The organism is Streptomyces sp. NPDC096013, assembly GCF_044763565.1.
In the GTDB taxonomy this organism is placed as follows: domain Bacteria; phylum Actinomycetota; class Actinomycetes; order Streptomycetales; family Streptomycetaceae; genus Streptomyces.
The window spans coordinates 1-114,164 of record NZ_JBIWGK010000021.1; the positions used below are offsets into that span (position 1 = coordinate 1).

98 protein-coding genes and 8 pseudogenes are annotated in these 114,164 nt (G+C 71.9%); 37 read left to right on the plus strand and 69 right to left on the minus strand.

Features of this window, described 5'->3' with window-relative positions; all coding sequences use genetic code 11:
* Positions 1-82 precede the first annotated feature (82 nt).
* From ACIRB1_RS41420 to ACIRB1_RS41440, 5 genes are all read right to left on the minus strand, one after another.
* The gene (locus ACIRB1_RS41420; RefSeq protein ID WP_403469184.1) at positions 83-289 is read right to left on the minus strand and encodes a GNAT family N-acetyltransferase; all 207 of its coding nucleotides are present in this window, start codon (positions 287-289) and stop codon (positions 83-85) included.
* A gap of 207 nt (positions 290-496) precedes the next feature.
* On the minus strand, positions 497-694 hold the full coding sequence (locus ACIRB1_RS41425; RefSeq protein WP_403469185.1) for a type II toxin-antitoxin system RelE/ParE family toxin: 198 nt from the start codon (positions 692-694) through the stop codon (positions 497-499).
* On the minus strand, positions 691-966 hold the full coding sequence (locus tag ACIRB1_RS41430) for a type II toxin-antitoxin system prevent-host-death family antitoxin (protein ID WP_403469186.1): 276 nt from the start codon (positions 964-966) through the stop codon (positions 691-693). Before ACIRB1_RS41430 ends, ACIRB1_RS41425 begins: the two co-directional genes overlap by 4 nt.
* Positions 879-1,265, minus strand: a complete 387-nt coding sequence (locus tag ACIRB1_RS41435; protein ID WP_403469187.1) for a hypothetical protein — start codon at positions 1,263-1,265, stop codon at positions 879-881. Before ACIRB1_RS41435 ends, ACIRB1_RS41430 begins: the two co-directional genes overlap by 88 nt.
* A 241-nt stretch (positions 1,266-1,506) precedes the next feature.
* Entirely contained in the window at positions 1,507-2,424 is a 918-nt protein-coding gene (locus ACIRB1_RS41440) for an AraC family transcriptional regulator (RefSeq protein WP_403469188.1), read from the minus strand.
* A gap of 81 nt (positions 2,425-2,505) precedes the next feature.
* Here ACIRB1_RS41440 and ACIRB1_RS41445 point away from each other — a divergent pair, with 81 nt between their 5' ends.
* Complete coding sequence (locus ACIRB1_RS41445; RefSeq protein WP_403469189.1) at positions 2,506-3,351, plus strand: NAD(P)H-binding protein; 846 nt, start codon at positions 2,506-2,508, stop codon at positions 3,349-3,351.
* Between the two features lie 312 nt (positions 3,352-3,663).
* On the opposite strand, the gene ACIRB1_RS41450 is transcribed toward ACIRB1_RS41445, so the two are convergent.
* On the minus strand, positions 3,664-4,443 hold the full coding sequence (locus ACIRB1_RS41450; protein ID WP_403469190.1) for an NAD(P)H-dependent oxidoreductase: 780 nt from the start codon (positions 4,441-4,443) through the stop codon (positions 3,664-3,666).
* 139 nt (positions 4,444-4,582) lie between these two features.
* Between ACIRB1_RS41450 and ACIRB1_RS41455 the strand changes: the two genes are divergently transcribed.
* Positions 4,583-5,473, plus strand: coding sequence for a helix-turn-helix transcriptional regulator (locus ACIRB1_RS41455; RefSeq protein WP_403469191.1), 891 nt, complete (start codon positions 4,583-4,585; stop codon positions 5,471-5,473).
* Between the two features lie 91 nt (positions 5,474-5,564).
* Here the strand turns inward: ACIRB1_RS41455 and ACIRB1_RS41460 are convergent, their stop codons facing one another.
* The 4 genes from ACIRB1_RS41460 to ACIRB1_RS41475 all read right to left on the minus strand — a co-directional run bounded on the left by ACIRB1_RS41460 (position 5,565) and on the right by ACIRB1_RS41475 (position 10,924).
* On the minus strand, positions 5,565-6,788 hold the full coding sequence (locus ACIRB1_RS41460) for an AAA family ATPase (RefSeq protein ID WP_403469192.1): 1,224 nt from the start codon (positions 6,786-6,788) through the stop codon (positions 5,565-5,567).
* A gap of 719 nt (positions 6,789-7,507) precedes the next feature.
* The gene (locus ACIRB1_RS41465) at positions 7,508-8,314 is read right to left on the minus strand and encodes a hypothetical protein (protein ID WP_403469193.1); all 807 of its coding nucleotides are present in this window, start codon (positions 8,312-8,314) and stop codon (positions 7,508-7,510) included.
* A gap of 1,051 nt (positions 8,315-9,365) precedes the next feature.
* Entirely contained in the window at positions 9,366-10,346 is a 981-nt protein-coding gene (locus ACIRB1_RS41470; RefSeq protein WP_403469194.1) for an NADPH:quinone reductase, read from the minus strand.
* A 2-nt stretch (positions 10,347-10,348) separates the two neighbouring features.
* Positions 10,349-10,924, minus strand: coding sequence for a PadR family transcriptional regulator (locus tag ACIRB1_RS41475; RefSeq protein ID WP_403469195.1), 576 nt, complete (start codon positions 10,922-10,924; stop codon positions 10,349-10,351).
* A 147-nt stretch (positions 10,925-11,071) separates the two neighbouring features.
* Here ACIRB1_RS41475 and ACIRB1_RS41480 point away from each other — a divergent pair, with 147 nt between their 5' ends.
* A complete protein-coding gene (locus ACIRB1_RS41480) occupies positions 11,072-11,878 on the plus strand; it encodes an alpha/beta fold hydrolase (RefSeq protein WP_403469196.1) in 807 nt (268 codons plus the stop codon).
* A gap of 365 nt (positions 11,879-12,243) precedes the next feature.
* Here ACIRB1_RS41480 and ACIRB1_RS41485 read toward each other — a convergent pair whose 3' ends face one another.
* Together ACIRB1_RS41485 and ACIRB1_RS41490 are read right to left on the minus strand one after the other, a co-directional pair.
* Positions 12,244-12,807 carry a Uma2 family endonuclease gene (locus ACIRB1_RS41485; protein WP_403469197.1) on the minus strand — a complete coding sequence of 188 codons (564 nt, stop codon included), beginning with the start codon at positions 12,805-12,807 and terminating at the stop codon, positions 12,244-12,246.
* Positions 12,808-13,009: 202 nt separating this feature from the next.
* Positions 13,010-13,367: pseudogene (locus ACIRB1_RS41490) on the minus strand (transcriptional regulator); the annotation flags it as partial.
* Between the two features lie 59 nt (positions 13,368-13,426).
* Here ACIRB1_RS41490 and ACIRB1_RS41495 point away from each other — a divergent pair.
* From ACIRB1_RS41495 to ACIRB1_RS41505, 3 genes are all read left to right on the plus strand, one after another.
* Positions 13,427-13,765 carry a helix-turn-helix domain-containing protein gene (locus tag ACIRB1_RS41495; protein WP_403469198.1) on the plus strand — a complete coding sequence of 113 codons (339 nt, stop codon included), beginning with the start codon at positions 13,427-13,429 and terminating at the stop codon, positions 13,763-13,765.
* A gap of 541 nt (positions 13,766-14,306) precedes the next feature.
* Complete coding sequence (locus ACIRB1_RS41500) at positions 14,307-14,885, plus strand: Uma2 family endonuclease (protein WP_403469199.1); 579 nt, start codon at positions 14,307-14,309, stop codon at positions 14,883-14,885.
* Positions 14,882-15,106: a helix-turn-helix domain-containing protein gene (locus ACIRB1_RS41505; protein ID WP_403469200.1), complete on the plus strand. Its 225-nt coding sequence runs from the start codon at positions 14,882-14,884 to the stop codon at positions 15,104-15,106. The genes ACIRB1_RS41500 and ACIRB1_RS41505 overlap by 4 nt, the downstream gene beginning before the upstream one ends.
* Before the next feature lie 517 nt (positions 15,107-15,623).
* On the opposite strand, the gene ACIRB1_RS41510 is transcribed toward ACIRB1_RS41505, so the two are convergent.
* On the minus strand, positions 15,624-16,757 hold the full coding sequence (locus ACIRB1_RS41510; protein WP_403469201.1) for a Fic family protein: 1,134 nt from the start codon (positions 16,755-16,757) through the stop codon (positions 15,624-15,626).
* Positions 16,758-17,163: 406 nt separating this feature from the next.
* Between ACIRB1_RS41510 and ACIRB1_RS41515 the strand changes: the two genes are divergently transcribed.
* The 3 genes from ACIRB1_RS41515 to ACIRB1_RS41525 all read left to right on the plus strand — a co-directional run bounded on the left by ACIRB1_RS41515 (position 17,164) and on the right by ACIRB1_RS41525 (position 19,847).
* Positions 17,164-17,562: a DUF485 domain-containing protein gene (locus ACIRB1_RS41515; RefSeq protein ID WP_403469202.1), complete on the plus strand. Its 399-nt coding sequence runs from the start codon at positions 17,164-17,166 to the stop codon at positions 17,560-17,562.
* Positions 17,559-19,166: a cation acetate symporter gene (locus tag ACIRB1_RS41520; protein ID WP_403469203.1), complete on the plus strand. Its 1,608-nt coding sequence runs from the start codon at positions 17,559-17,561 to the stop codon at positions 19,164-19,166. The genes ACIRB1_RS41515 and ACIRB1_RS41520 overlap by 4 nt, the downstream gene beginning before the upstream one ends.
* 207 nt (positions 19,167-19,373) lie before the next feature.
* Complete coding sequence (locus ACIRB1_RS41525; RefSeq protein ID WP_403469204.1) at positions 19,374-19,847, plus strand: carboxymuconolactone decarboxylase family protein; 474 nt, start codon at positions 19,374-19,376, stop codon at positions 19,845-19,847.
* 70 nt (positions 19,848-19,917) lie between these two features.
* Here the strand turns inward: ACIRB1_RS41525 and ACIRB1_RS41530 are convergent, their stop codons facing one another.
* The 16 genes and pseudogenes from ACIRB1_RS41530 to ACIRB1_RS41605 all read right to left on the minus strand — a co-directional run bounded on the left by ACIRB1_RS41530 (position 19,918) and on the right by ACIRB1_RS41605 (position 39,446).
* Entirely contained in the window at positions 19,918-21,309 is a 1,392-nt protein-coding gene (locus tag ACIRB1_RS41530; protein ID WP_403469205.1) for an MFS transporter, read from the minus strand.
* A 215-nt stretch (positions 21,310-21,524) separates the two neighbouring features.
* Positions 21,525-22,799, minus strand: coding sequence for an NAD(P)/FAD-dependent oxidoreductase (locus ACIRB1_RS41535; protein WP_403469206.1), 1,275 nt, complete (start codon positions 22,797-22,799; stop codon positions 21,525-21,527).
* 227 nt (positions 22,800-23,026) lie between these two features.
* Entirely contained in the window at positions 23,027-23,962 is a 936-nt protein-coding gene (locus tag ACIRB1_RS41540) for an RNA polymerase sigma-70 factor (RefSeq protein WP_403469207.1), read from the minus strand.
* Positions 23,963-24,252: 290 nt separating this feature from the next.
* Positions 24,253-25,302 carry a sigma factor-like helix-turn-helix DNA-binding protein gene (locus ACIRB1_RS41545; RefSeq protein ID WP_403469209.1) on the minus strand — a complete coding sequence of 350 codons (1,050 nt, stop codon included), beginning with the start codon at positions 25,300-25,302 and terminating at the stop codon, positions 24,253-24,255.
* Between the two features lie 122 nt (positions 25,303-25,424).
* Positions 25,425-25,748: a hypothetical protein gene (locus ACIRB1_RS41550; RefSeq protein ID WP_403469210.1), complete on the minus strand. Its 324-nt coding sequence runs from the start codon at positions 25,746-25,748 to the stop codon at positions 25,425-25,427.
* A gap of 348 nt (positions 25,749-26,096) precedes the next feature.
* Entirely contained in the window at positions 26,097-27,545 is a 1,449-nt protein-coding gene (locus tag ACIRB1_RS41555; protein WP_403469211.1) for a DUF6851 domain-containing protein, read from the minus strand.
* Between the two features lie 141 nt (positions 27,546-27,686).
* Complete coding sequence (locus tag ACIRB1_RS41560; protein WP_403469212.1) at positions 27,687-29,207, minus strand: MFS transporter; 1,521 nt, start codon at positions 29,205-29,207, stop codon at positions 27,687-27,689.
* Between the two features lie 144 nt (positions 29,208-29,351).
* Positions 29,352-30,272 carry an aromatic prenyltransferase gene (locus ACIRB1_RS41565; protein WP_403469213.1) on the minus strand — a complete coding sequence of 307 codons (921 nt, stop codon included), beginning with the start codon at positions 30,270-30,272 and terminating at the stop codon, positions 29,352-29,354.
* A 173-nt stretch (positions 30,273-30,445) separates the two neighbouring features.
* Positions 30,446-31,786 carry a cation:proton antiporter gene (locus tag ACIRB1_RS41570; RefSeq protein WP_403469214.1) on the minus strand — a complete coding sequence of 447 codons (1,341 nt, stop codon included), beginning with the start codon at positions 31,784-31,786 and terminating at the stop codon, positions 30,446-30,448.
* A gap of 203 nt (positions 31,787-31,989) precedes the next feature.
* Complete coding sequence (locus ACIRB1_RS41575; RefSeq protein ID WP_403469215.1) at positions 31,990-32,643, minus strand: undecaprenyl diphosphate synthase family protein; 654 nt, start codon at positions 32,641-32,643, stop codon at positions 31,990-31,992.
* A gap of 16 nt (positions 32,644-32,659) precedes the next feature.
* Complete coding sequence (locus ACIRB1_RS41580) at positions 32,660-33,730, minus strand: methyltransferase (protein WP_403469216.1); 1,071 nt, start codon at positions 33,728-33,730, stop codon at positions 32,660-32,662.
* A gap of 4 nt (positions 33,731-33,734) precedes the next feature.
* Positions 33,735-35,378 (minus strand): class I adenylate-forming enzyme family protein, encoded by a 1,644-nt coding sequence (locus ACIRB1_RS41585; protein ID WP_403469217.1) that lies wholly within the window; start codon positions 35,376-35,378, stop codon positions 33,735-33,737.
* 160 nt (positions 35,379-35,538) lie between these two features.
* On the minus strand, positions 35,539-36,687 hold the full coding sequence (locus tag ACIRB1_RS41590; protein ID WP_403469218.1) for a DegT/DnrJ/EryC1/StrS family aminotransferase: 1,149 nt from the start codon (positions 36,685-36,687) through the stop codon (positions 35,539-35,541).
* 207 nt (positions 36,688-36,894) lie between these two features.
* Positions 36,895-37,434 (minus strand): annotated as a pseudogene (locus ACIRB1_RS41595) (cupin domain-containing protein); the annotation flags it as partial.
* A gap of 49 nt (positions 37,435-37,483) precedes the next feature.
* The gene (locus ACIRB1_RS41600; protein ID WP_403469219.1) at positions 37,484-38,551 is read right to left on the minus strand and encodes a type III polyketide synthase; all 1,068 of its coding nucleotides are present in this window, start codon (positions 38,549-38,551) and stop codon (positions 37,484-37,486) included.
* 103 nt (positions 38,552-38,654) lie between these two features.
* Positions 38,655-39,446, minus strand: coding sequence for a helix-turn-helix transcriptional regulator (locus tag ACIRB1_RS41605; RefSeq protein ID WP_403469220.1), 792 nt, complete (start codon positions 39,444-39,446; stop codon positions 38,655-38,657).
* Between the two features lie 500 nt (positions 39,447-39,946).
* On the opposite strand from ACIRB1_RS41605, the gene ACIRB1_RS41610 reads away from it, so the two are divergent.
* Positions 39,947-41,248, plus strand: a complete 1,302-nt coding sequence (locus ACIRB1_RS41610; RefSeq protein WP_403469221.1) for a multidrug effflux MFS transporter — start codon at positions 39,947-39,949, stop codon at positions 41,246-41,248.
* Between the two features lie 142 nt (positions 41,249-41,390).
* On the opposite strand, the gene ACIRB1_RS41615 is transcribed toward ACIRB1_RS41610, so the two are convergent.
* From ACIRB1_RS41615 to ACIRB1_RS41625, 3 genes are all read right to left on the minus strand, one after another.
* Positions 41,391-41,900, minus strand: coding sequence for a ComF family protein (locus tag ACIRB1_RS41615; RefSeq protein WP_352264243.1), 510 nt, complete (start codon positions 41,898-41,900; stop codon positions 41,391-41,393).
* 230 nt (positions 41,901-42,130) lie between these two features.
* Complete coding sequence (locus tag ACIRB1_RS41620; RefSeq protein WP_403469222.1) at positions 42,131-43,096, minus strand: DNA-processing protein DprA; 966 nt, start codon at positions 43,094-43,096, stop codon at positions 42,131-42,133.
* Between the two features lie 120 nt (positions 43,097-43,216).
* Positions 43,217-43,645 (minus strand): hypothetical protein, encoded by a 429-nt coding sequence (locus ACIRB1_RS41625; protein ID WP_403469223.1) that lies wholly within the window; start codon positions 43,643-43,645, stop codon positions 43,217-43,219.
* Positions 43,646-43,886: 241 nt separating this feature from the next.
* Here ACIRB1_RS41625 and ACIRB1_RS41630 point away from each other — a divergent pair, with 241 nt between their 5' ends.
* Complete coding sequence (locus ACIRB1_RS41630; RefSeq protein ID WP_403469224.1) at positions 43,887-44,339, plus strand: ester cyclase; 453 nt, start codon at positions 43,887-43,889, stop codon at positions 44,337-44,339.
* A gap of 294 nt (positions 44,340-44,633) precedes the next feature.
* Here the strand turns inward: ACIRB1_RS41630 and ACIRB1_RS41635 are convergent, their stop codons facing one another.
* Positions 44,634-45,005: a toxin Doc gene (locus ACIRB1_RS41635; RefSeq protein WP_403469225.1), complete on the minus strand. Its 372-nt coding sequence runs from the start codon at positions 45,003-45,005 to the stop codon at positions 44,634-44,636.
* A gap of 1 nt (position 45,006) precedes the next feature.
* Entirely contained in the window at positions 45,007-45,264 is a 258-nt protein-coding gene (locus ACIRB1_RS41640; RefSeq protein WP_403469226.1) for a YlcI/YnfO family protein, read from the minus strand.
* A gap of 480 nt (positions 45,265-45,744) precedes the next feature.
* Here ACIRB1_RS41640 and ACIRB1_RS41645 point away from each other — a divergent pair, with 480 nt between their 5' ends.
* The 3 genes and pseudogenes from ACIRB1_RS41645 (at position 45,745) to ACIRB1_RS41655 (ending at position 48,078) form a co-directional block, all read left to right on the plus strand.
* Positions 45,745-46,494, plus strand: a complete 750-nt coding sequence (locus ACIRB1_RS41645; protein WP_403469227.1) for an SDR family oxidoreductase — start codon at positions 45,745-45,747, stop codon at positions 46,492-46,494.
* Between the two features lie 102 nt (positions 46,495-46,596).
* Positions 46,597-47,459: pseudogene (locus ACIRB1_RS41650) on the plus strand (TIGR03620 family F420-dependent LLM class oxidoreductase).
* Positions 47,460-47,616: 157 nt separating this feature from the next.
* Entirely contained in the window at positions 47,617-48,078 is a 462-nt protein-coding gene (locus ACIRB1_RS41655; RefSeq protein ID WP_403469297.1) for a MarR family winged helix-turn-helix transcriptional regulator, read from the plus strand.
* Positions 48,079-48,229: 151 nt separating this feature from the next.
* Here the strand turns inward: ACIRB1_RS41655 and ACIRB1_RS41660 are convergent, their stop codons facing one another.
* Complete coding sequence (locus ACIRB1_RS41660) at positions 48,230-48,847, minus strand: TetR/AcrR family transcriptional regulator (protein WP_403469228.1); 618 nt, start codon at positions 48,845-48,847, stop codon at positions 48,230-48,232.
* 84 nt (positions 48,848-48,931) lie between these two features.
* Here ACIRB1_RS41660 and ACIRB1_RS41665 point away from each other — a divergent pair, with 84 nt between their 5' ends.
* The gene (locus tag ACIRB1_RS41665; protein WP_403469229.1) at positions 48,932-49,669 is read left to right on the plus strand and encodes an SDR family oxidoreductase; all 738 of its coding nucleotides are present in this window, start codon (positions 48,932-48,934) and stop codon (positions 49,667-49,669) included.
* A 224-nt stretch (positions 49,670-49,893) separates the two neighbouring features.
* Here ACIRB1_RS41665 and tnpB read toward each other — a convergent pair whose 3' ends face one another.
* Positions 49,894-51,363: an IS607 family element RNA-guided endonuclease TnpB gene (gene tnpB / locus ACIRB1_RS41670; RefSeq protein WP_403469230.1), complete on the minus strand. Its 1,470-nt coding sequence runs from the start codon at positions 51,361-51,363 to the stop codon at positions 49,894-49,896.
* Positions 51,360-51,935 (minus strand): IS607 family transposase, encoded by a 576-nt coding sequence (locus ACIRB1_RS41675; protein WP_403469231.1) that lies wholly within the window; start codon positions 51,933-51,935, stop codon positions 51,360-51,362. Before ACIRB1_RS41675 ends, tnpB begins: the two co-directional genes overlap by 4 nt.
* A gap of 170 nt (positions 51,936-52,105) precedes the next feature.
* On the opposite strand from ACIRB1_RS41675, the gene ACIRB1_RS41680 reads away from it, so the two are divergent.
* Positions 52,106-53,557: an ATP-binding protein gene (locus ACIRB1_RS41680; protein ID WP_403469298.1), complete on the plus strand. Its 1,452-nt coding sequence runs from the start codon at positions 52,106-52,108 to the stop codon at positions 53,555-53,557.
* Between the two features lie 168 nt (positions 53,558-53,725).
* Positions 53,726-53,962 (plus strand): annotated as a pseudogene (locus ACIRB1_RS41685) (IS982 family transposase); the annotation flags it as partial.
* Between the two features lie 16 nt (positions 53,963-53,978).
* Here ACIRB1_RS41685 and ACIRB1_RS41690 read toward each other — a convergent pair.
* From ACIRB1_RS41690 to ACIRB1_RS41710, 5 genes are all read right to left on the minus strand, one after another.
* Positions 53,979-54,377, minus strand: coding sequence for a VOC family protein (locus ACIRB1_RS41690; protein ID WP_403469232.1), 399 nt, complete (start codon positions 54,375-54,377; stop codon positions 53,979-53,981).
* Positions 54,378-54,688: 311 nt separating this feature from the next.
* Positions 54,689-55,381, minus strand: coding sequence for a SecDF P1 head subdomain-containing protein (locus ACIRB1_RS41695; protein ID WP_403469233.1), 693 nt, complete (start codon positions 55,379-55,381; stop codon positions 54,689-54,691).
* Positions 55,378-55,929, minus strand: coding sequence for a SigE family RNA polymerase sigma factor (locus ACIRB1_RS41700; RefSeq protein ID WP_403469234.1), 552 nt, complete (start codon positions 55,927-55,929; stop codon positions 55,378-55,380). Before ACIRB1_RS41700 ends, ACIRB1_RS41695 begins: the two co-directional genes overlap by 4 nt.
* Positions 55,930-56,007: 78 nt before the next feature.
* On the minus strand, positions 56,008-56,133 hold the full coding sequence (locus tag ACIRB1_RS41705; protein ID WP_403469235.1) for a hypothetical protein: 126 nt from the start codon (positions 56,131-56,133) through the stop codon (positions 56,008-56,010).
* A 357-nt stretch (positions 56,134-56,490) separates the two neighbouring features.
* The gene (locus ACIRB1_RS41710; protein WP_403469236.1) at positions 56,491-56,712 is read right to left on the minus strand and encodes a hypothetical protein; all 222 of its coding nucleotides are present in this window, start codon (positions 56,710-56,712) and stop codon (positions 56,491-56,493) included.
* A 1,372-nt stretch (positions 56,713-58,084) separates the two neighbouring features.
* On the opposite strand from ACIRB1_RS41710, the gene ACIRB1_RS41715 reads away from it, so the two are divergent.
* From ACIRB1_RS41715 to ACIRB1_RS41740, 6 genes and pseudogenes are all read left to right on the plus strand, one after another.
* A complete protein-coding gene (locus ACIRB1_RS41715; RefSeq protein ID WP_403469237.1) occupies positions 58,085-58,417 on the plus strand; it encodes a MerR family transcriptional regulator in 333 nt (110 codons plus the stop codon).
* Positions 58,418-58,453: 36 nt separating this feature from the next.
* A complete protein-coding gene (locus tag ACIRB1_RS41720; RefSeq protein WP_403469238.1) occupies positions 58,454-59,233 on the plus strand; it encodes a hemolysin III family protein in 780 nt (259 codons plus the stop codon).
* 221 nt (positions 59,234-59,454) lie between these two features.
* Positions 59,455-59,559 (plus strand): annotated as a pseudogene (locus ACIRB1_RS41725) (ISAs1 family transposase); the annotation flags it as partial.
* A gap of 427 nt (positions 59,560-59,986) precedes the next feature.
* Positions 59,987-60,364 (plus strand): transposase, encoded by a 378-nt coding sequence (locus tag ACIRB1_RS41730; protein ID WP_403469239.1) that lies wholly within the window; start codon positions 59,987-59,989, stop codon positions 60,362-60,364.
* Positions 60,365-60,576: 212 nt separating this feature from the next.
* Positions 60,577-61,062 (plus strand): helix-turn-helix domain-containing protein, encoded by a 486-nt coding sequence (locus ACIRB1_RS41735; protein WP_403469240.1) that lies wholly within the window; start codon positions 60,577-60,579, stop codon positions 61,060-61,062.
* Between the two features lie 58 nt (positions 61,063-61,120).
* Entirely contained in the window at positions 61,121-61,399 is a 279-nt protein-coding gene (locus tag ACIRB1_RS41740) for a hypothetical protein (protein ID WP_403469241.1), read from the plus strand.
* Positions 61,400-61,469: 70 nt separating this feature from the next.
* Here ACIRB1_RS41740 and ACIRB1_RS41745 read toward each other — a convergent pair whose 3' ends face one another.
* From ACIRB1_RS41745 to ACIRB1_RS41780, 8 genes and pseudogenes are all read right to left on the minus strand, one after another.
* Positions 61,470-61,820, minus strand: a complete 351-nt coding sequence (locus tag ACIRB1_RS41745; RefSeq protein WP_403469242.1) for a DUF6247 family protein — start codon at positions 61,818-61,820, stop codon at positions 61,470-61,472.
* A 487-nt stretch (positions 61,821-62,307) separates the two neighbouring features.
* Positions 62,308-63,600 (minus strand): annotated as a pseudogene (locus ACIRB1_RS41750) (ATP-binding protein); the annotation flags it as partial.
* The gene (locus tag ACIRB1_RS41755; RefSeq protein ID WP_403469243.1) at positions 63,518-63,793 is read right to left on the minus strand and encodes a helix-turn-helix domain-containing protein; all 276 of its coding nucleotides are present in this window, start codon (positions 63,791-63,793) and stop codon (positions 63,518-63,520) included. The pseudogene ACIRB1_RS41750 and the gene ACIRB1_RS41755, both read right to left, overlap by 83 nt.
* A gap of 14 nt (positions 63,794-63,807) precedes the next feature.
* On the minus strand, positions 63,808-64,146 hold the full coding sequence (locus ACIRB1_RS41760; RefSeq protein ID WP_403469244.1) for a helix-turn-helix domain-containing protein: 339 nt from the start codon (positions 64,144-64,146) through the stop codon (positions 63,808-63,810).
* Positions 64,143-64,505, minus strand: a pseudogene (locus tag ACIRB1_RS41765) (type II toxin-antitoxin system RelE/ParE family toxin). The gene ACIRB1_RS41760 and the pseudogene ACIRB1_RS41765 overlap by 4 nt, the downstream one beginning before the upstream one ends.
* A 215-nt stretch (positions 64,506-64,720) precedes the next feature.
* Entirely contained in the window at positions 64,721-65,068 is a 348-nt protein-coding gene (locus tag ACIRB1_RS41770; protein ID WP_403469245.1) for a DUF3099 domain-containing protein, read from the minus strand.
* Between the two features lie 347 nt (positions 65,069-65,415).
* Positions 65,416-66,633 carry a radical SAM protein gene (locus tag ACIRB1_RS41775; protein ID WP_403469246.1) on the minus strand — a complete coding sequence of 406 codons (1,218 nt, stop codon included), beginning with the start codon at positions 66,631-66,633 and terminating at the stop codon, positions 65,416-65,418.
* A gap of 71 nt (positions 66,634-66,704) precedes the next feature.
* Positions 66,705-67,730, minus strand: a complete 1,026-nt coding sequence (locus ACIRB1_RS41780) for a glycosyltransferase family 2 protein (protein WP_403469247.1) — start codon at positions 67,728-67,730, stop codon at positions 66,705-66,707.
* Between the two features lie 171 nt (positions 67,731-67,901).
* Here ACIRB1_RS41780 and ACIRB1_RS41785 point away from each other — a divergent pair, with 171 nt between their 5' ends.
* From ACIRB1_RS41785 to ACIRB1_RS41805, 5 genes are all read left to right on the plus strand, one after another.
* Positions 67,902-68,105, plus strand: coding sequence for a hypothetical protein (locus ACIRB1_RS41785; RefSeq protein ID WP_403469248.1), 204 nt, complete (start codon positions 67,902-67,904; stop codon positions 68,103-68,105).
* A 47-nt stretch (positions 68,106-68,152) separates the two neighbouring features.
* Positions 68,153-69,142, plus strand: a complete 990-nt coding sequence (locus tag ACIRB1_RS41790; RefSeq protein ID WP_403469249.1) for a glycosyltransferase family 2 protein — start codon at positions 68,153-68,155, stop codon at positions 69,140-69,142.
* 45 nt (positions 69,143-69,187) lie between these two features.
* Positions 69,188-70,414, plus strand: coding sequence for an MFS transporter (locus ACIRB1_RS41795; protein ID WP_403469250.1), 1,227 nt, complete (start codon positions 69,188-69,190; stop codon positions 70,412-70,414).
* A gap of 32 nt (positions 70,415-70,446) precedes the next feature.
* Positions 70,447-71,217, plus strand: coding sequence for an FkbM family methyltransferase (locus ACIRB1_RS41800; RefSeq protein WP_403469251.1), 771 nt, complete (start codon positions 70,447-70,449; stop codon positions 71,215-71,217).
* Between the two features lie 299 nt (positions 71,218-71,516).
* The gene (locus ACIRB1_RS41805; RefSeq protein WP_403469252.1) at positions 71,517-71,822 is read left to right on the plus strand and encodes a hypothetical protein; all 306 of its coding nucleotides are present in this window, start codon (positions 71,517-71,519) and stop codon (positions 71,820-71,822) included.
* A 184-nt stretch (positions 71,823-72,006) separates the two neighbouring features.
* On the opposite strand, the gene ACIRB1_RS41810 is transcribed toward ACIRB1_RS41805, so the two are convergent.
* The 5 genes and pseudogenes from ACIRB1_RS41810 to ACIRB1_RS41830 all read right to left on the minus strand — a co-directional run bounded on the left by ACIRB1_RS41810 (position 72,007) and on the right by ACIRB1_RS41830 (position 80,250).
* Entirely contained in the window at positions 72,007-72,354 is a 348-nt protein-coding gene (locus tag ACIRB1_RS41810) for a DUF3099 domain-containing protein (RefSeq protein WP_403469253.1), read from the minus strand.
* Between the two features lie 234 nt (positions 72,355-72,588).
* On the minus strand, positions 72,589-74,370 hold the full coding sequence (locus ACIRB1_RS41815; protein WP_403469254.1) for a cytochrome bc complex cytochrome b subunit: 1,782 nt from the start codon (positions 74,368-74,370) through the stop codon (positions 72,589-72,591).
* A 250-nt stretch (positions 74,371-74,620) separates the two neighbouring features.
* The gene (locus tag ACIRB1_RS41820; RefSeq protein ID WP_403469255.1) at positions 74,621-76,135 is read right to left on the minus strand and encodes an FAD-dependent oxidoreductase; all 1,515 of its coding nucleotides are present in this window, start codon (positions 76,133-76,135) and stop codon (positions 74,621-74,623) included.
* A 651-nt stretch (positions 76,136-76,786) separates the two neighbouring features.
* Positions 76,787-78,199, minus strand: a pseudogene (gene pcaB, locus ACIRB1_RS41825) (3-carboxy-cis,cis-muconate cycloisomerase); the annotation flags it as partial.
* Positions 78,196-80,250: an FAD/NAD(P)-binding protein gene (locus tag ACIRB1_RS41830; protein WP_403469299.1), complete on the minus strand. Its 2,055-nt coding sequence runs from the start codon at positions 80,248-80,250 to the stop codon at positions 78,196-78,198. The pseudogene pcaB and the gene ACIRB1_RS41830, both read right to left, overlap by 4 nt.
* Positions 80,251-80,813: 563 nt before the next feature.
* On the opposite strand from ACIRB1_RS41830, the gene ACIRB1_RS41835 reads away from it, so the two are divergent.
* The 9 genes from ACIRB1_RS41835 to ACIRB1_RS41875 all read left to right on the plus strand — a co-directional run bounded on the left by ACIRB1_RS41835 (position 80,814) and on the right by ACIRB1_RS41875 (position 90,247).
* Positions 80,814-81,482 carry a hypothetical protein gene (locus ACIRB1_RS41835; protein WP_403469256.1) on the plus strand — a complete coding sequence of 223 codons (669 nt, stop codon included), beginning with the start codon at positions 80,814-80,816 and terminating at the stop codon, positions 81,480-81,482.
* Positions 81,479-81,664 (plus strand): hypothetical protein, encoded by a 186-nt coding sequence (locus ACIRB1_RS41840; protein WP_352113903.1) that lies wholly within the window; start codon positions 81,479-81,481, stop codon positions 81,662-81,664. The genes ACIRB1_RS41835 and ACIRB1_RS41840 overlap by 4 nt, the downstream gene beginning before the upstream one ends.
* 691 nt (positions 81,665-82,355) lie before the next feature.
* Positions 82,356-83,363 carry a mevalonate kinase gene (gene mvk / locus ACIRB1_RS41845; RefSeq protein ID WP_403469257.1) on the plus strand — a complete coding sequence of 336 codons (1,008 nt, stop codon included), beginning with the start codon at positions 82,356-82,358 and terminating at the stop codon, positions 83,361-83,363.
* Entirely contained in the window at positions 83,353-84,468 is a 1,116-nt protein-coding gene (gene mvaD, locus ACIRB1_RS41850) for a diphosphomevalonate decarboxylase (protein WP_403469258.1), read from the plus strand. The genes mvk and mvaD overlap by 11 nt, the downstream gene beginning before the upstream one ends.
* Positions 84,465-85,772: a phosphomevalonate kinase gene (locus ACIRB1_RS41855; RefSeq protein ID WP_403469259.1), complete on the plus strand. Its 1,308-nt coding sequence runs from the start codon at positions 84,465-84,467 to the stop codon at positions 85,770-85,772. Before mvaD ends, ACIRB1_RS41855 begins: the two co-directional genes overlap by 4 nt.
* Positions 85,769-86,860 carry a type 2 isopentenyl-diphosphate Delta-isomerase gene (gene fni, locus ACIRB1_RS41860; RefSeq protein ID WP_403469260.1) on the plus strand — a complete coding sequence of 364 codons (1,092 nt, stop codon included), beginning with the start codon at positions 85,769-85,771 and terminating at the stop codon, positions 86,858-86,860. The genes ACIRB1_RS41855 and fni overlap by 4 nt, the downstream gene beginning before the upstream one ends.
* Positions 86,857-87,918, plus strand: coding sequence for a hydroxymethylglutaryl-CoA reductase (locus ACIRB1_RS41865; protein ID WP_403469261.1), 1,062 nt, complete (start codon positions 86,857-86,859; stop codon positions 87,916-87,918). Before fni ends, ACIRB1_RS41865 begins: the two co-directional genes overlap by 4 nt.
* 2 nt (positions 87,919-87,920) lie before the next feature.
* Positions 87,921-89,090 (plus strand): hydroxymethylglutaryl-CoA synthase, encoded by a 1,170-nt coding sequence (locus ACIRB1_RS41870; protein WP_403469262.1) that lies wholly within the window; start codon positions 87,921-87,923, stop codon positions 89,088-89,090.
* 143 nt (positions 89,091-89,233) lie between these two features.
* Positions 89,234-90,247, plus strand: coding sequence for a 3-oxoacyl-ACP synthase III family protein (locus tag ACIRB1_RS41875; RefSeq protein ID WP_403469263.1), 1,014 nt, complete (start codon positions 89,234-89,236; stop codon positions 90,245-90,247).
* A gap of 135 nt (positions 90,248-90,382) precedes the next feature.
* On the opposite strand, the gene ACIRB1_RS41880 is transcribed toward ACIRB1_RS41875, so the two are convergent.
* The 14 genes from ACIRB1_RS41880 to ACIRB1_RS41945 form a co-directional block, all read right to left on the minus strand.
* Positions 90,383-90,661 (minus strand): DUF6059 family protein, encoded by a 279-nt coding sequence (locus tag ACIRB1_RS41880; protein WP_403469264.1) that lies wholly within the window; start codon positions 90,659-90,661, stop codon positions 90,383-90,385.
* Between the two features lie 102 nt (positions 90,662-90,763).
* On the minus strand, positions 90,764-90,922 hold the full coding sequence (locus ACIRB1_RS41885) for a surface protein (RefSeq protein ID WP_352185146.1): 159 nt from the start codon (positions 90,920-90,922) through the stop codon (positions 90,764-90,766).
* 59 nt (positions 90,923-90,981) lie between these two features.
* Positions 90,982-92,205, minus strand: coding sequence for a methionine adenosyltransferase (metK, locus tag ACIRB1_RS41890; protein WP_403469265.1), 1,224 nt, complete (start codon positions 92,203-92,205; stop codon positions 90,982-90,984).
* Positions 92,206-92,341: 136 nt separating this feature from the next.
* Positions 92,342-97,012 (minus strand): condensation domain-containing protein, encoded by a 4,671-nt coding sequence (locus ACIRB1_RS41895; RefSeq protein WP_403469266.1) that lies wholly within the window; start codon positions 97,010-97,012, stop codon positions 92,342-92,344.
* 577 nt (positions 97,013-97,589) lie between these two features.
* Positions 97,590-98,567, minus strand: coding sequence for an aromatase/cyclase (locus ACIRB1_RS41900; RefSeq protein ID WP_403469267.1), 978 nt, complete (start codon positions 98,565-98,567; stop codon positions 97,590-97,592).
* 164 nt (positions 98,568-98,731) lie between these two features.
* Positions 98,732-99,484: a thioesterase II family protein gene (locus tag ACIRB1_RS41905; RefSeq protein ID WP_403469268.1), complete on the minus strand. Its 753-nt coding sequence runs from the start codon at positions 99,482-99,484 to the stop codon at positions 98,732-98,734.
* 1,213 nt (positions 99,485-100,697) lie between these two features.
* Complete coding sequence (locus tag ACIRB1_RS41910) at positions 100,698-101,519, minus strand: AfsR/SARP family transcriptional regulator (protein WP_352185141.1); 822 nt, start codon at positions 101,517-101,519, stop codon at positions 100,698-100,700.
* Between the two features lie 499 nt (positions 101,520-102,018).
* Positions 102,019-102,699 carry a ScbR family autoregulator-binding transcription factor gene (locus tag ACIRB1_RS41915; RefSeq protein ID WP_403469270.1) on the minus strand — a complete coding sequence of 227 codons (681 nt, stop codon included), beginning with the start codon at positions 102,697-102,699 and terminating at the stop codon, positions 102,019-102,021.
* A gap of 255 nt (positions 102,700-102,954) precedes the next feature.
* Positions 102,955-105,249 (minus strand): (Fe-S)-binding protein, encoded by a 2,295-nt coding sequence (locus ACIRB1_RS41920; RefSeq protein WP_403469271.1) that lies wholly within the window; start codon positions 105,247-105,249, stop codon positions 102,955-102,957.
* Between the two features lie 144 nt (positions 105,250-105,393).
* Complete coding sequence (locus tag ACIRB1_RS41925; protein WP_403469272.1) at positions 105,394-106,275, minus strand: BTAD domain-containing putative transcriptional regulator; 882 nt, start codon at positions 106,273-106,275, stop codon at positions 105,394-105,396.
* Between the two features lie 339 nt (positions 106,276-106,614).
* Positions 106,615-108,207: an acyl-CoA carboxylase subunit beta gene (locus ACIRB1_RS41930; protein ID WP_403469273.1), complete on the minus strand. Its 1,593-nt coding sequence runs from the start codon at positions 108,205-108,207 to the stop codon at positions 106,615-106,617.
* A gap of 873 nt (positions 108,208-109,080) precedes the next feature.
* A complete protein-coding gene (locus ACIRB1_RS41935) occupies positions 109,081-109,806 on the minus strand; it encodes a class I SAM-dependent methyltransferase (RefSeq protein WP_403469274.1) in 726 nt (241 codons plus the stop codon).
* 522 nt (positions 109,807-110,328) lie between these two features.
* Positions 110,329-111,288: an NAD(P)H-binding protein gene (locus ACIRB1_RS41940; protein WP_403469300.1), complete on the minus strand. Its 960-nt coding sequence runs from the start codon at positions 111,286-111,288 to the stop codon at positions 110,329-110,331.
* Between the two features lie 617 nt (positions 111,289-111,905).
* Complete coding sequence (locus ACIRB1_RS41945) at positions 111,906-113,645, minus strand: FAD-dependent monooxygenase (RefSeq protein ID WP_403469275.1); 1,740 nt, start codon at positions 113,643-113,645, stop codon at positions 111,906-111,908.
* Positions 113,646-114,164: the final 519 nt, after the last annotated feature.

The following is a 114,164-nucleotide window of genomic DNA, read 5'->3' on the forward strand; positions in this document are numbered from 1 at the left end:
CGCATCCGCAGCGAGAAAGGCATCCGCTGGGGCGGACGCCCCCTCACCACCGCTGCCTGACCAACCCGGCGAACCAACACGGTCACAGCACTAGCTCGTGATCCCAGCGCTCGTAGCCGGCCAGGATGCTGGGGATAGCGAGGTCGCGGACCTCCTCCGGCGGGGTGGGAGCGCCGCCGGTCAGATAGCGCATCACCGCCGGGTCGCTGTCCAGCTCGATCAGCAGGTCCGCGTCGGCGGCGGCGAAGGGGCGCAGGGACAGGCGCTCGGACTCGAGGTAGGTGGTCACGTGAGGATCATGGCCGAGACGGGTCTGACGGTCCACGGCGTTTTCGGACCGCGTCTGTCATCGGGCGGGGTGCTGGAGGAGCAGGACGGCACGGCCGTCTTCACGTCATGGCCGAGGACCCGCCTCTATCGCCCCCCAAGTCGTAAACCATGCACGTAGCCGCAGGTCACAGATATAAGGCACTGACCGGTCAGCACTGGCCAGTGGTCAATACCGGATGCGCCAGTCGGCCACCGGCATCCGCCAGTAGGCGGAGCCGCCCAGCTGCCGGGCCCCGGGCGGGCGGGGGTCGTCGGCCAGGGCGCGCACGGCGGCGGCGCACTCCTTGGCACCTTGGGGATCGAGCTGGCGCAGGCGGCGGAACTCGGTGGTGGCCTGGTGCTGCCACACCACGGTGTAGGTCACGACGCGGTGTCCTGCTGGTCCTCGGCCTCCAGTTCGGCCATGAACGCCTCGTGCGTCAGGACCGGCCCACCCACGGCCTTGCGGGCCTTGGCGTCGGTGATGTCGGCCTCGTCCCGCAGGCGGCGCAGCTCGGCAAGCTCGTCGACGGGGATCATCGCCACGGCGGGGGTGCCGTAGTCGCTGATCACGATGGTCTCGTGACCGTGCCGGACGCGGTTGACGAGCTGGCCGAGGTCTCTGCGGGCCTGCACCAGCGGAACTGTCTCATCCATACCCCCAAAATGTACACATTGATGAGTGTGTACGGGATGGGTTGGTGAGGCCCGAGGCGGTCGAGGGCTACCGAGACGAGGTTGGCCAGACTGCGCTTGAGGTGTGCCCGCAGCCCTTCCACCGAGTCCAACTGCGGTGAGTAGACCAGCAGCAGGAACGCCGTGAGCCAGCCCCGGTCATCGATCATCTTGCGCAGGGCACGGGAGACGTGGGTGTCCAGCCGGTCCCACACCAGCACGGGCGCCTTGACCAGCTGCTGTACGCCGTCGATCAGCTGAATGCAGTCGCGCTCGCCCATACTGCGGCGCTCGTCCTTACCACCGCGGTGCACCCGAAATCGGTGGCACAGCCGTGTCCTGGCCCCTGGCCTTACCGTGATCAGTCCGGCAACCGACAGCCGCCCGGAGCCGCGGCCGCTGACCGTCACGACCGGGGTAATGCCACGCCGACCCCAGATTCCTCCTCGGGGCGGCCTACGGGTGAACCCGGAATCGCAGCGGAAGCGGACTTCCTTCCACAGGGCCTTCACCGGGTACGGATCAGTGCGGTGCGTAATCCGGCTGCGTGGTCCGGGTAGCCGCACGCCACTTGCCCGGCGGCATGCCGTACCGGCGGCGGAACGCGGTGGAGAACGCGTACTCGTTGCGATAGCCGACCGTGGTGGCGATCTGGGCGAGCGTCACGTCGGAGCGTGCGAGGGCGTCTTCGGCGCGCTGCATGCGTACGCCGGTCACGTAGCTGCCGGGCGAGTCTCCGGTGACCTCACGAAAGCGCAGGGAGAAGGCGGCGCGGGACATCCCGGCCAGGTCGGCCATGGCTGGGACGGTCCACTCGCCGGCCGGTTCGGCGTGCACGTGCTCCAGGACCCGTCGCAGGCCCGGCTGGGACAGTGCCCGGTACCAGCCGGGTGCCGCCTCCCCCGCCTGTGCCCACCAGGAGCGGAGGGCGAAGACCAGGTTGACGTCGAGGAGGCGGTCCAGCAGGACCTGCTGTCCGGGGGCGTCCTGTCTGATCAGGTCGGCCAGCAAGGCCACGGCCGCCGCATGGGCGCTTTCCTGGCCGGTCGCCGGTACGACGACGGCGCGCGGCAGGGCGCGGAGCAGGGATGCGGCGAAGCTGCCGTCGAGGGTGTAGGCGCCGCACAGGATGAGTGCCGCGTCGCCCTGCCTGGTGTCGGTTCCGCGCAGCCGGGCGTCGGCGATCGGCTCGGCGGTGACGTCCGGGTCGCTGACCAGGGTGTACGGCGCGCCCGACGACATCAGCACAATGTCGCGCTCCCCTAGCCGGAGCGGTTGTCGGCCGGGCTCCTCGAGCCAGCCGGTGCCCTCGATCAGCACGTGGGCGGTGAGCGGCCGGCGCCCGCTGAACCGCACGCCCCACGGCCGGATGCGGCGCAGCACAGAGAAGACCGCGCCGCGGGCGCGCGCCTGCGCGAGCTGGCCGGTCAGCACATCCATACCCGAACCCTAGACGAACACGAATGAATACCGTCCCATCGAGCATTTTCCGTCCACAGTCACGTTCGTACCGTGGAGGACATGGCACCGTTCCTGATCCTCGGCGGCACCGGCAAGGTCGGCCGCCGCCTCACCCACTCGCTCACCCACGCCGGGCACGATCCACGTGCGGCCAGCCGGAACTCGGCAACCCGTTTCGACTGGCAGGACGACTCCACCTGGCCGGCGGCATTGGCCGGCACGGAGGGGGTGTTCGTCATCGGCCCCGGATCGGCGACCGACTGGAGTCCGCGTCTGACCGGCCTGCTGGAGGCGGCCCACACTGCCGGAGTGCGGCGCGCGGTCCTGCTGTCGGCACGCGGCGTGCAGTTCCTGCCCGACGGAGCCGTCGCCAGGGCGGAGCAGGCCCTGCGCAAAGGACCGCTGCCATGGACGATCCTGCGCCCGTCGCACTTCGCCCAGAACTTCACCGAGGCCATGTTCGCCCCGCGCGGCGGCCTGATCAGCGCACCGGTCGGCATGGGCGCCGAACCGTTCATCGACGCCGCCGACATCGCGGACGTGGCGGCCGCTGTCCTCCCGGGCGGCTTCGAGGGCGAAACCCTGGCGCTGTCCGGCCCCGAGGCAGCCGACTTCGTCCAGGCGGCGCAGATCCTCACCGAAGCATCGGGCACCCTGATCCGGTTCGCAGACCAGTCCGACGCCGACCACGTGGCCCAGCTGCGCGCTGCGGGCACACCCGAGGGCTACATCGAGTGGCGCATGGCCATGCTCGGCGGTATCCGCCAGGGCGAGGACGCCTACCTGAGCGACGGCGTGAAGCACGTGCTGGGCCGCAGCCCGACCGGGCTGCGGGAGTGGGCGGCGCGTGAGGTGCCAGGCTCGGAGTGGGCCGTGGCTGTGCGGGGTGGCGACCAAGCCGGCTAAGACTCCCAAGGAAGGTGGGTTCGGAGTCCTCGCCAGCAGATGATGGCGCAGCCCAGGGTGAGGAAGGCCTGGTGGATGCCGTCGCGGATCTCCCAGCGGGTGCGTAGGCGGCACAACCAGTGCAGCAGCGCGAACGCAGCTTCGACGAACCAGAGGTGGACGCCCAGGCCGGAGCCCTGCTCGGTTCCGCGTTGTGCGATGACCGGGGTGATGCCACGGGAAGGGAGCTGTCGCGCGCACTCCAGGAGCAGCCCGCGGGCCGCGGGCTGCTCCTGGAGTGCGCGCCCCGGCTTGTCCTGTTCATCGCCGTGGTCAGCCGCGCACGTGCAGCCCGAAACCCGTGCGGCCCGCGGGCTCCAGCCCATTCTTCAGGTGCAGCGAGGGGATCTCGTAGTCGCCGAAGTTCTGCCGGCGGAATGCGATCGGCTCGGTCGACTCCAGGGTGAGCAGACGCTGTTGCCAGGCCTTGGCGACGCCGGGGTAGTCCTCACCGGTCATCCGGTCGGTGCCGTACAGCACGAAGGGCGGCAGAACCTCGATGCCCGGGTAGTAGAGGATGCCGTGGTGGATCGGGAACAGCAGATCGTCGATGGGGCCGTTGATCCCGCGCGCGGCGTAATGCGCCTGCGGGCCGCCGGCGGTCACCGACAGCAGAGCCCTCCTGCCCGCGAGGGTGCCTTCGCCGAAGCGCTCGCCGTACCTGGTGTCGCTGTGCTCGCCGACCCCGTACGCGAAGTGGTAGGTGAACACCCGGTCCACCCAGCCTTTGAGGATCGCGGGCATCGTGTACCACCACAGGGGGAACTGGAAGATGATCGTGTCGGCCCACAGCAGCTTCTCCTGCTCACCGCGGACGTCCGCGGTGAGCGTCCCGGCGTCGAAGGCCCGCCCCGAGTCCAGGGCGATCTTCAGCGGGCTTGAGGCATGGGGGCCGTAGTCCGCGGCGTCCACGACCGCCTTCCAGTCCATGGCGTACAGATCGCTCACCCGCACCTCGTGCCCGGCCCTCTCCAAGGTGGACACCGCGAGGTCCTTCAGCGAGCTGTTGAGCGACTTCGGCTCCGGGTGGGCGTAGACGATCAGCGTCTTCACGGGAACTCCTTCGGATCGGATGCCTTCGATCCTGGGCGCCGCAGCGTCTGGCGTTCAGGGGCTCCTCTTCCGTAGGACGGGACTTCCTGGTACTGGCAGGACCACTTCCGCAGGCACCACCGCGGCCATACTGGAGGGCATGGACGATCTTGCGGGCTTCCTGCGGACCCGGCGTTCCCGGGTCGACCCGGCGGCCGTCGGCATCCCCACCGACAGCCGCCGGCGGGTCGAAGGGCTGCGCCGCGAAGAGGTCGCGCACCTGTCCGGAGTCAGCGTCGACTACTACGTACGCCTGGAGCAGGGCCGCGCGACCCAGCCCTCCGAGCAGGTCCTCGACGCGCTCGCCCGCGTCCTTGGCCTCGACGAGACCGAACGCGGGCACCTTGACCGGCTCGCCCGGCAGCGCCGGCGGCGCGTGAAGGCGCCGGGCGGGCGGGTCCGGCCGGAGGTGCTGCGCGTCCTCGACCTGGTCGCCGACGCACCCGCGCTGATCATGGACCACCGCCTGGACGTGCTCGCCGGGAACCGTCTTGCAGGGCTCCTCTACGGACGGCCGATGCCGGGCCTGAACACCGCCCGGCACCTCTTCCTCGAGGAGGCCGAGCGCGGCCTTTACGCGGACTGGGAGACATGCACCCTCGACGCGGTCGGACACCTGCGCCTGGCCGCCGGCACATACCCCGAGGACCCTCGCCTGGCCTCGCTCATCGGCGAGCTGGCGATGGGCAGCGAGCGCTTCCGCCGCCTCTGGGCCCGCGCGGACGTGCGTGCCCGCACACATGGACGCAAGGCGTACCGGCACCCACTGGTCGGGCTGCTGGAACTGCACCAGGAGAACTTCGCGCTGCCGGACGAATCAGGCATGGAGCTGCTGGTGCTGTCCGCGGCCCCCGGCAGCCCTGCCGAGGACGGCCTGCGCCTGCTCGCCGGCCTGGGGGCGGACAACGATGACGCGTGTCCCCCAGCGAACGCTCAGCTCCGCGAGCAGACCAACGACGCCCACCCACCGCCGGGCATGCCTCGGCGCTGACGGCCTTCCGCAGGGATGGGGCCGGCCGCTGCCGTATCTGTTGGACCGTTCGATTTCCGCGTGTGCGGCGGGGGCGCCTCCGAAAGGGCTTTCACCGCTGTTCGCCCTCTTCCGACGGTCTCGGTCCCGGAGCCGTTGCAGGACGCATCTCTCCGCTGCGCAGGAGTTCCGGCAGGGTCAGCACTCCGTCGGCGAGGAGGCGGCGCCCTGAAGGGTCGATCGGCCCGATCACGGTTCCTGTTCCGCTGTCCCGGACGATCAGCAGATGGCCGGGATCGGCGGCCGCGTTGTCCAGGAGGTCCGCGCTCTGTGTCGTGACGATCACCTGGGTATTGCGGGATGCGGCCACCAGGGCGTCGTAGAGGGCGCCGAGCATCGGGGGGTGCAAAGAGATCTCTGGTTCTTCGATCCCGACGAGCGGGATGTTGCCCTCCAGCGCCAGCGGCTGGAACAGCGCGGCCAGGACCGCAGTCAGGCGCAGGGTCCCCTCCGACAGCGACCGGCGGTCGACCCGGGTTTCGTGTCCGCCCGCCTTGAGGAAGCGGCCGACGACATAGGCGAGGCTGGCTTCGGATACCTCGACACCGTCCACCGCGACGGCATTGTCGATCATGGTGGAGAGGTAGCCGTCCACGGCCTCCTTGGCCCAGGGATACTGCTTGCTCATCGTGGTGAGCACTCGGGCCAGATGGTTGCCGCGCTCGCCGAGCAGTTGTCCGCTCGTACTGCTCGAGGTGTCGTCGACGTCCCGCAGGACCGGCGTCAGGAACTCGTAGAAGCGCATACGGCCCAGGGCGCGGACGAGTGCACGCGTCTCACGGTTTGCGCGACTGAGGCGGGTCGGCAAAAGGAAGTCATCCCGGAAGACGGGCTCGTCCCCGGACGAGTCCGGGGGGAACGGCTCGCTGACCAGAGTTCCGTTGATGACGAGTTCGTCCTTGCGCACCACCGGCAGAGAGGGGTCGCGCTGCGGATCGGTGCCGATCTCCACGGTGTAGGCGGCATCGAAAGGCGTGCGGTCGTCGAGTGCACGGACTTCCATGTGAATGTGGAAGGACTCTGCCTGCCGGCCGGCTCCGTCGCGGTGCAGGACCTCATCGAGGCCGCCGCGTGGTTCGAGTGCCCGTGCAGGTGACGTCCGCACAGCATCGCGGACAAACCGCAGAGCGTCGAGGACGTTCGACTTGCCCGCGGCGTTCGGGCCGGCCAGGACGGTCAGAGGGCCCAGGTGTACGTCGCAGCTTCCGATGGAGCGGTAGTTCCCGATCTGCAGCCGCGTGGGGAACCCGGAGGGGGGCTGGTGGTCGACGGTCATGACAGTGCCCTGGTCGGGACGGGGTGCGGACTCCGGTACGAAACCGCGGCACGCAGTGACGTTCTCACGGTGCCTGCGGCAGAGAACCGCTTCTGACGGCTTGCGGCAGTACGGCTCGTCAAAGCAGGCTCCGGTCGCCTGACGTCACCGGCGCGGACTTTGGTCGTTGCCGGGTTCACTGCCTGGGTGAAGCGTGTGAGGTACGGGCTACTCACCGTACGTTGCCTGCTGTGATCCACAATTCGTCACCCTATCCGGATGGCTGCGGACGTTCCGAGCAACAGCCCGGTCGACGGGTCCGCGCATCAGGGCGGAGGCAAGACGCGACGCATGTGCCGTGCACCGGACAACAGGCGGCATCCGCTGACGAGACCCGCCCTCCACGGGCCGGTGAAGACTGCAGAAGCAGAGGAGGACCGCATGGTCCCATCGCCGAAGGTCTTCTTGGAGCTGATGGGGAACAGACGGCCTGCCGGTGCGGTCTCGGGCAGCTCTTGAACAGGGCACGCTGGGTCAGTTGGGTCACGAACTCGTGCGGATCAACGAAAAAACGTAGCCGGTCCGCCGGGGCGTTGAGCGGCACACGGCCGGAGCGGCACGTCGGTCAGCGTCGGCGGTGTGCCTCGTACCAGGCGCGGAGCGGGCCTTTGAGAGTGTGGTTGCAGCCTGGCCGTGCCTGCTGGATACACCAGACCGCGGCGCCTGCGTGGGAGTTCCGCTCACATACGCGGCTGCGTACCGGGTCTTAGTTCGATGCGGATGCTGTCGTCGTCCTCGATGACGTAAGTCGGATCGATGTCCTTCTTCCAGCCGAGCGGGAGCAGGTAGTAGACGTGGTCGCGTTCGACCAGCAGGCGCAGACCGGTGTACCGATATCGGTAGTGCGCGTTCTTGCCCAGATCCTCAACTTTCGGACCGGGTGGGGCGATGCTGAGCCGATCGGTACTGAGCACGACGACAGAGACACGCCGCACGAGCTGGCCGGCATCGTTGCGTGCGTCCTGAGTGCCGAGTTGTCCTGCGACCAGTGCGACGACCCAGATCAGGAAGAGTCCTGCTACCAGGAATGATGCGGCGCGATGCCATGCCGGTTCCCTCGGCTGCCCGGACGGGTTGGCGGCCTCGGCGCGGCCCAGGAGCAGTCCAGCCGCCACGAGGAGCGGGGCCGTCCAGCCGAACGGCTGGATCCATCGCCACAGGAGCATGAGAACGACCCCGACGATGACGAGGGCGAGATAAGCCCGTGCCACCGAGCGTCCGGCGCTCTGCAGGCGACGGACGTGGTGTTCGGGGACGCGGAGTGACATCAGCAACTGCGGGAGGCGGGGCGCCAACAGGACAAGGGCGAGTACTTCGAGAGCCGGCAGGGTGGCGAGTCGCAGGCTGCGGATGATCAGCTCGAAGGTGTCGAAGCCCACGGCGAAGCTGTCCAGTTGGAAGTAACCGAAGTACGCGTGGGTGTAGATATAGCCCGCGTACAGCATCAACGCGCCGACGAACGACGCGACTCCGGTGACTGAGTTCACGAGTTCCAGCGGACTGTCGGCGGTGGTCCCCGGGGTCGCAGACGTCGGTGGACGCCCTTGTGCAGCGTCCGCGCGGGCTGATGCCGGTCCCTGTTGGACCACCCGTCTGCGGGGACGAGGCCGAGGCGGCTGAAGAGTGTTGGGCGGAGCGGGATCCGCGCTGCCTTGCGGTCGGCCGCCGGACACCCCGTCAGGTTCCTTCGGGTGACACGCTGCTGTCGGATACCTCCGGAGACGGCGGGCAGTCCCCGCCCTCGGGCGGGGCAGGCGTGCAGGAGGGGGAAGCCGGTGGGGTGGGAGAGCCGCTGAGCCCCGGGCCAGGCGTAGTCGGCCCTGTGTACGTGGGCGGCGGTGCCACAGGAGGGATACCGGGGTCCCCGCCGCCGGAGCCGTCGCTCGTGCTCCCGCCGTCCTGGCCGGCTGCTGACGCCGGCGAGCCGCCGCCCTGGCCGGGGGTGTCCTGCCCTGACACGTTTACTCCCGGCGTCGTCCCGCCCCCGGCCGGATCACCTCCGTGCGACCCGGCCGCAGAACCGCACCCCGCGGTTCCGAAGAGCAGTACCGATGCCGCGATGGCCGCCGACACGGTACCGCCCCCGAATATGACGTTTCGGCCTGCGCGCATGCGCCCCCCTCACACCGGACCCATCTCACGGCATGTAGCCACATGGTTGCACTGCATGAAGAGAATTGCCTCGTCTTCAGGTGAAGCTGCGTACCGCAGTGCGCGAACGCGGTACCTGGTGCTGCTCAACACGGCTCAACTACCTTGGCTGCGTTCCCTGGCGCGTGGGAATCACAGCCAGAGGTCGGTGCAGCCGCGCTGGGCCCCGAGATTGATCACGGTGGCGGATCGCCAACCGGCTGCGCAGCGCCGCGGGGCCCCTTTGCTCCGCCCACCTCATTCCGGACGCCACCGATACCGACGCCTTCCATGACGTGTACCGGACGGCCATGGCGCAGCAGGCTGAGACTGGTGGGCCCTGTTCTCCCGAAGCTACGGTCTGTAGCGGATGCGGCTGGGCTCAACGAAACTCCCGCCAGAGTTTGTCTACTGGGGGATGTCGATCAGGACGCGGCCGCGACCGCCGGCGTCGATGCGGTCGTGGGCCTTGGCGATGCCGGCGAGCGGGAAGCGGTCGCCGACTTCGACGGTGAGGGCGCCGACGGCGGCCGCGGCGGTGAGGTCGCGGGCGGCCTGGCGTTTGGCCTCGGCGGGGAAGTCGTCGCTGCCGAGCAGGCGCAGGGTGACGTTGTTGAACAGCAGGGCCCAGAACGGGATCTCGGTGCGGTCGGAGCGGGTGGCGTACGCGGCGATGATGGCGCCGTTGGCGGCGACGGCGTCGTCCAGGTCGGCGTTGTCGGACAGGGCGACCTCGATGATCCGGTCCACGCCGTCGGGTGCGTGGGAGCGGATCGCGGCAGCCGGGTCGTCCGAGTCGAGGGCGACGGCGTGGGAGACGACCGCGGGGTCGATCCGGTCCAGCTCGGTGCCGCGTCGGACGGTGCCGATGACCGTGGCCCCGCCCCAGTGGGCGAGCTGGGCGGCCAGCGAGCCGACCCCGCCGAGGACGCCGTTGACCAGCACGAGTTTGCCGTCGACGGGGCCGTCGGCGAAGACGGTGCGGTGCGCGGTGATGCCGGGGATGCCCAGGCTCGCGCCGAGGTCGTCGGGCAGGTGGTCGGGCAGCGGGACGGCGAGGTCGCCGGGGACGACGGTGTACTGGGCGGCGGTGCCGAAGGGGCGGTAGGACTGGGCGCCGTACACCCACACGCGCGTCCCGACGCGGCGCGCGTCGATGCCGTCCCCGACGGCGTCGATGATGCCGACGGCGTCGCTGTGCGGGATCACCCGCGGATAGGGCATGGCCGAGCCGGTCCAGCCGCGCCGCTTCTTGGTGTCGCCGGGGTTGGCGCCGGAGACGGTGACGCGGACCCGGACCTCACCGGGGCCGGGGGTGGGGTCGAGCAGCTCACCGAGCTGGAGCACTTCGGCGGCCGGGCCCTGCTGGTCGTACCAGGACGCAAGCATGTTCAGTCCTTCCGATCACGGGTGTGGTTCTGAGGGTCGGGTTGCTCGTCCGACGCTTGGATGCCGCCGCCGTCCAGGACCTCGTGGAGCCAGGCGCGCTCGGCGCGGCTGATGGCGCGGGCGGTGAGCAGCATGCCGCGCCGGTAGGCATCACTGACCTGCTCGCCCCGCAGCGGCGTGTCGCCGTCGTAGAAGAAGCTGGCGGGGACCTCCAGGAAGTCCAGGCGGCGTCGCAGCACGGCGTGCTGCTCGGCGCTGTCGGGCAGCAGCGAGAGGAACGCCAGGATCGTGAACCAGCGGGAGAAGTCGGTGATCTCGTGCTCGGCCGGGTCCCGCAGCCGCCGCAGCATGTCCTCGCGTCCTTGCGCGGTCAGGTTCAGCACGTACCGGCCGCCGCCCGCCTCGGGCGCGGGGCGCCGTTCGATCAGCCCGGCCTTCGTCAGCCGGTTGATCGCCGGGTAGAGGGTGCCGTCGCTGACCGGACGGCTGTAGCCGGTCAGGTGCGTGATGCGACGGCGCAGCTCGTGACCGGGCAGGGGGCCTTCGGCGAGGAAGCCAAGGATCGCGAGTTCAAGCATGACCCCAGGATCTCACATCGAAACGATGCTTACATCGTTTCGATGTACCGTGGATGGGGCGCGTCCGTACTGCCTGCAGGGCCACCCCGGGCGGATCGGTCGCCCGCACCGCCCCCTCCCCGAGAGCGCGACACAAGGAAGAAGACCATGACTGCCCATGCTCCCCGCCAGGCCCACGTCACCTCCACCGACGGCACAAAGATCGCCGTCACGATCACCGGCCAGGGCCGCCCCCTGGTTGTTTCCCCGGGCGCCCTCAACGCCGCCCAGGACTGGCAGGTCCTCGCCGATCTGCTGGCCCCGCGCTTCGCCACCTACGCGATCGACCGCCGCGGCCGGGGTGCCAGTGGCGACCACAGCGAGCACACCATCCAGCGGGAGGCCGACGACATCGCCGCCGCCCTCGGCCTCGCCGGGCCCGACGCGATCCTGCTCGGCCACTCCTACGGCGGACTGGTCACCCTCGCCCACGCCCTGCACCAGCCCCCGGCGGCGTTCATCCTCTACGAGCCCCCGATCCCGCTGGGCGGCCCCGTCGGCGGCGACGCCATCGCTCCCTTCGAAGAGGCCGTCCAGGCCGGCGACCTCGACCGAGCCCTCACCCTCGGGCTGCGGAACTTCCTGAAATTCCCCGAGGAAGCCATCGAGGAGTTCCGACAAACCCCGTTCTGGGCCATCCGCGCGTCCATGACCCCGACATGGGCCCGCGAGATGCGCGCGATGGACAGCTTCGACGACGACCTCGCCCGCTTCGCGGCCCTCGACATCCCGACGCTCCTCGTGATCGGCGAACTCAGCCCCCGCTGGCTGACCGACATCTCCCGCCGCCTGCACCAGGCCCTGCCCGACGCCCGCCTCGTCGAGATCCCCGGCGAAGCCCACGACGCCTTCCTCACCGGCCCCCACGCCCTCGCCGACGCCATCACCGCCTTCGCCGCCGACTTGACCAACTGACTGACCGGCCGAAGGTGTCCCCTGCATCCCCGGACCCCGCCTCCCGCTCCCTGGCCGGGCGTCACCTCTGATTACAGGGGCTACTTTGCCGGGCGCCGATCAGGTCCTGCAGGTCTGTGACACCGTCGGGGAGGCCGAAGCAGCGTTCGGCTACCGCGGGGATGCGGCTGGAAGCCTCGCTTGAGGCGCCTCCCTGGCTGGCCGCGGCGGCGGTTGTCAGGTTGGTGGTCGCCGCAGCGGCACGACGTTGTCGGCGGCAGGTCGGCAGAGGAAACGAGGGCTGCGGACCGGCCACCGGCGTGCCGGCCGGTCCGACGCCACATGGTCATCGGCTGGCGCGGTGAAGGAGACTGACGCCGTGTCCGCTACTGGCGGGCGAGGCCGGCCGGATCGATGTCGACCGGGAACGGGGCGCGGATGGGGGTGGTGGCCCCGGCGAGAGCGGTAAGGGTTTCCACGTACCGGCCGCCCTGCAGTTCGCTGACGATCAGGCGCGGGGCAGGGTCGAATTCCAAGCGCCAGAAATACGGGATCGCCGCTTCTGCGTAGAGCAAGGGCTTGACCTTGCGGTCCATCGTCTTGTTCCCGGGTGAGACGAGTTCGACTACGAGCTGCACGGCGTCCGCGTCCACGCTGACGGTGTCCTCAGCAGTGGCGCCCGCGTCGGTGACTACCAGATCGGGCACGACCAGCCCGGACGGCAGGACGACGTTGATGGCTTCCAGGACCTCCACCGGGGCGCCAGCCATGCGAGCGGCGGCGTCGAGGATGACGTGAAGCCGGAAGGATGCCCGCTGGTGGCGGACTCCGGGAGCGGGCGACATCACGAGGGACTCGCCGAGTAGCTCATAGCGGGTGGTGCGGTCCTCAGGCAGCGCCAGGACGTCAGGGATGGTCCAGGGCCCGGTGTGATCGGCAGCAACACTCATCGTTTCCGCCTCCTCCAGGTCGTGCGGCTTCCTTCAGTGTGCCGTCGGTGCTGTGCTGCCGGGCTGCTGTCTGCGTCTACCGGGCCGCAGGGAAGGTGATCGAGCGCAGCAGCTTGCAGGCCAGGGCCCCCACGCCCACGTCGTTCGAGGCTCCTGTTCTGCCTGGACAAAGTTGCCGGAAACCGGGGCGGATCTGACGGAGTCATGCGGCGAAGCCGATGTTGGTGACGTACTCGTACTGGCCCCACTGGGAGCCGAGGTCAACCAGCTGGTCAACCCACGCGTCATCGAGACCCTGGTCGTCACCGCCGGCCCACACGGTGATGATCCAGTCCCCTTGGCGGACGTCCAGCGTTCGGTACTCCACTGCCCGTTGGTAGGGGCGCCCGACCTGTGACTGGTTGAGTGGGTGGATTCCCACGTGAGTGCCGCGGTTGAGGCGGGCGAGGAGATAGCGGGCGACGTTCTCGCGCCGGAGCGTGCGGTAGGGCCTGCTCGATCGCGACGAGGTTCATCCGAGAGGGCGTGCGGGTGCCGGCGAGCCAGGCCCGGACGGTGCGGACGCCGGACGGTGAACGACACCGCCGGCCTGGTGCGGTCCTGGCGCCGGCAGCGAGGCATGTCCCAGCGGCGTCTGGCCGAACTCGCCGGGACCGGGCAGGCCGCGATCTCACGCATCAAATCCGGCCGGGACCTGCCCACCCTGGCGCTCCTGGAACGCATCGCGGCGCTGGACTGCCAGCTGACGGTCACCTTCACGTCCAGTTCACGGCAGACCCCGCCCCATCCTGACCAGAGGACCAAAAGAGAAAACAAGCACAGACACAGGACTCGCCGCCCTCGGACGCAAGCAGTCCTGTACTCACGACGGCAGACCTCCGAAAAGCTCCACGATCGCCCGCCGCAACCGATCCCCAAGATCTGTGACAGAGCCTCATTCTCGTGGGCGAAGCCATAGGCGGGGACGCGTGACGGCTGGATGTCGCGGAGCCTGGTCTCTCGTAGCTGGCGTCGTTTGTCACTGCCGAAGTCACGCTCCCGGGCATCACGCCTGAATCCGAAGCCGGCTCGGACCCGGATCTGCCACATCGCCTCCACCCGTCACCCCGGGCGAAAAGCTGCACGTTCCGGCGTAGAGCGATGCGGGCATCCCCAATAGCTCCCGGACGGTTCCGCATCCTCGGCCCGGGTCTCGGCCACCTGATACCCAACAGCAGACTCGCAAGCCGCGCCTCGGTGACTCCCTGCCCGTCACGAGTCGGCAGTGAAGCTCTTGGGATGAGGGTTTCCCACTCCCCCGGCCACTCAGTCGCGGTAGGGGTGGGTCAGGGTCATGGGGGTCTGCGCGATGTCGAGGGCGTCCTGCGGGAATGCGCGGCCTGCCTGGCCGCCCCCAACTGCGCCGAGCGGCTCACTCACTGTTCACATACCCGGCGCGCCTGGCAGGCCGGGGTTCACATCCCGCACGGCATGATGATTTCGTCATGTACGGTGGAGGTGTGACGGAGCAGAGTATCTACGGGCATCTTCGTGAGTTCCGTGAAGCGTTCGACAAGCCTGAGCCGCTGGCCTGGCCGGAGATCAGCCATGGCCAGCTGCTGATGATGATGAGCCCGAAGAAGCAGCATCAGCTCGTCGCTCACCGCCTGCGTACCCAGCTGGAGCCCCAACTGGGTACGGACCTGGTCCTCATGCTCGAAACCGACATGGAGGATGCGGCCCTGGGCGTCCTGCGGGTCCCCGACCTCGTCGTGATCGACGAGGAAGAAGCCACCGCCGAGAGCGATGCCATCGACCCGCGCCGCTGCCACCTGGTGATCGAGATCGTCTCCCGCTCCAACCCGGGCAACGACTATGAGGGCAAGCTGCGCGATTATCCGGCCATGGGCGTGCCGCACTACCTGATCGTCGACCCCCGGGACGGGACCGCCGTCCATCACTGGGCGCCCACACGCCGTACCGGCGAACCCACCTACGACAACCGGCAGCACTACACCTTCGGAGACACCGTCACCATCACCGGCTGGAAGATCGACACCACTGTCCTGCCCCGCTACAGCGCGGACGCCGGCCGGTGAACGACACCGCCGGCCTGGTGCGGTCCTGGCGCCGGCAGCGAGGCATGTCCCAGCGGCGTCTGGCCGAACTCGCCGGGACCGGGCAGGCCGCGATCTCACGCATCGAATCCGGCCGGGACCTGCCCACCCTGGCGCTCCTGGAACGCATCGCCTCGGCGCTGGACTGCCAGCTGACGGTCACCTTCACGTCCAGTTCAGGGCAGAGCCTTCCCTCATCCTGACCGGATGATCAAAAGAGAAAAGAAGCGCGGCTGCGGGGGTCGCCGCCCTCGGACGCACGCAGTCCTGCTTCTCACGGCAGGAGGCCTCTGAAGGGCTCCACGATCGCCCGCCGCAACCGATCCCCAAGATCTGTGCCGTGGCCTCGTTCTCGTGAACGAAGCCATTGGCGGGGATGCGTGGCGGCTGCATGTCGCGGAGCCTGGTCCGTCGTAGCAGCCGTCGTTTGTCACCGTCGAAGCATGATCGCGGGCATCACGCCTGAATTCGAAGTCGGGGGCCCAGATCTGTCAGACCGCCTTCACCCGTCACCCCGGGCGAAAAGCTGCACGTCCCGGCGTGGAGCGATGCGGGCATCCCCCATCAGGTCCTCGGACGGTTCCGTGTCCTCAGCCCGGGGCTCGACCAACTGGTGCCCCTCTCGCCAGCACCCAGCGGCAAACTCGCTGCCGCTGCCTCGATGGTTCCCGGCCCCTCACCAGCCGGCAGTGAAGCTCCCCACCCCAATCCCCAGGCCCCTCAGTCGCGGTAGGGGTGGGTCAGGGTCATGGGGGTCTGCGCGATGTCGAGGGCGTCCTGCGGGAATGCGCGGCCTGCGGTGTAGTAGCGGGCGCGGGTGCGGCCGACGGGCTGAAGGATGTTTGCGGCCGTGAGGTCACGCAGGTCGCGTTGGGCCTGCTGGAGGCTGAGAGCTTCGCCGTGCTGGTAGCGGGAACGGCGTACGCGTCCGGCCATGGCCACGTCGTGGAGTGCGGTGACGGTGCGTTCGTCCAGGCCTTGGGCGGCGGTGAAGGCAGCGAGATGGCTCCAGACGCGGCCTGAGCGGGCGAGGCGCCCCTGGACGGTCTGGGCCTGTTGGTGATAGGCGGTGAGGTTGAATCTGATCCAGTCGGAAACGTCCCTGTCGGGCTGGTACTGGCTGCCCCGGTCGGCGAGTTCACGGTAGTACTCCCAGGTGTTGCCCGGTCGTCCCAGCCAACTCTCGATGGAGGAGAACTCGGGTGCGAGAACTCCTTCTCTGGCGATCATGAGGGTTTGCAGGGAGCGGGACATGCGGCCGTTGCCGTCGGCCCAGGGGTGGATGGAGACCAGGTGCAGGTGCGCCATCGCGGCCCGCACCAGGGCGTGGGTACTGTCGCTGGTGTTGAGCCAGTCGATGAGTTCCTGCATCAGGTCGGCAACGAGCGGGGCGTCGGGGGCGGTGTAGGCGGCGATGCTCGGATCGCGGGCGTCGGTGACGTAGACCGGGCCCTTGCGCCACTGGCCTGCCGGCCGGCGGATGCTGTGCCGGTGTCCCTGCAGCATCCAGTGAAGGCCGTTGAGCAGGCCCTTGCTGTAGGAGAAGTCCCGGGCGTCGTGAAGGCTCTGGATATAGGTCATCATCCGCTGGTAGGCGAGGGTCTCCTCCCGGTTCTCCTCCGAGATGTCGACCTCGCTCTCGCCCTCCAGGAGGTCCTCGACGTCCACGGTGGCCACCTTGAAACCTTCGATGGAATTCGAGGCCGCCACCGCGTCGGCGGTGAGGAACTTGCGCAGGCCGGCCGTCCGCTTCGTGGGAGTGCGCACGTCGTGCCTGAGGGCCGCGCGCATCCGGTCGATCTGGTCGAGGACCTCTCGGTCCGCATCGGTGAGGTCTGGCGTAGGGAAGAGCATCACCGGATGCTGCACTGACGCAATCATTGCGTCAAACGCTGGAGTGCCGCCCCTCTCCTCGCCTGATGAACGACACCCACCCGCGCACCCGATCACGCCCACACAGTTCCGGGACACCGGCAGCGGGCAGGGCTGCCCGGCCTGGGAACGAGGGCCGCGGACCGGCCACCGGCGTGCCGGCCGGTCCGGCGTGTCCGGGGCTCACAGGGCACTGCCGTACTCCCCCGTCCCCCTCTCCTCATCTGCAACATGCGAGGTCAGAAGCGGTTGAAGGTTTCATCAGGGAGTTCGCCGGAAGTGCTGCGGCCGGTGGCGGGGCCGCATAGCGTGCGATGACCGGGCCGTTTCCCCCTGCTTCTCGCGGTCCCTGCCTTGTGGGGCCCACGACCCTCTAGGAGATCTTGGGATGTCTTCCGACAGCTCCGAGTTACGGCCGCTGGCGCACCGGGCCGGGCGGCATGCTTCGGCGGTGGCGCCGGGGTGGGCGACGGGCCGGGTCCGGCCGTGGACGGGGCCGCACCGGGATCTGCGGCTGCTGCGGCGGGCGTGCCGGTGGCAGCGGCGGGTGGCGACGCTGGCGGCACTGGGGTATTTCGCGGTGTTCCTGGGGCTGACCGTGCGGGTGCCGTCCCTGATGACGCGGCCGGCGCCGGGCGGGCTGCCGTTCGGGCTGCTGCTGGCGCTGGTGCAGCTGCCGGTGACGTGGCTGGCGGTGGTGTTCTACGAGCTGACGGCGCGGCGGTTCGTGGATCCGCTGGCGCGGCGGGTGCGGCGGGCGGGCCGTGAGGGGCGGTCGCTGCCGTGACGGACTTCGGGGGTCCGGCGCAGTCCTGGTCGCTGGTGGCGTTCTGCAGTGTGGTGACGCTGACGCTGCTGCTGTGTGTGATCACCGGTCCGGACCGGGAGGACCTGGACGAGTTCTACACCGGATACCGGTTCCTGTCGCCGCTGCGCAACGGGCTGGCCATCGCGGGTGACTACATCTCGGCGGCGACCGTGCTGACGGTGGGCGGGATCATCGCCCTGTGCGGCTACGACGGGGTGGTGCTGGCGCTGAGCACGCTGCTGTCGCTGCTGCTGCTGATGTTCCTGCTGGCGGAGCCGCTGCATCACACGGGCCGGTTCACGATGGGGGATGTGCTGGGGCGCCGTATGCCGGGGCGGGCGGTGCGGATCACGGCGTGCGCGGTCACGCTGGCGGCGCTGATGCCGATGATGGTGGTGCAACTGGCCGGTGTGGGGCAGCTGCTGGCGTTCGTGCTGGGGTTCTCCGACGGCGCGATGCGCACGGGCTGCGTCGTGGGCGCGGGCGCGCTGATGATCACGTATGCGGCGATCGGGGGGATGCGCGGGACGGCGCTGATCCAGATCCTGAAGACGGTGATCCTGCTCGGTTCGGGGCTGGTGGTGGCCGCGCTGATCCTGCACACGTTCGGCTGGAGTCCGCGCACGCTGTTCGAGTCGGCGGCACGTGGCAGCGGTGCCGGGCAGGGGTATCTGCGCTACGGGCTGCAGTTCGCGGGCGGGCGGCATCCGGCGCTGGACATGGTGAGCACACAGTGCGCGATCGTGCTGGGGGGTGCGTGCCTGCCCCATGTGACGATGCGGATGTACACGGCCGGCAGCACACGCCAGGTGCGCCGGGCGATGTCGTGGGCGGTGTCGGCGGTGGCGCTGTTCATGGCGGTGATGACCGTGGTGGCGGTGGGGGCGACCGCGCTGATCGGCGGGAAGGCGGTGGCGGCGGCGGACCCGCGGGGCAACACGGCGTATCTGCTGGGCGCGCGGGCCGCGTTCGGGGCGGATCTGTCGCGGTCGGAGGGCCTGCTGTTCACGACGGTGACCACGGCGATCTTCCTGACACTGCTGGCGTCGGTGGCGAGCATGACGCTGGCCTGCGCGAATTCGCTGGCGCACGACGTACTCGCGCGCTCGGGCACGGCGCCGCTGCGGGAGATGGCGCTGGCGCGGCTGTCGGCGCTGGGGGTGGGGGTGCCGGTGATCGCCCTGGCGGTGGCCGCCCAGCACCGCAGCCTGCAGCCGCTGGCGATCGTGTCGTTCTGCCTGGGGGCGTCGGCGATCGCGCCGGCACTGGTGCTGGGGCTGTTCTGGCGGCGCTACACGCGGGCCGGGCTGCTGTGCACGCTGATCGGCGGCACCGTCAGTGTGCTGGTCCTGATGACCGGCACGAACCTTGTCTCCGGCTCGCCCCAGTCGGCGTTCCCGGGGGCGGACTTCAACTGGTTCCCGTTCACCACGACGGCTCTGGTGTCGGTGCCGGCGGGGTTTTTGTGCGGGGTGGCGGGGACGCTGGTGTCGGGCCGGCGGGCCGCGGCGCGGGAGCGCAACCGCTACGAGGCCGTCGAGCCGGTGCTGCTGGCCGGGCCGCCCTACCCCCGCGGCAGGTGACCGGGCCGCCGTGGTCTATGCGGGACGGGTGACCGGACCGCCGTGGTCTGTGCGGGGGTGTGCGGTGGGTAGGGGTGGTGTCGGCGGGGGTGTCGCGTGGGTGGGGGCGGTGAGCGGATATAACACTCGTAGGGGTCTGACGGCTGGTCAGATGCCCTCCCCCGCGGTGTGGGGGTGCACGTATCGACGAGGACACAGGAGTGCAGCATGGAAGCCCGGTTGAACATCATGGCCAGTCCGGTCGCGGCCAAGGCCATGAAGCACATCGTCGCCGCGGCCGGGGCGCTCGCGGAGTCGACGCTGCCGGCTGCGACGCGGGAGCTGGTGATGCTGCGGGCCAGTCAGATCAACGGCTGTGGCGGGTGTGTGGACATGCACACCAAGGATGCCGCGGCGGCGGGTGAGACGGCGTTGCGGCTGAATCTGGTGGCGGTGTGGCGGGAGGCGACCGTGTTCACCGAGGCCGAGCGGGCGGCGCTGGAGCTGGCGGAGGAGGGGACGCGGATCGCGGACGCGGCCGGCGGGGTGTCGGACGAGGTGTGGGCGAGGGCGGCGAAGCACTACGACGATGACCAGCTGGCGGCCCTGGTCACGCAGATCGCGATCATCAATGCGTTCAACCGGGGGAATGTGATCACCCGTCAGCCGGCGGGCGGGTATGAGGTGGGCCAGTTCCACTGAGCTGCCGTGCTGCTGCGCCCCGGACACCGTCGCACGGTGTCCGGGGCGTTGCCGTGCCGCCGGGGTGGCTCTACCGCTGTTCGGGGACGGGGAGCGGGCGAGCGGGGGCCTGGCGGGGATGTGCGCGGGGGGTGGGGCGGTGGCGGTGCTGGAGGGTGAGGGCGGCCAGGACGCACAGGGCGGCGGGAGCGGTGAGGGTGAACAGGACGGTGGACAGGCTCCAGCCGGCTTTGACCATCAGGCCGCCCAGGACCCCGCACAGGACGGGGCCGAGTTTGCCCATGCTGGCGGCCCAGCTCATGCCGGTGGCGCGGGTGGCGGGCGGGTAGGCGAGGGCGGCGATGGCCTGGAGGGCGGCGTTGGCCGCGGGCAGGCACAGGCCCAGGGCGAAGGCGGCGGCGAGCAGGGCGGTGAACTGCTGGGCCCACAGCGCTGCCGCGGTCAGGGCGAGGGTGCCCAGGGCCCACAGGGCGGTCAGGACGCGGAAGCGGTCGAGGCGTTTGAGGGCGAAGGAGACCGAGAGCTGTCCGGCCAGGCCGCCCCATCCGAACAGGGCGACGATGACTCCGGCCTGCGCGGTGCTCAGGCCGGTGCGTTCGCTCAGCAGCGGGAGGTAGCTGAGGAGGACGAAGACGACGCCGAGGCCGATGAAGCAGCACAGCCACAGCAGCAGGGTGGTGGCGGCGTGGCCTTTGGCGAGGAGGGTGCGGACCGAGGGGCGTGGCGTGTGCGGGGCGGCGGGCGGGTGCGGGGCCGCGTGGGTGAGAGGGGTGAGGTCCTGGTCGGGGGCTACGGCGGTGAGGGCGCGGTGCAGGGCCTCGGTGCGGTGGTGGGCGGCCAGGACGCTGACGGATTCGGGGACCAGGCGCAGGAGGGCGGGGATGAGGAGGAGGGGGGCCAGGCCGGTGACGGCCAGGAGGGTGCGCCAGCCGAAGGCGGGGACGAGGAGGGCGGAGAGGATGCCGCCCAGGGTGGTGCCGGCGGTGACGCCGGTGAAGGAGAGGGTGACCATCTGGCTGCGGCGGCGGGCGGGGGTCCAGTCGGCGACGAGGGCCATCACGCCGGGCAGGACGGCGCCCAGGCCGAGGCAGGCCAGGGTGCGCAGGGCGGCGAGGGTGACGATGTCGTGGGTGAGTGCCATGGCCGCGGTGCCGAGGCCGAAGAGGGCGACGCCGGCGAGGGTGATGCCTTTGCGGCCGTGGCGGTCGGCGAGGGGGCCGGTGGCGATGCCGCCGGCGACCATGGCGAGGATGCCCAGGGTGACGGTGGCGGTGACCGCCTCGATGCCGGTCCCCCAGTCCTTTTCCAGCAGGGGGTAGACGAAGGCGGCGATGGTGGCGTCGAGGCCTTCGGCGATCATGGTGAGCAGGCCCAGGATCACGATGAGCCACTGGCGGCGGCTCATCGGGCCGCGGTCGATGAACTCCTGCGGGCTCAGCCGTGGGGTGGCGTCCGTGGTCATGGGCGGGCCCTTTCGTGCGTGTGGCGGGGCGAGGGATCAATCCCGGGGGCGGAGGGGGCCCGGGACGCGGCCTGGGGCGCTGGGGCGGGATGGCGGCAGCCCCCGGCCTGGGGGCCGGGGGCTGCCGTTTCGTCGCCCGGCGGTGGGCCGGCCGGTGAAGGGGGGGTACCGGTGGCGGGGCGCCGGGCGGTGACGGGATGTCAGGTGGCAGGGTGTCAGGTGGTGGGGGTGGTCTGTTCGGCGTCGGCGATCAGGTCGTCGAACTCGAGGTTGAACAGGGCGTGCTTGCCGCTGAGTCCGGAGATCAGCTTGACGAAGTCGACCTCGTTGGCGTTCTCCCGGCCGGGGTCGGTGATCTCCTGGGCCAGGCTCCAGTAGAAGCCCTTGGTCTTGGAGCGGTCGTAGAACTGCTCGACGAAGTAGCGGATGTCGCCGAAGAAGTCGCGGTAGGCGGTGGCGTAGCGGTCCAGTGCCTTCTCCTCGATCTCGGGGTGCTCGAGGATGGTGTCGACGATCTTCGACAGGGTGCTGCCGGCCATGGTCGCGAGGGCGACGCCGGTGGAGAAGAGGGGGTCGACGAAGGCGGCGGCGTCGCCGACCAGGACCCAGCCGTTGCCGTAGAAACGCTCGTTGGTGTACGACCAGTCGCGGGCGGTGCGGTAGCCGGAGGTCTGGTGGGCGTCCTTGAGGAGTTCCTTGAGCTTGGTGGTCTGGGCGAGTTCGGAGGTGAAGAGGTCCTCCATGGAGGCGTCGGAGGCGCTGGCGGTGGCGGAGCGGGTGACGTAGCCGACGCTGAAGACGCCCTTGTCGATGGGGATGCCCCAGAACCAGCCGTCCTTGATGCCCTCGATGAGGATGTTGCTCCACTCGTCGCCGGGCAGGCGGTGGCAGCCGTCGAAGTAGGTCCACACCGCGACGTTCTGGAGTTGGTCGTGCCAGTTGACCTCGGAGTACCTGCGGCCGATGACGCGGGCCTGTCCGGAGGCGTCGATGACCAGGGAGGCGCGGGCCTCGTTGGTGCCGGGCAGTCCGCGCAGGGCGTAGGTGACGCCGACGACGCGGCCGTCCTGTTCGACGGTGTCCTTGACGGTGGCCTCTTCGACGACGGTGACGCCCAGTTCGCGGGCGCGGTCGAGGATCATGGTGTCGAGGTCGGCGCGGCGGGTGTGGTACGAGTACGGGATACGGCCGCCGGTGGAGAACGAGAAGTTCCAGGGGATTTCGTTGTTTCCCCAGACGAGGGTGCCGCCGTATTTACGCTCGAATCCCCTGGCCTCCATGCGCTCGGTCAGGCCGAGTTCTTCCATGGGGAGCATGAATCCCGGAATGAGGGACTCCCCTACGTGGTAGCGGGGAAAGCGTTCGCGGTCGAGTACGAGAACACGGCGTCCGCGCTGGGCGAGGAGCGCCGCGGTGGTCGCACCGGCGGGTCCGCCGCCGATGACGATGACGTCGAAATCGTCAGAAATCCCGAGCAGAGTGGACGACATACGAGACCTTCCCCAGTTGATGTGGCGGCGCTCGCGGGTCGTGTGAAGAGTTCTTCGGAGAGTTCTTCGGCCTGCCGAGCGCGTTCATGAACCAGGGTGCGGGTGGGTTCAGTGTCGTGTCACCGCCGATATTGCTCAGCCGGTGTTCTGCTTTTCCTGTCCTTGTTCTCCGGTGCCTCTCCGGGATGTCTGTGGCTTTTCCCTGTTTCCCTTCGAGGGGCTGTGTCTCAGTCCGAGGCGGAGTCGGAGGGCCTGCGGGCCCGGTTCGCCTCGCGGCTGACGGCCCAGGCGTCCGCGACCGGGCCGAGGTGGCCGAGCTTGTCGGGGTTGCTGACCGAGCGGATCGTCTGGATCTGTCCGTCGAGGATGTCGAGGGTCCAGGCGTTGAGGACCCTGCCGTCGCGGTCGCGGAAGATCGCGCCGGGCTGGCCGTTGACCTGGTGGGGCTGCAGGGTCACGTCCACGCTCAGCAGCAGCGGGAAGTAGGAGGCGAGCAGGCGGGCCACGTTGCCGGCGCCGGAGACGGCCTTCGCCAGCTGCGGGGACTTGCCGCCGCCGTCCCCGACGATCTGCGCGTCGGCGGCGAGCAGTTCGCGCAGGCACTCGACGTCGCCGTCGCGGACGGCTTCCAGGAACCGTCCGGCGAGGTGCTCGCGTTCCTCGCGGTCGGCCTCGAAGCGGGGCCGGCCGGCCTCCATGTGGCGGCGGGCGCGGACCATGAGCTGGCGGCAGGCGGCCTCGGAGCGGCCCAGGGCCGAGGCGATCTCGGGGAAGCCGAAGGAGAACACCTCCCGCAGGACGAACACCGCCCGCTCCAGGGGGCTGAGGCGTTCCAGCAGCAGGAGGGCGGCCATGGAGAGGGAGTCGGCCAGTTCCGCGGAGCGCGCCGGGTCCTCGTAGGGGTCGCTCAGCAGGGGTTCGGGCAGCCACTGGCCGACGTAGACCTCGCGGCGGGCGCGGGCCGAGCGCAGGACGTCGATGGAGACACGGGTCACCGTGGCCGACAGGAAGGCCTTGGGCGAGCGGGCCTCGGTCGGGGAGGTGGCGTAGCGCAGCCAGGATTCCTGGACGGCGTCCTCGGCCTCGCTGACGCTGCCCAGGATGCGGTAGGCGATCGAGAACAGCAGGGGCCGCAGTTCCTCGAACTCCTCGGTCCTGCTCATGCCGGCTCCTTCGGGAAGCCCCAGCGCCGTGCGGTGCGCGGCGCGCGGCCGGGCGGTGTCCTGCGGCACGCTGTGTGATGAGCGTAGCGGGTCTGCGGTGGCGTGGGAGCGGTGCTCGGAGTGCGGCATATCGGCCTTCTTGGCGGTGGGCGTCGTCGTGCGGCGAGGACGGGAGTGCGGGCTGCGGGTCATGGCGGGGCGTGGTGGTGGGAGGGGTGTCCGGAAACGGGACGAGGCAGCGCGGCCCGCTGTGACATGGCCGGCCCCAGGTGCCGGCGGCGGGGCGCGGGTCACGGGGTGCGGTCCGGGTGCGGGCAGGCGGGTTCCGGGTGCGAACGGGCGGAGGCGGCGGGCGCGGCGCCCCAGCGGACCGTCTGGATCCTGCCGTCGAGGACGTCGAGGGTCAGGACGCCCAGGACCGTGCCGGTGCGGTCGCGGAAGACCGCACCCGGGCGGGGTCCGGGAGGCCGCGGCTCCATGGTGACGCCGATGTCGAGGAGGGCCGGGACCACGGCGCCCAGGACCCGGGCCACCGGTGTGGCGCCGGCGATCAGCCCGGGCCAGGGCGGCACCCCGCCGGGGCCGGTGCCCGCTCCGGAGGCGGCGGCGAGGCGGCGGCAGGCGGCCGGTGAGCAGCCCACGACGGACGCGGTCTGGGCGAGGGTGCGGCCGAAGATCTCCCGCAGGACGAAGACGGCGCGTTCCAGCGGAGGCAGACGTTCCAGGAACAGGACGGCTGCCGCCGATGCCGGCAGCGGGGCGGGCGGGACCGGCGGTCCTGGCGGCCCCGCTTCCAGGGGGCCCGCCAGGCCGGCCGAAGGCGCCGGAGCGGCCGGCCCGGGCCGGGGGGCGGGACCGGCCGGGGATACCTGCTCTGCCGGGCCGGCCGGGGACCCCGGTGCGGCCGAGGGTGCCGGGCCGTGCCGGCGGGAAGCCTCGGGCGGCGATGGCGGGCCCACCGGATCTGCCGGGTCTGCCGGGTGGGCGCAGGACGCGGCTGCGGCTGCCGGGCCGCTCTCCCCCACCGGGCCAGCCGGGTCAGACGGGTCGGCCGGGGCTGCCGGGGACGTCGGGTCGGCCGGGGCTGCCGGCTGTTGCGGGGCTGGGGCGGGGGCCGCCGGTCCGGGGGTGGTGGGGGGTGCGTGCAGTGCGTCCGTGGCGGTGCGGGTGACCAGGGCCGTCAGGAAGGCCTGCGGGTCGGCGGGTACGGCGGGGGCGGCTTCGTAGCGCAGCCAGGCGGTGTGCACGGCGTGCCGGGCCGCGCCGGGGCTGCCCAGGATGCGGTGGGCGATCGCGAACAGCAGGGGCCGCGCCCGTTCGAACTCCCCGGTCCTGCTCATGCGGTCCCCTCCTCGCCTCCCTGCCGGGCCCGTTCGCCCTCCTCCACAGGACGAGACAGCCCCGGCGGCGGTGACACGGCGCCGTTCCCGCCCGCGGAGGGGAAGCGGGCGGGCGGCGGGGTTCACGGTTCGCGCCGCCGGGCGGAGGCCGTACGGCTCTCGTCCTGGGCGGCGTACACCGCGAGGAAGGCGGCCAGGGCGCCGGTTCCGCCGCCGCCCGGTCCCAGCGCGGTGAGCGGGACACTCCGGCCCAGGGCCGCCGACAGCGCGCTGTGCTCCCGCAGCGCGGCGGCGGCCAGTTCACCGCACGGGCGCGCTGCGCGGCCGGGACGGGTCATGGCCAGGGCCTCGGTCCAGGCCCGGGACGCCAGGTCGGCCCGGCGGGTGTGCGGCTCCGGCGGCGCAGCGGGGCGCGTCGGCGGGGCGGAGGGTGTCGGCTGGCTCATAGGCGTCTCCTTCCGTGGATGCGGTGCGCTCCGGCCGGGCCGGATGGGATGCCATGTGCGGCGGGCGGGGCCATGTCCGGGGCTGCGGGCTGGGACAGCGGGCTGTACCCGCGGCCGGGCCCGGGGCGGTGACGCCGCGCCCGGGGCCGGGCAGGCGGTGGTGCGGGACGCGGGCGGTTCCCTGTCTGCGCCCGGGGCCGTGGGCCGCGCCCGTGACCGGTGCGCCGGTGTGCGGTGGTGGTGCGGGACTGTGCCGTCGCCGGCGCCCGCGGTGGGCGTGCGTGTCCCGCGTGTACGGGGTGTCCGGCCCGGGGGTGCGCGTCCGGGCCGGTGGCAGGGCGGGGCGGGTCAGTGGTCGGGGGTGCCGTTGACGTGGCGTTGGACGAAGTCGTGGGCGCGGTCGCCGAACTGGGTGCCGAAGTGGAGGGAGCGTTCGGTGGTGGCGGGGAAGTGGGAGCCGGCGTGGACGCGGCTGCGGGCGCAGGCCCGGGTGAAGTCGCTCCAGGTGGCGTAGTGGAGTTCGACGTCTTTTTCGGGGGTGGTGGCGGGTTCGGTGAGGGTGGAGCCGGCGGGGACGGTGTGGGTCCAGTCGAGGGTGTCGTCGCCGAGGAAGCGGCGGGCGGCCTGGCTTTCGGCGGCGATCAGGGTGGTGGTGCCGCAGGGGTATTCGGGGCTGTCGCCGGGGGGCAGGTAGCCGGTCCATTCGGTGGCGGGGAGGTCGTCCACGGTGCCCAGGCCGGGGCCGCCCCAGGCGGTGACCGGCTGCTCGCCGTAGGTGTGGCGGATCGCGCTGAAGGGGCGGACGGCGTCGTAGGCGTGCTTGTGGTGCCAGGCGGCGATCAAAGCGTCGAGCTGGGCGACGGAGCTGGTGAACAGCAGCTGGACCCAGGCGTCGAGGTCGAGGCCGCTGTCGTGGGCGAGGGCGGCGGCCTTCGTGGACTGCAGGACGCTGAGGTAGGTGTTGTCGAAGAACTCCGCGGCGGCCTTGTCCTCGTCGCTGAGCGCGGCGGAGGCGGCCAGGACCTCGTCGGCGGCCTGCCGGTAGGCGGGGGTGGCGGGGTGGCGGGTGTGCTCGGGCGGGGCCAGTTCGAAGCGGGCGGGGTCCTGGTAGGTGTAGGGCGTGGTCAGGCGCAGTTGCGGGGTGAGGAACTGCTGGACGGTGAAGACGCCCTTGTCTCCGGGGCCGTCGCCGGCGCGGCGGCGGTGGGGGCGCTGGGCGGGCTGCCAGCGGGTGGGGTCGGTCAGGTCGTGGGGGGTGTTGGCGGGGCGGTAGGCGGTGTAGTCGGCGAAGGGCGGGCCGGGGTAGGTGCGGCCGAGGTCGCCGAGGAAGTTCATGCCGTCGTGGGCGTGGGCGCGGACGGCTGCCTGGCCGGCGAGGGTGCCGATGCCGGCGGGGGTGGTGGGGTCGGGTGCGGTGTCGTCGGGGTCCAGGCCCAGCACGGTCATCATCTGGCGCATGACGTGTTCGCGTTCGGGATAGACCGCGTTGGCGACGTAGGAGGAGGCGTAGAGGGCGGCGATGTTCTTGTTGCGGTTGGTGGCCCCTTCGGCGGCGGGGCGGCGGTCGATGCGGGCGTGGACGCCGACGGCGGTGGGGTGGTAGGGGGCCAGGGCGTCGAAGCGGGCGGCCCACATGACGGCCTGGACCCAGACGATGAGGGACACGTCCTGGGGGGCGATGGCCTGGTGCTGTCCGGAGGAGTCGCCTGCGGCGGCGATGAGGTCCCGGTAGAAGTTGCCGTGGTCGAAGTCGAAGGCGAAGCCGGCGGGAGCCGCGGCGGGCGGGGACGTCGTCATGGTGGGTTCCTCGGTCCTTGGTGTGACGGGGCCGCCCCCCGGGCGGGCGGGACAGGCGCAGGGGCGGGCACGGGGGCGGGCCGGCGGTGCCCGGTGGTGTGGCCGGGTGCCGCCGGCCCGCGGGCCTGCCGTGGAGAGGTGTCAGGCCTGGGCGGCCTCGGGCTCGGTGGCGGGTTGGGCGGCCGGGGGTGCCTGGGGTGCGGGCAGGGGGCCGCTGCGGAGCATCAGGCCGGCGATGAGGGCGCCGGCGACGAAGACGGCGGTGCACCACCAGAAGACGGTGGTGTAGCCGTGGATGGAGGCGAGGTGGATCTCGCGGGCGGTGGGGGTGCCCTGGACGTGGTCGTCGAACCAGGTGCCGGTGGCGGTGGCCGCGATGGTGTTGAGCAGGGCGGTGCCGATGGCGCCGCCGAGCTGCTGGCCGGTGCTGACGCACGCGGAGGCGATGCCGGTGTCCTGGAGGGCCACGCCGGCGGTGCCGGTGCGCAGGGCCGCGCCGTAGATGAGGCCCAGGCCCAGGCCGACGGCGGTGACCGGGCCCATGAGGTGGGCGGCGTAGCCGGAGTCGATGCCGATGCCGGTCAGCCAGGCCATGCCGGCCGCGCTCAGCAGCAGGCCGGCGGTGACCAGGGGGCGCGGGCCGTACTTCGGCATGAGTTTGACGGCGCTGACGTTGGCGCCCACGGCGGTGAACACGAGCATCGGCAGGAGGGCGACGCCGGATTCGATGGCGGAGTAGCCGAGGTCGGTCTGCATGTAGTAGACGAGGAAGAGCATCACGCCGAAGGTGCCGGTGCCCACGAACAGGGTGGTGAGGTAGGCGCCGGCGCGGTTGCGGTCCAGGACGACGCGGGGCGGCAGCAGCGGGTTGGCGGCGCGGGTCTGCCAGAGGGAGAACAGCAGCAGGAGTGCGGCGCCGGCCGCCAGGACGCCCCAGGTGGAGGGGGTGTGCCAGCTGTGTTCGGCGGCGTTGGAGAAGCCGTAGACGACGCAGAACATGCCGCCGGAGGCGAGCAGGACGCCGGGGATGTCCATGCGGGCGCCGGTGCGGGGCTGGCGCTCCAGGAGGACCAGGCCGCCGGCGAGGGCGACGCCGGCGAACAGGAGGTTGATGTAGAGGCACCAGCGCCAGTTGAGGCCGGAGGTCAGGGCGCCGCCGAGGATGAGGCCCAGGCCGGTGCCGGCGGCGGCGACGGCGCTGAAGATGCCGAAGGCCTTGGCCTTCTCCTTGAGGTCGGTGAACGTGGTCGCCAGCAGGGCCAGGGCGGCCGGCGCGAGCATCGCGGCGAAGGCGCCCTGGAAGGCGCGGGCGGTGACCAGCATGCCGAAGCTGGTGGAGGCGCCGCCGACGGCGGAGGCGGCGGCGAAGCCGCTGAGGCCGATGAGGAAGGTCTGCTTGCGGCCGATCAGGTCGGACAGCCGGCCGCAGAAGAGCAGGAGGCTGCCGAAGGGCAGAGCGTAGGCGGTCACGATCCACTGCCGGTCGGCGTCGGTGAAGTGCAGTGCCTGCTGGGCGGAGGGCAGCGCGAGGTTCACGACGGTCAGGTCGACACCGACCATGAGGTAGGCGGTGCAGATGACGGCGAGGATGAGCCATCGCCGCGGGTTGGCGGCCGGCCCCGAGCTCGGCCCGGCCGCGGGTGCCGCGCTCTGTGTCTCCATGGTCTTCTCCCTTGGTGGTGGTGCGTAGGACGGTGTGAAGGCGTCACCCTCTTCGACGAGATACGGCGGTCCCGCTGTGACACGCCTCGGAAAACTGGGGTGGCCGGCACGGCGTCCGCCCCTGTTTTCCGGTTGCCGCCGGGGTCAGGGGTGGGGGGTGCGGGTGTGCATCAGACGGACGGGTTCGTAGGCCGCGGGCAGGCGGTAGTAGGAGCAGATCTCCAGGAACTCGCCGGTGGGCAGCCATTTGACGGCGAAGAGGTTCATGCGTTCGCCGGTGTAGGCGCGGGGGGCGGCCCGCGCGAAGTGCTGGAGGGGGGCTTCCGCGGGGGCGGGGATCTTCGCGAGGTCGAGGCCGGCGCCCAGGGGCGGGGCGAACGCGACGCGGGCGATGTCCGGGGAGTCCCAGCCGAGGGTGACGTTGGCGCGGAAGGAGCCGGCGGCGAAGTCCAGCATCCCTTCGCTGGCCGGGGGCAGTCCGATCTCGCGCAGCAGGGACGCCAGGGTGGGGGGCGGGGGGCTGTTGTGCTCGGTGAACTGGAAGTAGAGGCTGACCGTCCGGCTGCGGTAGTCGATGCCGGTCATCGCGACCTCGTCCAGGCCGTGGCGGGCGAAGAGGCCGAGGTTGGCGCTGACGGCGGGCGGCATGGAGGGGAGGGCGGCCAGGGTGGTCACCTTCTGCAGGTCGCGGGGGAAATGCGCGTAGATCTTCTTGAATCCGCTGACGGCCGAGCAGTCGGTGAAGTGTTCGGTGATGTCCCAGTCCTGGGCGTGCAGGTCCGCGAGGAGGGAGGCGACGGGATGGTCGGTCTTCTCGGTCAGCCCGCTCGCCAGTGCTGTGGCGTAGGGGTCGGTGATGTCGGGGGATATCGTGAAGCAGTAGTCGAGTTGTCCGGCGTGGTGGTCTCCGGTCAGGACACTGAAGACGACCATGGCGTTGTCGAATGTCCCGCCGAATGCGTCCAGGACCGGCCGGACTTTTTCGCGGGAGCAGAGGGCGCCCACCAGGCGGGCCGATTCCTCGATGGCCGAGTACAGCTTTTCCGCGTCGATGTCTGCGGACATCAGAACTCCAAGTAGTCGGCGTCGGCCGTCGATTCCCCGAATACGGCGGGAGGCCCGCGCTGTATCGCTTCTCGAACATAGCGCGGGGGTCCTCAAGAACCGCTGGAAAATCTCTCGGGGGAATGAGGGGGAATGAGGTGACGGGCAGGGGCACGGTGGCCGCTGCCGGAATGTCAGACCGTGCTGCGCACCGTGTCCGCGGTGTCCGCGGTGTCCGCGGTGTCTGCGGGGTTCGCGGTGTCTGCGGTGTCTGCGGGGTTCGCGGTGTCTGTCGTGTGTCCGGGTGCGGTGCTCTCCCCCGGGCGGCCGGCGGCGGGGCGGCCGATGATCCAGCTGAGCAGGGGGCCGGCCATCGCGGTGGTGACGACGGCCATGACGACCATGAGGGAGTACAGGTCCCGGCCCAAATAGCCCAGTTGCAGACCGACGTTGAGGACGATGAGTTCGGTCAGGCCGCGGGTGTTCATCAGGGTGGCGAGCGCGGCGGACTGCCGCGGCGGCATCCGGTTGAGGCGGGCGGCGGTGTACGCGCCGGTGAACTTGCCGCCGACGGCCACCAGCAGGATCAGTCCCAGGGTGCCCAGGCCGCTCGCGTCCAGTCCGGACAGGTCGACCTGGAGGCCGGCGACCAGGAAGAACACCGGCAGCAGCAGGGTGCCGCTGAGCTGGCCCAGGCGTTCGTGGACGTCGGCGCGCAGCCGCTCCCCGCCGGTGCGCGGGAGGATCACGCCGAAGAGGAACGCGCCGAAGATGTAGTGCAGGCCCACCCACTCGGTGGCGGCGGCCGACAGCAGCAGGCCCACCAGGACGGCCGCGAACACCGTCGGGGTGAGGGTCAGGGCGGGGCGGCGGTCCACGAAGCGGCGCAGCAGGGGCCGCAGGACGAAGAGCATGCCCAGGAGGTAGGGGACGGCGAGCAGGATGCGCCACTGGTCGGGGCCGGCCGAGCCGCTGACGGCGACGACGCCGGCCAGCAGGGACCAGGCCAGGACATCGTCGATGGAGGCGCAGGCCAGCGCGACCACGCCGAGCGGGGAGCGGGTCATGCCCCGGTCGGTGAGGATGCGGGCCAGGACCGGGAAGGCGGTGATCGACATGGCGATGCCCATGAACAGCATGAACGCCGTCCTGTCGCCGGTGCCGTAGTCGTCCATCAGGTAGAGGGCCAGCAGGGTGCCCAGGCCGAACGGCAGCAGGATGGAGCTGAAGGAGACGGTGGCGGCGAGGCTTCCGCTGCCGCGGATCATCGCGGCGTCCCATTCCAGGCCGACCAGGAACATGAAGGCGGCGACGCCGACCGCGGCCAGGGCACTGAGCAGGGGGCGGATACCGGCCGGGAAGAGGGCGTCGGAGACCGCCCCGTGGAAGAGGGTGGGGCCCAGGGCGACGCCGGCGAGGACCTCGCCGATGACCGCGGGCTGGTGCAGGCGCCGGGCCAGTGCGCCCAGCAGGCGGGCCAGCAGCACGATGGCGGCCAGGCCCAGGAGGAGGGACGAGGTCTGGTGGGTGGTCATGGCGACGCTCTCCGTGGTGGGGATCCGGCCGGGAACGAAAGCGGACAGGCCCCCGCCCCGGGTTTCCCGTCCGTCCCATGGCGGAGGGGAAACCCGGGGGCGGGAGGGCATGCGAAACCCGGCGGCCGCCGGGGGCGGCCGCCGGGTCGGCGCGGACGGACAACGGGCACCGCGGGCACCCCGGCGGGGGCGCCCCGGCGGGGTCAGGCGGGGTAGGCGCCGTAGCGGCGGTCGCGGCCGCGCAGGTCGGCGAGGGCGGTGTCGAACTCGGCGCGGGTGATGTCGGGCATCAGCGCGTCGGAGAAGTACAGCTCGGCGAAGGGCGACATCAGCGGGTAGAAGTTCGACAGCCGCACATGGCCGCCGGTGCGCAGGACGTAGTCGACCGGCTCGGGCACGTAGGCGTGGGCGGCGAGGATCTCCTCGGTCAGCTCGGGGATCTTCCCGTTGAGCCGGTTGAAGATGCCGATGATCTCGCGGGAGAGGGACATGCCCAGCACGAAGTGCAGGGTGAAGCCCGCGTCCTTGGCCGACTTCCCGCTCAGCTCCTCCAGTTCGCTGCGGTAGGTGTCGGGCACCAGGTCCAGCAGTCCGGAGAACTCGAAGTTGACCTCGCCGTGCAGACGGCGCGCCACGTCGTTGAACGCGCCCAGGAACGTGGTCACCGCGGCCTCGGGGCGGGTGTAGTTCTGGGCGGAGTTGGTGGCGATGTAGAAGTTGGTGAAGCCTTCCTCGCGGACCCAGCCGGTGAACTCGACGATCTTGTCGGCCATCGCCTGGTAGCTCTCCTGGAGGGAGACGCCCTGGTTCTGGGACCAGCGGCGCATCCCGTCCGGCAGCAGCATGAAGTTGGACACCGTCGTCTCCTCCTGCTCAGGCGGTCTTGCGGGCGGTCAGGATGGCCTGGACGGGGATGACGTCCGGGGGGATCTCGGCGGGGTCCTTGGTGAGCGTCTTGGTCACCTCGAAGCCGCATTCGCGCAGCCAGCGCTCGTAGACCGACAGCTTCTGCGGGCCGCCCTGGCCCATGGTGGCGCCGATGAAGAAGGCCGGGAAGAAGTCGACGTTGTAGTTGTCGGTGTCCTTGATGTCCTCGGGGTAGACCGGGACGAGGATGTTGACCGTGCCGCCCACCGTGAGCGACTTGTGCACGCCCTGCAGGATCCTGACCACGTCGGCCTTGTCGAACATGTCCAGGAAGTGCTTGACCAGGACGACGTCGTAGCCCTGGGGGATCTCGTCGAAGACGTTGCCGCCGATGAACGACAGATGCTCCTCAAGACCCTCGGCGCGGAAGTTGGCCAGCGCCCGTTCCTCCTTGTCGGGCAGGTCGAAGGTGGTGACCGTCAGGCCCTCGGAGGCCTTGTGGCGGTAGGTGTGGATCGCGCCCAGGCCGGTGTTGCCCGCCACGTCCAGGACGCGGGAGCCGGCCGGGATGTCGATGTTGTCGAAGAACCAGGGGTCGATGTTGGCCGTGACGTTGTTCATCAGCTTCAGCCAGGAGTCGTTCAGGTCCTGGTGGTCGGCGACCGCGTCGTAGAGGGTGCCCTCGGCGCCGTAGAGCTCCTTGAGGCCGACGACGGTGCCGGTGCGGGCGGACTCGGTGAGGTAGAACAGCTGCCGCAGCGCGGTGACCTTGATCAGGTTCATGTAGGCCAGGGCGCGGTCGAGGTCGGCGACGGGTACGTCGGCGAGGGCGTCGAGGGTGTAGGTGCCCGCCTCCTCGTCGTGGGCGACGAAGCCCTCCTTGACGAGGAGGAACAGGAGCTGTTCGACCGCGTCGGGTTTGGTGCCGGCCTTCTCGGCGAGCTGGGCGGCGCTGGAGGCGGGCTGTGCGCGCAGGGTGTCGATGAGACCGAGTTCGAAGCTGGAGAGCAGGCTCATGAACCGCGAGGGTCCGACCATGTATTCGCGCAGTCGGGCGAGCGTGTCGTGAGGTGTCACGGCGTCAGCCTTTCGGGTCGGTGGAGTGGTCCGGCACACCGGCCGGCCGGTGACGGGCATCGGATGGTGTCGGTACGGGCTGCTGGGTGAAGCGGCGGGCCAGTTCCAGGCGCTGCACCTTGAGCGTGGCGGTGCGGGGCAGTTCGGCCTGCGGGATCTGGACGGGGTCGGCGAGCTGCGGGAAGGCGGCGGTGGCCGCCCGCCAGCGGGCCGCGTCCAGGGGGGTGTCGTCGGTGGTGCAGACCACCGGGACCGCTTCGCCGCGGGGGCCCTGGACGACGACGAGTTCGCTCAGTTCCGCCAGTTTGCCCAGGACGACGTCCTCGATCTCCAGGGAGCTGTGCACTCCGGGGATCATGTCGACCTCCCGGTCGAGCATGTGCAGGCAGCCCAGGCGGGTGCGGTAGCCGACGTCACCGGTCCCCCACCACTGGCCGGTGCGGTTGCTGTCGTAGCGGTCCTGCTCGCCGTGGTAGGTCTTGGCCAGGCCCGGCCAGGCGACCTCGATGCGGCCGGGGTGGCGCCGGGTGGGGCGGTGGCCGTCCCTGCCGACGACACGGATGCGGGCGGCGCCCCGGGGCATGGCCCAGCCCACGCAGCGGCCGTTGGCCTTGTGGGCGAAGGGGCGGAAGTAGGCGCGGCCGACGGCGGGGCCGACCTCGCTCTGGCCGTAGATCTGGAAGAACAGGGCGCCGCGCCGGGTGGAGGACTTCAGCAGCCGGCTCATGGTGGCGGGGTGGATGGCGTCGAAGGTGCTGGAGAAGACCTTCACGGAGGCGAACGGCATCCGGGGGTCGTCGGTGAGCTGTTCCCATTCCATCAGGGAGTTGGGCAGGGCCTCGACGAAGGCGGGGCGGTGGGCCAGGAAGTGCTCGGCGACGACCGCGGGGTCCGTCTCGCGCAGCAGCAGCACCGGGTACTGCTTGAGCAGGGCCAGGGACATCGCGGCGACCATCCGGGAGTGCACGAAGGGCACGTGGATGGCGACGGTCTCCTTCCTGCGCTTGAGGGCCAGCAGCCGCCACTGCGGCACCAGGCGTATCGCCTGGGTACGGGGGGTATGGACGACGAGCTTGGGAATGCCGGTGGTCCCGGAGGTGTGGGTGATGACGGCCGCCTCGTCCAGCGGCCGCAGCACCGGCCGTACCCGGGGCGCGCCGGCGAGTTCGGCGAGCGAGACGGCGCCCGGGCGGTCGGCGGCGGAGGTGATGACCCGCCGGGTGAGGCCGGCCAGCGGCACGCCGTCCAGGAGGTCGAGTTTGTGGCCGTCGGTGAGCAGGGTGGGGTTGCCGACCCGCTCCAGCAGGACGCCGACGGTCGTGGCGTCCAGGGCCGGGGAGAGGTTGACCACGACCGCGCCGATCCGGGAGACCGCGGCGGCGAGCATCCAGTGGTCGGCGTTGGCCGTCTTGTAGATCACGACGTGTTCGCCGGGCCGTACGCCGGCCGCGTGGAGGCGGCCGGCGAGGTCGTCGACGTGCCCGGCGTACTGGCGGACCGTCAGCTGCCGTCCCGCCTCGGGCAGGACGTCCAGGTCGTGGTCCAGGGTGATCGGCGTCGAGGGGTCGACGGCCGCGGCCATCTCGGGCAGCAGGCCGATGTGCAGGCCGCGGCGCTGGATCGATCGGTAGGCGGTGGAGCCCTTCATGACGATGTGTCTCCTTCGGGGGCACGCAGCGGGACGGCGGGAGACGTGCGGGTGCAGGGTGCCGGGACGGGTGCGGGGTGCCGGGACGGGTGCGGGCAGGAGTGAGTGCGGGCAGAGATGCAGGGCCCCTGCCGTGCCGGCGGGCTGAGGCGGCCGCCGGCTATGCGGCCCGGCGGGCGGTGCCCGCGTCGGCGCGTACCACCTCGCGCAGGGTGTGGGCGACGCGGGTGACCTGGTCCTGGGTCAGTTCGGCGTGCATCGGGATGGCGAGCTGGCGGGTGGCCAGGTCCAGGGAGACGGGGCAGGTCTGCTTCGCGTCGAAGACGGGCTGGGTGTGGCCGGCGAACGTGCCGTGTCCGCAGCCGATGCCCTGGGCGCGCAGCGCGGTGGCCACCGTGCCCCGGTCCACCCTCTCGTCGAGGGTGACCATGTAGGTCTGCCAGGCGTGGGTGCGGTCGGCCGGCACATACGGCAGTGTCAGCAGCTCCTCCCCGGCCAGGAGTTCGCCGTACTGCGCGGCGACGGCACTGCGGCGCGCCAGGAGTTCACCGATGCGGCCCAGCTGCACCTGAAGGATCGCGGCGGCGATGTCGGACAGCTTGAAGTTGTAGCCGATCTCGGTGAACACCGGGATCGGCAGGCCGACGACGTTGCCCATGTCGAAGATGCTGCCGATGCCGAAGGACGAGCGCAGCCGCGCGTCCTTGCCTATCTCCGGGTCCGCGGCCAGCAGGGCGCCGCCCTCGCCGCTGCTGGCGCCCTTGCGGCCGTGGAAGGACAGGCAGCCCACCTCCGCCAGCGCCCCCGCCTTACCGCCCTGGTAGGTGGCGCCGACGGCGCAGGCCGCGTCCTCGACGAGGAACAGGCCGTGCCGGTCGGCGATCTCCTGCAGTTCGGTGTAGTCGGCGGGCAGGCCGACCGTGTCGACCGCGATGATGCCCGCGGTGCGGGGGGTGACCAGGTCGGCCACCGCCCGCGGGTCGACGGTGTAGGTGTCGGGGCGTACGTCGGCGAAGACGGGGGTGGCGCCGACGTAGCGGGCGGCCTGGGCGGGCGCCGGGAAACCGTAGTCGGCGACGATGACCTCGTCGCCGGGCCCCACCCCCAGGGCGAGCATCGCCAGGTGCAGGGCGGCACCGCAGTTGCTCACCGCGACCGCGTCACCGACCGCGTACTCCGCCGTGAGCCGGGCCTCCAGCGCCTTGCCCTGCGGGCCCTGGCCGGCCGGCCAGCCGGAGGCGAACACCTCGGCGACGGCGGCCAGTTCCCGCTCGCCCAGACTCGCGTGCACCAGGGGAATCGCGTCCATCGTGGTCAACTCCGTTCACGCTCCGCGCCCGGCGGCCCGGGGGGAAGAAACAGGGGAAGAGGCAGGGGGAACAACAGGGGCAACGGCAGGCGCAGTTGCCGGGGACGGGGACGGGGACGGGGACGGGGCGGATCCGGACACAGGCGCAGCCGCGGGCGCGGGCGCGACTGCGGGGTCGGGCCCGGACACGGATGCCGGCGCGGATTCAGGTTCGGGCGCGGGTTCGCGGGTGGGGGGTTCGTAGCGCAGCGGGGTCAGCTGGTGGACGTCGTAGCGCCGCCGCATGCGTTCCACGGCTTCCTGGTCGATCGTGCCGCCCGCCTGCCAGATCTCGGCGATCTCCTCGAAGTAGAACTCGTGGTACGGCGAGGGATAGCACTGGAAGAGCATGCGGGCCGGCCGGTCGGAGGCGTTGCGGAAGGCGTGCGGGGTGCCCGGGGGCACGAACATGAAGGCGCCCTCGGTCGCGGCGGTGATCCGGTCGCCGTCCGGGGAGGTCCACCGGTGCCAGGAGTCCTCGGTGCGCCGTTCCGGTTCGAACGCCAGGAGTTCCAGCTCGCCCTCGAGGACGTAGAAGAACTCCTGCGCGTCGTGGTGGACGTGCGCGCCGACGTCGAAGCCGGGCGGGACGACCACTTCGAAGACCGACAGGGAGGAGCCGTGGTCCTTGGTGGCCTTGAAGGTGACTTCCTGCGCCTTGGTGATCAGTTTCCGGCCCTGGCCGGGCGGGACGATGAGGCCAGTCATCTGGTTCGGTTCCTTCGGCAGAGACGGCGGCGGAAGAGAAGAGAAGGGGTCAGTCGACGTCGGCGCGGGCGCCGTCGTTCCAGCGGCCCAAGGCCATCTCGGCGGTGATGCCGGGGCCGAAGCCCGCGATCAGGCCGGTCGCGTCGGGGGCCGGGGTGTCCTCCTCGAACAGGCGGCGGGCCGCCTCCAGGACCACCGCGCTGGCGATGTTGCCGTACTCGCTGAGCGTGGCCCAGCTGTGGCGGAAGACGCTTCGGTCGACCTCAAGGAACTTGGCGAGGTCGTCCAGGATGCGCGGGCCGCCGGCGTGGACGATGTAGAAGTCGAGGCTGCCCGCGTCCCAGCTGTGGTCCTTGGCGAACTCCCGCAGCACCGGCGCCAGCGGCTCCATCGTGCCCGGCACCCGCCGGTCCAGCTGGAAGTGGAAGCCGGTCTCGCGCACCGCGTAGGAGATCCAGTCCTCGGTGTGCGGGATGAGGTAGGAGGCGTTGCGCTCCAGCTCGATGCCGGTGCCGCCGGTGCCGCGCACCACGGCGGCGGCGACCGCGTCCCCGAACAGGCCGTCAGAGAGCAGCGAGCCGATGTCGTCCATGTCGGGCTGGTAGCACAGCGAGCAGAACTCGGCCGACACGATCAGGACGTTGCTGCCGGGGTGGGCGACGCAGAAGTCGTGGGCGCGGTTGACGGCGGCGCCGCCGGCCGCGCAGCCGAGCTGGGCGATGGGGATCTGGCGGGTGTCGGGGCGCAGTCCCATCGTGTTGATGAGCCACGCCGTCAGCGACGGCATCAAGAAGCCGGTGCAGGACACGTAGATGATCGCGTCGATGTCCCGGGCGGCGACGTCGGCGTTCTTCAGCGCCTCCTCGACGACCTGGGGGGTGCGCTTCTTGGACTCCACCTCGTAGATGCGGTTGCGTTCGGTCAGACCCGGGTGGCGCAGGGTCTGCTCGATGGGCTGGACGAGGTGGCGCTTCTGCACGCCTGTGTTGCGTATCAGGCGCAGCGCGAGCGGGAGTTGCTCCTTCCCCTCGTGCACACGCCGGGCGAAGTCCAGCGTCTCCTCCATCGTGATGATGTGCTCGGGCGCCTGCACCGCGGGCTTGCACAGCCTGGCCATGTCGGGTCCGCCTTCTCTAGGTCTGCCGGGGAAAAGTGCACGTACGTGCATGCGTGCATGCGTGTGCGCCGGGTACGGCGCGTGGGGCTGAAGGGCTGGGGGGTCACGCCGCCGCGGGGTGCGGGGCGAGGTCCATCAGGGCGGAGAGGACCGGCGGCCTGCTCCAGTCGGGCGCGCTCAGGGTGATCTCCAGGCGGCGCGCGGTGTTGTCCTTGACGCGTACCGGGCCGGTCGCCGCCGTCAGCCGCGCCGGTGACGGCCCGTCAACTCCGCTGCCTGCCGGGGCAGTCGGGCGGGGGCGGGTGACGGCGTGGACGTACCAGACGCCTTCGGGGATGTGCTCCAGCGTGAAGGGGCCGGGCGCGGACGCGTGGACGAGCCGGACGGGGGCGCCCTGCAGCAGGGGGCTGGCGAAGACGCCCACCCGCACCGCCCGCGCACTGTCGCCGGTGGTGTGCAGCAGGCCCGTCACCGTGCCGGTGCCGGTGGGCCCCACCCGCGCCGGCGTCGTCACCGGCGCGAGTGGGGCCGGTGCCAACTCGGGTGCGGGCGGGACCTGTCGGGGTCCGGCGGAGGTGAGGGAGAGTGCGCGGTAGCTGGTGGGCGACAGGCCCACCAGCTCGGTGAAGCGGCGGGTGAAACTGCCGGTGCTGCTGTAGCCGACGCGCGCCCCGATGTCCGCGACGGTCAACTGGGTGGCCAGCAGCAGGGCTTTGGCCTCCTGCAGCCGTACCGCGCACAGGAACCGTCCCGGGGTGACCCCGGTGACCCGGGTGAACACCCGCAGGAAGTGGTACTTGCTGAGCATCGCGTCACGCGCCAGCTCCTCCAGGCTCAGCGGTTCCCAGAAGCGTTCGCGGATCGTGGTGACGGCATGCCGCACGAGGTGCTCCATGAGGGCTCCTGACGAAGAACCGCCGGCCGGCGGGGAGTTGACCGGCACCGGCCCCGCCCGGACGGACCGCAGAGGTCGCAGTCACCGGGACACAAAGTCACCGGGCGCCGGGTCACCGGGGTGCAAGGCGGGGTCACCGCCGCGCAGCCGGCACATGATGCGGCCGACGGGCGGCGCAACAGCGGACGGCGCTACAGGCGGACGGCGCAGCTGACGGGTGGCTCAACGGGCGCATGAAAAAAGGGAGTCGGGACGCTCGGTCCCGGACTCCCTGCCAACTCTCCGCCGCCTGAAGCGTTTTCGGGCAGGGGAGGTGTGCCGAAATAGTGACACGGGCGCCGCCCGCACGCCAAGACTCCTCGGAAGTGACGTAGGTCACGTCAACTGGGTTCGGGGGCGGCCGAGTTGGCGTGCGGATCACGCCACCGCCGCCCGACCGGTTCTGTAGCGGCCTGCTGCCACCATCGGCCCAGACCCACACGACCGGACACGGAGGGCGAATGTCTCGCGCCGAGGAAGCCACCGTCAGGACCAAACGGTCGACCGCACCACCGGCGCGGGCCGGCGACGGCCGGCTGAAGGGGCTGCGCCGGACCGGAGCGCTGATCACTTTCATGCTCGGCGCGCTGTCCGCGGTGCCGCCGCTGTCGATGGACATGTATCTGCCGGCCCTGCCCGACGTCACCCGCACGCTGCACGCCTCCGCCACCAGCGGCCAGCTCACGCTGACCGCCTGCCTGACCGGCATGGCGCTGGGCCAGCTTGTCGTCGGCCCGATGAGCGACCGCTGGGGCCGGCGCACACCGCTGCTGGTGGGCCTGCTCGTCTACGTCCTGGCCTCCGTGAGCTGCGCCATCGCGCCCGACGCGGGGTTGCTGATCGGCTGTCGGCTGCTGCAGGGCCTGGCCGGGGCGGCGGGCATCGTCATCGCCCGCGCCGTCGTCCGCGACCTCTACGACGGTCTGGAGATGGCCCGCTTCTTCTCCACCCTGCTGCTGGTCTCCAGCCTGGCCCCGGTCGTCGCGCCGATCCTGGGCGGGCAGGTGCTGCGCTTCACCGCCTGGCGGGGCGTCTTCCTCGTGCTGGCCGTGATCGGCGTCGCGCTGACCGCGCTGGTGTGGCGCCGGCTGCCCGAGACCCTGCCTCCCGAGCGGCGGCGCGGCGGCGGCGTGCTGGGCGCCCTGTTCATCATGCGCGGCCTGCTCGCCGACCGGATCTTCGCCGGCTATGTGATGGTCAACGGCTTCGCCTACGGCGCCCTGTTCTCCTACATCGCCGCCTCGCCGTTCGTCATCCAGGGCATCTACGGCGCCTCCCCGCAGACCTTCTCCCTGCTGTACGGCCTCAACTCGCTCGGGATGATGATCGTCGGCCGGATCAACGGCAAACTGCTGGTCGGCCGGGTGCGCCTGGACCGGGCGCTCGGTGTCGGGCTGAGTGTCATCGCGGTGGCCGGGACCGTGCTGCTGCTGGTCGCGCAGGGTGCCTTCGGGGACGCGGGCACCGTGCCGGTGGCCTGCTGCCTGTTCGTCATGATCTCCGCGCTGGGGCTGGTGCTGCCCAACACCAACGCGCTCGCCCTGATGCGCACCCCGCACGCCGCGGGCTCCGCCTCCGCCCTGGTGGGCACCTCCTGCTTCGCCATGGGCGCCGTCGCCACCCTCCTGGTCGGCATCGCAGGCAAGGGAACGGCCGTGCCCATGGCCGCCGTCCAGACCGGCAGCGCCCTGGCCGCCGTCACCTCCCTCCTGCTGATGTGCCGCCCCTGGCGGAGCCTGCCCGCCGAGGAGAGCCGGCACTAAAACCTGTGGTGACACCACGGCGTCACCGGCCCTGGCCCGTGACGCCGGACTGCTCCTCCCAGATCTCCCAGAAGCGCCTCTACCGCCGCTTGATCACCGCCCTGGGCAGGCCGCGTGAGGTCGACACGGCGCGTCGGGGGGCTCATCCGCTCCAGGGGACTCGGGCGAGAACCAGCCCCCGGACGTCGGCGGCGCCGGTCGCCCGGAGCCGGAGCGCGACGTGCTGGAGCTGCGAGCCGCTGGTGAAGACGTCGTCGACGAGCAGGATGGTGGCTCCCTTAATGTCGCCGGTGTCTCCGGTCCAGGTCAGGGCGGCGGCATGCGCGGTGGCGGCCGCGCGTTTCTCGTCCAGGGTGCGGTTCGCGGACCGTGGCGTCTCGGCGTGTTTCACCAGCCGGTGCGCGCCCGGCGGGCTGAGCGGGAAGGCCCGGGTCACGTCCTCCGTGTAGGCGGCATCCATGATCGCCTCGATGTGCCGGATGGGCTGGCGGCCGGTGTGTGTGGGGTTTCCGACCACGTGGTCGACGCCCCGCATCTCCTCGGGGTGGCTCTCCATCCAGCCGACGAGGAGCCGGCCGAAGATCATCGCCCAGCCGGCTCTCCCCTCGTATTTCAGCGTGTGGATCTTGTCGCGCAGGGCTCCGGAGTACATGGCCACTGCGTCGACGCGGGAGAACCCCCGCTCGGCTTCCGATAGCGCACACACCCGGTTGCTGCACTGCCTGCCGGGTGCGACGGACTGGGAGCAGACCGGGCAGTGGGGCTCGGCGACCGGCTGGAGGGTGCGGCCGGCGCAGTCGGAGCACAGGCGGGCGGTGCCGGTGATGCGGTAGGCGCATACCGGGCAGCCCGGGAAGCCTGCCGGATCCGGGAGGCCTGCCGTCACAGGCCGGCCAGGGCGAGTTGCTGGCGCTGCTGGCCGGCGGCTTGGATGTCCGCGGCCTGGCCGAGGCGGCCGGTGATGTCGCTGGAGGTGGTGACCAGGATTGCCCGGTCCTCGGCCAGCATCTTCTTCGCCCAGGGCTGGGTGTCGGCGAGGGAGCGGATCAGGAAGACGAGCTTGCCGTGCTCGGCGGCCAGGCGGGCCTGCATCTTGGCGCCCGACGTGCTGGAAGCCTCGATGACGACGCTGCCCAGGGTGGTACCGGAGGTGACGACATTGCGGCGCGGGAAGGTGTACTTCGCCGGGGGGCTCGTTGGCCAGAACTGGCTCAGCAGCGCTCCGCCGGCGGCGAGGATCGCCTTGGCGAGCGGCCGGTTCTCGGCCGGGTAGATCGCGGCGGCGATGCCGGTGCCCATGACAGCGAAGGTCCGGCCGTTTGCGCTGAGCGTGGCCTGGTGGGCTGCCGCGTCGATGCCCTTGGCCAGACCGCTGGCGATCACGACGTCGTGCTCGACGAGCTCGCGGGCCATCCGGGCGGCCCGGCGTAGCCCGTCCTCGGAGGCCTGGCGGGTGCCGACGATGGCGATGGAGCGGGCGTCGCGCTGATCGAGCTCGCCGCGGTAGAAGAGGAACGGCGGCAGGTTGCCGATCATCCTCAGGTTCGCCGGGTAGTCCTTGTCCAGGACCGTGACCAGGCGCGCGCCGGCCTTGCTGGCGGCGGCGAGTTCCTCGTCGACTCGCGCCCGGGCGTCGTCCAGGCCGGCGGCCAGGGCTTGCTGCAGCAGGGGGCGGTTCTTCGTCGCGGCACGCGAGTCCTCGTGCAGCTGTCCGTCCATGAGCGCGGCGAGGCCCTCGGGGCTCTGGGCGCCGCGGGCGAGCAGGCTCCAGTCGAGGGTGGCATCGCCGGTGCGCAGCGCGCACAGGGTCAGCAGATCGTGCTGGTCAGCGGTGATATCGAGGTCCATCAGGGTGTCCTTCTACTCGTGGCCCCGGGATGTTCGAAGGATGAATCGGTGTCTCGGGCCACTTCCATCTTGGCGTACGCGGCCCCCGTACGGGCGGGAAGGGGCCCTCGGGCTGATTTCTCAAGCGTGCCGCCGCTGCTCCATCCGGGCGAGGGCTTCGGCGAGCTGGGTGGCCCCGCCGGGCGCCGCGACCGGTTCCCAGCTGATTCCTGCCGCCAGACAGATGCCGCTGACCAGGCGCTCCGCCTCGCGAGTGTCGTACCACTGCTCGACCTGTCCGGGCAGGGCGATCCACCACAGAGCGGTGGTCGTCGTCTTCCCGGCCGGGAGGAGGTACTCGCCTCGCCAGACGAGGGGGTACGCGTTCTGCTGAAGGTGGGTGAGCATCTGCCCGAGGTGCTGCTGCCGGGCGTTCTTGTCGGCGGTCATGGGTGAGCGGGTGCCCGCAGGAGCCGGGCGCGGTGCCGGATGGGGCATGCGGGCCGTCGTCGGCTCGGCGGCGGCTTCCTCGGCGGCAGCGAAGTGCTCCATGGCCGCCGTCAGGGACATCGATGGCCCCTCCTCCGCTCCTCCGGGGCCCGAGGTTGTCTGGAAGTCCGCCAGGGTGATGTTGTTGGTGGCGAAGGGGTCGATGGTGACGCCGGGGCGCAGCCGGTAGACGGTGTGGCGTGAGGGCGGCCGCGTTGCCGGTGGGTGCGGCCGCTGCGTCGCACCACTGGAGTCGGTTCTCGGGCCGGCCCCGGGCCAATAAAGTTGACGTGTCACCTAGTTGGTTTTTAGGGTGCCCGAGGTGAGGACAGCGCCCGCCGCACCGGTACTGCTACGACGGGCGCTCGCGCCGCCCGAGGAGGCGAGGTCTCATGTCGGACAACGAGCAGTTCACCCGTGCCGCCTACCAGGTGGTGGAGGTCCAGGACATCCCGGGCGGGCCGCCCGTTTCACCGGGAACGGCACGTTCACGGACCAGTCTGTCGGCGTCACCCACCGCGGACAGGACGTCGCCCAGCCCGTCGAGAACTACGCCGAGGCCTTCCCGGACATGCACCGGGAGCCGTACGACGTCCACGTCCAGGGCGACGTCGTCACCGTGGAACCGCCCCTGAAGGGAACGCACACCGGCCCCCTGCACACGCCGTTCGGCGTGATCGCACCCACCGGCAAGGCCATCCAGGCGTCCTGCTGCGACGTGTTCCAGATCCGCGACGGCAAGATCGCGTCGTTCAACTGCTTTGCATTCTTCTAGCGCAAAAGATTGGTTTCGACGAGTCACCCGGCTCAAGGCCGCCTGCTGATCCGGCTATCCACCGGCACCCGGGGGCGGCGGCCCTCGCAGGTCGCCCGACTGGTAGCCCGTGCGCCGGTGCCGTTGACCTGCGCTGCCCCGCCAAGTCGGAGTGTTAACACTCTCTGGTGGCACCCGCCTCCTGCCACCCACCAGCAGCTGAACAACACGGGGCAACGGGCTCACTGCAACTGCGCTGCACTGAGCGGTGCCTCGGACTAAAGAAGCCAGGGGCACCGTGTACAACCGGTGAGATCAGATCCGCCAGGATCGAATGCGGTCAGCCACGTCGTAGCCATCGGCGCGACCGGCGTCGATGTCGCGGGCAAGGTCGATCAACGCACCATACGGCGGGTCTACGGCTTCACCCGCAGCATCCATGTACCCCGTGACGATCGCGGCGCCGTACAGCGCGTTGCGGGCCGGGAGGGGGCGCAGCCGGATGACGGCGTGCATCAAGGCCGCCGCGCGCCACGCGCTGTCGACGGTCACGCCGACTTGCGGAGTGTTGACGCGGTGTCGGGCGACGGCCGCCACGAGGTCGGAGAAGTCGTGGACCGAGGGCTGCTTGGGCAGCACGTCCGCCTGGCGCTCCAGCAGCCAGCGGATGTCGATGTGGAGCTCCACCTCAGGCTGCCCGCCCGGGGGCCTCGGCAGCATCCAGGCGGGAGGGGGCATCGTCGGGGAACGCCGCGTCGAACGCGTCCGCGTTGTCGGCGACGAACTGGCGGAAGACGTGCGCGGCGCCGTCGAGGCGGGGGTCGCGGACCGCGTTGCGCGCGGCCTCGGTGATGAGCGCGGTGACCGTGGTGCCCTCGGTCTCGGCACGCTCCTGAAGTTGGCTGTGGAGGTCTTCGGGGACCCGGATCGTCACTGATTTCGACATGCTCCGACCGTACAGCAGTGCGTACAGCAACTGGAGGTGCATGACGCAACCACACCCGGACGAGGACGTGTTCTGCGGTGCCTCCGAAGGCTTGACGAGCGGTACCCCCGAAGGCTGATGACACAGATGATCAGCGACACAGATAGTCGCGATGACCTGGCAGAACAGGGAGTTGATGACACACGTCCCGGTGCGGGCCGCCCGTGCCCGGGATGGAGTCAGGCGTCGACGGTCACGTAATTAGGTGACGCCCCAGTCAGGCGCCGTTCGGATCTATCTGGTGGGCGTTGAAGAACTGTCGCCAGCGTGCGCGGCCGGCTCCGTCGTCGTACTGCCCGGCGCACTGGCCCCCGCAGGCAGGCCCGGAAGGGAAGAAAACCAGGAACCATTTAGTTGACACGTCATCCACCCGGATCTACGGTAGTTGAAGATTAAACGGATGGGTGGTCGTGCGGACCACTCGCAGACGAGGAGCACACCATGGGACAGCTGGACGGCAAGACGGTCGTGATCACCGGTGGCACCAGCGGTATCGGGCTGGCCACGGCAGAGCGCTTCAGCCGGGAGGGCGCCCACGTCTACATCACCGGCCGCCGCAAGGACGCCCTCGACCAGGCGGTCGCGCGGATCGGCGGGAACGTGACGGCCGTCCAGGCCGACAGCGGCGACCTCGCGGACCTCGACCGCCTCTACGCCACCGTCGCCGACGCCGGGCACCACATCGACGTCCTGTTCGCCAACGCCGGCGGCGGCACGTTCGCCAGGCTGGAAGAGATCACCGAGGAGCACGTCCAGGCCACCTTCGACACCAACGTCAAGGGGACGCTCTTCACCGTGCAGAAGGCCCTTCCGCTCCTGGTCGACGGCGCGTCGGTGATCCTCACCGGGTCCACCGCCGCCTCCGTCGGCACCGAGGCGTTCGGTGTCTACGGCGCCTCCAAGGCCGCGATCCGCTCCTTCGCCCGGACCTGGGCGAACGAGCTGCGCGGCCGCGGCATCCGCGTCAACACGATCACGCCCGGACCGATCACGACCCCCGGCCTGAACGGCCTCGCCCCCGACGAGGAGCAGGCCGCCCAGCTCCGGGACTCGCTCGCCGCGGGCGTGCCGCTCGGCCGCATGGGACAGCCCGAGGAGGTCGCGAGCCTCGCACTCTTCCTCGCCACCGGCGAGTCGAGCTTCATCACCGGCACCGAGATCCACGTCGACGGCGGCACGAACCAGATCTGACGCCCGCGCCCGCCTGCCGATCCGCCCGCGGGCCGGCAGGCACCGCCTCCCCGCCCCGCCCCGCCGCAGATTCGGGCCGGACCACTACCGAGGAAGACGATCATGAACATCGGGACAAGAGGCATCTGGAGCCCGGAACTTCGCCTGCACCCCGACCCCGTGGAGATCCACGAGGCCGCGGCCGAGCTCGGCCGCGGCCTGGCTGGGGAGCCCTCTGGATCCCCGGCCTCGGCGGCGGCGACATCCTCGGGGACTCCGAACGCCTGCTGCGGGCCACCGACCAGATTGCGGTGGCCACCGGCGTCCTCAGCATCTGGCGCCACGGTGCGGCCGACATGGCCGCCGGACACGCCCGGCTGAGCAAGGAGTACGGCCACCGGCTCCTGCTCGGCCTCGGGGTGAGCGACGCCGCCGCCGCACGGCAGGCCGACGGGACCTACCGTCCGCTGACCGCGCTCAACGCCTACCTCGACCAGCTCGACGAGGCACCCGTCCCTGTTCCCGCCGGCGAGCGCGTCGTCGCCGCCATGGGCCCCAGGCTCACCGAGCTGGCCGGCCGGCGCAGCGCCGGCACGCACCCCTTCCTCGTCACGCCGGAGTTCACCGCCGGCGCGCGCGAACTGCTCGGCCCCGCCCCGTTGCTCGCCCCCTACCAGGCCGTCGTCGTGGACGACGATCCCGACCGCGCACGTGCCACCGCCCGCGGGTTTTTGGCGCCGTTCATCGGCATGGGCCACTACGCCGGCAGCCTGCAGCGGCAGGGCTTCACCGCGGACGACCTCGCCCACGGCGGGAGCGACCGCCTGATCGACGCCGTCGTCGCATGGGGCAGCCTCGACGCCATCGACGCGCGCATCCGTGCCCACCTCGACGCGGGAGCCACCCACGTCGCGATCCACGCCATCGGCAACGGCCCCGGGCTCCCGCTCGCCGCATGGCGAGCACTGGCGCCGCTGGCCCGCTGACTCACCCGTCCCCAACTCCCCGTCCCCGACTCCCCCGTCCTCGGCCCCCGTCCTCCCGGGCGGACAGTCGCGGGAGGACGGGGGGAACCGCAAGGCGGGCATGGGGGCGAGGGGAACGGTGGAGACGTCACCCTTCTCGTAGCATGCACGCATGGACATGGAGCCCCGCTGGCTCACCCCCGTCGAGGAACGGGCGTGGCGCGGCATGCTGCGGATGCACGACCTGGTGGCGGGCGAGGCCGGCCGGGTCATGCAGAGCGAGTTCGGGCTGTCCGGGGCCGACTACCCGGTGCTGGCGGAGCTGACGCGGGTCCCCGGCGCCCGGCTGCGCATCCTCGAACTCACCAGGGTCCTGGGGTGGGAGAAGAGCAGGGTGTCCCACCAGCTCGCACGCATGGTCAAACGCGGCCTCCTCGCACGCGACGAGTGCGCGGAGGACGGGCGCGGGGCGTACGTGATGGTCACCCCTGCCGGCCGTGCGGCGATCGAAGCCGCCGCACCCCGCCACGCCGAGGACGTCCGGCGCCTGCTGCTCGACCACCTCACCCCCGGCCAGGTCACCATGCTGGCCGAGATCTCCGAGACGGTCATCGGGAAGATCGGCGACACGCCCCGCTGACACGGGGGCCTCCGGCCCGCCGAGCCGGAAAAGCCCGCTGACGGCCCCGCCCTCGCGCGTCACCCCTGCGAACACATTGGTGACGTGTCGACTATGACGTCAGGCGTTGGTGGGGACCGGCATGGCGGTCACCCGGGCTTGAGCCTGGTGTTCACGTTGCGTTGCCGCGCAGCAGCGCCGTCGCCGCGCGAGTGGCGCGCGTGGCGACATCCTCGGGGGACAGACGGGAGCGGGTCAGGAAGCCCTCCGTGTCCAGGGTGACGTAGCCGTGGGCCAGGACGAAGAGCTGTTCCAGCAGGAGCAGTGCCCGGGAGGGGTCGGCGTGGCCCGCCTGCCGGGCGAGGTCGAGGAGCAGCGCCATCAGGTCCCGGCCGGCCCGGGCCACGCCGGCGTCATGCAGCGGCCTCAGCTCCCGGGCGAAGATCACGTCGAGGCCGGCGCCGCGGTCGGACACGTGGCGCACGTATGCCCCCGCGGTGGCCGCGAGCCGGTCGACCGGGTCGGGGCCGGCCGCCTGCGCGGCGGCCTCCATGGACCGGGTGAGCTCATCGGCGGACTGGGCCGCGACGACGGCGAGCAGCGCGTCGCGGCTGGGGAAGTGGCGGTAGGGGGCGGCCGTGCTCACGCCGAGCCTGCGGGCGAGTTCGGCGACGGAGAAGCCGGCCAGGCCCGTCTCGGAGAGCAGCACGAAGCTCTCGGCGATCAGCGCCGCGCGGAGCTGCCCGCGGGCAGGGCGCTCGCTTCCCGCCCCCACTGCTGCGTCAGTCACTCAGTCCGCCTTCCTTGACCATAAGTGAGAGGCCACTTACTTTAGAAGTGATAGCCCTCTTACTTCTAGCACTGGAGGCCGCGCATGACAGGGATCGACGGCAAGGTGGTGGCCATCACGGGCGCGGGCAGCGGGATCGGCGAGGCGAGCGCGCTGCTTCTCGCATCCCGCGGCGCGAAGCTCGTCCTCGCAGGCCGCCGCAGCGAGCGGCTAAAAACGCTCGTCGCCCGCATCGAGGCCGCCAGCGGCACGGCCGCCTGGACGACGACGGACGTGCGCCGCCGCGACGACCTCGCGGACCTGGTGGCGTACGCCTGCGAGCGCTACGGCGCGCTCGACGTCCTCGTCAGCAACGCCGGGATCGGCCCCATCTCGCCGTTCGACGAGCTGCGCGTCGAGGACTGGGACCGGATGATCGACGTCAACTTCCGCGGCGTGCTGCACGGGATCGCGGCAGCGCTGCCCGTGTTCCGCCGGCAGGGCAGGGGGCAGTTCGTCCACGTCGTCTCGACCGCCGGGCTGCGCATCGTGCCCAACCAGGCCGTCTACGCGGCGACGAAGAACGCGGTCCGCACCGTCTCCGAGGGGCTGCGCCAGGAAGCCGGGCCCGGCCTGCGGGTCACCATGGTCTCGCCCGGTTACGTCGCGACGGAGTTCGGCGACTCGGTCACCAGCCCCACCGTCAAGGCACAGGCTCCGGCGGTCGACTCCTCGCTCTCCCTCTCCCCCGACGACATCGCCCGCGCCGTCGCCTTCGCGATCGAGCAGCCCCCGAACGTCGACGTCGGCGACATCGTCGTCCGCCCCACGGCACAGAGCTGACGGGGGTGGCGCCAGGACCGGCGCGACGCCCCCCTGATGGATGCAGCGACGGTGCTCCCGGTCGAACCGGCACACGGTCACCTCGTGACCGCCGGCAACCTGCGGGAAGCGCTCTCCTCGCTCGCGCCGCAGGAGAACCGAACCGGACCCGCAGCGGAATCCGTTGCCGAGGCCGTAGTCAGGTCTCAGCATTCCGGGCATTGCGGCCCGGAAGGTCCGTCTCGTCACCGGAGCGTGAGGGCTTCGGTTTGAGGACGGTCTCTCGTTTCTGTCTGCCGCTGCTGTGGCAGGGTTGCGCCACCTGCCCGCCCCGCTTCCGCCGTGCGGCGGGGGCGGGTGGCGCGGGTCTTGTGGTCGGCTCCACGAGGCTTCGACACCACCTCGGTGGTGTCCTGGTCTCCGGCCACTCCGGTACCAGTTGCTGCGGCTGCGGCTGCGGCTGCTGCGAGGGCGGCGAGGTTGAGTGCGGCGTTGTCGTCCCGGTCGATGACCAGGTGGCAGGCGTCGCAGTGGTAGGTCCGGACGTGCAGTGGCAGTTTGGCTTTCACTGTGCCGCACCCGGAACAGGTCTTCGTGGACGGGTACCAGCGGTCGGCGACCACAAGGCGGGTGGCGTGGCGCCGGCGGGTCTTGTAGTCGAGCTGGCGGCGGATCTCCCCGAATCCGGCGTCGGCGATCCTGCGGGCCAGGCGCCGGTTGCGGAGCATGCCGGCGACGTTGAGGTCTTCGACCACGACGGTGCCGTATTCGGCGGCCACGGCGGTGGTGAGCTTGTGCAGGGCGTCTTCGCGGAGGTTCGCCACCCGGTGGTGGACCTTGTTCCGCTGGGCGTTGGCCTTCTCCCACCGCTTCGATGGCTTCTGCCCGGTGCGCCGGTCGGGGCCCTGGCGGCGGGACACGGTTCGGGAGGCGCGGCGCAGCCGCTTGCGCGCGGCGTCGTAGTGGCCCGGGTTGGGGATCTGCCTGATCTCGCCGGTGCTGTCGGCCATGACCGCGAGGGTCTTCACCCCGAGGTCGATCCCGACCGCCACGTCCGGCCGCGCCACGTGTTCGAGGTCGCGCTTGACCTCGGCCTGGAAGGAGACGAACCAGCGTCCGCGTTCGTGCCGCACCGTCGCGGACAGGATCCGCGCGGTCCCGGCCTGGATGCGGTGGAGGAACTTCACGGTCGGCTCGTGGCTGCGCAGTGTGCCGAGCCGGGGCAGCGTGACATGCCGGCCGTCGGTGTCGACGCGGATCGTGCCGGTGGTGAACCGGCAGGACAGACGCGCCTTCCGCTTCGACTTGAAACGCGGCGCGCCCGTCTTCCGGCCACGCCGCTTGCCCTGCTTGGACTTCGTGTAGTTGTCGAACGCGGCGGCGGCGTTCGCCAGGCCAGTGGAGTACGCCTCCTTGGAGTTGTCCTCCCACCAGGCGGCGAACCTGGGGTCGGTGTGCTTGGCCTCGTTGAACGCCTTCCGCAGCGCGGGCAGCGACCACGGCCGCCACCGCGTCAGCTGCTCCTCGGCGATGCCGTACGACGCTTCGGCCTTGCGCTGCCACCACGACGCGGTCACCCAGGCGACCGCCCAGTTGTAGGCGGCACGGGCGGCGCCGCAGTGCGAACGCAGCGCGGCCTCCTGGGCGGCGTTCGGGTCCAGCGCGAACCGGAACGCCTGCACCACAAAACCGGGCTGCGGCTGGAACTTCTTCACCCGGCAGCCTCGCCGGTCGCCACGGCCACCGCGCGCTCTGCCCGGTTCTTCGCCGCCTGCCGCCCGTACAGGCGGGCGCACATCGAGGTCAATACCTCGGTGATGTCGCGCACCAGGTCATCGGCGGCCTCGGTGGGATCGAGGACAACCAGGCGCCGCCCGGACGCAGAGAGGACTGCCTCCAGATGCTCCACGCCGAACCGGGCCAGCCGGTCACGATGCTCGACCACGATCACCGTCGCCTGCGGGTCGGACAGCACGCGGTGCAGTTTGCGGCGCCTGCCGTCCAGCCCCGAACCAACCTCGGTCACGACCTCCGCAACCGGCAGGCCCCCACCCGTGGCCGCCTGCACCACGCGAGCCACCTGACGCTCAAGATCCGGCTTCCGGTCCGCCGACGAGACCCGGCAGTACACCACCACCCGGCCGGACGCCTCCGAAGCGGGCTCGTCGACCAGCCATGTACCGGACGGCGTCTGGCGCACGGGGACCGGCATACGGCCCTCCTTCGCCCACGTCCACGCGGTCTGGTAGTGCACGCCATTGCGCGACGCCCACTCGGAAAGCTTCACACGATCAAAATAACAGAACAGAAAAGCTGAGATTCACTGATGAATTACGCAACAGTTGAAAGCCCCACCACAGTTCACGGTGCGGCCCACGAGTCGCAGATTTGAATAACCCCAGATATAATAACTGGACCTATAAGTCACTGGGGTGTGTTGTGGACAAGCCCGCCGAGATGTTCGACCGCGACTTCGAATGGGCCGAGCTGACCCGGTTCGCCGGCCTGCCCGGCCCGCAGGCCACGCTGGGTGTGGTCTCCGGCCGCCGCCGCCAGGGCAAGACCTTCCTGCTCGACGCGATCACCCGCGCCAGCGGCGGTTTCATGTTCACTGCCACCGAGACCACAGAGACCGACGCCCTGCGCCAGTTCGGGGAGGCGCTGGCCCGCTACCGCGGCCAGGCCACCCCGTTCCGCTTCGCGCACTGGGACGAGGCCGTCATAGAACTCATGCGCATCGCCACCGCAGGCGAGCCCACCGTGGCAGTCATCGATGAGTTCCCGTTCCTCGCCAAGGCATCCCCCGCGCTGCCCTCCATCGTCCAGCGCGCCCTGGACCCCGGCGCCCAGCACACCAACACTCCCGTTCGTCTGCTGCTGTGCGGCTCGGCGCTGTCCTTCATGGGCAGACTGCTCTCCGGCGACGCCCCGCTGCGCGGCCGCGCCGGGCTCGAACTCGTGGTGCCCACCCTGGACTTCCGTCTCGCGGCCGAATTCTGGCAGATCAGCGATCCACGCACCGCGCTGCTGACCCATGCCGTCGTCGGGGGCACACCCGCTTACCGCCGTGAATTCACCCAGGGTGACACCCCTGCAGGACCGGACGATTTCGACGCCTGGATCATCCGGGCCGTCCTCAACCCGGCGCGCCCGCTCTTCCGGGAAGCCCGCTACCTCCTCGCCGAAGAACCAGAACTCCATGACATCGCCCTGTACCACGCGGTACTGGCAGCCATCGCCTCCGGCAACACCGCGCGCGGCGGCATCGCCGACTACCTGGGCCGCAAGTCCACCGACCTCGCCCACCCGCTGACCGTTCTCCAGGACGCCGGCATGATCACCCACGAAGCGGACGCCTTCCGGCGCAACCGCTCCGCCTACCGCATCGCCGAGCCGCTCGTCGCCTTCTACCACGCGGTCATGCGCCCGTCCTGGGGGGACCTGGAACGCCCCGGACGGGCGGCCTCCGTATGGAGCCGCACGCAGTCCACCTTCCGCAGCAAGGTCGTCGGCCCCCACTTCGAGCAGATCTGCCGGGAATGGGCGCGCTGGCATGCGGCGCCCGACACGCTTGGCGGGAACAGCACGCGCGTCGCCAGCGGCACTGTCAACGACCCCGCCGCCAAAACCACGCACGAAGTCGACGTCGCCGTCCACGGCGAATCCCACGAGGGGCGCCAGACACTGCTCGCCATCGGGGAGGCGAAGTGGAGCGACACGATGGGAGCCGGCCATCTGGAACGTCTCCGGTACATCCGTTCCCTCCTGGCCGAGAGCGGCACCGCCACCGAGGCAACACGGCTGTACTGCTTCAGCGGCACCGGCTTCACCGATGAACTCAGCCGTCTCGCGCAGAACGACCCCACGATCCAGCTGATCGGCTTGCCCCGCCTCTACTACGGGGAGTGACTCCCGCGCCGGCCAGCCCGGGGCACATGCCGGCGCTCTGCCGTCACAGCCGCTCACTCCATCGGACAACGGCTGGCGAAGTCCGGGCCGGTGCGCGGTGCGCCGCGCTCAGGTAGCTCCCAGCCCGGCTTCGCCGTACCGGTCATGGCGGTTCTTCCAAGTGAACAGGCGCGCAAAGGCGAACCGGAGCGGCCCGGAGCCGATCTGTTCACACCACTGCGGCAGGTCATCGAGTCGGTCAACGAGACCTTCAAGCGCCGGCTCAACCTCGAATAGCACCACGGCCGCACACCCGTCGGCGTCGTCGCCCGCGTCACGCAGCGCATCCTCACACTGACCACCGCCATCTGGCACAACGACCGAAGCGGACAGCCCTTCCTGCGGTCACTGATCGCCTACGGCCACCCACCCTTGGGGCCGATCATGAGCTGGACGGTGCCAGGGTGCGCACGACATCGAACTCGTTGCCCTCGGGATCGGCCATGACCACCCAGCTCCGGCCGGTGCCCTGGCCCACGTCCACCTTGGCTGCGCCGAGGCCGAGCAGCCTGGCCACCTCGTCGTCGGTACTGCCATCGATCGGGCTGACGTCGAGGTGGAGCCGGTTCTTCACAGTCTTGCCCTCGGGCACCCGGATGAACACCAGCGTGGGCGGCATCTGGCAGGCCCGGACCTCCTCGACGGTCGGCTCCCAGGAGCCGATCTCGACCTTGCCCTCGCTCCGGTCGATCACCTTGAAACCCAGGACAGCGCACCAGAAGGCCGCGAGCCGCTCCGGATCATGGCAGTCGACAACCAACTCAGTGAACCTACTGGTCACTACTCCCCCAGACAGTGCGGACGGGGGCTCAGCCTATGGGGCCGCGTCACCCTCCGGTCCGGAATCGCTACGAGCGCATGCGGCAGGTCGAGTGCGGCAGGATGGACGACCAACGAGGCTCCCGAGCAGTGTGGTTGAGACGTCGGACATCTCGATCAACAGCCCGGGGGCCTCGCTCGTTTGCGCTTTACAGGCCATCGCCTGAACGATGACCAACTCGAAGAAGCTCACTGATCAAGGCGCCCCGCCTGCGGATTTCCCGCGGGCGGGGGCCTTTTCGCGGTGCCAACGCCGTAGCGGGAGCCGACCACTTACCTGGGATTCAGCCGGTGGGCGAGATCGTGGGCGGTGGCGCTGCTGAGATCCCCGCTGTAGGCCCCGACGATTTCGAAACGGCCGCCGGTGAGCGAGGAGGCCACGTAGGGGTTGCCCCAGAGCTTGCCGTCGATGACGATGGCGAATTCGTTGCGCGGGGCCGGGGCCGCCGCGAGGGAGCCGGTGAGGGCGGCAAAACGGGTCCGGTCGGCGGGGCTGAGGGTCACTTCGACCTGCCAGGTGCCGTCGATGGTGCTTTTCCCGGCCTTCGCGGAGGTGACGCGGACGTCGGTCATGCCCTTGGCCCGGTCGGTGTGGACGCAGAACGCGGGATGGGCCGCGGTCGCGTGCACGGTGTAGCCGTCGCTGCCCTGGGTGCAGGCGCGCTCCACGGACGAGGTGACCGGCAGGAGGGAGACCGGGACCGCCTTCCCGGTGCCGCCCCCTGTGGCCGGCTGGACCACGTGCGCGCGGGGGGTCGCGCCGTCCGCGACGGCCACCCAGGCGGTGGCGACCACGGCGGCTGCGCCGACGCCGACGCCGGCGCGGGCCAGCCACTGCCGCCGCCGGGCGACCCGCAACGCGCCGTCGGCCAGGCCGACCAGATGGGCACCGGCGGCGTCACTGCCGCTCTCCCGGACATGGGCGTGCAAGGCATCGTGCAGCGGGTGTTCGGTCGAGTCGTTCATGCGATGGTGCCCCTTCCGGCGGCGGTGGAGGAGGCGGCCGACGGCCCTGCCTCGGCCAGGGTGGTGCGGAGGGAAGCGAGGGCCTTGTGAGTCTGGCTGCGGACCGTGCCCTGAGCGACGCCCAAAATCGCAGCGATCTCATTGTCCGGCCGGTCCTCGAAGTAGCGCAGGACGATCACCGCACGCTGGCGCTTGGGCAGCCGCCGCAGCGCGGCCATGATGTCCTGCCGCTGGACCACGGTGCCGGCCCAGTCGGCGACCTGCCCGGACGGCTGGTCCGGCACGGTGTCCGTAACCGTTTCCCGCCCCCACCTCAGGAGCCGGAAGCGATCCACCTGAGCGTGGTAGAGAGCCCGGCGGACATAGATCTCCGGCTGTTCCCGGTCGCGCAGCAGCTTCGGCCAACGCCGAGCGGTGGAGGCAAGCGCGGTCTGGAGCAGGTCCCGGCCCTGCTCCCAGTCCCCGGTTAACAGGTAGGCCGTGTGCAGCAGCGATCTCGACCGCGCCGCCACGAACTCGCGGAACTGGCGTTTTTCGTCGGCGTTCAATGCGCCCTCCCTTGTTCCCCTGTAAAGACGGGTACAGAAGGGAGTTCCACTGCCCTGCCGGTCAGACTTTCTCGACCGTCACGTCTCCGGGTTGCCGGTGCGGGTCATGCGCCACTTGCTGCCCACGCCGCCGTCCAGCGAGGTCCAGGTTCGGGTCGAGGCGGTGCCGGTCAGGTTGGCGGTGGTGATGCCCCACAGCCGCACGCGATTGGTAGTCTGGTAGTACCAGGGGGAGTTGACGGTCTTGCTGAGGATCTGGCCGCCGGGTCCGCTGGAGGCCTCGGTCCGGTACTCGAAGCCCTCTGCAGAAACAGTTACCCGTGCTGGGCAGCCTGGGAAGGCACGGTGCGAGGTCTTCAGTCCCCTTCTGGTCAGGTGCGGTTGGCTCTACGCTCGATGCCGCAGGGAGAGGGGCGAAGCCCCACACATGTGCTGCTGGGGGACATAGTGACGGTGCCGACGCTGATCTTGCTGGGGGCGGCAGGCGGCGTGTTGCGCGGGCTCCTGGACGTCTACACCCGGTTTCTTGACTGGCAGTCAGACCGCCGTGCCCATCGGCGATTACCGCCCGGCCAGGTGGGTGAGCCGCCGCAGTTCCAGCAGTACTTCGACCCGGTCGGCGATCCCGTTGCCGCGGTGGTCCACAGCGGCATGGGTGCCGGCGCGGCCGTGCTGTTCCACGGGGCAGATCAGCGGGGCGTATGCGGCCATCGTGGTCGGGATCTCCGCACCGGTCATCCTGACCCAGCTCAGCCGCGTCCAGTCGGTCAGCGACGCGCTCACCGCAAGTCCCGCGCCGGGCGTCACCTCCGACGACGCGATGCCGCAACCCACAGCACGCCCAGAACCGGTCCCTCCTGAACCCACCGCACCGTCCACCGTGCACGGGCTCACTGCAACGACGTCACCCCAGCTCCGTACATCGCCGCGAGCGTCCGCGTACCCAGGCGAGTTCCCCTCGCCGATCCGGGCCGAAAGACGAGCAGATGGCCTGCATGTACAGCCGAACGGCCGGCCGACGGACCCTATGAGCATCAACCGGGGAGCCGAACACCAGCCCCGATGTACCGCCACTGTTCTCGATGCCCCAGTGGCCTCTGATCGGGCAGTCCTCGCGCAGCACGGCTCGCATTGCCCTGTCCGACGGTCCCGGTGGACAGGTCACCAGTACCCGCCCCTGGTAGCAGCAGCGCACCCCGTTGCCCCGTCGTCTTGCCATGAGGGCTGCCCCGGACGGCACACGGGCCCCAAAATGCGGCAGCCATGACATCCCCTGGGGCCCGGCCGGGGGTGCGTGGTTCAACGAGACCGCGACGCCTCACGCGTGCGCCGACCGGTCTCCGGCTGGCCCCTTCCGTTTCTTCGGCCTGGGCCGACTCCACCGGGTGCCCTGTCCGCTGCACGAGACCGATTACCTCCCCGGCGCACACGCAGAAAACCTGTGTTTACCAGAGTAGACATTGGACGGTGGTGTGGTTATGGTTGCTCCCGTAGCCCAGAGAGACAGCAGGGCCTGGCAGACACGAACTGTCAGGCAGTAGTAGTGCAGTTGCAGTGCGCAGGACGGTGCGGTGGTGGAGTTCCGGAGCCAGGGTTGCAAAACGGTGACGGGACTGACGACCGGACCGGGTGGCCCGCAGTGATCAGGGGCCGCCGTGAGCAGTACCGCAGTGGCAGTACCCGCAAGTGAAGTGCGCAGTACCCAGCAGTGAAGTCAGTGAGCGGTACCTCGGTGAAGGCGTTGGCTGCGGACGCGCGCACCGGGAGGTTCGGCAGTGGGGTTCTAAGCCAGAGCAGATGCAGGACGGGCGACGGGGCTGGCTGCCGAAGAGTGGCGCTGGAACAGGCCACCGAGCAGGTCGCATCACCAGCAGTACGCAGTAGAGCAGTACCAGCATTGAGGGAATGAACGGAGGAATTGGGCGCCATCAGGATCGCCCGGGCGGCTTGTCGAGTCCGGGTACCGCAGGACATCGATAGTGAGGTGGTCTCCGGTCGAGCAACCGCGATCCCAGCATCCCCGGCAGCAGTTCGGTCGGGTGTGCGGACACAGAAGGCTGGCGCAGTAACAGGGCCGGCAGATGGTGAAGCAGTTCCTTCGGGCCCTGGCGCCGCACGGCGCCAGGGCCCTCCACGTGTGCCACAGAGAGGTCAGATGACAGCAGACGATTCCTTCGGCCGTCTCGACGACGATGACTTCCCCGCCTACACCATGGGCCGGGCCGCCGAACTGCTCGGCACCACGCAGGGCTTCCTTCGCGCTATCGGCGACCACCGCCTCATCACCCCGCTGCGCTCCGCGGGCGGACACCGCCGCTACTCCCGCTACCAGCTGCGCATTGCCGCCCGCGCCCGGGAACTCGTCGACCAGGGGACCCCCATCGAGGCCGCCTGCCGCATCATCGTCCTTGAGGACCAGCTCGAGGAAGCCCAGCGCCTCAACGCAGAACACCGCCGCGCCGCATCCCCGCACCCGGCCGGCGTCTGACCCGCCCTCTTCCGCCGAATCCAAGAAATCGAGCACATGATCGCCGAAGATGCCCAGTCGCCGGTGCGGGGAGGGGAGTTGGAGCCCCGCCCCGGCAGCCCGCGCATCCCCTCGACTGATTCCCGTGCAGACGCGGTCGGCCGGTCGGCTGCCGGGCAGGCAGCCGCCGGGGTGGAGCGGGCGGCAGCTGCGCTGAAGCCGCGGATGCGCGGCTGGCTGCACGCCGGCGTGTTCCCCCTGGCGCTGGCCGGGGGCATCGCCCTGATCGCTGTTTCGCGCTCGGCGGCCGCAGTGGCGGCCTGCACGGTGTACGCGGTGTCGGCCTGCCTGCTGTTCGGTACCAGCGCGGTCTACCACCGCGGAACGTGGGGTCCGCGCGGGGAGGCAGTTCTGCGGCGGCTGGACCACGCGAACATTTTCCTGATCATCGCCGGCACCTACACCCCGCTGGCGGTACTGCTGCTGCCCGAAAGCCAGCAGCGGGTGCTGCTGACGGTGGTGTGGGCGGGCGCGCTGGCCGGGATCGCCTTCCGCATCCTGTGGATCGGGGCTCCCCGCTGGCTGTACACGCCGTGCTACATCGCGCTGGGCTGGGTGGCCGTCTTCAACCTGCCCGACTTCGCACACGCCGGCGGCGCCGCGGTCGTTGCCCTCGTCATCGCCGGCGGTCTGCTCTACACCGCAGGCGCCGTCGTCTACGGACTCAAACGCCCGGACCCCTCACCTGCCTGGTTCGGCTTCCACGAGGTCTTCCACACCCTGACCATCGCCGCCTTCACGGCGCACTACACCGCCATCCTCCTCGCAGCCACCTGACGCTGTTACCTCGCGGGCACAAGCCGGGCCCGATGAAGTGTGACCTGCCCGGGTACCGGGTTTGGAACAGGCCTTCCCTGTCTTTCTCGGTGAAGTCCTGAGCATCCTTGAGCAAGGGAGAAGTCTGTGACCGCAGGAGGGCCGAACGGCGGGCGGATCTCTCGTCCTGCCGCAGACGGGACACCAGCCTGAGCGTCTCCGACGCCACCTGCACCGAACTCGCCACCTGGATCAGAGGCCACTGGGGCATCGAGAACCTCCTGCACCACGTACGCGACCGCACGTTCCGCGAGGACGACTCCAAGATCCGCACCGGCAGCCTGCCCCGCGCCCTGCCTCCCTGCGCAACCTCGCCCTCGGCGTCTTCCGCCAGAACGGCCAGACCGACATCGCCGCCGCCCTCCGCCACACCAGCCCGCGACGACCACCGGCCCCTACGAGCCCTCGGTCTCACCCGACGAACCCGGACAGATCTCGACCATGCAATGACCGTGGAATTGTCCCCCTCCCTGCGACAGTTCGCCCCGCTTTTCGCTGTCCCGAAGGCAGCCGCCGACCCGATCATCGACAACCTCGACTCCCTTCGGCACCGGCCCCCATCCACGATCACCAAGCAGCCGAGCAGCCGAGCAGCCGAAGAATCCTCGCGGTGCACCAGACAAGTCCCTTCCCTGGAAGGACATCCCGCTGCAGGGACGCACCCGGGGCATCGGCCACGGCCGCTCGGCGATCCGCCGGATCAAGGCCGCCACCGTGAACAGCCTCCTCTTCCCCGGAGCCCGCCAGGCTGTCCAGATCAAGCGCCGACGCACCGACCGCAAGACCGGCAAGACCACCGCCAAGACGGTCTACGCCGTCACCAGCCTGACCGCCGAGCAGACCACCGCGGCCCAGCTCGCAGAACTTGTCCGCGACCACTGGAAAATCGAGGCCCTGCACCATGTCCGCGACACCACCTTCGCCGAGGACGCCTCCCAGCTGCGGACCGGCAACGCGCCCCGCGCGATGGCCACATGGCGCAACCTCGCCATCGGAGCCCTCCGCATGGCCGGAGTGAAGAACATCGCGGCCGGCCTCCGCCACAACGCCCGCGACCCTCGCCGCCCCCTCGCACTCCTCGGCCTCGGATGATCACGAACCGGACGCCATGCGACTACGCCGAAGCCCTGGCTCAGGAGGATCTCGCAGAAAGGAGCCGCGGCATCTTTCGCACTGTCCTTGAAGTGATGGCGCACAGCCGGCCGCTGGTCTTCCTGGGCCGCTTGTCCGTCCCCGGCCAGGGGCTCAGTGCCGCCCGTCGGGGCATGGGGTCATCATAGACTGCTGAAGTCTATGATGAGCCCATGCCCCGACGGATCGAGCCCTTCGCGTCCGGTTCGCTGTCTTTGCTGCGGCGGGAGGCCGGACTGACACAGACTCAGCTCGCTGCCGAGGTGGGTGTGTCCGCCCGGCAGATCGCCGGCTACGAGCAGGGCTGCAATTCGCCCTCTCCCCGCCATCTGCGCAGGATGGCGCACGTACTGCACACCTCGCCCCAGATTCTGGCCGGGATCCCGTCGGGTGAAGAGTCGTTGGCGGATCTGCGGCGCTTCGCCGGCCTCAACCGTGCAGAAGCCGTCCGTCTGCTGGCGCCCTCGCTGCCCAAGGGGCCTGCCCGGGCCACCGCGTGGAAGCTGCAGGCTCTCGAATCCGGCCGGCCCGTATCGGCCTGGCTGGAGACGACCGTCTGGGAAAGCGTTGTGGCAGCCATGGCCGATGTCTACGGTGTGCCGCCCCACACCGTCAGACGCAGCTGGTTCAGAGCGTTTCCCGAGCAGTCCGCGGGCTGACGTCCACGGCGGCCCGGTCAGGTTTGCCGTGGCACCAGAAAACCTGACCCCCGCCAGAGTGCCGTCATCCATCACACAGTGCGGGACCGGGAAGCTGTCCGAGCCCGCCTTCCGCCAGGCCTTCGCCCACCACACCGGTCTGGACGAAGGCGCTCTCGCGGACAAGGCGGTGACCGACCCGGCCGTAACCGTGCGCCAGGATGTCGCGGAACTCCTCGCACACCCGCTGCTGTCCGAGGACATACTCGCCTCGGTGTCCGGACATGTGCTGCGGCTCGAAACCGGACTGGTCGAGACGGTCGTCAAAGCGACCGCTCCGGTTCAGTCCCACCGGTGACATGACCGTTCCGAGCTGCAGACGGAGAAGAAAGCACCAGCGTCCAGGGTGTACTCCCAGGTCCAGTCGCTCATGTGGCGTTGGCCTCCGAGTCGGCGAGGATGCGGCCGAGTTCGGCGGAGGCGGTGCGGCGGGTGACCTTGTCGTCGCTGGTGGCGACGATGTGTTCGCATTCTCTGAAGCGGGCGGCTCGTTCGGGCCACCGCTGGACGGCAACCCATGCCCACCAGTGATCGACGAAGTGGCGGCCGGGCAGAAGACTGAACTCGTCGCGAGCTTGGTTCATGGCTTCAGCCCAGTGAGCATCGAACTTGAGCAGGGCTTCGGGGCTGAGGCGGGCTACGGCGACGCGCAGAGCGGCGGGGTTCCTGTCCGGCATGGGGATGAGCGGTCCCGCCGGGGTGTCGGTAAGTGTGGTCATGAGCGGCGTTCCTTTGTGGCGGTCGGCGTTCGTCAGCCGGCTACGGGGGTGGGCGTGGTCTGCTTGAGTTCGTCACGCTGTGCGGTGGTAACCATGCGGGCGTACGGGTGGCTCGGCTCATGACTAAAAGCTCACGTCCGGCACGTCCTGACGGCCATCGCCGTGAACATCGAGCGCCTCAGCGGACCGACACCGAACAAGGAAACACCACCCCGCCCACCTACCGCCCTCCAGAACTACCTCGACCAGCACGAACTACCCCGGCCGAAGTCCTGGCGAACCCTAGGCATCAGGCCTCGGCAACTCCAAGATCCCCGACAGAATCAAGCTCAGCGTTCCGGCGGCAGGATCAGGGTGGGTTCCAGGACGACGCGAGCGGCGGGCTCCTCCCGTACCGCACATACCACCGCGTGGCGCGGGCCGCGCCGCTGACGCAGTGGGCCTGCTCGAGGAGCGCCCCGGACAGTGCGCAGACGCGCTCTTGGTGTCAGCTGCCGTAGAGAGCGTGCAGATCGACCAGGAGAAGGTCGTCACGGCGGTCGGCAAGGTCGGCCAGGTCGGGGTAGAAGCCGTGCAGGGAGTACAGGGCGAGAGTGGTGCCGGCGGTGTCGTACCCCTGGTCCGTGAGCAGGGTACGGATACGTTCGAGGCGTTCCAGTTCACCGGCTCCCCGGCGGGAGGCGGTCGCCTTGGCCTCGCCCAGCAGCGCGATCTTCGCGCGGGGGGGCCTGCGGGCGCTCGCCTGCTGCCAGGGCGATGACATCGACCTCGTGCTTGGTGCGGGCTGCCGGGTCGGCGACCTCGGTGGTGCCGACGGGGCCGGGCAGGCCGTCGGGCAGCAGGGTGTGGGCGTAGCGGCGGGTGAAGTCGCGGGCCAGGTCCTCGAAGTGCGGTCCGAGGATTTTGGAGTTGAAGGTCGGAGCAGCCTGCTGCCACACCTGCTCGGCGAAACCCTGCTCCACGGCGGCGGCCTGCGGGAGGGTGATGAGCTGGTTGAAGCGGATGACCGGGTCGGCGAGCGTGATGACGGGGTGCGTGGAGCGGAAGATGTCCTGCTCCCGCCGGATGTATCCCGTGGATTCCAGGACTCCGAGGGGGTGGGCGACGACATTGCGGGGCGCTCCAGAGCGGCGCCGATCTTGCTGGGCGTGCTGGCGCCGTTCGCGATCGCGGTGAGGATGTCGTAGTACAGCGTGTGCTGCGTGATCCTCGGGTCCTCGCGCAGCAGGTACTCGGTCTCGGTACGCGAGTACACCGCCCTGCCCGGATCGAGCAGCGTCCGGCTGAGCCAGGCATCGAAACCGTCGTCCGGATGCGGCCGGGCGGCCACCGGCCGGTAGCCGGGGGCGCCGCCCAGGACCGCGTGCACCTTCAGCGCGGTCAGCGGGTCGGCGATCTGCCAGAAGGTCTTGCTGTCGCGGTAGTCGAAGGGGCCCAGCCGCAAATCGACCGTGGCCCGTCCGCGCAACGGCTTGGTCCCCGAGAGCAGTTCGTGCATGACGCTCATCGCGGAGCCGCACAGGATCAGCCGCGGACCGGGCCCGGCACCGGGCCGTGCGCCGCGCTGGCGTTCGTCGTAGAGCTGCTGCAGCAGACCCGGGATTTCGGGCGAGTGCTGGAGCAGATACGGCACCTCGTCGATCACCAGGAGCGGGCGCGCCGAACGGGCGGTCACCTCAAGGGCGTTGGACAGGACGTCACGCCAGTCGGTCAGCCACATGCTGCCTGGCCGCAAGTCGGCGTGGGCGGCGACCGCGTCGCTGAACCGCTGGATCGTCGGCGCCGAGAGCGTGAGCCAGGCGGCGCAGGAGGGTGAGCGTGGGCACGGTCCCGCCGCCTTCGAAGCGGGAGATCTGCGGCTGCTTCATCCCGCACCGCCCGGCCAGCTCGGCCTGGGACAGCCCGAGCTTGATGCGCCGGTCGTGGACAAGTCGCCCGAGCTCACGGGCGAGCACGGAAGGCGGGTCCTGCATGGTTTTTCCCCGCCTCAGGCTGCTGGGGCAACGACGGTGACGGTGGGCGCGTCTCCGCTAGCGAGGTGTACGTCCACCGTGAGATCCAGTGCGCGGGCCAGGCGCATGATGACTCCGATGGGTGGCAGCTCGGTGGCCGTCTCGATGCCTTCGATGTCATCGACGCCGACGTGCATGCGCTCGGCGAGGTCGGCCTCGCTCAGGCCCAGCTGCTTACGCCGGTCGTAGACGGCCTTGCCCAACGTCATGGCGAGGCCAGCCTCTTCGTAGACCCGGTCGTACTCGGGGTCAGCGTCCAGGTGTTCACCCAGCGTCCGGCGGTGGCGACGGGTCCTCCATTCGCTGTGGTTCATCGGTTCTCCTTGAGGTCGCGGCTGTAGAAGTCGTGCTCGGCGGCGGCCTCATGCTCTGCCTCGCACAATCAATGTGCGGCGTGGGCACGGTCCACTTCGGCCTGCTCGCGCATCTTGGTCTTGCGGAACACGGTGAGCAGCACGACACGTCGACCGGGCGCCAGCCAGTAGGTGATCCGCTGATGGGCATCGCCCAGGCGAAAGCGCAACTCGCGGAGCTTGCCGCCCAAGTGGCGGGAGTGCGGTTCGTCGAGCGTGGTGGGCTGCTCGGCGAGCAGGTCGGCGACGCGTTCGACCTGCGTGTAGTGCTGGGCGGGGATGTTCTCCAGCCACAGCCGCACCTCCGGCTCGATCTCGATCGACTACCGCCCGCTATTCATAGCACTCAGATGGCCGCCGTCGCCGCGACCGCAGTCGCTCCCTCCGTCGCACACCCCCGGCACTCCCCCTTCGTCCTGACCACGGCACCGCCCGTCGGTGCGCGGTGACGCGGCGCCCTGCACGCGGCCATTCGTTGTGCGGTGTCCCGCAGTCCGCCACCGGTCATCGACGGCACCGGTGCCCGCGGCGGGCATCAGTGTTCCGGGGGCAGGATCAGGGTGGGCTCCAGGACAACCCGGACGGCGGGCTCCTGGCGTGGCGGCGGGGCCAGCGCGTGGCGCGGGCCGCGCTGCTGGCGCCAGTGAGCCTGGGCCAGGACCACCGCGACATACGGGATGACGACCGCGCCGGCCAGTGCGCAGGCGGCGAGGGCGGGCCAGCAGTTCCAGGTCGCGGCCATCAGCACCACGCACACGGTACGCACCACCATCACCACGAGGTAACGGCGCTGCCGCCCGCGCACATCACGTGTCAGTCCGGCCCGCGCGCGGGTGATGGACTCGGCCGGGACCATGTCCCGGCGCCGGCGGACTCTGTGCATCGGGCCTCCGAGGACGAGGACGAGGACTGCGGCGGAACGGCGCGGCCCGAAGGGATGCAGCAAGGGAAGTACGGCCTGCACCGAATGCAGCGCTGTGCGTGTGATAGGCGGTCGCCCCCCGCCCCCCCCCCCCCGGGGGGCCCCCGGGCCCCCCCCCCCCCCCCCCCCGGGGGACCCCCCGGGGGCGCGTAGGGGGGGGGGGGGGGGTGCGCCCCTCCGGGGCGGCCCGGCCCCCCCGGGTGGTCACACCCCAGGCCGGGCCGGCCGCCCCCCCGCCGGGGGGGGGGGGGGGGGGGGGGGCGCCCCCCCCCCCCCCCCCCCGGGGGGGGCCCGGGGCCCACCGCCTATCACGCCCCCTTGCTTTCCCGAAGGCTGTCAGTAAGGGTGCTGGTCGGGATGAGCACAGGGCTGCCGCCCGCCGCACCCATTTCCTCGCTCTTCCAGGGAGCCCACGGCACCAGCTCGGGGTCCCTCCGCAAGGTGACCTTGTCGTGGGTCTCGCTGGTCACCAGGCCCGAGATGCGGTCAGGATGCACCAAGTGCTCGAAGTCGACGTACCGCTGGGCGTACGTGTAGCGGCAGGGCAAGTACTCATCGGGGATGTTCCCGCTCAGGTGGGCACGGCGCAGGTCCTGCCACTTCTCACCGTTCCAGATCTCGTCAAAGGTGTTCTCCCGCAGGGAGCCGAGGGTGTACTCGCCGTCACCGCCGATGAGGTGGTCGCAGAAGCCGACCGCACCGTCGTACCGGATGTAGGCGTAACTCCACGGATGCATGCACGCGGGCCGGCGGACCATATCGGGAACCGCCAAGGAGGGATCGGGTGCGGCGCCAACCTGCACCACCACGCCCTCCCTGCGCCCGGTCTCGGCGGCCTCCTCGTACGCTCGCTGGGTGCGAGGGAGGTCGTTGCGCAGGTGTGAGGGGTCGTCGAGGCCCGTGACGATGGGGTGGATCACCACCGTGGAGACGTCGAGGCGGGCCGCGAGCCGCACGATGTCCGGCAGTTCGTCGAGGTTGTCCATGCTGGCGATCGCATTGAGGCAGATGTTGTCCCGCGGAGCGCCGTGGCGGTCCCGCGCCTCGACCAGGGTGCGTACCGTGTGCACGAGCCGTTCCAGGGTCCCGCCGGCGCGCAGTTTAGCGAAGAGTTCGGGTGACGCGGCGTCGCAGGAGACCATCACCACGGCGTGGGCACGCATCATCATGTCCCACACCGGCTTCCGGTTCACCATGCCGTTCGTCACCAGTCGTAACTGGACCCGGTGCTGGAGGGCTCTGGCGACGAACTCGCCGAACTTCGGCAGCATCGTGCTCTCGCCCCATCCGCGGAGGTCCACGAGATGGGCGTAGGGAAACAGCTCTTCGGTCAGTCGGTCGAAGACCTCCTGCTCCATATTGAGCACCGGGTCGTACTTCTCGCCGAACCTGCACATCGGGCAGCTCAAGTTGCAGTTCTGAGTGAGTTCGAGGAACAGCGCGAGCGGCTGGCTCTCCAGCGCGGTTGCCCCCCGCTGGTACTCGGCGATGTTCAGCTCCTGGTTCCTGGCTCGGAGCTCTGTCATTTCGAACGGTTCAACGGTCGCATCGAAAAGACGGTCGTCCGCCCTCATGTCCTTCTCCTCGCTGGTGGGGTTCAGGCCATCGCGGTCAGGTCAAGATCGGACTTGCGTCGGGGCTGTCTGGGCCGGCCGGCCACGTGGTCGCCGTAGCCCCACTCCAGGATTTCGCCCAGGTCCCGTAATCCGTAGGCGTTGTCACTGCTGAAGTACATGAGGTAGGCGATGAGCAGAGTCCTGGCCCGCTCGTCTCCCCGCATGACGTGTTGTCCGAGCGCTTCGACGGTGCCGCGAAGGTAGCAGCGGTGCGTCCACTCGGCGGCCTTGGGCGGCAGCCAGGAATCGTGGAGCAGCTTTGCCTCGGGAATGTAGGCGAGGGTGCGCCCGGCGGCCATGAGGGCGTAGCCGAATTCAGTGTCCTCTCCCGAGCCGGCCCCCGTTCCGGGTCCGAGTCCGGGCAGGAAGGCAGGGCGGCCCGGAAGCATCAGGCTGCGCCGCAGGGCCATGTTGTTCGAGGACCCCACCACCGCCCAGGGGACGGTCGGCTCGCTGGTGACGACGCCGGCTTCCCAGTGGGGCGACGTGACGGCGGGACACCAAAGTTTCTCCCCGTCCGGTCCGTCAGCCTCTCCCCAGGCCGATGAGCCAAGGAGCGGCACTTTGTCCGTGCACACGCGGGCGCCCGGTGCCGGCACGGGCTCGACCAGGCCGAACGCCGCAGCCACGTCGGGCTCCGACCGCATGTACGCGGCCAGTTCGGCGGCCCATGACGGCGCGGGAAGGCAGTCATCGTCGAAGCACAGCACTACGTCCGTGACAGCCTGGTCAAGGATGAGGTTGCGTCCCTCCGATGTCCCGCCGGGTCCCCGCAGCACCCGGAGTGGCAGGGGAGCGAGGATGTCCGCCAGCCTCTCCACGTCAAGGGACGTGTCCGGGGTGTTGTCGACGACCAGTACTTCGGCGATCGGGCCGGTGTCCCCGGCGGCGAGCATCGTCAGCGCCCGGTCCAGTACGGGCCTGCCGACAGAGCAGACGGCGACCGTGACAGGTCCGCCGTCAGGCTCGGCAGAACCGCGCGAAGTCGGGGAGGCAGAACCAGCCATGCAGCTTCCTTTCGCTGAGGGAATACCTGAGCTGACATTCGCCGAGCGTGTCAGCGAATATAAGAGATGCGGGAATACCGCCAAGAGAAGATTTAAGACGCACCGTCTCGTTCACCCGTTCTGACCACTCCTGGGGCCACGGGGAAAGTATTGCGGTAGAAAACTCACGGAGTGAAGCAAGTGGAACGCTGTCATGTGCTCGATCCACTCGTCAATACCGCAACAACCCACCGGATCCACAGGTTGGCGCAAAAAAGCACAACGGTCGAGATCCCAGCTGCCCATGCACGGTTCTTCGAAAGTTTCGAACCTGCACTTGGCTTGATCGTTTCGCTGAGGAAGCCCGTCGATGCGCCTACCTTGACGAAACTGTGATGACATGCCAACGTCGCCGGAGCGGATTCACAGTCCAGGGGTGGTTAATGCAGCCAGCGCTCAGCTTAGTCATACCCTTTCACGACGTTGCACATTATTTAGCCATCTGTCTTAATTCAGTAGTCATGCAGAAGTTCGATGATTTCGAGGTGGTGCTGGTCGACGACGGGTCGACCGACGGAAGCCGGAAAATCGCCGAAGAGTACGTCAAGAAGGACCTGAGGTTTCACCTTCTCGGTCAGGAGAACCGCGGACCGGGAGCGGCACGCAATCTCGGCACTCGGCACGCGCGCGGGCGGTACCTAGCCTTCGTCGACAGCGACGACATGGTCACGAGCGACGCCTACGAACTGCTCGTGGGGTCCCTACGCGCATCGGGCTCCGACCTGGCCTGCGGTGGCGTGGTGCGTTTCGACAGCGCGAGCCGCTGGGCCTCTCCACTGCACCGGGGGATCTTCGACGAGCCCCGGCAGCGGACCCACATCACCGAGCGCGGCTGCCTGTTGGGCGACCGGACCGTCTGGAACAAGGTCTACCGGCGCTCTTTCTGGGATCGCCACGGTTTCCGTTTCCCCGATCACCCCTACGAGGACGGCTTCGTCGCCGTCTCCGCACACGTTCTCGCCGAAGCCGTGGATGTCCTAGCCGGCCCCGTCTACTTCTGGAGGCAGCGGGACACCGAGCCGCTGTCCATTACGCAGCGCACCTTCGCGCCTGAGAATCTGGACGGCCGAATGAAGCAGGTCCGGACCATTTCCACCTTCCTGGAATCCCGGGCCCCAGCCCTCAAGGCAGCCTACGACCTGGCCGCCCTCGAACACGACATCCTCATTCTCCTGCACACAACGCCCCATCTAGCTCCACCCCACCGGAGCGAGATCCTCGCCTTCGCCCGCACATTCCACGCGCAGGCATCGGCCGCCACTCTCGAGGCGCTCCGCGCCGAGAACGCCAAGTGCTATTCCCTCCTGTCGGATCAGCGGACGGACGACCTCTTCCGGTATCTGCGGAACAGGCAACCGGACGCACTGTTGTAAAGGGCCAGATTGCGTACACGAAATCATGGGCGAATACGATCGCGGATGCCCGGAAGCGGAGCGGTCGACTCTCCTAGCTGGTTCGGCACGGAGGTGCGAGCGCGCGTCTCCATCTGTCTGGTCTTCGCCGCGCTCGGTGTAACCAACGCCGCCTGGTCCTCACGGATCCCGGACATCCGCGAGAACGTCGGCGCGGACACCACCGTGTGGGGTCTGGCTGGCATGTCGTCAGCCTTCGGGGACCTGGTCGCGATCATCGTGACCATGGTCGTCATAGGCCGGGTCAGGAACCGCTCCCTCACCCGGGGCTCCGCAGCTCTGATGCTGCTCAGCGGGCCGGTGCTGGCCGGAGCGTCCGCGCTGCCCGCGCTCGTCTGCGGTCTGGCGTTGTGGGGATTCGGCGCGACCCTGTTGAACACGGCGATCAACGCGCAAGGCGTCCACGTGGAAACGGCGTACGGCCGCCGTGTCGTACCGCTGTTCCACGCCTGCTACAGCGGCAGTGTGCTGGTCGGCGGCGTGTACGGCACCGTGGCGGCGTCTGCGGACGTGACGCCAGGAATACAACTCGCCGCCAGTAGTGTGCTGTTCGGCATCCTGTTGCTGGTCACGGCGACCTGGATGCCGAACGAGCCGCCTCAGGCGGACGGTCCGCAGGCCCCGTTGCGGGACCGGGTCAAGAACCGCTGGACGCCGCAGCTGCGCCTGCTCGCTCTCCTGGCGTTCATCGGCTCCTTCATAGAAGGCACCGTCGGCGCGTGGTCCGCCCTGTACGCCACCGATGTCGCTGGAGCTGGTGCCACCCTGGCCGCTGGCATCTACACGTGCTTCACCGTCGCCATCCTGGCGGTCCGGCTGGTGGGTGATCTGCTGTTGAAGCGGATCTCCGTGAGGGCGTTCCTGGCATGGTCCCTCCTGGTCTCCGCGGCCGGGGTGACGATCGCGGTGGTGTGGCCGTCCGCGGCCCCGGTGGTCATCGGATTCGTCGTGGCGGGCGTGGGTGTCGGGTGCGTGATGCCGTCGGTCATCCGCCTGGCGGGACGGCAGCCCGGCCTCAGTGCCGGGGAGGGCGTGTCGACGGTGACGCTGGGCCAGTGGCCGGGCTTCCTGCTGGCCTCCCCCGTCATCGGTCTAGTCGCGGGCTTCACCAGTCTGCGTGTCGCGCTGTTCCTTCTGATCGTGAGCGGCGTCTGCGGCGCTTTTCTGGCACGAAAGGTACAGCAGCCCGTGGTCGAGAGGGCCGTCGGAGACATAAAGCCGGAAACAACCTGATCCTCACACTGCGACAGGAAGGCGGGTGCCCCGTGCACACCCTGAAATTCGTCGACCTCGAGAACGGTTTCGGATGCTACACACCGGCCGCGGTGAATCCGGTGTTCAGCGAAGCGGAACTCATCTACGGCGAGTTGTTCCGCAAGGACACCTATCTACATCGGCTGGCGCCGGTGCGGCCGAACGGTTTCGTGATCGACGCCGGCGCCAACATCGGTCTGTTCACCCTGTTCATCAAGCACCGTTTCCCCGAGGCACACGTGCTGGCGATCGAGCCGATCCCGGACAACGTGCGCGCGTTGGAGGCCAACATCCGTATGCACGCGGTGACGGGCGTCACGGTGTGTCCGAAGGGGCTGTCGGACACGAGTGGCGTCCAGCAGTTCTATTTCTTCCCCTCGATGCCCGGGAACTCAACGACCCAGCTGGCGGAGAAACTCAGGGACAGAGAGGTCATGACGACGTACGCAGAGCGCCGGCTGGCGGAGGAGGTGTTCCGTCACGAAACCCTGCGGGCACCGGTCGTCCGTCTGTCGGAGATCCTGTCGGAGATGCCGGTACCCGACGAGATCGACCTGCTGAAGATGGACATCGAAGGCGACGAGGTACGTGCGCTACGCGGCTTGGATGATCACGATTGGTCGCGTATCCAACAGGTCGTCATGGAGGTACACATGGCCAGGAACCAGCTGACGGACGTGCTGGCGATCCTGGAGTCGAAGGGGTTCGCCGCAGAGGTCGAGACGCCCGCGGACATACCCGACGGGCTCGACAACAAGATCGTCTCTGCCCGGCGTGTCTGACGCCCCGCAGGGCAGACCAAGGAGGCGGACGCGGCGGCCCGTCGCAGGACCGGTGTGGCCGTTGCCCGACCGCACGCCTCAGCTGTCCAGCTCCCGGCCGAACCTGTTCAGGTGCGTCGCACGAACCGTCGGTTCCGAGCACGAACCACTTGCCGCCGCCTACGCCAGCCCGCCCCAGCACGGCGGACGTCGAATGCCCAGCATCCGCTCGCCCGTGCCGCCGAAGTGAAGGTGGTAATCCGGGTCTTCGAAGTTGAGTGGTGCGGTGGCGCTGAGGGCCTGACCTACTGTCACTCCGCGTGAGCGCCCATGCCAGCGCCACACTGCGCCAGCGACGCGAGACCATCACCTCTGAACCCGCCGGACACGGCACGGCGGTCGACTACGGCGCTGGCCCCGGACGGCTCATGGTGCGCCCGGCGTCGGCAGTCGGCTGGGGCAACTCCCGGCGGTTCGAGCGCGGTTCGGCGGCCGACTGGGCCCGCCACAAGGTCTGGCGGATCGACCTCATGAAGTCGGACAGGTCGGTGTTGCCGTCGTCCGGTGACAACTCCGGTTCCTGGCCGCGCTCTTCGCCGTGGGCTTCCGCATCCGGGGTGCTCTGATCGTTCATACATCCATGATCCTGATGCCAATCGCAGTCAGCCCCTTCCTCATCTCGGCGCGGGACCTCGTGGCGCACCGTACGGCAGACGGTGTCCTTGACCAGCGCGGGATGCCTCGGCCGAAGTCATGGCAAACCCTGGGCACCTGGCCTCGACGGCTCCAAGATCCCCGACAGAGTCACGCTCAGCGTTCCGGGGGCAGGATCAGGGTGGGTTCCAGGACGACGCGGGCGGCGGGCTCCTGGCGTGGCGGCGGGGCCAGCGCGTGGCGCGGGCCGCGCTGCTGGCGCCAGTGGGCCTGGGCCAGGACCACCGCGACATACGGGATGACGACCGCGCCGGCCAGTGCGCAGGCGGCGAGGGCGGGCCAGCGGTTCCAGGTCGCGGCCATCAGCACCACGCACACGGTGCGCACCACCATCGCCACGAGGTAACGGCGCTGCCGCCCGCGCACATCACGTGTCAGTCCGGCCCGTGCGCGGGTGATGGATTCGGCCGGGACCGCGTCCCGGCGTCGGCGGACTCTGTGCATCGGGCCTCCGAGGGCGAGGACGTGGGGCTGCGGCGGAACGGCGCGGCCCGAAGGAACGCGGCCTGACAGGGAGTCGGGGCCGGTGACACACGTCAACCGGCCTTCATACGAGAGACAGTGACGGTCTGTCAGGCGGTGCGTGGTGCGGAAAAAAAGGGGGGTGGGGGAACGGCGGCGGCGCGGGTGGCCGTCCCCCGGTCACCCGCGCCGCCCGCACCGGCCCCGCCCCCGGGGTCAGTGCGGTTCCTGGTCCGTCTCCCGGCCCCCGGAGCGGCGGCCCGCGCCGGAGTCCGCGGGCACCGGCTCGGAGGGGCCGTGCCCGTTGGAGGACGCATGGCCGTTGGAGGCGGCGTGGCCGTTGGAGGAGGGTCCGTCGAGTGCGGCGGGTTCGGCGTGGGCGAAGTGGGCCAGCGCCTCGCGCATCTCGGCCGGGGTGGGCTTGGGGATCTGGTTGCCGTAGAGCCAGCGGCTGAGGCGGTGGCGCAGGGCCTGGCGGCGGCGGTCGGGGTTGGGGACGCCGTCGTGTTCGGCGGCGGGGGCGGGCAGCGGGGTGTAGGCCTTGCGGGCCAGCAGCGCGTACTCCCGCTGGCGGTCCAGGCGCTGGTGGACCTCGACGAACTCGCCGTGCGGCAGTCTCCTGATGCGGCCGGTCTCCCGGCCGTGCAGCAGGGTGTCGCGTTCGCGGCGCTGCAGGCCCAGGCAGATCCGCCGGGTGAGGATGTAGGTCAGCGCGGGGACGACGAACACGCCGATCCGTACCGACCAGGTGATCTGGTTGAGGGAGAGGTGGAACCTCTCGGCCAGTACGTCGTTGGCGCCGCCGAAGAACAGCACCAGGTACAGGGCGACGAAAGCGATGCCGAACGCGGTGCGGGTGGGGTGGTCGCGCGGCCGGTCCAGGAGATGGTGCTCGCGCCGGTCGCCGGTGACCCATGCCTCCAGGAACGGCCACAGTGCGATCACGGCCATCATCAGGGTGGGCACGATCACCGCGGGGATCAGGACGCCGAGGTTGACGGTGTAGCCGCCGAGGCTGAACTCCCAGGCGGGCATGGCCCGCAGGGCGCCTTCCAGGAAGCCCATGTACCAGTCGGGCTGGGAGCCCTGGGAGATCTGGTCGGGCCGGTAGGGGCCGTAGGTCCACACGGGGTTGATCTGGGCGATGCCCGCGAGCAGGGACAGCACCCCGGCGATGATGAAGAAGAAGCCGCCGGCCTTGGCCGTGTAGTGCGGGAACAGGGGCTGGCCCACCACGTTCTTCTCGGTGCGGGCAGGTCCCCGGAACTGGGTGTGCTTGTGGTAGAAGACCAGGATCAGGTGGACGGTCAGCAGCGCCACGACGATGCCCGGGATCAGCAGGATGTGGAAGCCGTAGAAGCGGCCGATCACGTTGTGGGCGGGGAACTCGCCGCCGAACAGGAACATCGCCAGGTACGTTCCCACCAGCGGGATGGCCAGGGTGACGCCCTCGGCGATGCGCAGGCCGGTGCCGGAGAGCAGGTCGTCGGGCAGTGAGTAGCCCACGAAGCCTTCCAGGGTGACCAGCACCAGCAGCGTGAACCCGAACAGCCAGTTGACCTCACGCGGCTTGCGGAACGAGCCGGTCAGGAAGTGGCGCAGGGTGTGCAGGCACAGGGCGCCGATCATGGTCAGCGCCGACCAGTGGTGCAGCTGGCGGATGAACAGCCCGCCGCGGACCTCGAAGCTGATGTGGAGGGTGGAGGCGTAGGCCTGGGACATCCGCACGCCGTGCAGCGGGCCGTAGGAGCCGTGGTAGACGGTCTCGGACATGCTCGGGTCGAAGAAGAGGGTGAGCCAGATCCCGGTCACCAGCAGCACGACGAAGCTGTAGAGGGCGATCTCGCCGAACATGAACGACCAGTGCTCGGGGAACACCTTGCGCACCAGGAAGCGGAAGTTGTAGATCCCCAGCCGGCCGTCCGTCCAGTCGGCGATGCGTTCGCCGCGCGGCGCGGTGGTGCGGCCGGCGCGTGCGGGTGTGTCGGTGCCGGTCATGCCCGGGTCCCTTCCCCTCGCCGCCGGACGGTGGGGGCGGTCTGCCGCGGCGAGGGCCGGACCACCGTGTGCGACGGGACTGCGCTGGGTGCGGGTCGGGGGGCGCCAGGAGGTGTGCCGGTCTCCCCCGCGGCCGGCCGGTGTGCGCGCTCTGCCCGGCGGGGGGTGGCTTCTGGGGCGGCTGGTCGGTTCACTTTCTCCACTCTCGTCATGCGGGACACCTCGTGGGGCCGGGTGCGGGGCGGGGTGTTCACGGCCGCCTCCGCTCACCGGCGGGGGCCGGCGCCGGGGTGGGCGGCGGCGGGTCTGCCAGGCGCGGGGGTGCGGCACCGGCCGTGTGCGCCGGGGCCGCCGCGGGCGGTGCGGGGGTGCGGCGGCGGGGGGTGCCGGGGCCGTGGGTGGTGCTGGGCGGCGCGAAGGGGGCCGGGGCGGGCGGGGTGCGCAGGGCGGCCCGCAGGACGCGCGGCCGCAGCGCCGCCAGCGGCGACGTCGGGGCGGGGTGCAGGGGGTGCAGCAGCAGGGCGGCCGCGTGCGGGTCGGTGGTCGCGGCGGCCGCGATCCTCGCGGCGTAGCGGGCACGGACACCGCCCGCCGGACGGGGCGCGGGGTGGGCGTGGCGCCAGGCGGGGGCCACCTGGCGGGCCAGGGCGTGGCGCAGCCGGTGGCTGATGCCGACGGCCGTGCCGTGGCCGGTGAGGACCTGGTCCAAGGCCAGCGCGCACTGCACCGCCAGCGCCATGCCGTGGCCGTGGGCCGCGTCCAGGTCGGCGAGGGCGTCGCCGACGACGAGGAACTGGTCGGGCCAGCGGCGGAGTTTCTCGTAGCGGTGCCAGCGGGCGCCGGTGCGGGTGCAGCCGTAGACCGGGCCCAGCGGGGTGGCGGCGGTGAGGAGGTCGTGGAGCAGGGGGTGGCGCAGGGTGCGGGCGGCGTGCAGCAGGGCGGGGTGGCCGGCCGGGGGACGGGCGGTGCCGGGGAGGGTGAGGGTCACCGACCAGCGGCCGCCCTCGACCGGGTGCAGGACGCCCTGGCGGGGCAGGCCGGGCGCGGCCGTCACCAGGAGGCTCTTCCAGTCGGCGACATGGCCCACCGGCGGGGCGAAGGCGGCGGTGGCGAAGGCGGCCGGGGCGGCGGCGAGGGTCTGCGGGGGCGGGGCGTAGCCCAGTTCGGCCAGCCAGCGCGGGGCGTGGGAGCCGCGGCCGGAGGCGTCGACCACGAACTCCGCCGGCAGCAGCCGCCGCACCCCCCGGCCGTCCGGGGCGGCACGGTCGCGGGCGCGCGCCCACACACCGGTGACGGTGTCGTGGCGGCCCCCGCGCAGGGCGACCGCCTCGTGCCCGGGCAGGAAGTGGACGTTCGGGGCGGTGCGCAGCCGGGCCCGGACCGCCGCGTCGATCACGTCACGGCCCGCGCTCAGCAGGGACAGGCCGGCGTCGAAACGGGGCAGCCAGCCGGCCGGGCCCAGCACCAGCAGGTCCCGGGGCACGGTGAGGCGGACCGCCCCGGCGCCGGCCAAATCCTGGCCGATACCGGGGAAGAGCCGCTCCAGCCCCTGATGGGCGGCCGGCACCAGCGTGTGGGTGTGCCGGGCCTGGGGCACCCCCGGACGCCGTCCGGCTCCGGTGGGCACCCAGTCCCGCTCGATCACCGTGACGTGGTCCATGAAGTTGGCCAGGGCCCGTGCCGCCGTGAGCCCGGCGAGACCGGCGCCGACGACCACGGCACGCCCGTGGCCACCACCCGCTCCGGCCCCCGCGTATGCACTCAACTCGGCTGCCCTCCCTGCTCGTTGTGCCTTCATCATGCGGCGCCCTGACGAGTCCGCACGGCCCCTTCGACCCGTCGAGGACCACCCCTCCAGTCCCCTTCGAGTCCCCCTCCACCGGGTCTCCGGCGAGACTCGAGCAGGACTCCGGCGGGACTCGAGGCGCAGGGGCGTGAGCTGGGCCGGGACCCGCCCGGGCACCTGCCGGGGCACGCCCGAACACCGGCCCGGTGCGTACCGGGAGGCGGTCCGGCGGGCGCCCGGGGGCGCCGTCGCGGACGTGCGGGCACGCCCGGCGGGTCAGGCGCCGTCAGACACCGGGCCCACTGGACCCCACGGCCGGGATCAGGACCGGCGCCACGGGCCGGGCACGGGCCGGGGCTTGGACCGCCGACCGGTGTGGCCGGGAGCGGGAGCGGGGCCAGAGCCAGGACCGGAATCGGAGCCAGGGCCGGGGCCGGAATCGGGGCCGGAGCCCCTGTCGGGTCCGTAGCCGGCACCGGCGCCGATGTCCGTACCAGTGCTGGGGCCTGAGCCCGTATCAGGTCCGGCGCCGGTGCCGGGGCCGGGGCCGGGGCCGATGTCCGTACCGGTGCCGGAGCCTGAGCCCGCGTCAGGTCCGGCGCCGGTGCCGGTGCCGGGGGCTGTGAGGGATGGTGCGGCGAGGGCTCGGTCGACCAGGGCCGGGGCGGCGCCGGTGTAGGCCGACGGGGTCAGCAGGGCGGTCGCTTCCTGTCTGGTGAGGATGCCGGCGAGTTCGGGCAGACCGGCCAGGGTGTCGGAGAGGGGCAGGCCGGTGCGGGTGGCCAGGAGGGAGGCCCGGGTGAGGAGTTCCCTGGCCGCGGTGCGGCCCAGGCGGGGGGTCAGGACGGCGGAGAGGCGTTCGGAGACGAGCTGCCCGCCGGTGGCCTCCAGGTTGGCGCGCATCCGGTCGGGGCGGACGGTGAGACCGCGGGCGAGTTCGACGGCCGTGTGCGCGGCGCCGCCGGTCAGCCGCAGGCACTCGCGCAGCGGCTGCCACTCCGCGTGCCACACCCCGGCCGAGCGTTCGTCCTCGGCCACCAGACACTGCGTCAGCACCCCCGCCTGCGCGGGCACCTGCAGCGCCGCCGAGCGGATCAGGGTGGCCAGCACGGGATTGCGTTTGTGGGGCATCGCCGAGGACGCCCCCCGGCCCGCCACCGCCGGCTCGGCCACCTCACCGATCTCGGTGCGGGCCAGCACCAGCACGTCCGCGGCGATCTTCCCCAGCGCCCCGGCCGTATGGGCGAGGGCGGCCGCCAGGTCGGCGACCGGGGTGCGCAGCGCGTGCCAGGGCAGCACCGGCGCCGCAAGTCCCGTCTCCCGCGCGAACTCTTCTGTCAGCGTCCGGGACAGGGCGGCGGGGTCGGTGCCGGGGCCGGCGTACTGGAGGTAGCCGGCCAGGGTGCCGGCCGCGCCGCCGAGCGCCACCGGCAGACCGCCCGAGACCAGGCGCTCGAGGCGGTCGGCGGCGTCCATCACCAGCTGGCGCCAGCCGGCCGCCTTGAGGCCGAAGGTGGTGGGCACGGCGTGCAGGGCCAGGGTGCGGCCCGCCATCACCGTGTCCCGGTGCCCGGCCGCCAGCACCGCGAGCGCCTCGGCGACAGCCCGCAGGTCCGCCACGATCAGGCGCAGCGCCCGGGCGGCGACCAGCATCGCGCCGGTGTCCAGGACGTCCTGGCTGGTGGAGCCGCGGTGCACGTACTCGGCGGCGTCCGGGCAGTCCGCCGCGACCCGCGCGGTCAGCGCCGCGACCAGGCCCACCACCGGGTTGGCGGTCTCCCGCGCGGCCAGGGCCAGTTCGCGTACGTCGAAGAACTCCGCGCGGGCCGCGGCGGTGACGGCCGCCGCCGCCGAAGCCGGCACGGTGCCCAGCCGGGCCTGCGCCCGGGCCAGTGCCGCCTCCGCGTCCAGCATCGCCTGCAGCCACGCGGCATCGCCGACGGCCGCCTCGACGGGGGTGCCCGCCCGTACCGGGGACAGCAGCCCCGCGTCCAGATGCGCGGACAGCGCCGCGGGCGGCGGGGTGGGGTCGGGGGAGGTCATGTGGCCGCCTTCACGCTCGGGGCCAGGGCTTGCGCTTGGGCCAGGGCCGGGGTGGGGGGCAGGGGTGTTGAGGCGGGCCGCACCGGGCGGAGGGGGGCGGGTGCGTTGTGGGCCTGGGGCAGGGCCAGGACGGCGGCGGCGATGGCGTCGGAGTCCTCCAGGGTGACCGAGCCGACGCCGGGCCGGATGCCCGCGGCGGTCACCCAGTGCACGGACTCGGTGGGCACCCCGTAGGCGAAGCGCCGCGGATGGGGCACCCCGTGCGCGTCGATCAGACGGTAGGGGCGCTCGGTCACCGCCAGTCCCCCGGTCTCATAGCCCCCGCCGTCCTCGCTCCCGTCGTGGGCGGGGATGCGGTAGGGGCGGCACTGGCCGGTGCGCAGCAGCTGCCTCATCAGCGGGTCGGCGGTGCGCCGCAGGTCGGTGCCGGGCAGGCGGGCCTCGATCAGGACGGTGGCCCGGATCCGTACCCCCGGGATCGTCTCGGAGGTGGCCACGAAGCAGGGGCCCGACGGGTCGTGCTCCTGTGCGCCGACCCGCAGGCCGGGGCCGGTCACCTCCAGGATCCCGGCGTCGATGAGGGCGGCCATCTCCTCGATGCGGGAGGCCGGCGGGCCGATGGAGAGGTAGGCGTTGAGCGGGGTGTACCAGCGCTCCAGGTCGTCGCGGTGGGAGGCGGCGCTCAGGCCGGCGTGGTCGACGGCGAGGCGGATCTCGTTGCGCAGGTCGCGCAGCACGTCCAGGGCCGCCTTGAGCGGACCGCTGACATTGCCCTGCCGGGCCAGGCGGACGTCCTCGTCGAGATGCCCCCGCAGCCAGGTCCGGAAGGCGGCCAGGTCGGGGAAGGCGCGGGTGCCGTAGGGGCGGGCGATGCGCTCCCAGTCCCAGCGCTGCGCCCCGGTGATCCCGGCTTCCTCCAGCAGGCGGTCCTCGGCGGCGCCGGGCTCGGCGTGCAGATAGCGCTCGGTGAACTCCTCGGCCGCCGCGGACGTCTCGCCGCGCCGGGCCAGCAGCGCCGCGTAGTAGACGGCGCACACCTCCTTGGAGATCAGCGGCCACAGGTCGGCGGCGAAGTCGACGGCCGTGCTGCGCCGGTCGGCGGCCCGCAGTGCCGCGACGTACTCGGCCGTCAGCAGCCGGGGCCGGTGGCGGCCGTGGGCGCCCTTCTCGTTCTCGCCGCGCGCCTGGTAGGGCACCCCGCGCCGCGACCCGGCGTACAGGCGCGGCTCGCGGCCCGAGGGCCGGTAGACCAGACGGCCGCCGGTGCGGGTGAAGACGCCGCCGCGTCCGCGGGTGAACAGCGCCATGTGGTCGAAGAAGTTCAGGCCCAGCCCGCGCAGCAGCACGCTCTCGCCCGGCCCTACGGCGGACAGGTCCACGTCGGCCGGGTTGGCGGGCGCCACATAGGTCAGACCGTGCCGGGCCGCGAAGGCCGCCAGCCGGCGCTCGGTGCGGGAGGGCCGGAGCGGGACGTGCCCCTGCGCCAGGACCACCGCCGACAGGCCTTCCAGCCGGGTGCCGTCCTCCAGCACCACGCTCTGGCGGCCCGCCCGGACACCGTCGGCGTCCGTGAGGGCGACGGCGCGCAGCGCGTGGGTGCGCACCCGGACATGGGCGGCGGCGTTCGCGACGATCCGCCCGAACGCCCAGGTGAGGTAGGAGCCGTAGAGGGCGCGGGTGGGATACGTGTCGGGGCCCAGGGCGCGGGCCTCGGCGAGGACCTCCGCGCCGGGTCCGGCGGCGGGGTCGGGGGCGCCCTCCAGGGTGCCCGACTCCAGGGCGCGCGCCCACTCGTAGAGGCTGGGGCCCTCCTCCAGCGGGCCGTCGATGCGGACGCTGGCATCGGTGTAGACCGTCACCTGCGAGGCGACGGTGTTCATCAGCAGCTGCCGCGACTGGGTGGGGCGCCACACCCGGCCCGAGCCCGGCGGGCCGGGATCGACGACATGCACGGTGACGGTGTCCCAGCGGGGCGACTTCCGTTCCTGCGCACACAGCCGTTCCAGCACGGAAAGGCCCCGGGGGCCGGCACCGACCAGGCACACCTCCAGATGGGCCGCGGTCGCGTCGCCGGGCGGCGGCGCGGCGGGGCGGGGATCCGGGTCCCCGGGGACAAACGCCCCGCCCGGGGGAAACCGATCGGCCGTCGTGACGAGCGGCCCTGCGAGGAGTCCGGCGTCTACTGCGCGTTCGCCTGCGTGCGTACCGTCCACAGTTCCTCCCTTCCTGCCGCCACCGTCGGTGCAGGCGCTCGACCAGGGCTCGGCTCCGGGTGGAAAAGGCCTCGAGAAAACCGGCCCGCTATTTCACCGGCGTGTTCCCGAACGGGGCTGTATCGGGACTCGAGTCACCGGGCGGGTAATGGAAGGACCCCCGCGGACGAAAACCCCGCCGGGTCAACCGCCGTGACCGGCACGGCACATACGGCCCCACCCACAAAAAGACACACGCGCAGAAGACACACGCGGAAAGAGCACACGCGTAAAAGGCGCACACGTAAAAGGATTCGCGGAGTCACAGAGCAACGGATTCGCGGGATGGATGCACGGGATATCCGACAGCACAGTTGTGGACAGCGGTTGCGGGGCCCCAGGCGCCTCGTGAAGGAGTTTCGATGAATTCCCAGTCATGCCCCAGGAGTCACCCCCAGGAAAGCGTCGCCGCCGCCGGGTCCGTCCTCTGCGCCCCGTGCGTGCGAAGGGCGGCGCAGCATCTGCGGGTGCTTCCCGCCCTGCACCAGGAATGCCTGCACCAGGCCTCCCCCACGGGCCGGCGCACGAATCCCACCAAGGTCTCCGGCAGCCGCAGGCGGGACCACCTCGACATCGCCGCGCTCGACGCCCGGCACAACATCCTGACCGTCCTCGAGTCGTGGTCGTCGCTGGTCGCCGAGAAGCGCGGGACCACCACGCCGGCGCGCAGCGTCCCCTCGCTGGCACGGTTCCTGATCCGGCACCTGGAGTGGCTTGCCGGACAGCCCCCGGCGGACGACTTCGCCGACGAGATCGAACGCCTCGTCGGCGAACTCCGCCAGACCATCGACCCCGACCCCCACCCCCTGCACACCCTCATCCGCGGCTGCGTCGTGGACGGCTGTCCGGGGACGATCAGCGCGCTCCCGCAACGCGGCACCGGCGCGGGCACCGGGAGCGGCGGCAGTGCCGGTCCGGGACCGGGTGCGGGGGGCAGCATCCGGTGCTCCTCGGGGCACGCGTGGGACGTGGGCGAGTGGCTGGGGCTGCGCACCCTCATGGAACGGCAGCGGAAGGGCGTGAGCGCATGATCAAGCCACCCAGCCACCGGCTCGTCCCCACCAAGGTGGCCGCCCTCGCCGTGGGAGTCTCCGAGGCGACGATCCGCAAGTGGGTCAGCCGCGGGAAGATCACCCGCTACGGCGCCCCGCACCGCCGCTCCGAGTTCGACATCGAGGAACTCACCGAGATCGCCCTGCACCGACGGCACTGACCGCACCCCACTCAACTCCGGGCGGGAGGCCGCCGGTTGCCCTCCGTGGCGCGCCGGCGGCCGGAGCGTAGGACAGGCGGCACGTCTGCGACGTGGAGCCGGCGCGCCTGCGCACTCCCGGGACTCTCCGCTTACCCCGCTCCCCCAACTCCGGCCTCCGGTACCCGGGATCACCAACTCCCTTATCACCGACCTCTCCTGACTGTTTATCAACTCTCTTTTCCCACAGGCCCGAAGAGCCCGACCATGCCCGCCGCGACTGCCCTGGCAGCCGCGGCTGCGCCGGTTGCGCGGGCGCCTTTCCACCCCTCCGGGAGAGTGACCCACGTCACTTCCGCGTGGTGTTGGCGGGGGGCCTGACCCCGTGTCACTATTCCCCTACATCTCCCCTGCCCGAAAGCCGCCGCGAGGCCGTGCTGCGGCAGGGGGCGCGTGCCGCGACTGCCCGTCACATCGGGTGCGCGGCACTTTTTCTTTCCCGGTTCCACCGGCCGCCGGTTGCCCGCTTCACCGTTCCGGCCGCGCTGGGCGCGTCCGCGCCGTGCGTGAAGTCCCCTGCGGTGCAGAGCGGTTGGCGCCGCGCGTCTTCGCCGGGCCCTGGCCCCCACGGCCGCCGTGCGGCCCCCGCGCCACCGGCGTCTCCGAGATCTCTGACATCTCCGTGCACGACAGACATAGGGAGCTGAGTGCGTTGACTCTACCGACCTCGGCGGAGGGGGTGCCGGACAGCCGCCGGACCCGCTCGGTCGGCATCGGCCGCGCCCACGCCAAGGCGATCCTGCTGGGAGAACACGCGGTCGTCTACGGCGCCCCGGCGCTCGCCCTGCCGATCCCGCAGCTCACCGTCACGGCCAGCGCCGGATGGTCCGCCCACCCCGGCGACGGACAGGGCGACCTCTCCTACACGGTGACCGGTTCTCCCACCCGGGCGATGGTGACGCAGGCCTCCGACGGACTGCGCCGGCTGACCGCGGAGTTCAGGGCGCGGATGGGCGTGAGCGGGCGGCCGTATCTGGACGTGATCCTCGACGGTGCGATCCCGCACGGCCGGGGGCTGGGCTCCAGCGCGGCCAGTTCACGGGCGATCGCGTTCGCGCTGGCCGACCTCTTCGGCCGGCAGCTGGACGAGACGACGGCGTTCGAACTGGTGCAGACGGCCGAGAACATGGCGCACGGCAGGGCCAGCGGCGTCGACGCCATGACCGTCGGCGCGCTGCGCCCGCTGCTGTTCCGGGCGGGCCGTACCCGGGAGGTGCGGCTGGGCTGCGAGGGGCTGTTCATCGTCGCGGACAGCGGCGAGCCGGGCAGCACCCGGGAGGCGGTCGAGCTGCTGCGGGAGGGCTTCGAACGCCGGCCCGGGGCGCGGGCGCGGTTCGTGGGGCGGGCCACGCAGCTGACCGAGGAGGCCCTGCTCGCTCTCGCCGAGGGCCGGGCCGGGGACGTGGGCCGGCGGATGACGGACTATCACGCGCTGCTGCGGACGGCCCGCCTGAGCACCGGCCCCATCGAGCGGCTGGTGGCGGCCGCGCTGGGGGCGGGCAGCCTCGGCGCCAAGATCACCGGCGGTGGTCTGGGCGGCTGCATGATCGCGCTGGCCCCGCCGCAGCGGGCCCGCGAGGTCACCCGGCGCCTGCACGAGGCAGGCGCCGTACAGACGTGGCTCGTACCGCTGAAGGGGCTCGACAACCATGCGCCGTGAACACACACCGACCACCGCACCCGGCCCCGCCCAGAGCGTGCCGGGCCTGACCCAGACCGTGCCGCGGCCGGCCGAAACGGACACCGCCGGTGTCACCGCCGTCGCGCACCCCAACATCGCGCTGGTCAAGTACTGGGGCAAGCGGGACGAGGCGCTGATCCTGCCCTGGACGGACAGCCTGTCGATGACGCTGGACGTCTTCCCGACCACCACCCGAATCCGGCTGGAGGCGGCGGCCGGCCGTGACGAGGTGACCCTTGACGGGACACCCGCCACGGGCGAGGCCGCGCGGCGGGTCACCGCGTTCCTTCAGCTGGTGCGCGAGCGGGCCGGCTCCACACGGCGGGCGGTGGTGGACAGCCGCAACACCGTGCCCACCGGGGCGGGGCTGGCGTCCTCGGCCAGCGGGTTCGCCGCGCTGGCCGTCGCCGCCGCGGCCGCCTACGGGCTGGAGCTGGACGCCACCGGACTGTCCCGGCTGGCCCGCCGCGGCTCGGGGTCGGCCTCCCGGTCGGTGTTCGGCGGCTTCGCCGTCTGGCACGCCGGACCGCCCTCCGCCACGGGTGCGGCGGCGGACGCGGGCTCCTACGCCGAGCCGGTGCCCGCGGCCGGCCTGGACCCGGCGCTGGTCGTCGCGGTCCTCGACGCGGGCCCCAAGGCGGTCTCCAGCCGGGAAGCGATGCGCCGCACCGTGGACACCTCGCCGCTGTACCGGCCCTGGGCCGCCTCCAGCCGGGCCGACCTCGCGGACATGCGGGCGGCGCTGGGGCGCGGTGACCTGGAGGCGGTGGGCGAGATCGCCGAGCGCAACGCGCTGGGGATGCACGCCACGATGCTCGCCGCGCGGCCCGCGGTGCGCTACCTCTCGCCGGCCACGGTCACCGTCCTGGACCGGGTGCTGCAACTGCGGCGGGAGGGGATCGCGGCCTACGCGACGATGGACGCCGGACCGAACGTGAAGGTGCTGTGCCGGCGCGCGGACGCGCGCCGGGTGGCCGCCGCCGTCGCCGAGACCGTGCCGGCGGCACGGGTGCTGGTGGCCGGCCCCGGCCCCCGAGCCCGGCTGCTGGAGGAGACCGACGAGACGGACGGGGCCGCGCGGTGACCGCCCCGGCAGAGGTGGCCGCCGCACGCACGGTGGTACGCCGGGCACCGGGCAAGCTGTTCGTCGCGGGCGAGTACGCCGTGGTGGACGCGGGCAACCCGGCGATCCTGGTCGCCGTCGACCGCTACCTCACCGTCACGGTCACCGGCGCACCCGGCAGCCCCGGCGGACCCGGCGGCCCCGGCACACCGGGCAGCCCCGCCGGCCCAGGCGGACCGGGCCGATCGGGCACCCCCGAGGGACTCGGCCCGCTCGACGCACTCCACTCCCCTGCCCCTGGCGGACTCGGCCCGCTCGACGCACCCCGCTTCCCCGCCCCCGACGTCACCATCTCCAGCGACCTCACCCCCCGCCCCACCGCCTGGCGCTGGCACAAAGGCCGCCTGGTCCTCCACTCCCCCGGTGACGGCGCGCAGGCGCGGGCCGGGCTCGCGCATGTCGTGGGCGCGGTCGAGACGGTGGGGGCGCTGCTGGCCGAACGCGGGCAGCGGGTACCGGCGTTGCAGGTGACGGTGAGCAGCCGGCTGCACGAGGGGGGCCGCAAGTACGGGCTGGGGTCCTCCGGTGCGGTGACCGTGGCCGCGGTGGACGCCGTGGCCGCGTTCTGCGGGACGGAACTGTCGGCCGGTGAGCGCTACCGGCTGGCGATGCTGGCCTGCGCCCGGATCGATCCGAAGGGCTCGGGGGGTGATCTGGCGGCCAGTGCCTGGGGCGGCTGGATCCTCTACCGGGCCCCGGAGCGGGACTTCGTCCTGGACCTGGCCCGGCGGGTGGGCATCGCCCGGACGCTGGCCGCGCCCTGGCCGGGCCATGAGGTGCGGCGGCTGCAGGCGCCGGCCGGGCTGCGGCTGGAGGTCGGCTGGACCGGGGAGCCCGTCTCCACCGCCTCCCAGGTCGCCGGCCTCCAGCGGCGCGGCCGGCGCCCGGACACCGCCGCACGCCAGCGGTTCACCCGGGCCAGCAACCGGCTGGTGGAGGCGGCGGCCGGCGCGCTGGAGCGCGGCGACGACGCCGGTCTGCTGGCCCAGATCCGTACCGCCCGCCAGGAGTTGGCGCGGCTGGACGAGGCGGTCGGGCTGGGCATCTTCACGCCCGGGCTGAGGCGGCTGTGCGAGGCGGCCGAGGCCGTCGGCGCCGCCGCCAAACCCTCCGGGGCGGGCGGCGGCGACTGCGGGATCGCGCTGCTGGACGCGGCCGCCTCCCGGCACATCTGTCAGGTACGGCGGCAGTGGACGGCGGCCGGGGTGCATCCCCTGCCCGTGCGCCCCGCCGCGCAACGGCCCGAAAGGACCCGGCAACGATGAGTGCTCAACGCAAGGACGACCACGTCCGGCTCGCCATCGAGCAGCAGGACACCCCCCGCGGACCCCACCCCTTCGACGAGGTGTCGTTCGTCCACCACGCGCTGGCCGGCCTGGACCGCGAGGAGGTGTCTTCGGGCACCTCGTTCGCGGGCCTGTCCTGGCCGGTGCCGCTCTACGTCAACGCGATGACCGGCGGCAGCCCGCGCACCGGCGCCATCAACCGCGACCTGGCCATCGCCGCCCGTGAGACGGGGGTGCCGATCGCGTCGGGGTCGATGAACGCCTACTTCAAGGACCCCTCCTGCGCGGGCACCTTCCGGGTGCTGCGCGAGGAGAACCCGGACGGGTTCGTGCTGGCCAACGTCAACGCGACGGCGTCGGTGGACAACGTGTGGCGCGCGATCGAGCTGCTGCGGGCCGACGCGCTGCAGATCCACGTCAACACCGCGCAGGAGACCGCGATGCCGGAGGGCGACCGCTCCTTCGCCGCCTGGCCGGGCCAGATCGAGAAGATCGCGGCGGCGATCGACATCCCGGTGATCGTCAAGGAGGTCGGCAACGGCCTGAGCCGGCAGACCGTCCAGCTGCTGGGCACGCTGGGGGTGGCCGCGGCCGACGTCAGCGGCCGCGGCGGCACCGACTTCGCCCGCATCGAGAACGGCCGCCGCCAGGAGGGCGAGTACGCCTTCCTGCACGGCTGGGGGCAGTCCGCGCCCGCCTGCCTGCTGGACGCCTCCGGCACCGGGCTGCCGCTGCTGGCCTCCGGCGGGGTGCGCGGCCCCCTGGACGCCGCCCGCGCCCTGGCATTGGGCGCGGTCGCGGTCGGCGCGTCCGGGATCTTCCTGCGCACCCTGCTGGACGGCGGCGTGCCGGCCCTGACCGCACAGCTCACCCGCTGGCTGGACCAGCTGGCCGCGCTGCAGACCATGCTCGGCGCGCCCACGCCGGCCGATCTGGCCCGCTGCGACCTGCTCCTGCACGGCTCCCTGCGCGATTTCTGCGCCGACCGCGGCATCGAGACCGCCACCCTGGCCCGCCGCTCCAGCTCCGGCGCGCCCAGCGCCCCGACGACGGGAAGCACCTCATGACCGACCAGCACGCCATCGCCGGAATCCCGATGCGCTGGGTGGGCCCCTTGCGTATCTCCGGGAACGTCGCCCGCACCGAGACCCACATCCCGCTGGCCACCTACGAGTCGCCGCTGTGGCCCTCGGTGGGCCGCGGCGCGAAGGTCTCCATGCTCGCCGAGGAGGGCATCGTCGCCACCCTCGTGGACGAGCGGATGACCCGCTCCGTTCTGGTCGAGGCCACCGACGCGCAGGCCGCCCTCGCCGCGGCCCGCACCGTCGAGGCCCGTATCGAGGAGCTGCGGGAGGTGGTGCGCGGCTGCAGCCGCTACGCCCGGCTCCTGGAGGTGCGCCACGAGATCAACGCCAACCTGCTGTTTCTGCGGTTCGAGTTCTCCACCGGCGACGCCTCGGGCCACAACATGGCCACCCTCGCCTCCGACGCGCTGCTGGCCCATCTGCTGGCCACCGTCCCGGGCATCTCCTACGGGTCGATCTCCGGGAACTACTGCACCGACAAGAAGGCCAGTGCCGTCAACGGCATCCTGGGGCGCGGCAAGAACGTCGTCACCGAACTCCTGGTCCCCCGCGACGTGGTGCACGGCGTCCTGCACACGACCGCCGCGAAGATCGCCCAGCTGAACCTGCGCAAGAACCTGCTGGGCACCCTGCTGGCCGGCGGGGTGCGCTCCGCCAACGCCCACTACGCCAACATGCTGCTGGGCTTCTACCTCGCCACCGGCCAGGACGCGGCCAACATTGTCGAGGGCTCGCAGGGCGTGACGATGGCCGAGGACCGCGACGGCGACCTCTACTTCGCCTGCACCCTGCCCAATCTGATCGTCGGCACCGTCGGCAACGGCAAGGGCCTGGGCTTCGTGGAGACGAACCTGACCCGGCTGGGCTGCCGGGCCGACCGCCCGGCCGGCGACAACGCCCGGCGTCTGGCCGTCATCGCCGCCGCGAGCGTGCTGTGCGGGGAGCTGTCCCTGCTCGCCGCGCAGACCAACCCCGGCGAACTGATGCGTGCGCACGTCCAGCTGGAACGCGACCCCAAGACCGCAAAGGTTGGTGCCTGACCATGTCCTTGTCCATCGGAATCCACGATCTGTCCCTCGCCACCGGCGAGTTCGTGCTCCCGCACACCGCGCTCGCCGCCCACAACGGCACCGACATCGGCAAATACCATGTCGGCATCGGCCAGGAGTCGATGAGTGTGACCGCCGCCGACGAGGACATCGTCACCCTCGCCGCCACCGCCGCCGCTCCCCTGCTCGCCCGGCACGGCACCGACCGCATCCGCACCCTGGTCCTGGCCACCGAGTCCTCCATCGACCAGGCCAAGGCGGCCGGCATCTACGTCCACTCCCTGATCGGCCTGCCCTCCGCCACCCGCGTCGTCGAACTCAAACAGGCCTGCTACGGGGCCACCGCGGCCCTGCAGTTCGCCGTCGGCCTGGTCCGCCGCGACCCCGCCCAGCAGGTCCTGGTCATCGCCAGCGACGTCTCCCGCTACGACCTCGACAGCCCCGGCGAGGCCACCCAGGGCGCCGCCGCCGTCGCCATGCTCGTCGGCGTCGACCCCGCGCTGGTGCGCATCGAGGACCCCTCCGGGCTGTACACGGCCGATGTCATGGACTTCTGGCGCCCCAACTACCGTGACACCGCTCTGGTCGACGGCCAGGAATCGGTGGGCGCCTACCTGCAGGCCGTCGAGGGCACCTGGAAGGACTACACCGAGCAGGGCGGGCGCACCCTGGAGGAGTTCGCCGCGTTCTGCTACCACCAGCCCTTCACCAAGATGGCCTACAAGGCCCACCGCCACCTGCTCAACTACTGCGGCCGCGACACCGACCCCGACACCGTCACCGCCGCCCTGGGCCAGACCACCGCCTACAACCGGGTCATCGGCAACAGCTACACCGCTTCCGTCTACCTCGCCCTGGCCGCCCTCCTGGACCAGGCCGACGACCTCACCGGCAAAAGCGTCGGCTTCCTCAGCTACGGCTCCGGCTCGGTCGCCGAGTTCTTCGCCGGCACCGTCGTCGCCGGCTACCGCGACCACCTGCGCACCGACGCCCACCACGAGGCGATCACCCGGCGCACCGAGGTCGACTACGCCGCCTACCGCGCCCTGCACGAGCACCGCCTCCCCGCCGACGGCGGCGACCACGCCACCCCCGCCCAGACCACCGGCCCCTACCGGCTGGCCGGCATCAGCGGCCACAAACGCCTCTACACCACGCGCTGAACCCGCATCCCGTGCGTGTGTCCCGGCCCGCGCCCCCGCACAGGAGGGGGCGCGGGCCGGGGCATGCCACCGGTGCACCACCGCACCCATTCCACCTATTCCATCCACTCCATCCACGCACCATGTGAAGGGAGGGCAGCCGCATGGACGACGCGACGATCCTCGGTACGGGCAGCCCGATCAGGGACGTCAGGATTCTCGGCACCGGCGCGTATGTGCCCGAGCGGATCGTCTCCAACGACGAGGCCGGCGCGCCCGCCGGGGTCGACGACGCCTGGATCACCCGCAAGACCGCGATCCGTGAACGCCGCTGGGCCGCCCCCGGGCAGGCCACCTCCGACCTGGCCACCGCCGCCGCCCGGGCCGCCATGCAGGCCGCCGGCATCACCGCCGAGCAGCTGTCCGTGATCGCGGTCGCCACCTCCACCCCCGACCACCCCCAGCCGCCGACCGCCGCCTACGTCCAGCACAACCTCGGCGCCTCGGGCACCGCCGCCTTCGACGTCAACGCCGTCTGCTCGGGCACCGTCTTCGCGCTCTCCGCCGTCGGCAGCGTCATCCTGCGCCGCGGCGGCCACGCCCTGGTCATCGGCGCCGACGTCTACTCACGCATCCTGGACCCCGCCGACCGCAGGACCGTCGTCCTGTTCGGCGACGGCGCCGGCGCGATGGTGCTGGGCCCCGCCGAGCGCGGCCACACCGTCCGCCACGTCGCCCTGCACACCTTCGGTGAACTCACCGGCCTCATCCAGGTCCCCGCCGGCGGCAGCCGCCGGCCCCTGGACGCGGCCGCCCTGGACGCCGGACTGCACTACTTCGCGATGGAGGGCCGCGCCGTGCGCAACTTCGTCGTCGAGGAACTCCCCCAGCTGACCAAGTCGTTCCTCCACGAGGCCGGCGTCGAGCCCGCCGACATCCGCCATGTCATCCCCCACCAGGCCAACGGCGTCATGCTCGACGACGTCTTCACCCACCTCGCCCTCCCCCACGCCCGCATGCACCGCACCGTGACCCACTACGGCAACACCGGCGCCGCCTCCATCCCCATCACCCTGGACGCCGCCGTCCGCGCCGGCGAGATCAGCCCCGGCGAACTCGTCCTGCTGGCCGGCTTCGGCGGCGGCATGGCCGCCAGCTTCGCCCTCGTCGAGTGGTGAGCGGACACACGAAGAAGCAAGAAGAAGCAAGAAGAGGAGGGGGCGGCCGCAGGCCGCCCCCTCCTCTTCTGTTTACGGCCCTCACCAGGCCGCCGTCCGCGCCGAAATGACCGCTTGCGGTGTCCGCGCCGCGCGTCAGGCGCGGCTGTCGGGGGCCCGGTGCCCGGCGTAGCCGGCCGGCCACAGCTCCCGCAGGATCCGTACCTCCTGCTCGGACAGCGCGACGTCCTCGCGCAGCCGCTCGGGATGCGCCGGCGGCGGCCCGCCGGGCCGCTGCACCGGCGTCCGCCCGGGCGGGGCGGCCTGCTGCGCGGCCGGCTCGTAGGAGGCGCCGAAGGCCACCAGGGACAGCCACAGCCGCCGTACGACATAGTCCGCCAGCGCCCGCCGGCCGCCCCGCGCCACCCGTCCCATACCCGCCCCTCCGATCCGTGGTCCGTCTGTGCCTTCACAGGCTGCCAAGAGCGGCTCGGGGATGACTTGAGAACGGCACGGGCGCGGTTGCGGCGGCCGGCGTCAGTCGATACCGCGCACCACGTGCGGCTCCCCCCACTCCTCCTCGTCGATCCCCGCCAGCAGCAGCGGCGGCGCGGACGGCAAAGACAGCGGCAGCGGCAGGGGGGCCTGCGTCGTGCCCTGGGACGGGCGGGTGTCCACCTCGGTGATGTCGTACACCTGGTCCTCCTCGACTCGGTGCTGATCGGTGACGGGTGGTGCTCCGCGCCCGGGGCCACTCACAGGCCGGCGGCCGCCCTCAGCTGCCGGGCGCGGTCGGTGCGCTCCCACGTGAAGTCGGGCAGTTCACGGCCGAAGTGGCCGTACGCGGCGGTCTGGGCGTAGATCGGGCGCAGCAGGTCCAGGTCGCGGATGATGGCGGCCGGGCGCAGGTCGAAGACCTCGTCGATGGCCTTCTCGATCCGGTCGGTGTCCACGGTGTGGGTGCCGAACGTCTCGACGAACAGGCCCACCGGCTCGGCCTTGCCGATCGCGTACGCCACCTGCACCTCGCAGCGGGAGGCAAGCCCTGCGGCGACGACGTTCTTGGCGACCCAGCGCATCGCGTACGCCGCCGAACGGTCCACCTTGGAGGGGTCCTTGCCCGAGAACGCGCCGCCGCCGTGACGGGCCATCCCGCCATAGGTGTCGATGATGATCTTGCGGCCGGTCAGGCCCGCGTCACCCATCGGGCCGCCGATCTCGAAGCGGCCGGTCGGATTGACCAGCAGACGGTAGCCGTCGGTGTCGAGCTTGATGCCCTCCTCCACCAGCGCCTTCAGCTCGGCCTCGACCACGAACTCCCGGATGTCGGGGGTCAGCAGCGACTCCAGGTCGATGTCGGAGGCGTGCTGCGAGGAGACGACGACGGTGTCCAGGCGGACGGCCGTGTCGCCGTCGTACTCGATGGTGACCTGGGTCTTGCCGTCGGGACGCAGGTAGGGGATGGTCCCGTTCTTGCGGACCTGCGACAGACGCCGGGCCAGGCGGTGCGCCAGGAAGATCGGCAGCGGCATCAGCGTCGGCGTCTCGTCCGTCGCGTAGCCGAACATCAGACCCTGGTCGCCCGCGCCCTGCCGGTCCAGCTCGTCGTCGTCCCCGCCTGCGGCGGAGCCCTCCACCCGCTTCTCGTACGCCGTGTCGACACCCTGCGCGATGTCCGGGGACTGCGCGCCGATGGACACCGACACACCGCAGGAGGCGCCGTCGAAGCCCTTCTTGGAGGAGTCGTAGCCGATCTCCAGGACGGCCTCCCGCACCAGCTGGGCGATGGGGGCGTAGGCGCGGGTGGTGACCTCGCCGGCGATGTGGACCTGGCCGGTGGTGATGAGGGTCTCCACCGCGACGCGGGAGGAGGGGTCCTGGCGCAGCAGGGCGTCCAGGACGGTGTCGCTGATCCGGTCGGCGATCTTGTCGGGGTGCCCTTCGGTGACGGACTCCGAGGTGAACAGACGACGGGACATGGCTCTCCAGAGGGTTGCGGCCCGGGCGGACGGCGTCGGCGGCCGGGCCGGATCGCCCGTACCACCGTCACGGTCCCCGGCCGCGCACGAGGCGGGGTCGAAGCCCGGCGGAACAGAGGTGGAGCGGGCGTGCCGGTCACGGGGGCGGTGCGGTGGCGTCCTGGAGGGCACGGGACAGGATCCGGGCGCGTTCGCGTTCGCCGGGCGGGGCGGGCGCCAGCACCACCCGGGGCGGGCGGCGCCCCTCACCGCCCAGACGCCCGGCGAGCGCGCACGCCACGGCACCGGCCCCGGAGAACCCGGCGAGCAGCAGCGGCCGGCCGGCACTGCGCACGGCCAGAGCGGCGACAGCCGCATCCGTGACGGCGGCCGGGCCGGGGACGCCCGTGGCGGGGGCCGTGTCCGCGGCGGGGGCGGTCAGGAGCAGGAGTTCCTGGGGGCCGGGGTAGGCCGGGGGCAGCAGGTCGTAGCAGCTGGACGAGACGCCGGGGGGCGGGACGAGACAGACCGTGCCCGCCCGGTCGTGCCGGGCGGCGCGCAGCAGGGTCAGCGGGGCAGCCGGAACGGCCGGCGGGGCGGCGGGGTGCGCGGGGGCAGGGGGCAGCCCGGCCGGCGTGGCGGGGCCTGCGGGCGGAGCCGCGGGGCTGGCGGAGGGGGCGACCGGCTCAGGGCCAGGGGCCGTGGGCCCGGCGGCGGCACCGGGGACGGCCGGGCCGGGAGCCGGGCCGGCCGGGCCGGTGGGGCCGGGAGCCGGGCCGGTGGGGTTCGTGGGCGGGGGGTCGGCCATGGGGGGTACGGCTCGGCCGTCGAGGAGTTTCAGGACCTGGCCGACGGTGGTGAACTCGTCTGCTCCCAGGGGGAGTTCGCGCAGCAGCAGGGCGCTCTGCACCAGGAGTTCTGCGGCGGCCGCCTCGTCGAGGAGGGCCCGGTCGTGGACGCCGGTGAGGATGAGGCCGCCGGCGGTGTCGTGGTGGGCGAGCAGGGCCAGGGGCAGCACGGACCGTGCGGGCAGGGTGCCGGGGAACTCGGCCCGGATGCCCTGGGCGGCCAGGTCGCTCTCCAGGCCGTGCACCGGATGCGGCGGGTCCTCGAAGACCAGGACGGTCTCCGCGCGCCTTGCCTCCGCCGGACCGGCGCTGGCGGGGGGCCGGTCGTCGCAGAGCCATTCGTAGGCGGCCATGTCCAGGGCGCGGTCGCGCAGGTGGCGCAGGAGTCCGGGCACCGTGTCCGCGGGGTCGATCCGCAGGGACACGGGCAGCAGGTTGCGCAGCGGGCCCGGCAGCCAGGCCGCGCCGTCCAGCGGGATGCCCCGGCCCGGCACGGTCACCGCGAAGGAGACCGGGGCCGGTCCGCCGGCGCCGGACGCACGGTAGATCAGCATCGCCCAGACGGCCTGCAGCACACCGCTCTCCGCGATGCCCCAGGTGCCCGCCCAGCGGGCGAGGCGCATGGTTTCCGCGGGGTTCAGACGCAGCCGGGCACGGCCCACTCCGCTGCCGCCGGTGGCGCCGGAGGGCCGCCCCGGCCGGGTGGCGGCGGTACCGGAAGGGGTCCAGCGCGCCCACAGCGCCCGGGCCGGGCCTGCGTCCTGGGCGGCGATCCAGGCGGTGTAGTCGCGCAGGTCGGGCCGGCGTTCACCGCCGGGCAGGGTGCCGCCGGCGAGGTAGGCACGGTAGAAGGTGCGCAGCAGGAGGTGTGCGCTCCAGGTGTCGAGCAGGGCGCGGTGGTAGGTGAGCACGATCCGGGCGGGCGGGGCGGTGCCGGGAGGCGGTGCGGGGTCTCTCTCCAGCAGGGTCAGGCGCAGCGCGCCGGGGCAGCGCAGGTCGAAGCCGCGCAGCCGGTCCTCCTCCAGGAACGCCGGCCAGCCGCCGGCGGGGGTGGTGCGGCGGGTGATGTCCGGGGTGACCCGGCTGTGCACGATCAGCTGGGGCGGCTGCGTGGCGGTGAACGCCGTGCGCAGGACCGTCTCGCCGTCGAAGACCGACTGCCAGGCGGCAGCGAAGCGGTCGGTGTCCAGCGGCCCGTGCCACACCCACACCAGCTGCTCGACATGCCGGCCCGTCCCGGGAGCCGCGTCGCCCCCCGCGCAGAGGGCCGCCTGCTGCGCGGTCGGCGCGAACGCGGCCGGGACCGGCGCGGTGGCGGCCTCGGCCAGTTCCTCCAGTACGTCCCTCAGGTGGGAGGCGAGGGCGGCCGCGGAGCGGGCGGCGGGGCCGCCGGGGCCCGGGGACCGGAAGCCGTCGGGTGCCGGACGCGGGGCAGGGCCGGCGGGCACCGGGGGGCCGGCGGGCGCAGGGCCTGCGGGTGCCGGGGTGCCGGGGAGCAGGTCGAGGGTGAGGTGCAGCCGGCCGGCGGTGATCTGCGCCTGGGCCTGGAGGCCGTGGGTGCGGTGGTGCGGCAGGCCGGGCACCGGGCGGACCGCGGCGGGCGGGGTCCGTTCCGGGCCGGGCAGCACCAGACAGGCAAAAGCCGGCGGCAGGGCGCGCAGCGCGGCACGCAGCAGCGGGTCGGGGCTGAACTCCCGGCAGGCCCCGAACCCGGCACCGCCCGCGGCCCGGCCGGTGCCGGCGGCCAGGAAGCCCGCCGCGGCGGCCAGTTGGCCCAGGGCACCAAAAGCGGGATCCAGGGTGAGCTGGACCGGATGGACATCGGTGAGCCGGCCGAGGTGGCGGCGCAGACCCGGATGAGCGCTCCTGGGATCACTGCGGACGTCGAACCCGACCTCGTCGACGCGCTGCCAACGCGCCAGGGCCAGCGCGAACACCCCGGTCAGCACCTGCTCCGGAGTGAGCGCCAGCCGCCGGGCCAGCTGCCCGGCGACCCGCTCGGTCCGCTCCTCGTCCAGAGTGAAGGCGGCCTGCCCGCCCACGCCGGCACCCGGGACGACGTCCTGCGGGGTCCCGGAGGCCGGGGCCGGGGGCGGAACGAGATCCGGCGTGGCGACCGGGAGTTCCTCCGGGGTGGACGAGTCGGGACCGGGGGCGGGGGTGGACGAGCCGGGGTCGAGGTCGGAACCGGTGGCGGGGATAGGCAGCGGGGTGCTGTCCGGGCCGGGGCGCGGGGCGGGCTGTGGGACACCGGCGCCGCACCCTGTTCCCGTGGCGGTTGCCTCGGTGCCCGGTCCGGTGTCCGCCACAGTGCCTGGGGCAGGCGGCAGGGCGGAGGTGTCCAACCCCGCCGTCTCCGCGGTCCCGGCGTTGGTACCTGGGGCGGAGTCTTCAGCGGCATCCGGTCCGGCGCCGGTGGCAGGGTCCGGGGCCGGCGATGGGGCGGTGTGGGAGGGCGCGCCGGCGCCGGCCTGCTCCTGCGGGCGGGACGGCCCGGCTGTGGAGGCTGCCTGGCGGGACCTGCGCTCGGCGACCAGGCTCCAGTGCCGGGCCTCGGCGGGATCGGCGGCCAGCTCGCGCAGACCGGCGACCCAGTCGGCCAGGGCGTCGTCGGCGTACCGCGCCTGCGCCGCGTCGCGGATCTCGGCCGGGGAGAAGTCAAAGGCCAGGTCAGGTGCCGTAGCAGAGGAAGATGCCGCGGCCGGGCCGGAGGCAGCGGCCGGCCCGGGGGCAGCCTCAGCCGAGGGGGCTCCCGCGGCCGGACCGGGTGTCGCGGCTGTGGGCGCACCAGCTTCTCGGCCTCCACACCTGACCGGATCAGACGCCGTGACCGGGCCGACGGCCGTGACCGGGGGAAGACTCGCCGCCGGACCGGGCGCGGCGTCCGTAGGGACAGCGGCTTCCCTGCCCCCACGCGTGACCGGATCAGACGCCGCGGCCGGACCGGGTGTGGCGGTGGTGGGGAGGGGCTTGGGCGGGTCGGCGGCCGGGGTGCCGAGGGCTGTGGTCAGGTCGGTGAGGAGGGTGTGCCAGGAGGCGGGGTCCGTGATCAGGGGGTGGGCGAGGAGGGCCAGGCGGTCGGTGCGGGGGCCGGTGGGGCGGTGGTCGCGGGCCAGGAGGGCGCGCAGGTGGATGCCGGCGGGGGCGTCGAGGGTGCGGCCCAGGGCGGTGACGGCCGCCGTGAAGCCGGCTTCGTCGGTGAACTCCCCCTCCGTCAGCAGGTCTTGGCCCGCCGGGCCGGCCGGGCCGGTGAGACGGCCGTGCGCGGTGTCCAGGCGCAGGCGCAGCTGGGGGTGGGCGGTCACGACGGTGTGCAGGGCCCGGCGGACCGCGTCCGTGTCCGTCCCGGCGGCGGTGTCGAGATACACCGCCTCCCAGCTTCCCCAGGTGTGGCCGGCGCCCGTCTCGGCGGGCAGGGCGCGCTGGGCGGGGGTGAGCGGGTGGACGGGCCGGGCCGTCGTGGTGAGCAGATCGGCGAGACGGCCCGCCACCGTGGCGGCCGGGGTGTCCCCCACCGCCGTGCAGCGCAGCGTGTGGCGGTCGGGGCCGTGGCGCAGCAGCTGGTGCCGGCCGCCGACCGCGGACCGCTCCAGGAGGCGTTCCAGTGCGGCGGTGTCGAGCGGGCCGCGCAGTTCGAGGTCCCACGGTGCGGTGCGGGCGGGGAGAGCGGGGCCGGGACCGAGGACCACCACGGTCGGCGCGTGCGGGACGAGGTCGGCGGTCATGGTGTCCGGGGGTGTGCGGGCCGGTGCGGCAGGCCGCATCCCCTCTGTCTCCTCTCGGCGGACGCGGTACGGGCGGACGGGACGTCGTGCGGCCGGACCGGCCGCCGTGGACGGGCCGGGGAGGTCCGGCGGACCCGGCGGGTCCTGCGCGGCGGCGTGCGGGTCCTGCGGGGTCCCGGTGGACGCGGACGGGACGCGGGCGGTGCGGGGCCCGGTGTACGGGGGCCGGTCCGGGCGGTGCTGCCTCTCTGCCATGACGGCCTCCTGGCCTGCCTGCGTCCACAACGGTCGAGATGAGCACGTTAATGGCCCTACGCGGCCGGAGTCCGTTTCCCCGAGCGGATGTGCAGCGGGGTGCGAGCAGGTCACGAGAACGGCAGACGGCCGGGCGGGAGGAGGGGCGGGCGAGGGCGTGCGGGACGCCTCCCCCACGGGGAAGACGGCGACCCGCCAGGTGCGGAGGGTGGCCGGAGGCCAGGGGTGGCACGGCGGCCCGCCGCCCCGCCCCTTCTGCGCACACCGGCCGCTCGCACCCTCACCGCCACCGCTGCGGCAGTCGGCGTGTGTCCCGGACGCGGCGGCCTGACGGACGGCCATCGGGCAGCCGCAGGACGGCAGTCGCAAGGGCAGGAAGCCGTACGCCGGAAGCCGTGGACCGGGTGGCCGCGGACGGGCGGACGGGCGGACGGGCGGACGGGCGGACGGGCGGACGGGCGGACGGGCGGACGGGCGGACGGGCGGACGGGCGGACGGGCGGACGGGCGGACGGGCGTCACCGTACCCCTTGCCGGCCGTCCGCGGTCGTGGTGCGGGGGCCGGCTCCAGGCGTTCTCTAGCAGATGGGGCGGGAGGGGGGCACCAGCATGCGGACGGAGCTCTCGGCGTGCTGTCTGGCCAGGGTGAGCAGTTCGCGGCAGTCGCGGGTGAGCGCGGCGTGTACCTGGCGGCGGGCGTCGGCCAGGTCGCTGCCGTCGCCCAGGAGTGCGGGGATGTCCTCCTCGCACAGCACGACGGTCTGCCGGGAGGTGAGGGTCGCTCCCTGTTCGTCCTCGGTGAGGGACCACTCGCCGGTGTGGGCGGCCAGCAGCGGGGCGGGCGTGGTCTGTTTGTGGACGATGCGGCCCGCATGCGGGAAGCAGATCCGTACCGATTCGCTGGTGTGCACGCCGTCGCCGGCCGGGGTGCGCAGGGTCAGGTGCTGGATGCCGGGCGCCTGTTCGCGCACCTGGGCCGCGCTGATGTGGGCGACGTGGGCGGGCCAGTCCCCGGCGCGGTAGAGGAAGTCGTAGGCCGCCTCGGCCGGGCCCTGCACGCGCACGGAGTCCTCGCAGGACAGCACCAGGTCGTCCAGGCGGCTCCAGCGTTCGGCGAACCGTTTCAGCTGGGTGAGCTGGGTGCGGATGTTCAGGTCGGAGACCCGGCCCGTCCACAGGCGGCTAGCGGCCGGGCCGTGGGGGGCGGCGAAGCCGTAGCGCAGTTCGAGTTCGCTGGCGTGGGGGCCGCGGTCGCGGATGCTGACCACGCCGCGCATCGACTCCAGCGGGGAGCCGGGCGCTTCCGGGCAGACCTCGATCCGGCGCTCCACCGGGTCCAGAGTGCGCCACGAGGTCCACGACTCCAGCCGGCCGCCCACCAGAAACCACATCCGCAGGCGTTCGCGTCCGCCGGCGGCGTCCAGTTGCTCCACATGGACGCTCGGGGCGAAGTAGAGCGGCAGGTTGGCCGCATCGGCCAACACGGCGTAGACCACACCGGCGGGTGCGGCCACCTGTATGCGGTGGACCGTCCTGCCGTCCCGCTCACCAGCCATCCCGGACACCTCTCTTCTCTCTTCACATGTCTGCGCGGGTCCGCGCAGTACGCCGGCCGTCCCTGGCCGGCGGCGGCTCTGCGCCGGCTGTCCCTGTGCCGGCTGTCCCTGTGCCGCGGTGTGCCGGCCGGGACGCGGCCGGTCCGCGCAGGGCGCGGCGGCGGTCAGCCGACGGGGGCGGGCTCGGGGGTCAGGCGCCGTACGACGCGGCAGGCCCGGCCCACCAGGCGGGGCAGTTCACGGCCGCCGCGGACGAAGAAGTGCCGGCCCGGGACGGTCCGCGAGCGGACGGGGCCGCGGGTCCACCGGTGCCAGCCCTCCGCCCCCCGGGACGCGGCCAGCGGGTTGTCCTGGGAGGCGACGACGAGGACCGGGGTGGTGAGCGGGCCCTGCGGGCTGTCCCTGCGGACTGCCTCGTGCAGGGACTGGGCCAGCGCCAGGTCGGCGCGCAGCACCGGCAGGACGGCCCGCAGCCAGATGCCCTCGTCGCTGCCGGCCGGGACCGCGCCGCGGCCGCCCAGGACGTGCAGCAGTTCGGCGTCCGTGGCCCGGCGGGCGTCGGGCAGCCCGGCCGGCAGGCGCGGCGGCGGCCACGCGCCGACGGCCAGCAGCGCCGGCCCCGGCAGGCCCGCCTCGTGCAGGGCGCGGGCGACGGTCAGCGCGATCATCGCGCCGAATCCGTGCCCGTACAGCACGAAGGGTCCCTGGCCGGGGCCGGTGAACCGCGGCAGGACGTCGGCCAGCAGCGCCCGGTGCGTGGTCACCCGCGGCTCGCCGCGCCGCGGGGCGCAGCCCGGCAGAAGGACCGGGAGGGGCTGTACGCCGGGGCCCACACTCGCGGCCCAGTGGTCGAAGACGGAGACGCCCTCAGCGGAATGAGCGAAACAGTGCAGCCGCACTGGCTGTTCGTCCGGCATGGCATCCTCCTGTGTGTCCCCTCCCGGCACCACGCGGCGGCGAGGCGACGGGGCGGATTCCGAGCATTGCCGCCCGCCCTCGAACCCCACTCGAGAACACACACAGCCGTACGCGGGCGGTGGCGGAGGATGCCACGACCTGCCCGGGACGTCACGGGCCGGGCAGCGGTGGGGTGTTGCGGGCGCGGCACCTCACGGGCCGGGCAGCGGTGGGGTGTTGCGGGCGCGGCACCTCACGGGCCGGGCAGCGGTGGGGTGTTGCGGGCGCGGGGCCGCAGCGGGAGGTCACCTGGCCGCCGGGGCAGGGGACTTGCCCGATCGGCGCGGGTGCGGGCCGCGGTACGGGACTTGCCCGACCGCCGCTGATGCGGGCCGCGGTACGGGACTTGCCCAACGGCTGCGGGCTGCGGGCTGCGGGCTGCGGGCTGCGGGCTGCGGGCTGCGGGCTGCGGGCTGCGGGCTGCGGTACAGGGTTCCCCAACGGCGGCCGGTGCGGGCCGTAGTACGGGAATTTCCCCACCGTGGCCGGTGCGGGCCGCAGTACAGAGCTTCCCCAACGGCGGCTGGTGCGGGCCGGGTTGAGGCCTGCGGGCCCGGTGACGGAACAGGGCGGATCGGGTCGGCGTTTTCCCCGGGCCGGGCCGGACGGGGTGGGCCGAGGTGGCGTTCCCCCGGGCCGAGCTGGCGGAGCCGAGCTGAAGGGAGCGAATCTCAGAGGCGGAGCCGAGCTGGGGGGCGGAGCCGAGCTGGGGGGCGGAGCCCAGGGGGCGGAGCGGGGCTGAGCGAGGCCAGGCTGGGTACTTCGCGTCCGCCTGTCGTCTACGGCCCGTCGCCGGGGCCGCCTGCCGGGGCCGCCTGCGGGTGTGCGGGCGCCTGGGCGGAGAGCCGACACCCGGCCCCAAACCCTGCCACTGCCCCTGACCCTGACCTGGTGTCGGGCCCCGGCCCCCCTTGCCCCGGGCCCGGCGCCTGCCCCCGGGACTCTGACCCTGACCCGGAAATCCCGGCCCTGGCCCGGCACCTGACCCAGGCTCAGGCCCTGACCCGGAATTCCTGCCCCTCCCCGGCGCCTGCTCCGGTGCCGGGCCCGCGCCGCCCCTGATCTCGCCCCGGGCTCTGACCCCGGTGTTGGATCCTGACCTGGTGCTAAGTGCTGGCCCTGGCCCGCGTCCTGGCCCGGTGCCGGGTTCTGGCCTGGTGTCCTGGCGGAGCGCTACGCGGCGTAGCGGTCGAAGGTGGAGCCGCGGCGGGGGCCGGCCATCACGTCGAGTTCGGGGTCGACGGCGAGCATCGCCTGGTGCAGGCGCTGGAGCTGCGGTGTGGGTTCCACGCCGAGCTCGTCTATGAGCCGTCTGCGTAACCGCCGGTAGACGTCGAGGGCGGAGGCTTGCCGGCCGGAGCGGTACAGGGCGAGCATGGCCTGCGCGTGCAGGCCCTCGTGCTGGGGGTGACGGGCGACCAGGTCGGTGAGTTCGGCGATGAGTTCGGCGTGCCGGCCCAGCCGCAGGTCCGCGTCGATGCGCCGCTCGACGGTCACCAGCCGTGACTCCTCCAGCCGCAGCACCTCGATCTCCAGGACGGGCCCCAGGCGTACGTCCACCAGGGCGGGTCCCTGCCACAGGGCCAGGGCCTGGCGGAAGCAGCGGGCGGCGCGGTCGTCCTCGCCCTGTTCGAAGGCTTCCTGGCCCTCGGTGATGAGGCGTTCGTAGGTGTGCACGTCCACGGACTGGGGCGGTACCTGCAGGAGGTAGCCGCCGTGCCGGGTGGCCAGAACGTTCTTCGCGCCGCCGGGGGCGCCGGGTCCCATGGCCGTGCCGAGGCTGCGGCGCAGCTGCATGATGTAGGTCTGCAGCGTCGTCACCGCGCTCTGCGGCAGTTCCGTCCCCCAGATCTCCTCCATCAGCGTCGACACCGGCACGACGCGGCCCGGATACAGCGCGAGCAGGGCGAGAACCTGCCGGGGTTTTCCGGCAGTCGGGACGATCGAGTCCCCGTTCACGGCGGCACACAGCGGACCCAGAACCTGAATCTCCATGGTTTCCTCCGTTCGTCGTGGGGCACTCCCGATGGCGGAAATGCGTCGGTGAAATGGCACGCTAGCCCTCCCCGCAGCGGAGGCGCGGGTTCCTTCAGCGGCCTTCGAGCGGTCCTCAACGGCCCTGCCGCGGACGGGGCGTGGGCGGCGTGCGGGCGGGGCGCGAACGGCGCGCGGCGGCAGGTGCTCCGGGCCAGAACATGCGGGCAGACCGGCCGGAATACGCCCCTCCGCCACCGCCGGCACCGCTCCGCCCGCCACCGGCCCGCTCCGGCGATACTCCGCCGGCGCTCCGGCCGGCCGCACAGGCTCCGCCCCCGCGCACACCCGGCCTCCAGGTGTCCGTATCCCGCCGTCCCGCCCCTCTTCCGCACCCGTGCCCGTGCGGTCCCAGTGCCCATGTCCGTGTCCCGGCTGCCGGGAGGCCGGGGCCGGGAGACCGGAGGGCGATGGAGGGAGATGGAGGGAGATGCGGGGAAGAGGGCGGCGGCGGCCGGTGTCAGCGGGTGGCGGGTGGCGGCTGGGAGTGGTCCCGGGCCGGTGTGGCGGTGGAGGGGCGGGTGCCGGAGGTCACCAGGGTGTTCAGGTCGCGGCGGGTGGCCAGGCGGGGCAGCAGTACCTCCCACAGCCGGGTGACGTTGTGGCGGCGCAGCCAGGAGGCGTCCGCGGCGCCGAGGACCTGCAGGCCCACGGTCGCGGCGACGACGACGCGGGCGGCGTCCGTCCAGGACAGCCCCGGTGCGAGCGCGCCGCGGTGTCCGGCGCGGCGCAGGCTGTCCTCGACCCAGTGCCGCCACCGCACCCGCGGTCCCGGGTCCGCGGGCGGGGTGGCGCGGGCGGCGCTGTCGGCGGCGAGCTGGAAGCCGGCGCGGACCACGGGGTCCCGGGCCAGGGTGTCCATCAGGTCGTGGGTGGCGTCCACCACCGCCTGCAGGGAGTCGCCCTGCCGTTCGCGGGCCGCCCGGGTGATCCGGGCCACCGTCTCGGCGGCCTGGGCCTCGACCGCCTCGGCGAGCATGTTCTTGTTGGCGAAGTGGAAGTGCAGGGCCCCGTTGCTGACACCGGCCCGCGCGCTGATGGCGCCCAGCGAGGCGGGGGCGAAACCGGCCTCGGCGAACACCTCGGACGCGGCCTCGATCAGCGAACGCCGCGTGCGGGCGGCCCGCTCCTGCTTGACCATGTGCTGCCTCCTGGGCACCGGAACGTCTGCGCTTCCCGCCCCTCACGCGCACGGACACCCGTGCGGGAGGGCGCCGTGTCCGCGGAGCCGCAGGCCGGCACGGACACGGCAGGGCAGGAACCGCACCCCCACACTAACAAACCGCATGAGCGGTTTCATATATGCGGGCACGAAGCAGCCAAGAACATCGCTGGTCAACGGCTAGGGGGCCGCCTCAGGCGGCCCCCCGTTCTCCCGTGCACTCCCCCGCCACCCCTACACGGCGGACTCCGGCGCCACCGCACCCTCCGCGGCATCCTCTGCGGCGCCCTCCGCGGCACCCGCGCCCGGCCTCCGGACCGAGTCGAGGAGGAGCTGGGCTACGTCGACCACCTGGATCGATTCCTTTGCCTTGCCGTCGTTCTTCTTGCCGTTGACGGAGTCGGTCAGCATGACCAGGCAGAAGGGGCAGGCCGTGGAGACGATGTCGGGGTTGAGGGAGAGGGCTTCGTCGACGCGTTCGTTGTTGATGCGTTTGCCGATGCGCTCTTCCATCCACATCCGGGCGCCGCCGGCGCCGCAGCAGAAGCCGCGTTCCTTGTGGCGGTGCATTTCCTCGTTGCGCAGGCCCGGGACGCTGGCGATGATCTCGCGCGGGGGTGTGTAGATCTTGTTGTGGCGGCCCAGGTAGCAGGGGTCGTGGTAGGTGATGATGCCCTCGACCGGGGTCACCGGGACCAGCCTGCCCTCATCGACGAGGTGCTGGAGGAGCTGGGTGTGGTGGATGACCTCGTAGTCGCCGCCGAGCTGCGGGTACTCGTTGCCGATCGTGTTGAGGCAGTGCGGGCAGGTCGCGACGATCTTCTTCGCCGACCTCGGCTTCGCCGACTGGGCCACCACCGTGCCGTCGTCGTCGAGTTCCTCGCCGAAGGCCATGTTCAGGGCCATGACGTTCTCCATGCCGAGCTCCTGGAACAGGGGCTCGTTGCCCAGGCGGCGGGCGGAGTCACCGGTGCACTTCTCGTCACCGCCCATGATCGCGAACTTCACGCCCGCGATGTGCAGCAGCTCCGCGAAGGCCTTCGTGGTCTTCTTCGCCCGGTCCTCCAGCGCTCCCGCGCAGCCCACCCAGTACAGGTACTCGACCTCCGTGAGGTCCTCGATGTCGCGTCCGACGACGGGAACCTCGAAGTCGACCTCCTTGAGCCACTCCAGGCGCTGCTTCTTCGCCAGGCCCCAGGGATTGCCCTTCTTCTCCAGGTTCTTCAGCATCGTGCCGGCCTCGGAGGGGAACGCCGACTCGATCATCACCTGGTAGCGCCGCATGTCGACGATGTGGTCCACGTGCTCGATGTCCACCGGGCACTGCTCCACACACGCCCCGCAGGTGGTGCACGACCACAGGACGTCCGGGTCGATCACCCCGCCCTCCTCGGCCGTGCCGATCAGCGGGCGCTCCGCCTCCGCCAGGGCCGCGGCGGGGACGCCGGCCAGCTGGGCTTCGGTGGCCTTCTCCTCGCCCTCCATGGACTTGCCGCCGCCCGCCAGCAGGTAGGGGGCCTTGGCGTGGGCGTGGTCGCGCAGGGACATGATCAGGAGCTTGGGGGAGAGCGGCTTGCCGGTGTTCCAGGCCGGACACTGCGACTGGCAGCGCCCGCACTCCGTACACGTGGAGAAGTCCAGCAGGCCCTTCCACGAGAACTGCTCCACCTGGGAGACGCCGAAGACGTCGTCGTCACCGGGGTCGGCGAAGTCGATCGGCTTGCCGCCCGAGGTCATGGGGAGCAGGGCGCCGAGCGAGGTGGCGCCGTCCGCGTTGCGCTTGAACCAGATGTTCGGGAACGCCAGGAAACGGTGCCACGCGATCCCCATGTCGGTCTTCAGCGAGACGGTGATCATCCACACGTAGGAGGTGGTGATCTTCAGGCAGGCGACGGCGTAGACGAGGGTGTGGAGGGTGCCGGTGTCCATCTGCCGGAAGCGGGCGACCAGCGGATAGGAGACGAAGAAGGAGGCCTGGTAGCCGTCGGCGTGGTGCAGGGCGCCCTCCAGGGCGTGCAGCACCATGATGCAGACGCTCACGATGACGATGACGGTCTCGACGAAGTAGGCCTGGCCCGAACGGGAGCCGGCGAAGCGGGACTTGCGGCCCGGCTTGTCCGGCCGGCTGAGCTGGCGGACCGCGATGAGGACCAGGATGCCCAGGGCCGTCGCCGTGGCGAGGAACTCGACGGCCACGTTGTAGGGGGTCCAGTCGCCGATGACCGGCAGCAGCCAGTCGGGGCGGAAGAGCTGGCCGGTGGCGTTGACGAGGGTGATGAGCAGGGCGTAGAAGCCGACTGCCACGAACCAGTGCGCGACGCCGATGACGCCCCAGCGGTTCATCCGGGTGTGGGCGGCGAACTCCCTGCCCAGCATGGCGCTGCGCCGCCAGAAAGAGGCGGTGCGCTGGCCCGGGGGGACGGGGGCGCCGAGCCGCAGGAAGCGGTAGATCCGTAAGAGGGCGCGGCCGAACAGGGCGAAGCCTGTCACGGTCAGGGCCAGCGACACGATGATCGCGACGAGTTGCATGAGCGGACTCCTCGAACCGGCGAAAAACCGGTTACCAATCGGTAACTTGGTGTTCCGTCCGAGGCTACCCACTCCCCGCGCCGCGCCGCAGCCGCACCCGCGGCATCCCGCCGCGCCGGCAGCCTCCGCCGCCGGCAGACGGGTTCACGCGGGGCGGACGCCGACGCGGGCGCGGGCAGCGGGCAGCACGGGGACGGCGTCCGCCGCCGGGCGCGGGGCGGGCGGGGTCTCCGGCGCGGCCACCAGGATCGACTGCTGCAGCCGGCGCAGCCGGGGCGAGGGCTCCAGGCCCAGGTCCCGCACCAGGGTGGCGCGCAGCCGGTGGTAGACGTCCAGGGCCTCGCCGCGCCGGCCGGAGCGGTGCAGGGCGAGCATGAACTGGGCGTGCAGGTTCTCGTGGGTGGCGTAACGGCTGGTCAGGACGGTCAGTTCGGCCAGGAGCTCGCGGTGGCGGCCCAGCCGCAGGTCGGCCTCAATGCGCTGGTCCAGCGCGCACAGCCGGCTCTCCTCCAGCCGCCGGGCCTCCGTCTCCAGGCGGGCGCCGGCCGGCACGCCGGCGAAGGCGGGCCCGGTCCACAGCAGCAGGGCCTCGCGCAGCAGGCGGGAGGCGTCCTTGTGGTCGCCGGCGTCCATCGCGCGGTAGCCCAGCCCCGCCAGGCGCTCGAACTCCCGCACGTCGCTGCTGCCGCCGGCGGAGACCAGCAGGTAGCCGCCGGGCACGGTGGCCAGGACGTCCTTGGCACTGCGCCCCGCGGCCGGGGAGGAAAGCTCCGCGGAGGCGGCGCCGGGCTGGCGCAGGGCGAGGGTGATCAGTTCGCGCAGCTGCAGGACGTAGGTCTGCAGGGTGGTGCGGACGCTGCGCGGGGGGCGGCCCGACCACAGCTCGTCGACCAGGGCGGCCACCGGGACCACCCGGTCGGCGTGCAGCGCCAGCAGCGCGAGGACCTGGCGGGGTTTGGGTGCGGTGGGTGCGATCGACACCCCGTTCTCCCTGACATCCAGTGTGCCCAGTACGTCGATCTGCACCGCCGTCGCCCCCTCGGTGGGTGTGTGCCGTCTTCCGGTACCACGAGTACAAAACAGGCCGGACGGTTTGTCAATACCAAACCGTGCATGCTGTTTTGATGCATCGTGCAGCCGGACCCCCGCCACTCCCCCGCCCGCACCACTGAGCTGCGGATATGCCTATCTTCGGCGCGGCTGGTCGGAAAGGACGGACCAGGCTGGCCCGGCGGGCGCGGGGCAGGAGTGGGGCGCTCGACGGGGCGTCCGGTCGGCTTCTGCGGGGTTCGGGACGCCGTAAAGAGACCGATCGTGCTGTTCAGGGGTGGGGTGGGCGGCCCGGGAACGGCCCGGGCCGCCCTCTCACTGCGGGGGGTTGCCGTGTTTGCGGGAGGGGAGGTCGGCGTGCTTGCGGCGGAGCATCGCCAGCGAGCGGATGAGGACCTCGCGGGTGGCGGCGGGGTCGATGACGTCGTCGACCAGGCCCCGCTCGGCCGCGTAGTAGGGGTGCATCAGCTCCGCCCGGTACTCCTTGACCAGCTTCTGCCGCATCGCCTCGGGATCGGCGGCCTCGGCGATACGGCGGCGGAAGATGACGCCCGCGGCGCCCTCCGCGCCCATCACCGCGATCTCGTTGGCGGGCCAGGCATAGGTCAGGTCGGCGCCGATGGACTGGCTGTCCATCACGATGTAGGCGCCGCCGTAGGCCTTGCGCAGGACCAGCGAGATGCGCGGCACGGTGGCATTGCAGTAGGCGTAGAGGAGTTTCGCGCCGTGGCGGATGATCCCGCCGTGCTCCTGGCCGACGCCGGGCAGGAAGCCGGGCACGTCCAGGAGGGTCACCAGGGGGATGTTGAAGGCGTCGCACATCTGTACGAACCGGGCGGCCTTCTCGCTGGCGTGGATGTCCAGCACCCCGGCCAGGGTGCGGGGCTGGTTGGCGACGATCCCGACGACCTGGCCGTCGAGGCGGGCCAGCGCGCACACGATGTTGCGCGCCCAGTGCTCGTGGACCTCCAGGTACTCGCCGTCGTCGACGATCTCCCCGATGACGGCCGTCACGTCGTAGGGGCGGCTGCCGTCGGCCGGCACATGCTCCAGCAGCATCTCCCCGCGCCGCCCGGCCGGGTCCGCGGTGCGCACGGCCGGCGGCGCCTCGCGGTTGTTCTGCGGCAGCATCGACAGCAGGTAGCGCACCTCCGCCAGGCACGTCTCCTCGTCGTCGTAGGCGAAGTGGCACACCCCCGACGTCTCCGCGTGCACGTCCGCGCCGCCCAGCCCGTTCTGCGTGATCTCCTCGCCGGTGACCGCCCTGACGACGTCCGGGCCGGTGATGAACATCTGCGAGGTGTCCCGGACCATGAACACGAAGTCCGTCAGCGCCGGACTGTAGGCGGCGCCGCCCGCGCAGGGACCCAGGATGACGGAGATCTGCGGGATCACCCCGGAGGCACGGGTGTTGCGCTGGAAGATGCCGCCGTAGCCGGCCAGCGCGCTGACCCCCTCCTGGATACGGGCACCCGCCCCGTCGTTCAGCGACACCAGCGGCGCCCCCGCCGCGAGCGCCATGTCCATGATCTTGTGGATCTTCGTGGCGTGGGCCTCGCCCAGCGCCCCGCCGAAGATCCGGAAATCGTGCGCGTACACGAACACCGTGCGGCCCTCGACCGTCCCCCAGCCCGTGATCACACCATCGGTGTACGGCTTCCTGGTCTCCAGGCCGAACCCGGTCGCCCGGTGCCGGCGCAGCTGCTCCACCTCCTGGAAGGAGCCCTCGTCCAGCAGCAGAGCGATCCGCTCACGGGCCGTCAGCTTGCCCTTGGCGTGCTGCGCCGCCGTCGCCTGCTCGCTCGGCCCCGCCATCGCCTGGGCCCTGATCGCGTGCAGCTCCGCCACATGCGAATGCGTGCCGCCCGTCCCCGCCGTGAGCGGTGCCGGCGCCGTCGTCGTCGTCATCCCTGGTCCGTTTCCGGGACGGCCGGAAGGAGGTGAGGAGATCCGCCCCGGTCCCGTCCGTCCCATCGAGAGCAACAGTAGACATCCATGAGGTTTCCTCTCCCGCCGGCGGACAGCGCCCGCAGACACGGTGGAGCGTCCGCCGGAACCCGCCCCGCCGTCCCCGCCGTGCAGCACGGGTGCGGCGGCGGGCGCCGGGCGCCGCCCCGCACGGCCGGGGTGCGCGGCCGGGCCCAGTCCGCAGCGGGCCGCCGCCCCCAGGGTGCGGGGACGCGGTGCGCAGGAGTGCGGGCAGCGGCCGGCCGTGCGGACGGGAGCGGGAAAGGGTGCGGGGAGGGGTGGTGACCGGCCCGGAAACGGCCGGTACGGGGTGCCGGAGCGGGGTGTGCGTGCCGCCGCCCGGTGTCCGCCGGCGCCGCGTCCGCCACCCGCTTCCCCGTCCGCCCGGCCCGCCCGGCACCTGCCTCCTCTCCGACCCCGTCCGCCCGGCCCGCCCGGCTGATCCGGTCCGTTGCGCTGCGCCGGCCCTTGCGGCCCACGGCCATCGTCGGGCCGGGTGGTGGAGAAGTGCTGAGGGATCACTTGAGGATCGGTCGGCAGCAGCTCGCGGACAGGGACGACGCGCTGGCGGACGCGGGGCGGTTGTGCGTGCGGGGCCGGCGCCCGGCGTGAAGGGCGCATGTGCGGCGTGCGGGGTGGCGCGGCCGTGCGGCGTGAGGGGCGGGCCTCCGGCGTGCGGGGGTGGCGCGGGCATCCGGCGTGAAGGGCGGACGTGCGGCATGAGGGGCGACCGTTGCGTGTGACTCGTCACCCTCCAGCACGGCCTGGTCCCGGACGGGCCCGCAGGCGAGGCGGACGAACCTTCACCCGCAATCACGGACGTCGCGCCAGGAAGACGAACTCCCTTCCCGGGCGGTCAGGCGCATCGCGAACGCCATCCAGCTCGTATCCGTGCGCATCCAGATCCCGCTCGACCTCATCCCGCTCGCGGAAGTGCAGCGTCGAATCCGACGTCAGCACCTGCCCGTCCACTGCGAACCTGTAGGTCCAGCGGAACGTCACCAGCGGCAGGCTCACCTCTACGAGCTCGGCCCAGCTCTCGACGGAGCCGATGCCTGGAATCTCGCTCACGCGGCAGGACTTCTCGCGGGTCCACTCCTCCCAGGCGCGTCTGGCCGGATCGCGTGTCTCGAAGACCAGATGCCCGCCGGGCCGCAGCGCCTGGTGTGCTCCTCGCAGCGTGCTGTGCCAGGCCTGCGGATCCACGATGGCCTGGGCGACGTTGGCCGTCATCGTCACGAGGTCAGCCCGCAGCGGTGGAAGACCGCTCGCGTCACCGCAGATCCAGCGCACACGTTCGCTTCCCGGCTTGGTCCGGGCGACGTCGATGGATGCCTGGGCGGGATCCACACCGACGACCTCCATCCCGCGGCCGGCCAAGAGGAGTGCGAACACCCCTGTGCCGCAACCGATGTCCAGTACTCGCTGCGCCCGGAACTCTTCTGCCATCCGCAGGTAGGGACCGAGGTCGCTGCGGTCGGCGTCGAGCGGATCGTAGATCGCGGCGAGTCGTGGATCCGCGAAGCAGTCGTCAGCCATGCGGCCGAACGTATGCAGAACGGGCCCGAGCAGCTACCGAGTTTCGCGACACTCACACGCACGCAGTCCGATGATCCCCAGAGACAGACCCCCGACCAAGATCCCCCACAGCGTCAGGCACTGAGTGGGACCAGCTTCCCGAAAGCCCCTGCGAGCGGCCCGTGATGCCCACCCCGGCCGGGGACGCGGCCGGCCACCGCGTGGGCGTGGGTGCTGGGGTGGGTGTGGGTGCCAGGGTGGGTGTGGGCGTTCGGGGGCTTCGTCGGCGCAGGCGCGCCGCGGCACGTCCCGGGCCGAGGGCAGGCTGCCGCCAACCGGCGTCACCACACGCCGGCATCACGAACCCGGCCGGAAGGGCCAGAACGTCCGCCGCCCTCGCGACACGACTCCCCCGGCACCCGCGCGGCCGGAAAGGGGGACCCAGTTGTGCCCCTCGCCGCGCCAAACCGCCGTGGAGGCAGGGGAGTTGGCCCGCCGGGCCGGTGCCGGCCGGAGGGGAGGCCGTAGACCGCGGGGGCGGGGTCAGCGTGGGGGACGGCGGGCCCCGGTCCCGGCCGGGGACGAGCCCGGGCTCGGGGCCGGGTCCGGGGCTGGGTCCGGGGCTGGGGCTGGGTCCGGGATGAAGGCCTGGATGTGGTCGCGGGCCCAGTCGTGGAAGGAGCGGGCCGGGTGGCCGGTCAGGGCGGGGACGGTGTCCTCGACGTGGGCCTTGGCGCCGGCACGCTGGCGTTCCGCGCTCGCCAGGAGGGCATCGACGAGCGGGGGCGGGAACCGTGCGGCCAGCGCGGCGCGGGCCTGGGCGGCGGTCAGTTCCTCGAAACGCAGCGGGACACCCAGGAGGCGGCCCAGCTCGCGGGTCTGCTCGACGGCGGTCACGGCCTGCGGGCCGGTCAGCGTGTAGGCACGCCCGGCATGGCCCTCCTCGGTCAGCGCCCGTACCGCGACCTCGGCGATGTCGCGGGGGTCCACACACGCGTTGGGCGCGCTCCCGTACAGCGCGCGGACGGTGCGCTCACGGCGCACGGAGGCGGCCCAGGACAGGGAGTTGGACATGAACGCGCGCGGGCGCAGCAGGGTCCACTCCAGTCCGCAGCCGCGCAGCACCTCCTCGCCGGCCCGCTGGCGGCGGGTGATGAGGTCGTCCGCGCCGTCATCCAGGACGGCCGCCGCGGACAGCTTCACCACCCGCCGCACCCCGGCGGCACGGGCGGCCGAGACGAACGCCGCGTCGTCGTCACCGTCACCTTCGCCGTCGAGGCGCGCGGTCACCAGGAACGCCGTACACACCCCGCGCAGGGCCGAGGCCAGCGACGGCGGGTGGGTGTAGTCCCCGGCCACCGCCTCCACCCCGGGGAACATCGCCGCGGCCCTCGCCGGGTCCCGGGACATGACCCGCACCCGCATGCCCGCGGGCAGCCGGGCGGGCAGCGCGCGGACGACTTCCCCGCCCACCGTCCCCGTCGCCCCCGTCACCAGGACCACCCGCCCCGGCCGCTGTCCCCACTGCTGCCTCTGCCCTCGGGCCATCGCCTCCCGCCCGGCCCCCGCACCGGCCCCGGCGTCCGTCCCGGGACCGGCCCCGGTGCGGAGTACCGTCCGCCGCCCGCCGCTGCCGTCGCCGTTCGTGTGCATCCGCCGTGCCTCCGTTCCTTCCGCCGCCCGCCAGGCCGTTTCTGTGAGGCCATTCCTGTGAGGCCGTTCCCTCTGTTCCCGGCGCACCGTCGCCTGTTACGCCGATTGCACGCCGGCTCCCCTGGTCCCCGCGGAACTGCCGGACCAGGCGCGGGAGCGGAGCGAGCCGCCGGCGCACGTGGTGCCGGCGCAGAGCGCGGGCGTCCTGGCGGGGGCCTTCGCCGGGGCGCAGGCCATCTCCCGGCCGCGGTCGGGCCACCAGGACCTGCCGCGCCGGGCCGCCGGTCTGCTGCGGCACGTACTGCCGTCCGTGGTGATCCCCCGGCACCGGCCCCGGCGGACCTCTCCGGGACCCGGGGCGCCTGGGTCCGGGAACAGCTGAGCGCCGCCGGCACCGCGCCAGGCCCCGGCAGCACACCCCGCACCTGTCACCCGGCCCCGCCCGGCACCCCATCCCCCGCCCCCGCTCAGGTACCAGGACGGGCACCGGCCCCCGCGCCGGCCATCACTCCCGCGCCCGCGCCCGCGCCCGTGCTGGTGCTGGTGCTGGTGGCGGGGGTGCCGGGGTCGCGCTGTGCGTGCTCCCAGCTGCCGCCCTCGCGGAAGTAGGCGCCCAGGGCGGCGGTGAGGGGGCCGGCGCCGGCCGCCCAGCCGACGTAGCCGTCCGGGCGGACCAGGACCGCGCCGCCCGGCAGGGCGGCTTCCGCGCCGGTGCGCACCACCCGCAGCAGCCCCGACCACGGCCGGGCCTGCGCCTGCCAGCGGGCACTGTCGGCACTGTCGGCGAGCAGGAGCAGCGGGCGGCCGGCGGCCAGCAGGCGGATGACGTCGGTAGGGCCCTGGGAGGTGGTGAGTTCGGTGTTGGGCAGGAACCGTCCCTCCCAGGGGGAGGGATCGGCGGCGCGCGGGGGCAGCACCGTGTCCTGGGCGCTGACCATGGAGGCCAGCACGCCGTTCGCCCCGCCGCGGGCCAGCAGTTCGCGAAACAGGGTGCGCAGCGGGTCCAGGCCGGTGTCGGGGCGCATGAGGGCGAGCTGGGCGCGGGTGTGGTCGATGACGCGCTGCGCGGCCGGGCGGCGCTCGAGGTCGTAGGTGTCCAGCAGGCCGTCCGCGGCCGCCCCGCGGACGGCCAGGGCGAGTTTCCAGCCGAGGTTGAGGGCGTCCAGCACGCCGGCGCTCAGCCCCTGGCCGCCGACGGGGAAGTGCACGTGGGCGGCGTCACCCGCCAGCAGGACCCGCCCCGCGCGGTAGGAGAGGGTGATCCGGCTGAAGTCGCTGAAACGGCTCAGCCAACGCGCCTGCCCCATCGCCACGTCCCGCCCGGTGATCCGGGCGACCTCGGCCTGCAGTTCCTGAAGGGTGGGCGGCAGATGGCGGCCGTGGTGCGCGCCGGTGCAGTCCAGGGTCCGCAGCCGCACCCCGCCGGGGGTGGCGGGGATGTCCTTGACGACGATCCAGCCGGTGGCGGTGCGGTGCCAGCCCGGGCGCAGGGTGCCGGGCCGCTCCAGGCGGACGTCGCCCGCCAGCGCGGAGACGGTGGCCGGATAGGTACGGCAGGCGAACGCCGCCTGCCGGCGGACCGTGCTGCGGGCGCCGTCCGCGCCGACCGCGTAGCGGGCCGTGCACGTCACCGGCCCCTGCCGGCCGCTCGCGGTGACCTGGACCCCATCGGGGCCCTGACGCACCCCCGTCACCCGCAGCCCGCGCAGGACCACCACACCGGCCGCCCGCGCCCGCGCCTCGAAATGCCGCTCCAGCTGCTCCTGCTCGCACTTGAGGACCGGTGGCGGCTCCAGCGCCGGCGCACACACCGCCAGCCCCGGCATCCCCGCGAAATGGAACGCGCACCGCGTCGCCACCGGCGCACAGGACCCCCCGGCCACCCCGGCCAGATACCCCCGCCGCACCAGGCACTGCACCGCCCGGGCATGCAGCGTGGTCGCCTTCGGCCGCGCCGAGATCCCCTCCCGCTCCTCCAACACCACCGTGCGCACCCCGTACCCCGCCAGCTCACACGCCACCAGCAGCCCCACCGGCCCCCCGCCCACGACCACCACCTGCGCCCGCACCACACCCACCCCACCCGACACACCCTCCGCGCCGGACGCACCCGCCGCGCGCGGCACACCGGACCCGTCCGCGGTGCCGAGCGCACCGGGCGCGCTCAGCACGGCGGGCGCGACGAGCGCGGCCGCCTCATCCGGCACACCACGCGCCGCCGGCACACCCGCCCTGCCCGCCCTGCCTGCCGTGCCCGCCCTGCCTGCTGTACTCGCCGTACCTGCCGTACCCGTTGTGTTCGCCCTGCCTGCTGTACTCGCCGTACCTGCTGTACCCGTTGTGTTCGCCGTGCCTGCTGTATCTGTCGTGTTCGTCATCCCAGGTCTCCCCCATCCCGTCCCGGACCACGTCGCTCGGCAACCAGCTCCGCACACCCGGCAACAGCGCAGCCGGCGGCGGAAGACGGCGAGGAGGGCCCGGAGGCAGGGGTACGGACCGGAGACGGGAAGCGGGGGCAGGGAAGGCCGCCAGATCCGGCGGCATCCCGCACGGCATCACGCACCGCACGGGGCCGGATGCCGCGCACGGTGCGCCGCGCGGCACAGTGTCTCCCCCGCCGCCCCCTTTCCTTCCCTTCCTGCCTTCTGCCTGCCTCTTCGGCCTCTCACGGCTTCCCGCGGCTTCGTCCGGCGCGGGCCCGGCACGCGTTCTGCGGGGGCCGGACG

Coding starts and splice junctions, on each gene's coding strand:
- ACIRB1_RS41475 (WP_403469195.1), bottom strand. CDS start 10,924: ATGCTTGAACTCGCGATCCTTGGCTTCCTCGCCGAAGGCCCCCTGCCC.
- ACIRB1_RS41715 (WP_403469237.1), top strand. CDS start 58,085: ATGACAGCAGACGATTCCTTCGGCCGTCTCGACGACGATGACTTCCCC.
- ACIRB1_RS41535 (WP_403469206.1), bottom strand. CDS start 22,799: ATGTCGTCCACTCTGCTCGGGATTTCTGACGATTTCGACGTCATCGTC.
- ACIRB1_RS41440 (WP_403469188.1), bottom strand. CDS start 2,424: ATGGATGTGCTGACCGGCCAGCTCGCGCAGGCGCGCGCCCGCGGCGCG.
- ACIRB1_RS41815 (WP_403469254.1), bottom strand. CDS start 74,370: ATGACCGGCACCGACACACCCGCACGCGCCGGCCGCACCACCGCGCCG.
- ACIRB1_RS41810 (WP_403469253.1), bottom strand. CDS start 72,354: ATGCACAGAGTCCGCCGACGCCGGGACGCGGTCCCGGCCGAATCCATC.
- ACIRB1_RS41745 (WP_403469242.1), bottom strand. CDS start 61,820: ATGACCACACTTACCGACACCCCGGCGGGACCGCTCATCCCCATGCCG.
- ACIRB1_RS41445 (WP_403469189.1), top strand. CDS start 2,506: ATGGCACCGTTCCTGATCCTCGGCGGCACCGGCAAGGTCGGCCGCCGC.
- ACIRB1_RS41905 (WP_403469268.1), bottom strand. CDS start 99,484: ATGCCGGACGAACAGCCAGTGCGGCTGCACTGTTTCGCTCATTCCGCT.
- ACIRB1_RS41720 (WP_403469238.1), top strand. CDS start 58,454: ATGATCGCCGAAGATGCCCAGTCGCCGGTGCGGGGAGGGGAGTTGGAG.
- ACIRB1_RS41560 (WP_403469212.1), bottom strand. CDS start 29,207: ATGGAGACACAGAGCGCGGCACCCGCGGCCGGGCCGAGCTCGGGGCCG.
- ACIRB1_RS41910 (WP_352185141.1), bottom strand. CDS start 101,519: ATGGAGATTCAGGTTCTGGGTCCGCTGTGTGCCGCCGTGAACGGGGAC.
- ACIRB1_RS41540 (WP_403469207.1), bottom strand. CDS start 23,962: ATGAGCAGGACCGAGGAGTTCGAGGAACTGCGGCCCCTGCTGTTCTCG.
- ACIRB1_RS41870 (WP_403469262.1), top strand. CDS start 87,921: ATGTCCTTGTCCATCGGAATCCACGATCTGTCCCTCGCCACCGGCGAG.
- ACIRB1_RS41470 (WP_403469194.1), bottom strand. CDS start 10,346: ATGCTTGCGTCCTGGTACGACCAGCAGGGCCCGGCCGCCGAAGTGCTC.
- fni (WP_403469260.1), top strand. CDS start 85,769: ATGAGTGCTCAACGCAAGGACGACCACGTCCGGCTCGCCATCGAGCAG.
- ACIRB1_RS41525 (WP_403469204.1), top strand. CDS start 19,374: ATGGAAGCCCGGTTGAACATCATGGCCAGTCCGGTCGCGGCCAAGGCC.
- ACIRB1_RS41585 (WP_403469217.1), bottom strand. CDS start 35,378: ATGAAGGGCTCCACCGCCTACCGATCGATCCAGCGCCGCGGCCTGCAC.
- mvaD (WP_403469258.1), top strand. CDS start 83,353: ATGCGCCGTGAACACACACCGACCACCGCACCCGGCCCCGCCCAGAGC.
- ACIRB1_RS41665 (WP_403469229.1), top strand. CDS start 48,932: ATGACAGGGATCGACGGCAAGGTGGTGGCCATCACGGGCGCGGGCAGC.
- ACIRB1_RS41645 (WP_403469227.1), top strand. CDS start 45,745: ATGGGACAGCTGGACGGCAAGACGGTCGTGATCACCGGTGGCACCAGC.
- ACIRB1_RS41570 (WP_403469214.1), bottom strand. CDS start 31,786: ATGACCACCCACCAGACCTCGTCCCTCCTCCTGGGCCTGGCCGCCATC.
- ACIRB1_RS41550 (WP_403469210.1), bottom strand. CDS start 25,748: ATGAGCCAGCCGACACCCTCCGCCCCGCCGACGCGCCCCGCTGCGCCG.
- ACIRB1_RS41615 (WP_352264243.1), bottom strand. CDS start 41,900: ATGTACTCCGGAGCCCTGCGCGACAAGATCCACACGCTGAAATACGAG.
- metK (WP_403469265.1), bottom strand. CDS start 92,205: ATGTCCCGTCGTCTGTTCACCTCGGAGTCCGTCACCGAAGGGCACCCC.
- ACIRB1_RS41915 (WP_403469270.1), bottom strand. CDS start 102,699: ATGGTCAAGCAGGAGCGGGCCGCCCGCACGCGGCGTTCGCTGATCGAG.
- ACIRB1_RS41510 (WP_403469201.1), bottom strand. CDS start 16,757: ATGCTCTTCCCTACGCCAGACCTCACCGATGCGGACCGAGAGGTCCTC.
- ACIRB1_RS41900 (WP_403469267.1), bottom strand. CDS start 98,567: ATGGCTGGTGAGCGGGACGGCAGGACGGTCCACCGCATACAGGTGGCC.
- ACIRB1_RS41780 (WP_403469247.1), bottom strand. CDS start 67,730: ATGGCTGGTTCTGCCTCCCCGACTTCGCGCGGTTCTGCCGAGCCTGAC.
- ACIRB1_RS41565 (WP_403469213.1), bottom strand. CDS start 30,272: ATGTCCGCAGACATCGACGCGGAAAAGCTGTACTCGGCCATCGAGGAA.
- ACIRB1_RS41770 (WP_403469245.1), bottom strand. CDS start 65,068: ATGCACAGAGTCCGCCGGCGCCGGGACATGGTCCCGGCCGAGTCCATC.
- ACIRB1_RS41895 (WP_403469266.1), bottom strand. CDS start 97,012: ATGGCAGAGAGGCAGCACCGCCCGGACCGGCCCCCGTACACCGGGCCC.
- ACIRB1_RS41775 (WP_403469246.1), bottom strand. CDS start 66,633: ATGACAGAGCTCCGAGCCAGGAACCAGGAGCTGAACATCGCCGAGTAC.
- ACIRB1_RS41755 (WP_403469243.1), bottom strand. CDS start 63,793: ATGCAGGACCCGCCTTCCGTGCTCGCCCGTGAGCTCGGGCGACTTGTC.
- ACIRB1_RS41600 (WP_403469219.1), bottom strand. CDS start 38,551: ATGGCCAGGCTGTGCAAGCCCGCGGTGCAGGCGCCCGAGCACATCATC.
- ACIRB1_RS41795 (WP_403469250.1), top strand. CDS start 69,188: ATGCCCGGAAGCGGAGCGGTCGACTCTCCTAGCTGGTTCGGCACGGAG.
- ACIRB1_RS41590 (WP_403469218.1), bottom strand. CDS start 36,687: ATGGACGCGATTCCCCTGGTGCACGCGAGTCTGGGCGAGCGGGAACTG.
- ACIRB1_RS41495 (WP_403469198.1), top strand. CDS start 13,427: ATGTCCCAGCGGCGTCTGGCCGAACTCGCCGGGACCGGGCAGGCCGCG.
- ACIRB1_RS41880 (WP_403469264.1), bottom strand. CDS start 90,661: ATGGGACGGGTGGCGCGGGGCGGCCGGCGGGCGCTGGCGGACTATGTC.
- ACIRB1_RS41625 (WP_403469223.1), bottom strand. CDS start 43,645: ATGTCCCTGACGGCGGCCATGGAGCACTTCGCTGCCGCCGAGGAAGCC.
- ACIRB1_RS41835 (WP_403469256.1), top strand. CDS start 80,814: ATGAATTCCCAGTCATGCCCCAGGAGTCACCCCCAGGAAAGCGTCGCC.
- ACIRB1_RS41655 (WP_403469297.1), top strand. CDS start 47,617: ATGGAGCCCCGCTGGCTCACCCCCGTCGAGGAACGGGCGTGGCGCGGC.
- ACIRB1_RS41605 (WP_403469220.1), bottom strand. CDS start 39,446: ATGGAGCACCTCGTGCGGCATGCCGTCACCACGATCCGCGAACGCTTC.
- ACIRB1_RS41430 (WP_403469186.1), bottom strand. CDS start 966: ATGGATGAGACAGTTCCGCTGGTGCAGGCCCGCAGAGACCTCGGCCAG.
- ACIRB1_RS41935 (WP_403469274.1), bottom strand. CDS start 109,806: ATGGCTGACGACTGCTTCGCGGATCCACGACTCGCCGCGATCTACGAT.
- ACIRB1_RS41455 (WP_403469191.1), top strand. CDS start 4,583: ATGGACGATCTTGCGGGCTTCCTGCGGACCCGGCGTTCCCGGGTCGAC.
- ACIRB1_RS41460 (WP_403469192.1), bottom strand. CDS start 6,788: ATGACCGTCGACCACCAGCCCCCCTCCGGGTTCCCCACGCGGCTGCAG.
- ACIRB1_RS41545 (WP_403469209.1), bottom strand. CDS start 25,302: ATGAGCAGGACCGGGGAGTTCGAACGGGCGCGGCCCCTGCTGTTCGCG.
- ACIRB1_RS41530 (WP_403469205.1), bottom strand. CDS start 21,309: ATGACCACGGACGCCACCCCACGGCTGAGCCCGCAGGAGTTCATCGAC.
- ACIRB1_RS41865 (WP_403469261.1), top strand. CDS start 86,857: ATGACCGACCAGCACGCCATCGCCGGAATCCCGATGCGCTGGGTGGGC.
- ACIRB1_RS41840 (WP_352113903.1), top strand. CDS start 81,479: ATGATCAAGCCACCCAGCCACCGGCTCGTCCCCACCAAGGTGGCCGCC.
- ACIRB1_RS41485 (WP_403469197.1), bottom strand. CDS start 12,807: ATGAGTGTTGCTGCCGATCACACCGGGCCCTGGACCATCCCTGACGTC.
- ACIRB1_RS41435 (WP_403469187.1), bottom strand. CDS start 1,265: ATGGGCGAGCGCGACTGCATTCAGCTGATCGACGGCGTACAGCAGCTG.
- ACIRB1_RS41555 (WP_403469211.1), bottom strand. CDS start 27,545: ATGACGACGTCCCCGCCCGCCGCGGCTCCCGCCGGCTTCGCCTTCGAC.
- ACIRB1_RS41930 (WP_403469273.1), bottom strand. CDS start 108,207: ATGACGACGACGACGGCGCCGGCACCGCTCACGGCGGGGACGGGCGGC.
- ACIRB1_RS41480 (WP_403469196.1), top strand. CDS start 11,072: ATGACTGCCCATGCTCCCCGCCAGGCCCACGTCACCTCCACCGACGGC.
- ACIRB1_RS41760 (WP_403469244.1), bottom strand. CDS start 64,146: ATGAACCACAGCGAATGGAGGACCCGTCGCCACCGCCGGACGCTGGGT.
- ACIRB1_RS41515 (WP_403469202.1), top strand. CDS start 17,164: ATGTCTTCCGACAGCTCCGAGTTACGGCCGCTGGCGCACCGGGCCGGG.
- ACIRB1_RS41620 (WP_403469222.1), bottom strand. CDS start 43,096: ATGGACCTCGATATCACCGCTGACCAGCACGATCTGCTGACCCTGTGC.
- ACIRB1_RS41735 (WP_403469240.1), top strand. CDS start 60,577: ATGCCCCGACGGATCGAGCCCTTCGCGTCCGGTTCGCTGTCTTTGCTG.
- ACIRB1_RS41920 (WP_403469271.1), bottom strand. CDS start 105,249: ATGCAACTCGTCGCGATCATCGTGTCGCTGGCCCTGACCGTGACAGGC.
- ACIRB1_RS41610 (WP_403469221.1), top strand. CDS start 39,947: ATGTCTCGCGCCGAGGAAGCCACCGTCAGGACCAAACGGTCGACCGCA.
- ACIRB1_RS41790 (WP_403469249.1), top strand. CDS start 68,153: ATGCAGCCAGCGCTCAGCTTAGTCATACCCTTTCACGACGTTGCACAT.
- ACIRB1_RS41695 (WP_403469233.1), bottom strand. CDS start 55,381: ATGAACGACTCGACCGAACACCCGCTGCACGATGCCTTGCACGCCCAT.
- ACIRB1_RS41680 (WP_403469298.1), top strand. CDS start 52,106: ATGTTCGACCGCGACTTCGAATGGGCCGAGCTGACCCGGTTCGCCGGC.
- ACIRB1_RS41875 (WP_403469263.1), top strand. CDS start 89,234: ATGGACGACGCGACGATCCTCGGTACGGGCAGCCCGATCAGGGACGTC.
- ACIRB1_RS41640 (WP_403469226.1), bottom strand. CDS start 45,264: ATGTCGAAATCAGTGACGATCCGGGTCCCCGAAGACCTCCACAGCCAA.